Origin of the sequence: Microbacterium phyllosphaerae, from assembly GCF_017876435.1 — a bacterium.
Classification (GTDB): Bacteria; Actinomycetota; Actinomycetes; order Actinomycetales; family Microbacteriaceae; genus Microbacterium; species Microbacterium phyllosphaerae.
Genome location: NZ_JAGIOA010000001.1, coordinates 2,502,981 through 2,617,243, shown reverse-complemented (window position 1 = coordinate 2,617,243; position 114,263 = coordinate 2,502,981). Strand labels below are relative to the sequence as shown.

General features: G+C 66.5%; 103 protein-coding genes and 5 tRNA genes (1 of these 108 only partly in view). 53 read left to right on the top strand and 55 right to left on the bottom strand.

Going from position 1 to position 114,263, the window contains the following annotated elements; all coding sequences use genetic code 11:
- Window positions 1–136 precede the first annotated feature (136 nt).
- The 6 genes from JOF42_RS12240 to JOF42_RS12215 all read left to right on the top strand — a co-directional run bounded on the left by JOF42_RS12240 (window position 137) and on the right by JOF42_RS12215 (window position 5,914).
- Complete coding sequence (locus tag JOF42_RS12240) at window positions 137–364, top strand: hypothetical protein (protein WP_210098096.1); 228 nt, start codon at window positions 137–139, stop codon at window positions 362–364.
- Window positions 365–706: 342 nt separating this feature from the next.
- Complete coding sequence (locus tag JOF42_RS12235; RefSeq protein ID WP_210098095.1) at window positions 707–1,336, top strand: hypothetical protein; 630 nt, start codon at window positions 707–709, stop codon at window positions 1,334–1,336.
- 195 nt (window positions 1,337–1,531) lie between these two features.
- The gene (locus JOF42_RS12230) at window positions 1,532–1,897 is read left to right on the top strand and encodes a hypothetical protein (protein ID WP_210098094.1); all 366 of its coding nucleotides are present in this window, start codon (window positions 1,532–1,534) and stop codon (window positions 1,895–1,897) included.
- A 580-nt stretch (window positions 1,898–2,477) separates the two neighbouring features.
- Window positions 2,478–2,801, top strand: a complete 324-nt coding sequence (locus JOF42_RS12225) for a hypothetical protein (protein WP_210098093.1) — start codon at window positions 2,478–2,480, stop codon at window positions 2,799–2,801.
- Window positions 2,794–5,556 (top strand): phage tail tape measure protein, encoded by a 2,763-nt coding sequence (locus tag JOF42_RS12220; RefSeq protein ID WP_210098092.1) that lies wholly within the window; start codon window positions 2,794–2,796, stop codon window positions 5,554–5,556. The genes JOF42_RS12225 and JOF42_RS12220 overlap by 8 nt, the downstream gene beginning before the upstream one ends.
- Before the next feature lie 214 nt (window positions 5,557–5,770).
- Window positions 5,771–5,914: a hypothetical protein gene (locus JOF42_RS12215; RefSeq protein ID WP_210098091.1), complete on the top strand. Its 144-nt coding sequence runs from the start codon at window positions 5,771–5,773 to the stop codon at window positions 5,912–5,914.
- Here JOF42_RS12215 and JOF42_RS12210 read toward each other — a convergent pair.
- The 5 genes from JOF42_RS12210 to JOF42_RS12190 all read right to left on the bottom strand — a co-directional run bounded on the left by JOF42_RS12210 (window position 5,904) and on the right by JOF42_RS12190 (window position 11,247).
- A complete protein-coding gene (locus JOF42_RS12210) occupies window positions 5,904–6,953 on the bottom strand; it encodes a DUF4062 domain-containing protein (RefSeq protein WP_210098090.1) in 1,050 nt (349 codons plus the stop codon). The two genes, JOF42_RS12215 and JOF42_RS12210, sit on opposite strands and share 11 nt — an antisense overlap.
- A 9-nt stretch (window positions 6,954–6,962) precedes the next feature.
- Window positions 6,963–7,562: a hypothetical protein gene (locus tag JOF42_RS12205; RefSeq protein WP_210098089.1), complete on the bottom strand. Its 600-nt coding sequence runs from the start codon at window positions 7,560–7,562 to the stop codon at window positions 6,963–6,965.
- Window positions 7,563–8,557: 995 nt separating this feature from the next.
- Window positions 8,558–9,286, bottom strand: coding sequence for a hypothetical protein (locus JOF42_RS12200; protein WP_210098088.1), 729 nt, complete (start codon window positions 9,284–9,286; stop codon window positions 8,558–8,560).
- Window positions 9,287–9,649: 363 nt separating this feature from the next.
- The gene (locus JOF42_RS12195) at window positions 9,650–10,492 is read right to left on the bottom strand and encodes a hypothetical protein (RefSeq protein ID WP_210098087.1); all 843 of its coding nucleotides are present in this window, start codon (window positions 10,490–10,492) and stop codon (window positions 9,650–9,652) included.
- Window positions 10,493–10,557: 65 nt separating this feature from the next.
- Entirely contained in the window at window positions 10,558–11,247 is a 690-nt protein-coding gene (locus JOF42_RS12190) for a hypothetical protein (protein WP_210099272.1), read from the bottom strand.
- Between JOF42_RS12190 and JOF42_RS18295 the strand changes: the two genes are divergently transcribed.
- Entirely contained in the window at window positions 11,143–11,502 is a 360-nt protein-coding gene (locus JOF42_RS18295; protein ID WP_210098086.1) for a helix-turn-helix transcriptional regulator, read from the top strand. The genes JOF42_RS12190 and JOF42_RS18295 overlap by 105 nt on opposite strands.
- A gap of 164 nt (window positions 11,503–11,666) precedes the next feature.
- On the opposite strand, the gene ppgK is transcribed toward JOF42_RS18295, so the two are convergent.
- Complete coding sequence (ppgK, locus tag JOF42_RS12180) at window positions 11,667–12,413, bottom strand: polyphosphate--glucose phosphotransferase (RefSeq protein ID WP_210098085.1); 747 nt, start codon at window positions 12,411–12,413, stop codon at window positions 11,667–11,669.
- Between the two features lie 70 nt (window positions 12,414–12,483).
- Here ppgK and JOF42_RS12175 point away from each other — a divergent pair, with 70 nt between their 5' ends.
- The 4 genes from JOF42_RS12175 (at window position 12,484) to JOF42_RS12160 (ending at window position 18,011) form a co-directional block, all read left to right on the top strand.
- Window positions 12,484–12,699, top strand: coding sequence for an SPOR domain-containing protein (locus tag JOF42_RS12175; RefSeq protein ID WP_210098084.1), 216 nt, complete (start codon window positions 12,484–12,486; stop codon window positions 12,697–12,699).
- Window positions 12,700–12,701: 2 nt separating this feature from the next.
- Window positions 12,702–14,039 carry a type I glutamate--ammonia ligase gene (glnA, locus tag JOF42_RS12170; protein ID WP_042541155.1) on the top strand — a complete coding sequence of 446 codons (1,338 nt, stop codon included), beginning with the start codon at window positions 12,702–12,704 and terminating at the stop codon, window positions 14,037–14,039.
- Between the two features lie 9 nt (window positions 14,040–14,048).
- Window positions 14,049–17,024, top strand: a complete 2,976-nt coding sequence (locus JOF42_RS12165; RefSeq protein ID WP_210098083.1) for a bifunctional [glutamine synthetase] adenylyltransferase/[glutamine synthetase]-adenylyl-L-tyrosine phosphorylase — start codon at window positions 14,049–14,051, stop codon at window positions 17,022–17,024.
- Window positions 17,025–17,093: 69 nt separating this feature from the next.
- Window positions 17,094–18,011, top strand: a complete 918-nt coding sequence (locus JOF42_RS12160) for a diacylglycerol/lipid kinase family protein (RefSeq protein ID WP_210098082.1) — start codon at window positions 17,094–17,096, stop codon at window positions 18,009–18,011.
- On the opposite strand, the gene JOF42_RS12155 is transcribed toward JOF42_RS12160, so the two are convergent.
- The gene (locus JOF42_RS12155) at window positions 17,998–19,146 is read right to left on the bottom strand and encodes an AI-2E family transporter (RefSeq protein WP_210098081.1); all 1,149 of its coding nucleotides are present in this window, start codon (window positions 19,144–19,146) and stop codon (window positions 17,998–18,000) included. The genes JOF42_RS12160 and JOF42_RS12155 overlap by 14 nt on opposite strands.
- Window positions 19,147–19,277: 131 nt before the next feature.
- On the opposite strand from JOF42_RS12155, the gene JOF42_RS12150 reads away from it, so the two are divergent.
- Window positions 19,278–19,778, top strand: coding sequence for a GNAT family N-acetyltransferase (locus tag JOF42_RS12150; protein WP_210098080.1), 501 nt, complete (start codon window positions 19,278–19,280; stop codon window positions 19,776–19,778).
- Window positions 19,779–19,825: 47 nt separating this feature from the next.
- On the opposite strand, the gene JOF42_RS12145 is transcribed toward JOF42_RS12150, so the two are convergent.
- Together JOF42_RS12145 and glnA (JOF42_RS12140) are read right to left on the bottom strand one after the other, a co-directional pair.
- Complete coding sequence (locus JOF42_RS12145) at window positions 19,826–20,644, bottom strand: hypothetical protein (RefSeq protein WP_210098079.1); 819 nt, start codon at window positions 20,642–20,644, stop codon at window positions 19,826–19,828.
- A gap of 125 nt (window positions 20,645–20,769) precedes the next feature.
- Window positions 20,770–22,194 carry a type I glutamate--ammonia ligase gene (gene glnA / locus JOF42_RS12140; protein WP_140037208.1) on the bottom strand — a complete coding sequence of 475 codons (1,425 nt, stop codon included), beginning with the start codon at window positions 22,192–22,194 and terminating at the stop codon, window positions 20,770–20,772.
- Window positions 22,195–22,354: 160 nt separating this feature from the next.
- Between glnA (JOF42_RS12140) and JOF42_RS12135 the strand changes: the two genes are divergently transcribed.
- Entirely contained in the window at window positions 22,355–22,741 is a 387-nt protein-coding gene (locus tag JOF42_RS12135; RefSeq protein ID WP_210099192.1) for an RDD family protein, read from the top strand.
- A gap of 6 nt (window positions 22,742–22,747) precedes the next feature.
- Here JOF42_RS12135 and JOF42_RS12130 read toward each other — a convergent pair whose 3' ends face one another.
- Window positions 22,748–23,227 carry an ATP-dependent zinc protease family protein gene (locus JOF42_RS12130; protein WP_210098078.1) on the bottom strand — a complete coding sequence of 160 codons (480 nt, stop codon included), beginning with the start codon at window positions 23,225–23,227 and terminating at the stop codon, window positions 22,748–22,750.
- A gap of 26 nt (window positions 23,228–23,253) precedes the next feature.
- Here JOF42_RS12130 and JOF42_RS12125 point away from each other — a divergent pair, with 26 nt between their 5' ends.
- Window positions 23,254–24,441 (top strand): RimK family alpha-L-glutamate ligase, encoded by a 1,188-nt coding sequence (locus JOF42_RS12125; protein ID WP_056307480.1) that lies wholly within the window; start codon window positions 23,254–23,256, stop codon window positions 24,439–24,441.
- Window positions 24,442–24,511: 70 nt separating this feature from the next.
- Here the strand turns inward: JOF42_RS12125 and JOF42_RS12120 are convergent, their stop codons facing one another.
- Window positions 24,512–25,222, bottom strand: coding sequence for a DUF4191 family protein (locus tag JOF42_RS12120; protein WP_210098077.1), 711 nt, complete (start codon window positions 25,220–25,222; stop codon window positions 24,512–24,514).
- Between the two features lie 163 nt (window positions 25,223–25,385).
- Here JOF42_RS12120 and JOF42_RS12115 point away from each other — a divergent pair, with 163 nt between their 5' ends.
- Window positions 25,386–26,906, top strand: coding sequence for a hypothetical protein (locus tag JOF42_RS12115; RefSeq protein ID WP_210099271.1), 1,521 nt, complete (start codon window positions 25,386–25,388; stop codon window positions 26,904–26,906).
- 8 nt (window positions 26,907–26,914) lie between these two features.
- Here JOF42_RS12115 and sucB read toward each other — a convergent pair whose 3' ends face one another.
- The 3 genes from sucB to JOF42_RS12100 all read right to left on the bottom strand — a co-directional run bounded on the left by sucB (window position 26,915) and on the right by JOF42_RS12100 (window position 31,594).
- Window positions 26,915–28,678, bottom strand: a complete 1,764-nt coding sequence (gene sucB / locus JOF42_RS12110; protein WP_210098076.1) for a 2-oxoglutarate dehydrogenase, E2 component, dihydrolipoamide succinyltransferase — start codon at window positions 28,676–28,678, stop codon at window positions 26,915–26,917.
- A gap of 67 nt (window positions 28,679–28,745) precedes the next feature.
- A complete protein-coding gene (lpdA, locus tag JOF42_RS12105) occupies window positions 28,746–30,119 on the bottom strand; it encodes a dihydrolipoyl dehydrogenase (protein ID WP_210098075.1) in 1,374 nt (457 codons plus the stop codon).
- Between the two features lie 2 nt (window positions 30,120–30,121).
- Window positions 30,122–31,594: a leucyl aminopeptidase gene (locus JOF42_RS12100; RefSeq protein ID WP_210098074.1), complete on the bottom strand. Its 1,473-nt coding sequence runs from the start codon at window positions 31,592–31,594 to the stop codon at window positions 30,122–30,124.
- A gap of 104 nt (window positions 31,595–31,698) precedes the next feature.
- On the opposite strand from JOF42_RS12100, the gene JOF42_RS12095 reads away from it, so the two are divergent.
- From JOF42_RS12095 to JOF42_RS12085, 3 genes are all read left to right on the top strand, one after another.
- Window positions 31,699–32,640 carry a proteasome assembly chaperone family protein gene (locus JOF42_RS12095; RefSeq protein ID WP_210098073.1) on the top strand — a complete coding sequence of 314 codons (942 nt, stop codon included), beginning with the start codon at window positions 31,699–31,701 and terminating at the stop codon, window positions 32,638–32,640.
- A 166-nt stretch (window positions 32,641–32,806) separates the two neighbouring features.
- Window positions 32,807–34,042, top strand: a complete 1,236-nt coding sequence (locus JOF42_RS12090) for an RNA polymerase sigma factor (protein ID WP_056517175.1) — start codon at window positions 32,807–32,809, stop codon at window positions 34,040–34,042.
- A complete protein-coding gene (locus JOF42_RS12085) occupies window positions 34,042–34,734 on the top strand; it encodes a coenzyme F420-0:L-glutamate ligase (protein ID WP_210098072.1) in 693 nt (230 codons plus the stop codon). The genes JOF42_RS12090 and JOF42_RS12085 overlap by 1 nt, the downstream gene beginning before the upstream one ends.
- A gap of 78 nt (window positions 34,735–34,812) precedes the next feature.
- Here the strand turns inward: JOF42_RS12085 and JOF42_RS12080 are convergent, their stop codons facing one another.
- A complete protein-coding gene (locus JOF42_RS12080) occupies window positions 34,813–35,829 on the bottom strand; it encodes a sugar-transfer associated ATP-grasp domain-containing protein (protein ID WP_210098071.1) in 1,017 nt (338 codons plus the stop codon).
- A 79-nt stretch (window positions 35,830–35,908) separates the two neighbouring features.
- Between JOF42_RS12080 and JOF42_RS12075 the strand changes: the two genes are divergently transcribed.
- Together JOF42_RS12075 and JOF42_RS12070 are read left to right on the top strand one after the other, a co-directional pair.
- Window positions 35,909–36,616, top strand: a complete 708-nt coding sequence (locus tag JOF42_RS12075) for an alanine racemase C-terminal domain-containing protein (RefSeq protein ID WP_307803597.1) — start codon at window positions 35,909–35,911, stop codon at window positions 36,614–36,616.
- Complete coding sequence (locus JOF42_RS12070; protein ID WP_210098070.1) at window positions 36,613–37,653, top strand: alanine racemase; 1,041 nt, start codon at window positions 36,613–36,615, stop codon at window positions 37,651–37,653. The genes JOF42_RS12075 and JOF42_RS12070 overlap by 4 nt, the downstream gene beginning before the upstream one ends.
- Window positions 37,654–37,740: 87 nt before the next feature.
- Here the strand turns inward: JOF42_RS12070 and JOF42_RS12065 are convergent, their stop codons facing one another.
- The gene (locus JOF42_RS12065; RefSeq protein ID WP_042540282.1) at window positions 37,741–37,953 is read right to left on the bottom strand and encodes a DUF7455 domain-containing protein; all 213 of its coding nucleotides are present in this window, start codon (window positions 37,951–37,953) and stop codon (window positions 37,741–37,743) included.
- A gap of 182 nt (window positions 37,954–38,135) precedes the next feature.
- On the opposite strand from JOF42_RS12065, the gene JOF42_RS12060 reads away from it, so the two are divergent.
- Entirely contained in the window at window positions 38,136–40,238 is a 2,103-nt protein-coding gene (locus JOF42_RS12060) for a DNA gyrase/topoisomerase IV subunit B (protein WP_372443554.1), read from the top strand.
- A 3-nt stretch (window positions 40,239–40,241) separates the two neighbouring features.
- Here JOF42_RS12060 and JOF42_RS12055 read toward each other — a convergent pair whose 3' ends face one another.
- The gene (locus JOF42_RS12055) at window positions 40,242–41,459 is read right to left on the bottom strand and encodes a glycosyltransferase (RefSeq protein WP_210098069.1); all 1,218 of its coding nucleotides are present in this window, start codon (window positions 41,457–41,459) and stop codon (window positions 40,242–40,244) included.
- 32 nt (window positions 41,460–41,491) lie between these two features.
- Here JOF42_RS12055 and JOF42_RS12050 point away from each other — a divergent pair, with 32 nt between their 5' ends.
- The 4 genes from JOF42_RS12050 to JOF42_RS12035 are packed head-to-tail and all read left to right on the top strand — an operon-like array spanning window position 41,492 to window position 45,496.
- Window positions 41,492–42,481, top strand: coding sequence for an NAD-dependent epimerase/dehydratase family protein (locus tag JOF42_RS12050; RefSeq protein ID WP_210098068.1), 990 nt, complete (start codon window positions 41,492–41,494; stop codon window positions 42,479–42,481).
- Window positions 42,478–43,275, top strand: a complete 798-nt coding sequence (locus JOF42_RS12045; protein ID WP_210098067.1) for an MBL fold metallo-hydrolase — start codon at window positions 42,478–42,480, stop codon at window positions 43,273–43,275. The genes JOF42_RS12050 and JOF42_RS12045 overlap by 4 nt, the downstream gene beginning before the upstream one ends.
- Window positions 43,275–44,567: a F390 synthetase-related protein gene (locus JOF42_RS12040; protein ID WP_210098066.1), complete on the top strand. Its 1,293-nt coding sequence runs from the start codon at window positions 43,275–43,277 to the stop codon at window positions 44,565–44,567. The genes JOF42_RS12045 and JOF42_RS12040 overlap by 1 nt, the downstream gene beginning before the upstream one ends.
- A complete protein-coding gene (locus JOF42_RS12035) occupies window positions 44,561–45,496 on the top strand; it encodes a 3-oxoacyl-ACP synthase III family protein (RefSeq protein ID WP_210098065.1) in 936 nt (311 codons plus the stop codon). Before JOF42_RS12040 ends, JOF42_RS12035 begins: the two co-directional genes overlap by 7 nt.
- Window positions 45,497–45,544: 48 nt before the next feature.
- Here JOF42_RS12035 and JOF42_RS12030 read toward each other — a convergent pair whose 3' ends face one another.
- Window positions 45,545–47,989 (bottom strand): DNA gyrase/topoisomerase IV subunit A, encoded by a 2,445-nt coding sequence (locus JOF42_RS12030; protein WP_210098064.1) that lies wholly within the window; start codon window positions 47,987–47,989, stop codon window positions 45,545–45,547.
- 60 nt (window positions 47,990–48,049) lie between these two features.
- Here JOF42_RS12030 and JOF42_RS12025 point away from each other — a divergent pair, with 60 nt between their 5' ends.
- Window positions 48,050–49,171, top strand: coding sequence for an alkaline phosphatase family protein (locus JOF42_RS12025; RefSeq protein WP_245340794.1), 1,122 nt, complete (start codon window positions 48,050–48,052; stop codon window positions 49,169–49,171).
- Between the two features lie 43 nt (window positions 49,172–49,214).
- On the opposite strand, the gene sepH is transcribed toward JOF42_RS12025, so the two are convergent.
- A complete protein-coding gene (gene sepH, locus JOF42_RS12020) occupies window positions 49,215–50,249 on the bottom strand; it encodes a septation protein SepH (protein ID WP_210098063.1) in 1,035 nt (344 codons plus the stop codon).
- 196 nt (window positions 50,250–50,445) lie between these two features.
- Here sepH and JOF42_RS12015 point away from each other — a divergent pair, with 196 nt between their 5' ends.
- On the top strand, window positions 50,446–50,739 hold the full coding sequence (locus tag JOF42_RS12015; RefSeq protein WP_042540214.1) for a DUF4193 domain-containing protein: 294 nt from the start codon (window positions 50,446–50,448) through the stop codon (window positions 50,737–50,739).
- An 85-nt stretch (window positions 50,740–50,824) separates the two neighbouring features.
- On the opposite strand, the gene JOF42_RS12010 is transcribed toward JOF42_RS12015, so the two are convergent.
- Window positions 50,825–51,289, bottom strand: a complete 465-nt coding sequence (locus JOF42_RS12010) for a DUF3093 domain-containing protein (protein WP_210098062.1) — start codon at window positions 51,287–51,289, stop codon at window positions 50,825–50,827.
- A 12-nt stretch (window positions 51,290–51,301) separates the two neighbouring features.
- Here JOF42_RS12010 and dut point away from each other — a divergent pair, with 12 nt between their 5' ends.
- From dut to dxs, 5 genes are all read left to right on the top strand, one after another.
- Entirely contained in the window at window positions 51,302–51,775 is a 474-nt protein-coding gene (gene dut, locus JOF42_RS12005) for a dUTP diphosphatase (protein ID WP_210098061.1), read from the top strand.
- Window positions 51,768–52,355 (top strand): DUF3710 domain-containing protein, encoded by a 588-nt coding sequence (locus JOF42_RS12000; RefSeq protein WP_210098060.1) that lies wholly within the window; start codon window positions 51,768–51,770, stop codon window positions 52,353–52,355. The genes dut and JOF42_RS12000 overlap by 8 nt, the downstream gene beginning before the upstream one ends.
- The gene (locus JOF42_RS11995) at window positions 52,352–53,086 is read left to right on the top strand and encodes a DUF3159 domain-containing protein (protein ID WP_210098059.1); all 735 of its coding nucleotides are present in this window, start codon (window positions 52,352–52,354) and stop codon (window positions 53,084–53,086) included. The genes JOF42_RS12000 and JOF42_RS11995 overlap by 4 nt, the downstream gene beginning before the upstream one ends.
- Before the next feature lie 153 nt (window positions 53,087–53,239).
- Complete coding sequence (locus tag JOF42_RS11990) at window positions 53,240–56,077, top strand: aconitate hydratase (protein ID WP_307803596.1); 2,838 nt, start codon at window positions 53,240–53,242, stop codon at window positions 56,075–56,077.
- Between the two features lie 169 nt (window positions 56,078–56,246).
- Window positions 56,247–58,187, top strand: coding sequence for a 1-deoxy-D-xylulose-5-phosphate synthase (gene dxs / locus JOF42_RS11985; protein ID WP_210098057.1), 1,941 nt, complete (start codon window positions 56,247–56,249; stop codon window positions 58,185–58,187).
- Between the two features lie 33 nt (window positions 58,188–58,220).
- Here the strand turns inward: dxs and JOF42_RS11980 are convergent, their stop codons facing one another.
- From JOF42_RS11980 to JOF42_RS11970, 3 genes are all read right to left on the bottom strand, one after another.
- The gene (locus tag JOF42_RS11980) at window positions 58,221–58,916 is read right to left on the bottom strand and encodes an SPFH domain-containing protein (protein WP_210098056.1); all 696 of its coding nucleotides are present in this window, start codon (window positions 58,914–58,916) and stop codon (window positions 58,221–58,223) included.
- A gap of 138 nt (window positions 58,917–59,054) precedes the next feature.
- A complete protein-coding gene (locus JOF42_RS11975) occupies window positions 59,055–60,500 on the bottom strand; it encodes a glycerol-3-phosphate dehydrogenase/oxidase (RefSeq protein WP_210098055.1) in 1,446 nt (481 codons plus the stop codon).
- The gene (locus tag JOF42_RS11970) at window positions 60,497–61,105 is read right to left on the bottom strand and encodes a TetR/AcrR family transcriptional regulator (RefSeq protein ID WP_210098054.1); all 609 of its coding nucleotides are present in this window, start codon (window positions 61,103–61,105) and stop codon (window positions 60,497–60,499) included. The genes JOF42_RS11975 and JOF42_RS11970 overlap by 4 nt, the downstream gene beginning before the upstream one ends.
- Window positions 61,106–61,125: 20 nt before the next feature.
- Here JOF42_RS11970 and JOF42_RS11965 point away from each other — a divergent pair, with 20 nt between their 5' ends.
- The 3 genes from JOF42_RS11965 to JOF42_RS11955 are packed head-to-tail and all read left to right on the top strand — an operon-like array spanning window position 61,126 to window position 65,315.
- A complete protein-coding gene (locus JOF42_RS11965) occupies window positions 61,126–62,748 on the top strand; it encodes an FAD-binding oxidoreductase (protein ID WP_245340793.1) in 1,623 nt (540 codons plus the stop codon).
- A 1-nt stretch (window position 62,749) separates the two neighbouring features.
- Window positions 62,750–63,664 (top strand): diacylglycerol kinase family protein, encoded by a 915-nt coding sequence (locus JOF42_RS11960; protein WP_210098053.1) that lies wholly within the window; start codon window positions 62,750–62,752, stop codon window positions 63,662–63,664.
- The gene (locus JOF42_RS11955; RefSeq protein WP_210098052.1) at window positions 63,657–65,315 is read left to right on the top strand and encodes a GMC oxidoreductase; all 1,659 of its coding nucleotides are present in this window, start codon (window positions 63,657–63,659) and stop codon (window positions 65,313–65,315) included. Before JOF42_RS11960 ends, JOF42_RS11955 begins: the two co-directional genes overlap by 8 nt.
- 43 nt (window positions 65,316–65,358) lie before the next feature.
- On the opposite strand, the gene JOF42_RS11950 is transcribed toward JOF42_RS11955, so the two are convergent.
- From JOF42_RS11950 to JOF42_RS11935, 4 genes are all read right to left on the bottom strand, one after another.
- The gene (locus JOF42_RS11950; RefSeq protein WP_210098051.1) at window positions 65,359–67,518 is read right to left on the bottom strand and encodes a 3-hydroxyacyl-CoA dehydrogenase NAD-binding domain-containing protein; all 2,160 of its coding nucleotides are present in this window, start codon (window positions 67,516–67,518) and stop codon (window positions 65,359–65,361) included.
- A 6-nt stretch (window positions 67,519–67,524) separates the two neighbouring features.
- Window positions 67,525–68,730, bottom strand: coding sequence for a thiolase family protein (locus JOF42_RS11945; protein ID WP_210098050.1), 1,206 nt, complete (start codon window positions 68,728–68,730; stop codon window positions 67,525–67,527).
- 73 nt (window positions 68,731–68,803) lie between these two features.
- Window positions 68,804–69,997: an HRDC domain-containing protein gene (locus JOF42_RS11940; RefSeq protein ID WP_210098049.1), complete on the bottom strand. Its 1,194-nt coding sequence runs from the start codon at window positions 69,995–69,997 to the stop codon at window positions 68,804–68,806.
- Window positions 69,990–70,571 carry a DUF3000 family protein gene (locus JOF42_RS11935; RefSeq protein WP_210098048.1) on the bottom strand — a complete coding sequence of 194 codons (582 nt, stop codon included), beginning with the start codon at window positions 70,569–70,571 and terminating at the stop codon, window positions 69,990–69,992. Before JOF42_RS11935 ends, JOF42_RS11940 begins: the two co-directional genes overlap by 8 nt.
- Before the next feature lie 25 nt (window positions 70,572–70,596).
- Between JOF42_RS11935 and JOF42_RS11930 the strand changes: the two genes are divergently transcribed.
- Window positions 70,597–71,751: an alpha/beta hydrolase gene (locus JOF42_RS11930; protein ID WP_210098047.1), complete on the top strand. Its 1,155-nt coding sequence runs from the start codon at window positions 70,597–70,599 to the stop codon at window positions 71,749–71,751.
- Here the strand turns inward: JOF42_RS11930 and JOF42_RS11925 are convergent.
- Both JOF42_RS11925 and JOF42_RS11920 read right to left on the bottom strand, forming a co-directional pair.
- Window positions 71,735–72,166 (bottom strand): SufE family protein, encoded by a 432-nt coding sequence (locus JOF42_RS11925; RefSeq protein WP_210098046.1) that lies wholly within the window; start codon window positions 72,164–72,166, stop codon window positions 71,735–71,737. The two genes, JOF42_RS11930 and JOF42_RS11925, sit on opposite strands and share 17 nt — an antisense overlap.
- A gap of 19 nt (window positions 72,167–72,185) precedes the next feature.
- A complete protein-coding gene (locus JOF42_RS11920; protein ID WP_210098045.1) occupies window positions 72,186–73,079 on the bottom strand; it encodes a sulfurtransferase in 894 nt (297 codons plus the stop codon).
- 147 nt (window positions 73,080–73,226) lie between these two features.
- On the opposite strand from JOF42_RS11920, the gene zapE reads away from it, so the two are divergent.
- The 3 genes from zapE to JOF42_RS11905 all read left to right on the top strand — a co-directional run bounded on the left by zapE (window position 73,227) and on the right by JOF42_RS11905 (window position 76,229).
- Complete coding sequence (gene zapE, locus JOF42_RS11915; protein ID WP_210098044.1) at window positions 73,227–74,276, top strand: cell division protein ZapE; 1,050 nt, start codon at window positions 73,227–73,229, stop codon at window positions 74,274–74,276.
- Window positions 74,277–74,391: 115 nt separating this feature from the next.
- Window positions 74,392–75,630 carry an ammonium transporter gene (locus JOF42_RS11910; RefSeq protein WP_210098043.1) on the top strand — a complete coding sequence of 413 codons (1,239 nt, stop codon included), beginning with the start codon at window positions 74,392–74,394 and terminating at the stop codon, window positions 75,628–75,630.
- Between the two features lie 20 nt (window positions 75,631–75,650).
- Window positions 75,651–76,229: a type II toxin-antitoxin system PemK/MazF family toxin gene (locus JOF42_RS11905; RefSeq protein WP_210098042.1), complete on the top strand. Its 579-nt coding sequence runs from the start codon at window positions 75,651–75,653 to the stop codon at window positions 76,227–76,229.
- Here JOF42_RS11905 and JOF42_RS11900 read toward each other — a convergent pair.
- Entirely contained in the window at window positions 76,170–76,856 is a 687-nt protein-coding gene (locus JOF42_RS11900) for a Pr6Pr family membrane protein (RefSeq protein ID WP_210098041.1), read from the bottom strand. The genes JOF42_RS11905 and JOF42_RS11900 overlap by 60 nt on opposite strands.
- A 96-nt stretch (window positions 76,857–76,952) precedes the next feature.
- Here JOF42_RS11900 and JOF42_RS11895 point away from each other — a divergent pair, with 96 nt between their 5' ends.
- Window positions 76,953–77,333, top strand: a complete 381-nt coding sequence (locus tag JOF42_RS11895) for an SPW repeat domain-containing protein (protein WP_056307564.1) — start codon at window positions 76,953–76,955, stop codon at window positions 77,331–77,333.
- A gap of 50 nt (window positions 77,334–77,383) precedes the next feature.
- Here the strand turns inward: JOF42_RS11895 and JOF42_RS11890 are convergent, their stop codons facing one another.
- Window positions 77,384–77,830, bottom strand: coding sequence for a GIY-YIG nuclease family protein (locus tag JOF42_RS11890; protein WP_307803595.1), 447 nt, complete (start codon window positions 77,828–77,830; stop codon window positions 77,384–77,386).
- A gap of 63 nt (window positions 77,831–77,893) precedes the next feature.
- Between JOF42_RS11890 and JOF42_RS11885 the strand changes: the two genes are divergently transcribed.
- Window positions 77,894–78,394 (top strand): RNA polymerase sigma factor, encoded by a 501-nt coding sequence (locus JOF42_RS11885; protein WP_307803594.1) that lies wholly within the window; start codon window positions 77,894–77,896, stop codon window positions 78,392–78,394.
- 86 nt (window positions 78,395–78,480) lie between these two features.
- On the top strand, window positions 78,481–78,864 hold the full coding sequence (locus JOF42_RS11880; protein WP_210098040.1) for a YybH family protein: 384 nt from the start codon (window positions 78,481–78,483) through the stop codon (window positions 78,862–78,864).
- Window positions 78,865–78,914: 50 nt separating this feature from the next.
- Here the strand turns inward: JOF42_RS11880 and JOF42_RS11875 are convergent, their stop codons facing one another.
- The 9 genes from JOF42_RS11875 to JOF42_RS11840 form a co-directional block, all read right to left on the bottom strand.
- Window positions 78,915–79,706 carry an ABC transporter ATP-binding protein gene (locus tag JOF42_RS11875; protein ID WP_210098039.1) on the bottom strand — a complete coding sequence of 264 codons (792 nt, stop codon included), beginning with the start codon at window positions 79,704–79,706 and terminating at the stop codon, window positions 78,915–78,917.
- On the bottom strand, window positions 79,703–80,215 hold the full coding sequence (locus tag JOF42_RS18105) for a FecCD family ABC transporter permease (RefSeq protein ID WP_307803593.1): 513 nt from the start codon (window positions 80,213–80,215) through the stop codon (window positions 79,703–79,705). Before JOF42_RS18105 ends, JOF42_RS11875 begins: the two co-directional genes overlap by 4 nt.
- A complete protein-coding gene (locus tag JOF42_RS18100; RefSeq protein ID WP_307803592.1) occupies window positions 80,212–80,769 on the bottom strand; it encodes an iron chelate uptake ABC transporter family permease subunit in 558 nt (185 codons plus the stop codon). Before JOF42_RS18100 ends, JOF42_RS18105 begins: the two co-directional genes overlap by 4 nt.
- Window positions 80,766–81,794 carry an iron chelate uptake ABC transporter family permease subunit gene (locus tag JOF42_RS11865; RefSeq protein WP_210098038.1) on the bottom strand — a complete coding sequence of 343 codons (1,029 nt, stop codon included), beginning with the start codon at window positions 81,792–81,794 and terminating at the stop codon, window positions 80,766–80,768. Before JOF42_RS11865 ends, JOF42_RS18100 begins: the two co-directional genes overlap by 4 nt.
- A 10-nt stretch (window positions 81,795–81,804) precedes the next feature.
- Complete coding sequence (locus JOF42_RS11860; RefSeq protein WP_210098037.1) at window positions 81,805–82,692, bottom strand: siderophore-interacting protein; 888 nt, start codon at window positions 82,690–82,692, stop codon at window positions 81,805–81,807.
- The gene (locus tag JOF42_RS11855) at window positions 82,689–83,654 is read right to left on the bottom strand and encodes an ABC transporter substrate-binding protein (protein WP_210098036.1); all 966 of its coding nucleotides are present in this window, start codon (window positions 83,652–83,654) and stop codon (window positions 82,689–82,691) included. Before JOF42_RS11855 ends, JOF42_RS11860 begins: the two co-directional genes overlap by 4 nt.
- Before the next feature lie 111 nt (window positions 83,655–83,765).
- Entirely contained in the window at window positions 83,766–84,554 is a 789-nt protein-coding gene (locus tag JOF42_RS11850) for a helix-turn-helix domain-containing protein (protein WP_210098035.1), read from the bottom strand.
- A gap of 84 nt (window positions 84,555–84,638) precedes the next feature.
- Complete coding sequence (locus tag JOF42_RS11845) at window positions 84,639–85,640, bottom strand: SecDF P1 head subdomain-containing protein (RefSeq protein ID WP_210098034.1); 1,002 nt, start codon at window positions 85,638–85,640, stop codon at window positions 84,639–84,641.
- Window positions 85,641–85,755: 115 nt separating this feature from the next.
- Window positions 85,756–85,828 (bottom strand) — tRNA-Val (locus tag JOF42_RS11840).
- Window positions 85,829–85,979: 151 nt separating this feature from the next.
- Between JOF42_RS11840 and JOF42_RS11835 the strand changes: the two genes are divergently transcribed.
- The 5 genes from JOF42_RS11835 to JOF42_RS11815 all read left to right on the top strand — a co-directional run bounded on the left by JOF42_RS11835 (window position 85,980) and on the right by JOF42_RS11815 (window position 88,110).
- Window positions 85,980–86,052 (top strand) — tRNA-Gly (locus JOF42_RS11835).
- 53 nt (window positions 86,053–86,105) lie between these two features.
- A tRNA-Cys gene (locus tag JOF42_RS11830) sits at window positions 86,106–86,176 on the top strand.
- Between the two features lie 25 nt (window positions 86,177–86,201).
- Window positions 86,202–86,273, top strand: a tRNA-Val gene (locus JOF42_RS11825).
- 161 nt (window positions 86,274–86,434) lie between these two features.
- Window positions 86,435–87,307, top strand: a complete 873-nt coding sequence (locus tag JOF42_RS11820) for a hypothetical protein (RefSeq protein WP_210098033.1) — start codon at window positions 86,435–86,437, stop codon at window positions 87,305–87,307.
- A 323-nt stretch (window positions 87,308–87,630) separates the two neighbouring features.
- Entirely contained in the window at window positions 87,631–88,110 is a 480-nt protein-coding gene (locus JOF42_RS11815) for a GNAT family N-acetyltransferase (RefSeq protein ID WP_210098032.1), read from the top strand.
- Window positions 88,111–88,163: 53 nt separating this feature from the next.
- On the opposite strand, the gene JOF42_RS11810 is transcribed toward JOF42_RS11815, so the two are convergent.
- Window positions 88,164–88,739, bottom strand: a complete 576-nt coding sequence (locus JOF42_RS11810) for a hypothetical protein (protein ID WP_210098031.1) — start codon at window positions 88,737–88,739, stop codon at window positions 88,164–88,166.
- 377 nt (window positions 88,740–89,116) lie between these two features.
- Here JOF42_RS11810 and JOF42_RS11805 point away from each other — a divergent pair, with 377 nt between their 5' ends.
- The 5 genes from JOF42_RS11805 to JOF42_RS11785 all read left to right on the top strand — a co-directional run bounded on the left by JOF42_RS11805 (window position 89,117) and on the right by JOF42_RS11785 (window position 93,428).
- A complete protein-coding gene (locus JOF42_RS11805; RefSeq protein ID WP_245340792.1) occupies window positions 89,117–89,434 on the top strand; it encodes a hypothetical protein in 318 nt (105 codons plus the stop codon).
- A 46-nt stretch (window positions 89,435–89,480) separates the two neighbouring features.
- Window positions 89,481–90,731, top strand: coding sequence for a hypothetical protein (locus JOF42_RS11800; RefSeq protein ID WP_210098030.1), 1,251 nt, complete (start codon window positions 89,481–89,483; stop codon window positions 90,729–90,731).
- A 71-nt stretch (window positions 90,732–90,802) separates the two neighbouring features.
- A complete protein-coding gene (locus JOF42_RS11795) occupies window positions 90,803–91,936 on the top strand; it encodes a hypothetical protein (protein ID WP_210098029.1) in 1,134 nt (377 codons plus the stop codon).
- Window positions 91,937–91,971: 35 nt separating this feature from the next.
- A complete protein-coding gene (locus tag JOF42_RS11790) occupies window positions 91,972–92,214 on the top strand; it encodes a hypothetical protein (protein ID WP_210098028.1) in 243 nt (80 codons plus the stop codon).
- A gap of 809 nt (window positions 92,215–93,023) precedes the next feature.
- Window positions 93,024–93,428: a hypothetical protein gene (locus JOF42_RS11785; RefSeq protein ID WP_210098027.1), complete on the top strand. Its 405-nt coding sequence runs from the start codon at window positions 93,024–93,026 to the stop codon at window positions 93,426–93,428.
- 49 nt (window positions 93,429–93,477) lie between these two features.
- Here the strand turns inward: JOF42_RS11785 and JOF42_RS11780 are convergent, their stop codons facing one another.
- The 14 genes from JOF42_RS11780 to JOF42_RS11715 form a co-directional block, all read right to left on the bottom strand.
- On the bottom strand, window positions 93,478–95,763 hold the full coding sequence (locus tag JOF42_RS11780; RefSeq protein WP_210098026.1) for a phage tail protein: 2,286 nt from the start codon (window positions 95,761–95,763) through the stop codon (window positions 93,478–93,480).
- A 112-nt stretch (window positions 95,764–95,875) separates the two neighbouring features.
- Window positions 95,876–96,106, bottom strand: coding sequence for a hypothetical protein (locus tag JOF42_RS11775; protein WP_210098025.1), 231 nt, complete (start codon window positions 96,104–96,106; stop codon window positions 95,876–95,878).
- On the bottom strand, window positions 96,099–96,266 hold the full coding sequence (locus JOF42_RS11770; protein WP_210098024.1) for a hypothetical protein: 168 nt from the start codon (window positions 96,264–96,266) through the stop codon (window positions 96,099–96,101). Before JOF42_RS11770 ends, JOF42_RS11775 begins: the two co-directional genes overlap by 8 nt.
- A gap of 13 nt (window positions 96,267–96,279) precedes the next feature.
- The gene (locus JOF42_RS11765) at window positions 96,280–96,846 is read right to left on the bottom strand and encodes a hypothetical protein (RefSeq protein ID WP_210098023.1); all 567 of its coding nucleotides are present in this window, start codon (window positions 96,844–96,846) and stop codon (window positions 96,280–96,282) included.
- Window positions 96,847–97,499: 653 nt separating this feature from the next.
- The gene (locus tag JOF42_RS11760) at window positions 97,500–98,639 is read right to left on the bottom strand and encodes an AAA family ATPase (protein ID WP_210098022.1); all 1,140 of its coding nucleotides are present in this window, start codon (window positions 98,637–98,639) and stop codon (window positions 97,500–97,502) included.
- Window positions 98,636–99,058 (bottom strand): hypothetical protein, encoded by a 423-nt coding sequence (locus JOF42_RS11755; RefSeq protein WP_210098021.1) that lies wholly within the window; start codon window positions 99,056–99,058, stop codon window positions 98,636–98,638. Before JOF42_RS11755 ends, JOF42_RS11760 begins: the two co-directional genes overlap by 4 nt.
- Window positions 99,059–99,311: 253 nt before the next feature.
- Window positions 99,312–99,497 (bottom strand): helix-turn-helix domain-containing protein, encoded by a 186-nt coding sequence (locus JOF42_RS11750; protein WP_210098020.1) that lies wholly within the window; start codon window positions 99,495–99,497, stop codon window positions 99,312–99,314.
- A gap of 443 nt (window positions 99,498–99,940) precedes the next feature.
- Window positions 99,941–100,013, bottom strand: a tRNA-Arg gene (locus JOF42_RS11745).
- Between the two features lie 26 nt (window positions 100,014–100,039).
- Window positions 100,040–100,426 carry a hypothetical protein gene (locus JOF42_RS11740; protein ID WP_210098019.1) on the bottom strand — a complete coding sequence of 129 codons (387 nt, stop codon included), beginning with the start codon at window positions 100,424–100,426 and terminating at the stop codon, window positions 100,040–100,042.
- Window positions 100,419–100,772 carry a helix-turn-helix domain-containing protein gene (locus tag JOF42_RS18290; protein ID WP_210098018.1) on the bottom strand — a complete coding sequence of 118 codons (354 nt, stop codon included), beginning with the start codon at window positions 100,770–100,772 and terminating at the stop codon, window positions 100,419–100,421. Before JOF42_RS18290 ends, JOF42_RS11740 begins: the two co-directional genes overlap by 8 nt.
- A complete protein-coding gene (locus JOF42_RS11730; protein WP_210098017.1) occupies window positions 100,772–101,152 on the bottom strand; it encodes a hypothetical protein in 381 nt (126 codons plus the stop codon). Before JOF42_RS11730 ends, JOF42_RS18290 begins: the two co-directional genes overlap by 1 nt.
- Before the next feature lie 86 nt (window positions 101,153–101,238).
- On the bottom strand, window positions 101,239–102,399 hold the full coding sequence (locus JOF42_RS11725; protein ID WP_210098016.1) for a tyrosine-type recombinase/integrase: 1,161 nt from the start codon (window positions 102,397–102,399) through the stop codon (window positions 101,239–101,241).
- Window positions 102,400–102,698: 299 nt separating this feature from the next.
- Window positions 102,699–103,748 (bottom strand): 2,3-butanediol dehydrogenase, encoded by a 1,050-nt coding sequence (locus JOF42_RS11720; RefSeq protein WP_210098015.1) that lies wholly within the window; start codon window positions 103,746–103,748, stop codon window positions 102,699–102,701.
- Between the two features lie 25 nt (window positions 103,749–103,773).
- Window positions 103,774–104,325 (bottom strand): hypothetical protein, encoded by a 552-nt coding sequence (locus tag JOF42_RS11715; protein WP_210098014.1) that lies wholly within the window; start codon window positions 104,323–104,325, stop codon window positions 103,774–103,776.
- Window positions 104,326–104,527: 202 nt separating this feature from the next.
- Here JOF42_RS11715 and JOF42_RS11710 point away from each other — a divergent pair, with 202 nt between their 5' ends.
- Window positions 104,528–114,263 carry the 5' portion of a CLIPPER-2 domain-containing protein gene (locus JOF42_RS11710; protein WP_210098013.1) on the top strand. It continues 8,396 nt past the right edge of the window, so 9,736 of the gene's 18,132 nt are visible here — the first part of the coding sequence; its start codon is at window positions 104,528–104,530; its stop codon lies beyond the right edge, outside the window.

The window sequence follows — 114,263 nt, the reverse complement described above, 5'->3', positions numbered from 1 at the left end:
TGAACCTGAAAGCAATGTCGTCCGCGTGGGATGACCCCGTCGCCTTCGCTCGAGAGCTCAACCGGTACTACTCCCAGCTCGAAGCATCAGGACAACGACTACCCACGCACGACTGGACCGAACGAAAGGAGACCGCATGAGTCTCACAACCAACCCCATCGACACGCTCACACGCCTTGGCATCGACACAACCATGTGGGCCGCACGAGAAGCACACGCCACAGACGCCGTGCACTACACGTTCGGACACCTATCGCCCGCCAACGTCCTCGCACTAGCCCACCTCACAGCCGAGGGCAAGTGGGACATCAGCATCAAAGAGCACTCCCGCGGCATCCGCGTGATCTTCCGGAACCGCAGATGATCAGGCCGGCGCTGCTCTGCGATACCTGCCCCAACGTCTTCACTGCCGAACGACGACACTGCACCAACTCAGAGCTCACCCGACAAGCAACAACAGCCGGGTGGGCGTCGACCAAAGACAGCGAAGGTCACTGGTCGAACACGTGCGACGAATGCACATCCAGCAGAAAGGTCACAACATGACCGATACCGACGCCAACCCACGACCGGCGCCACTCACTCGGCACGACCTCAGAACGATTACACCCGAAGAGATCGTCGCAGCGTACGAACAAGGCAACCTTGCCCACCTCACAGTCCAAGGCAAAGCACGCCAACTTGGACCGACGAACCAGGAGAAATCATGACCACCACGAACACCGCGACCGACATCGAGACCGCAACACGAGCAGCGGGCGAAGCCGACGAGCGAGTCGACGCCATCCGAGCATCGATCCGCACCGGCAACACGAAGATCAAACCCGGCGACCTCGAATCAGCAGAAGCCGACGCCCGCCTCGCGCACCTGCGGATTGAGAGCATCGAAGCCGCGGCCCTTACCCAGACCGAGCTGGACCGCCTCGAAGCCATCAGCGCAGTGAGGGCCGAGATCGAAGCCGCAATCGACGACCCCACCCCATTTGTCGAAGCCCTCCGTGCAGTCGAGAAGGCGTCCATTGCCTGGATCGAACTCAACGAAGCACGAGCTGCAGAGATGCGGGGATGGCGTAAGCGACTCCGCGACCTCGGCGTCAATGAGGTGAGACGAGGTACCACCGCGCCCGAAGCATCCGGCATCGCACCGCTGCTCTCAAACTACGCAGGCCTCGACATCCTCATCGACACCGGACACATCGGATCGGTAGACGCAAGCGAATACCTCACCGCACTCACGACACTGCCAACCGCGGCAATCCTCCACCCCGAACGCCGGCCCGAAGACCTCTACGCGCGACTCGTGCGAGAACTCGGACACGTACCAAACAAGAACTAGCCAACGCACACGCGGGGCCAGTCGACACGAACTCGACTGGCCCCGCGGCATGCCCCGCACACAAAGCACCCACCCCAGGGGGCACCCCCACCAACCCATACCGGCTAGGAGTCGCCGGAGAGGGCAACTTTTGGTCGGTGCTTGGAGGGTCTGGTTTTTCGGGGCTTTGGAGGCGCAAAGGAGAAGAGGTTTCGGATGGATGAGAACGAGGATTTGCCCCCGGAGGGGCTGGGAGCGCGTGGGCTTGCGTTCTGGGATGCGTTGACGGGGCCAATGGTGTTCTCCGTGGCGGAGCGTGAGTATCTGATTGAGGCGTGTCGCACGTTGGATCGGATCGATGATCTGTCGGAGCAGGTCACGACGGATGGTGCGGTGATTGCGGGTTCTATGGGGCAGAAGATCTTGCACCCGGCGATCGCTGAGGTTCGCATGTTGCAGGCGTCTTTCCTGCGGCTGGTAGGTGCGTTGAATCTGCCAGAGGACAAGGCCGCGTCTGAGAAGTTCCGTACGCGGCGCGCTAAGGCGGGCGCAGCGGCCCGACACGGCCTCAAGGCGGTGTGACCCCGTGGCGTACTGGAAGGAGCCTGAGGGGCCGCAGGAGGCGTCTGACGGGCGCATACGTGCCCGCGAGCGCTTCAGGATACTTCAGGAGTGCGAGGACGGACTACGGGCGCTCCCTGTCAGTGAACACCGGGCGTTCCTCAAGGCGTTGTACGCGAAGTACCCGCCCTATCCGGGGGGCAGTACGTGTGCGTGTCTGCGTTGCGCTGGTGGCACCCGGTGAGGGTGTGCGCGGTGGCGGGTTGTCCGGCCCTGTACGACGACAAGGTTTCGAAGTGTCCTGAGCATCGTCGTGAGGCGCGGCGTGCCCGTGTCGATAACAAGGTGTATGGCACGAAGGGGCATCTGCGGTTCCGGTCGGCTGTCTTGTCGCGCGATTACATCTGTGTCATTGACGGGTGTTTTGATTTCGCGACGGTAGCCGACCACTACCCACGTACACGGCGCGAGCTGGTCGAGTTGGGTTTAGATCCAAACGCTCCACAATACGGGCGCGGTCTATGCGCCCCACATCACAATCAACATACAGCGGCCACCTCGCCAGGAGGATGGGCCGCATTTTTATAGCAAGGGGTCACGCATGGACGACAAGTTGACGGCGAATCGGGCGGTCGTGGATCGGTTGGTTGAGGCATATGCCAATCGCGCCGGCTCAGAGGACACCCGCCGAATCATGGCAGAGGTGGTTGACGCTTTCGACACAGTCGACGACGCAATTCGAGGGCTGGCGCTTTTAGTTCTCACTGCGGCGGAGCGGGCGGCGGATTACTCCACGCCGATTGATATTTGGGATCCAGAACGTCGTATAGACACGAAAAAGGCCGTGCGTTTGGGCGCACAGGCACAAGACGCTTTTCGGGCGTTGGCTCGAGACATGAAAAAGAGGGGGGTGCCGAATGGCTGAACGCGTTACCGCTGTAATCCTTGAGGCGGATATCTCACAGTTTGCCCGCGCGATGAATCAGGCTGCTGATTCGACGAAGCAGGTTTCGGACGAGGGTAAGAAGCTTGCTGAGACGCATCAGGCGATGACACTGCTGGGCACGGGGATGCTGGCTGCTGGTGCGGCGATTGCGGCTGGTGTGGGTGTCGCTGTGATGAAGTACGCGGAATTCGACGCTGCAATGTCGAATGTTGCGGCTACGGGCGATGATGCCCGCGCGAACATGGATGCGCTGCGGGAAGCGGCCCTTGATGCGGGCGCGTCAACTGTGTTCTCTGCGACTGAGTCTGCGAATGCGATCGAGGAGTTGGCGAAGGCTGGCCTGTCGGCGAAGGACATTCTGGGTGGTGGTCTGAAGGGCGCCCTGGATCTTGCGGCTGCTGGTGGGCTTGAGGTTGCGGATGCTGCGGGTATTGCTGCTACTGCACTGAAGGTGTTCAACCTGCGTGGTGAGGACATGTCGCATGTGGCGGATCTTCTGGCCGCGGGTGCCGGTAAGGCGATGGGTGACGTGTCGGATCTGTCGGCGGCTCTCGCTCAGGGCGGTCAGATTGCGGCTCAGACGGGCCTATCGATCGAAGAGACCACGGCGACTCTGGCGGCGTTCGCTTCCCAGGGTCTGCTGGGTTCGGACGCCGGTACGTCGTTCAAATCCATGCTTCAGCGCTTGACGCCGCAGTCGAAGGAAGCCGCGGACAAGATGAAGGAACTGGGGATCAGCGCCTACGACGCGTCGGGGAACTTCGTCGGAATGGAGAAGTTCGCGGGCAACTTGCAGACCGCGTTGAAGAATCTCACCCCGGAGCAGCGAAACGCGGCCCTGGCGGTGATCTTCGGGTCGGATGCTGTGCGCGCCGCGAGCGTTCTGTACAGCGAAGGCGCGGACGGCGTTCGAAAGTGGACTGAGGCTGTCAACGATCAGGGCTATGCGGCTGAAACCGCGGCGCAGCGACTCGACAATCTGATTGGTGATTGGGAGGCGTTTACGGGCGCCCTGGATACTGCGTTCATCACGATGGGTGAGGGTCTTGATGGGCCTCTTCGTGGGCTTGTGCAGGGACTCACCGGCCTGGTGGACGGCTTCAACGATCTCCCCGACGCCGGTAAGCAAGGCGTTCTGTGGATCGGCCTGGTGACTGCGGGGGTGGGGCTGCTTGGCGGAGCTACTCTCATTGCGGTTCCGAAGCTTGCCGCGTTCAAGATCGCACTACAGACGCTTGGCGTCTCGGGCGCATCAGCACTCTCTGGCATCTCAAGGTTTGCTTCGTTCCTGGGCGGACCGTGGGGTATCGCTCTCGTGCTTGCTACCGGCGTCGTGACGGAGCTTGCTACGGCTCAGGCTCGAGCTCAGGAGCGCGCGAAAGCGTACGCAGACACGCTCGCGGAGGGAACCCAGAAGGTCACCAAGGCAACGCGTGAACTCATCGCGGAGAACATCACCGCCAAGGAGGGTGCGTTCCTGTGGCTCGAGGGCAACTCTGCTGCGGACGCTGCCAAGGATCTCGGGATCTCGCTCGACACGGTGCGCAAGGCGATTGAGGGCAACGCGGACGCGCTCGATGAGGTCAACTCGAAGACTCAGGCGGCGATCGACGGCTACGACTTCTGGAATCAGGAATCCATCAAGCTGAACAGTTCGGCGGTGTACCTGCGCGACAACATCGAGAAGGAAACGGGCGCTCTCGATCAGGCAGCTCAGGCAGCTCGGGAGAAGGCTGAGGCAAACCGTGAGAGCACATCAGCGACGGACGATGCGACCGCTGCGACCGAAGATTTCGAGGCCGCTACTCAGGCTGCTGTGGGTGAGCTTGAGGACATGGTGCAAGCGCTGCTGAATGTTGCCGGTGGAGCAAAGGACATGACGCAGTCTCACGATGACGCGTTGGCATCGATCAATGCGCTGGTGGAGGCTGCTGCTGTTGAGGGCGCTTCTCTGACGGGCACGAATGATGCGTCGATCCGGTTCCGTGATTCGATTCGCGAGGTAGAGCAGGCGCACCTTGACTCTGCCGTGGCCATCTTGGAGAACGGTGGGACTCTCGCTGACGCCCAGGCTGAGTGGCAGCGCGGTCGAGACAAGATCATCGAGATGGGCGGGGCGCTAGGCGAATCGAGTGAAGCAGCTGTCGCGTGGGCCGATCAGAACCTTGGGTCGGCTGCTCAGGTGACGCAGGCAATGGGGAATGTCTCTGCATCGATCAACAACGTCCCAAAGAACCCGACAATCAACCTCACCCTGACCGGCACGTCTGCCGTCTACACCGAGCTGATGCGTGTGCAGGCTGCTCTCCGGAGTGTGACGGGTAACCAGTCGTTGCATGTCTCGACGGGTCTCGGTGGTCAGGGTGGTCTTGTCGCCGGGAATGAGAACGGTGGCCTGTACTCGTATAAGGCGTTCGCTAACGGTGGCATGAGCTCGGGTATCTACCGGGGCGGCGCGGAGATCCACAAGTTCGCTGAGAAGACGCTCCCCTGGGAGGCGTACATCTCTCCGAAGTCGGATCAGAAGCAGCAGAACTATGGGACGTGGCTCGAGGTAGGCAACCGTCTGGGGTTCAACAACAGCGGCTCTGGATCACGCGCGGCAGCCGGTCCGACGTACAACTTCAACGGTGATATCTACGGGCAAGACCCGGGAGAGATCGCCCGCGAAGTCAACACTCTGGTGAGACGCGCAAGCACCATCTCCGGTGTGCGCGACTCAGTAGGAGACTGACCCGAGGTGTACAGACACCTCAAGGCCCGTCCTGGTTTTCGGCTAGGGCGGGCCTTTCTTGTGTGAAGAGGGCGCGGTACGGTCAGGACATATCGACTCAGTGAAGGAGGCAACGGACATGACAAACGACTACGCGACAGCTTGGGACGCGCTTGGGCGAGCGATTGGGGCTGCTCAGGGGCACTCATCGGGCTCAGTCGATGAGGTTGAGCACATGACGATCGATCAGCAGCTCAAGGTAGCTGAGATCGCCGCGCTCCTTTCCATTGCGCAGGAGATCTCTTCGTTCAACCCGAACAACACCTACTCCTACCGTGACGGCAAGAAGATCAACGGGTGGGGCGCCGTCATCGAGTAGCTCCGAGGCTCTCGCTCGGAGTCGCTCGCAACGAGACCACGTAGTCGTCCCCCGCCGGTGTGAGCTTCCAATATACGTTGCGGTCGTTGATGCCTCGTGGTCGAGTTCCGATGGTAATAACGCGCAAGGCACGCAACTGCACGATTATCGAACCCCAGGAGCTGTCCGAGACGCTGACCTCGTGGTCTTCCCAGCCGAGCGTCCAGCCGCCGTCCGAGTCTTCTAACAGCTTGGTGACGAGGTACTTCTCCAATCGCCTCTGGAGCGCGGGTTCGGGAGCCTCATCGATCATGAAGGGTCCGAGAACTTCGACAATCTCGTCCCACGTGCAAGCCAAAGTACCGTCTTCTTCCTCTTCTCCTGTTCCGTAGGCATCGAAGCCGCTGTGGTGAATCGAGATCTCCATCCGTTCGCTGCCGTGGGCGAAATCTGTATCCAGCCGTCGCTCGTTCGCGTTCTGGTTCTCGATCTCTTGCATCTCGAGCGTGGCGATCTTCGCTTCGAGCTCTGCTATCCGGATTCGAGTCTCAGAGGTCATAGCTTGGTCGCCGCGCACCCATCCGGGCCTCGGGTGAGTTTTGAAGAGGTGCATGAGACCCCGAGTGACCTTGGAACCAAGGTCTTCCGCGTTCTTCCAATCCTTCGTCATCCGTTTCTGAACCTTGGCGCGGAATGCATCAAGTTTCGCGGCCGCGGCATCGTTTCGGTCGGTCTTACCTACGGGAATGCTGTCAACGTCGGCCGCAACAAATCCGAGAACGGGGAGTCCCAGTTCAACGGCGTAGTCGTACTCCTTCTCGGTGAAGCTGAGTCCCTCCTCAGTCACTGACCCGTATCTGCCGGCGAGGATCACGAGGTAGTAGTCGCTCTGCTCGATGACCCCCTTGATTAGGGTCCATTGGTCGTCGTTACCCGCAGGGAAGAGTTCCATCCCGGCAGGTACAGAGTCCATCTCCAGCAGTGCTTGCATCACCTCGCGACGCTCGTCGATGAGGTCAGTGAAGGTCGAGCTGACGAAGACTTGATACCGCTTATCCATGCATGGATGCTATCGACGGATTCGGCAATCGGCGTCTAGGTGTGCGCGCCTGGCTGCGGGCCGGTTCCTACCAAGCGAAAGCATGTGCCACCAGGGTTGCCGTTCCTTGACCGCAGCTTCGGCGAGGCGTCGTGCCTCCGCAGCTTCGCGTGCACGCGTTTCGATCATTGCCTGCTCGACCTCTTGCTCAAGCGCGATCAGCGCGGCATTGCGCTCGATTATCTGATTCCAGATCGGTATCAGACCGGCTGAGATAGCTCCTGCACCGATTACGATCACGAAGAAGAGAGTCAGAGTGTTGGACGGGGCTCTATCTCGCGCAAGTAATAGCAAAGCCGCGACCTCGACGACTACAAGGGAGCCGGCTAGAGCGGACGTGATTACGATGCCCACGCCCCAACGGCGCAACGCAGTGTGCAGCCGCCACCCCCAGTAGACGGCCCAGGGCATCGACTGTCGCAGATCTTCTCGCGCTTTGCGTAGTGAGGGCAGGGCATCGGCGTGGGTGTACTTGAAGACACGTGCTTCAACCACGAGCGCAAGCAGCAGAACAGGAACGATCTGGGCGACTGTCGCCACGAAGGTTCGGTCGCTTTCAGAGATGGGCACGCTATAAGTCTGGCCCACGCGGGTGACGACTCCTACTCTTCGTCACTGAGTGCGTAGACAGCGTTGCCCCACACCCAACATCGAAACGTATGATCTCCCGCCCTGAACTCGATTCCAGCGGCAAGTGGTGTCGAACGTACGACCTTCGCGTCAACGCAGATCGGCTCTGGTCCGAACCTCACCCACGCGCGAACACGGCGCTGTGCAGCGTGCGGGTAGACCGTCACCGGCACCTCTCTAATGCCCAGTTCACGGTCGGTGAGCGACTGAAGCGGTCCGTGTTTTGATGCTGCGATGATCGCCTGGTGTTGCGCCTGCATGTCGTAGTACGGGGCTAACCGCTTGCTTGTCCCCATGCCGGCGCCCCTCCTCCGGCCTGGATCGAGGGTACCAAAGTTCGAATCTATGTTCTATATCCAGCAGTTATAGAGTCACCCTTACGATTAGCTAGTCTGACTAGTAGTGTGATGATCAATCACCTTCTCTCGCGGGACCCGCTATCCCAATCTCGGGCCCTAATCACCACGGTCGGGCGTCACCCCCTGCGAGCTACCGCGACCATTCGCATCTTCATGCGCGACTAAGCGTGACAAGATCGCACGTCGGTCTAGCGGCAACCGACACCCCGTGCCATCCTTGACCCGTCGTGTTAAGGGTGGCCCCATTTTTCTGAACAAACTGAGGCCCGCGACATGGAACCTGACTCGCACGACGTACCCGAGGATCAAGCCACCCCTGACGACCACAAGCGTCAAGCGAAGCTGCGTGAATCGCTGGAAGAACGGGAGTCACTGCTCCGCGAGAAGAGTGTCAACGCTGATGTCCGCGAGGCGCAGAGGATCATGCGCTTCAAGTAGCTTGCGCGTCTGGACCGCGCCCCTCGAATCACACACGGGCATCTCTACGGCTGGCGGGTCCAAGGAACCGAAGAGGATGGTCTGTCGCTCGCTCTCAATGTCTACAAGGGCGAGGACTGGTCGGCACGTCCACCGCTGTCACGACTGGGTTTCCTTTGCATTCGCTTGCGCATCACCACTTAGGTTCACGCGAAGATCGGCACGTCCGATCTCCTCCGCCACGCTCATGGCATTGCGAAAGCGCTTGACTTCTACGTCCGTCAGATCAGCTCCTGTGGTCAGCGTGCGCATCAGGTCGTCTACCTCACCTTCTGCAGCCACAAGAGATGCGGCATCACTCAGCAGAGCCACGAACCCAGCCCATTCAGCATTGATTTTGTCAGCGCTCGCGCCGCTCTTCGAAAGCTCCACCACCCGCCGCGAGACCGAGATCAAGGCGGTGAGCCGCGCCGAGCGATCTCGACGCCTGGCGTCGTCGAATGCTCTTCCTACCTCGCCCTCCAACTGGCGTAATCGCCTGCGCCGCACGCCAGCTGGGGAGAAGGAGAAGTCCGCAATCATTGCTTGGATGAGCGGGCTGGTCGGCACGACCACGAGCACAACGAACGAGAACCAAAGGGCCTGCGAAGTCCAATCTCTCAGCGCAGGAGTGGCATCTGGCTCTCTCAGCCCCTGGAGAGACGAGGAGAACGCATACACCAGAGCAAACAAAGTGAGGGTGTACATCACCGCGGTGACCATCCGCCCCCATCTATTGCGAATGGACAGCGGGTTCTCGGCAATGCGGGTGTACATTCCGCGAACTTCGAGAACCAGCGCAAGGGCCAAGACGGCGGCTAATTGAGAAGTCGCGCTCCAAAATTCCACCCTTGACCATAGCGCGCGGTGAGGCGACCGCCGCAAGATCGCAGTCTCGTTACGACGAGGCCACAGCTAGCGGGTGCCGACTTCAATGGGCCGCGTGAGCTCGACACGCACGGTCCGGTCGAGTAAGCGGGCTTGTGTTTCAGCCACCTAGCTTAGAAGCGCGCGGTCCGGCGGGGTGAAATCGTGGCGCTCTTCTCGCCTGAGACCCATCGCAACAGTGCTCGGCGTCGAGCGTCTTGAACCCGTTCGGGAAGCGCTCTTTCAGCGAGGACAGCCTCAACCGCGTCCTGGTAGGCCTGCGCCATCTCAGGAGATCGGAACTCGCGTCCATCGACGATAGTGCTCATGCGTACCCCCTTCGAGTTAGATCTTACTCCGCGATCCGGACACTGCGAGGATTGCGCGTCGCTCGGCCGTCGTAAGCGTCAGCCCCTCGGCAGCAGCGAGGATTCTCGCCATCACAACGATGTTGTTGGCGTCCTCTCGAGAGAGCCCCTCCGGCTCGAGCGTGTTGGCGGTCAGCATCCCAAAAGCGATACCCCCGGCGCGTACAGGAGCTGACACGTAACAGTGATAGACGCGGTCTGGGACCGTTACGCCCGTGCGGAGGAGAGCAGTCTCAGCTTGATCGATGAGATCAAAAATCTCGCGATCAGCAGGGTCACTCTCAGCAAACAGCGAAGTGAACTCGTCAGTGCGGTTCTGCTGCGAAACAGGCTTGGGATGCATGACCCTGGACTCGACTGACAGGTCATCGACACGAAAGTATGCAAGCCGTGGCGCATCGTTCCGTATCAAGTCCGATGTCCTGTCAATCAGCTCCTGGCGAAAGCCGCTGATCTCCGCACGGCGGGCCGCGACCTCCATCGTCGAGAGCTGCTGCAGGGATTTCAGCATAGGGAGAAAGGCACCGTTCGTGGCGGTGGCGATGCGAATCCTCTCGGCTTCGAGAAGCTGTTCGACCGTTCGTACTTCGCCTTCCCTAATCCGCTTTACCCAGTCATCGACGAGCCAGATCACGAAGGAGATGACGGCGGTTGCGATACCCCACCACAAGGTCCAGCTGCGCAGTTCAGGAAACTCCGGCGAGTTGCTCGCATTCAGCCCGCTGAGTGCCGTCGCCACACCGAGTCCGAGCGCGATCAAACGCAGAGTGACCGTCAGAGCCTTACTCGTCACAAATCGATCAACCCGAGATTCCGTCACGACGCCGAGGATGCCACAGATTCCGAATCCCCGCTCGCCCCGAGCGACAGCGCATGCTCTCGCACCTACTGCTCAGTCGACTCAAGGGTGATGACCATGTCACTTCCACGGTCGGGGTGATAGGACCACGCAGCTGTGATGCCATCCCAGGACTCGGTCTGGCGTCCATCCATAGACGTCGTCTGCTCAAGGTGAGAGATAACGCTTGACGGTGTATCGAGTTCGCGCAGGATGCAGGCTTGAGCTTCGTATGTTGCACCGTTCGAATCCTCTTCGCCACGGACATCGATCGTGAGCGTGCGATCCTCGTCGGCAAGCGTGGTCCCCACGGGTGAACCGCAAGAAGAATACGCATCGGAGAGCCGGACGTCATCTTCTGGCGCAGCGGCACCGCCACCAAGCAATGCTTGAACGACAAGCGTGCCACCAATACCCAGGACGATGCCAGCGACACCAATCCCTGCAAGGAACGGCCATCCAGGTCGGCTCTGCGGCGAAGCCTGGACGCCCGAAGGTTCGACAGTCTCGGGCACCGAATTGGGCGCGGACGCAAGTTGATCGTCGCTCATGAGCCGAACGTAGCGCACGCAAGCCCGCTCGGGCGCCTGTGCGCCATACGACTCTCCGGAGCGAAGCGATATCTTCACGCCATGAGTAAGGCAATGGATGCACTGGTGAGCGAGATCGTCGACAGGGTTGCGCGGGAAGTGCTGGCGCAGATTGAGATTCCGCCCCCACAGTGCGCCTGTGATCATCGCCCACCTCCGGTCGGTGTGTACACGACCAAGCAAGCCGCTGCATACTGCGGTCTCTCTAGCGCACAGTCGCTGTACAACTTGATTAGTGAAGGCGAAGGCCCAACGTACTTCAAGCAGGGGAGACGCAACGCGTTCTACGAAGCTGATCTAGATGAGTGGAACAGATCGCGGCTTGTGCCGGCGCCAGCGAGCCCAGGGTCAGTCCGCGGAGAGTCCGCAGAACTCCCTATCCGCTCCAGCCCTTCCCGTTAGGTACCAATAAGGAAAGAGCAGATCACAAGACGTAAACCGTATCTGACAACCAGCGCCAACATCGCATGATCAGAACCCGGCGTACAGGTCGGCCCATTCGCCCAGACATGCAGAAGGCCCCGCCGATCCGGCGGGGCCTTCTTCGTCGTGGTCGAGGATGTCGTTCAGTCTCCGGCGAGCGACGCCGCGCCGATGATGCCCGAGTTGTTGCGGTGGATCGCGGGGACGATGGGCGTCTTGAGGTCGAGCAGCGGCAGGAAGTCTCCCGCGTTCTTCGACACGCCGCCGCCGACGACGAACAGGTCGGGGCTGAACAGGAACTCGATGTGCGAGTAGAACGCCTGCAGACGCTCGGCCCAGTCGGCCCAGCTCAGGCCTTCGCGCTCGCGTGCCGATGTCGCCGCGTACGTCTCCACCGACTCGTACTTTCCGAAGTTCAGATGACCGAGCTCGGTGTTGGGCAGGAGTACGCCGTCGTAGAGGAACGCCGAGCCGATGCCCGTGCCGAGGGTCGTGAGGAGCGTGAAGCCGCGCACATCGCGGGCCGCGCCGTGGCGGGCCTCGGCGACGCCGGCGGCATCCGCGTCGTTCACGAAGACGATGTTGCGGCCGAGACCGTCGCGGAAGAACCGCTCGGCGTCGAAGTCGACCCATTCCTTCGAGACGTTCGCGGCCGAGAGAGTCTTGCCGCGCTTGACGATCGCGGGGAACGCCACGCCGAGGGGAAGAGTCGAGTCGTGCACGTCGAGGGTCTTCAGGACCGTCTTCACGGCCTCCAGCACGTCCTGGGGCGATGCGCCCTCCGGCGTGGGGACACGCACCCTGTCAGAGGCCATGATGCCGTGCTCGAGGTCGACGATGCCTGCCTTGATACCCGTGCCGCCGATGTCGACGCCGATCGCTTTTGCCATGGTCGATAGCTTAGCGACCGTCGTCAGCGCCAGTAGGATCGATGACACCACGTGATGAAGGGGATCTGCCATGTCGAACGGCGATGAGAAGTACTGGTACAACCTGGAGACCGGTCAGGTGGAGTTCGGCATGATCTCGCCGTCCGCCGACCGAGTCGGACCCTTCGACACGGAAGCCGAGGCGAGCCGTGCGCCCGAGAAGCTCCAGGAGCGCTCGCGCGCCTGGGCCGACGAGGAAGCAGCCGAGAGCGGCTGGGACGCCGGCATCGGCAAGGGCGCAGAGTGACCATGGACAAGCAGAGGGATTTCGTCCTCCGGACGATCGAGGAGCGCGGCGTCAAGTTCGTGCGCCTGTGGTTCACCGACGTCATCGGCACGCTCAAGTCCGTCGCCATCGCCCCGGCAGAGGTCGAGGGCGCATTCGCCGAGGGGATCGGCTTCGACGGCTCCGCGATCGAGGGCCTGACCCGCAGCTACGAGTCCGATCTGCTCGCGCAGCCCGACCCCACGACCTTCCAGACCCTGCCGTGGCGCGGTGAGATCGACCCCACCGCGCGCATGTTCTGCGACATCACGACGCCCGACGGTCGCCCGGCGGTCTCCGACCCCCGGCACGTGCTCAAGCGCACCCTGGCCAAGGCTGCGGACGCCGGCTTCACGTTCTACACGCATCCCGAGATCGAGTTCTACCTGCTGAAGTCGTCGTCGTTCGGCCCGGAGGGCCCTGTACCCGTCGACTCCGCCGGCTACTTCGACAATGTGCCCGGCGGCACGGCGCACGACTTCCGTCGTCGCTCGGTGCGGATGCTCGAAGATCTCGGCATTTCCGTCGAGTTCAGCCACCACGAGGGCGGCCCCGGTCAGAACGAGATCGATCTCCGCTACGCGGATGCGCTCACCATGGCCGACAACGTGATGACCTTCCGCACGGTCATCAAGGAGGTCGCGATCGAGCAGGGCGTCTACGCGACGTTCATGCCGAAGCCCCTCAGCGGTCATCCCGGAAGCGGCATGCACACCCACATGTCGCTGTTCGAGGGCGAGCGCAACGCGTTCTACGAAGAGGGCGCCAAGTACCAGCTCTCGAAGACGGGTCGTCACTTCATCGCCGGCCTGCTGCGGCACGCCAACGAGATGGCTGCCGTCACGAACCAGTTCGTGAACTCGTACAAGCGACTCTGGGGCGGCGACGAGGCGCCGAGCTTCGTCACCTGGGGTCACAACAACCGTTCGGCGCTCGTGCGCGTCCCGATGTACAAGCCGAACAAGGGCGGCTCGTCTCGTGTCGAGTACCGCGCGCTCGACTCGGCGGCCAACCCGTATCTCGCCTACGCGCTCATGCTCGCTGCAGGACTCAAGGGCATCGAGGAGGAGTACGAGCTTCCTCCCGAGGCCGAAGACAACGTGTGGTCGCTGAGCGATGCCGAGCGTCGCGCGCTCGGCTACTCGGCGCTGCCGGCGAGCCTCGACCATGCGCTCGAGTACATGGAGAGCTCCGAGCTCGTCGCCGAGACGCTCGGCGAGTCGGTCTTCAACTACGTGCTGCTCAACAAGCGCAAGGAGTGGGAGGCCTACCGTGGCCAGGTCACCCCGCTGGAGCTGAAGAACAACCTCGAGCTCCTCTGAGAGTCGCGCATGGCCCGTTCGGACGACTCCGTCTCTCTTTCCGCGCTGGCCAGGCTCGGTTTCGCCGAGCTCAGCGAGGCTGCGGCCAACCTCGCTGAGCTGGCGGCCCTCCTCGGCATCGATCGGTCGATCCTGCTGGGCGAGGCCGACGGTGCCGACCCCGATGCCGCGGTCGAGGGCATGCTCCGTGTCGCACGTCGCGACGCGGCTCCGATCGCCGCCCTGTTCGCCGACCCGGGTTCGCGTCAGCGCGTCTGGCGGGTGTTCGGCGCGTCACAGGGATTCGCGGACTTCTTCCTGCGACACCCCGACGAGATCTCGGTGCTCGGCGAATCGACGGTCGCCCTGCCGTCTGCAGAGACTCTGCGCGAGCGGATGCTGGATGCGGTGGGTGCGCGCGACGGCTTCGCCGAATCCGGAGACGATGCGGCGATCGTGACGCTGCGGGTCGCGTATCGGCGCAATCTCGCGGTGATCGCCGCCTTCGATCTCACCGCGCACAGCCCGGTGCGCATCGTGGGCGACGTGGCGGCGGCTCTCGCCGACATCGCCGGTGCTGCGCTCGAGGCCGCGCTCGCTGTCGCACGCCGTCGTCTCGCCGACACCCTGAGTCGTGAGCACGTCGCGGCGACGCAGCTCGCGATCATCGGCATGGGCAAGGCCGGTGCGCGCGAGCTGAACTACGTCAGCGACGTCGACGTGATCTTCGTCGGCGGCACGAAGGACGAGGAGACCGTGTCGGAGGCGCGGGCGATCGACATCGCCACGCGTCTCGCACGGGAGACGATGCGGGCACTCAGCGGGATCGAGGTCGAGCCGCCCCTGTGGGAGGTCGATGCGGCCCTGCGCCCGGAGGGCAAGCAGGGCGCTCTGGTGCGGTCCCTCACGTCCCATCTGGCGTACTACGACCGGTGGGCCAAGAGCTGGGAGTTCCAGGCGCTGCTGAAAGCACGACCCCTCGCGGGCGACCCCGACCTCGGGGCGGAGTACATCGCCGCAGTGCAACCCAAAGTCTTCTCCAGCGCAGCTCGGGAGAACTTCGTCGACAGTGTGCAGCGCATGCGCGAGCGGGTCATGGAGCACATCGACCCGGAGGATGCTCCGTACCAGCTCAAACTCGGCTCCGGCGGGCTTCGGGACATCGAGTTCACCGTGCAGCTCCTGCAGCTCGTGCACGGCCTCACAGACCCGCGTCTGCGCACGCGGGGGACCCTGGAGAGCCTCGACGCCCTCGTCGAGGGCGGGTACATCGGTCGGGCCGAGGCGGCGTCCTTCGCCGACGACTACTGCGTCCTGCGACTGATGGAGCACCGACTGCAGCTCACCGAGCTCAGCCGCACCCACCTGATGCCGCGCACTCCGGCCGGGCTGCGCGTGCTCGCCCGCAGCACCGGTCTCGGAGAGTCCGGCGAGGCGATCTGGGCCCGGTGGGAGAGCGTGCGGCGAGAGGTCCGCGACATCCACACGCGGCTGTTCTATCGCCCGCTGCTCAGCGCCGTGGCTTCGCTTCCCGAAGAGGAGCGCACGCTGTCGACCGCTCAGGCGCACGACCGCCTCATGGCGATCGGCTTCCGAGACCCCGCCGGCGCGCTGCGGCACATCGGCGCGCTGACCACGGGCCTCAGTCGCAAGGCGACGATCCAGCGGCACCTCATGCCGGTGATGGTGCGATGGTTCGCCGACGGCAGCGACCCTGACTACGCCCTCGTCGCGTTCCGCAGGATCAGTGAGCGACTCGGCGACACCCCGTGGTTCCTTCGGATGCTGCGAGACTCGTCGGGCGCGGCCGAGAGCCTCACCCGACTCCTGTCGTCATCGCGGTACGTCGGCGAGTTGATGGAATGGATTCCCGAATCCGTCGCCTGGCTCGACAGCAGCGAGCTGCTCCGCCCGCGCAGCGGCGCCGCCATCGACGAGGAGGCGCGAGCGATCCAGACCCGGCACACGAGCGTCGGTGATGCGCTGCAGGCCGTTCGCGCGCTGCGGCGCCGCGAGCTGCTGCGCACTGCGATGGGCGGGGTGCTCGATGTGCTGACGATCGAGCAGGTCGCCACCTCCCTCACCGAAATCACCGACGCGACGATCCAGGCCGCGCTGCGAGCCGTCCGCCGCGAGCTGGTCCCCTCTGAAGACGAAGCGCTCGACTTCGCCGTGATCGGGATGGGCCGTTTCGGCGGAGCGGAGCTCGGATTCGGGTCGGATGCCGACATCCTGTACGTGTACGACGCGAACGGCGTCGATCCGCAGCGGGCGCAGACCCTCGCGACGCGCATCGTCTCCGGGCTGCGTGAGCACCTCACCGACCATCGGGTGCCGCTCGATCTCGATGCCGACCTGCGACCGGAGGGGCGGAACGGCCCCGTCGTACGCTCCATCGAGGCGTACGCGGAGTACTACCGGCGCTGGTCGCTCTCGTGGGAGGCGCAGGCGCTTCTCCGCGCGCGCGGCGTGGCCGGCAGCACCACACTCATCGAGAAGTTCACGGCCCTCGCCGACAGCATCCGCTATCCGGCCGAGATCGATCTGCAGGGGACCCGGGAGATCAAGCGCATCAAGGCGCGCGTCGAGGGGGAGCGGCTGCCCCAGGGCGTGGATCCGAGACGCCATCTGAAACTCGGCCCCGGCACCCTCAGCGACGTCGAATGGCTGGTGCAGCTGCTCCAGCTGCAGCACGCGCATGAGGTGCCCGAGTTGCGGACGACCTCGACGCTCGCGGCCCTCGATGCCACCGTCGACGCCGGGTTCGTTCCGGCGGAATCGGCCGATCTGCTTCGCGAAGCATGGCTCCTCTCCAGCCGCCTGCGTTCTGCGATCACGCTGTTCACCGGCAAGACGAGCGACGTGCTGCCCACCGACCCACGTGAACTCGATGCGATCGGCCGACTGCTCGGCTACCCCGACCGCTCGGCGAGCGTGCTCGACGACGACTACCTCGGCGTCACCCGACGTGCCCGCCGTGCCTTCGAGCAGCTCTTCTACGGGTAGCGGTTTCGTCTCCCGTCAAGGGATGGCGCGTCGTTTGCCTTTTGGGGGCGGTTCCCACAGGCTGAGCCCATGACGATCTCGAAGCTCGGTGTGATCTGGAACCCCTCCAAAATCGATGAGGACAAGCTGCGCGCCGCCGTGTCCGACACCTTCGCCGATTCCGAGGTGGAGTGGTGGGAGACCAGCGTCGACGATCCCGGTCGCGGAATGGCGACGCTCGCGGTCGAGGCGGGTTGTGACGTCGTGGTCGCGGTCGGCGGCGACGGCACCGTGCGAGCGGTCGCAGAGGCGCTCGCGGGCACCGAGACGGCGCTGGGCATCGTTCCGCAGGGAACAGGCAACCTCTTGGCCCGTAACCTCGAGATCCCCCTCAACAACATCCCTGCGGCGCTGAAGCGCGTCCGTGACGGCGAGCCGAAGAAGATCGACATCGGTTGGGTCGAGCTCGACGGCACCGAGCACGGGTTCGTCGTGATGGTGGGCTTCGGCATCGACGCGCAGATGCTCGTCGAGACGGATGACGACCTCAAGGACAAGGCCGGCTGGCTCGCGTACGTCGAGGCCATGGGCCGCGCCCTCGCCGGCACGGAGATGACCGACATCACGGTGACCCTCGACGATGGCGATGCGCAGGAGCTGCGCGGGCACACCATGCTGATCGGCAACTGCGGCATGGTGCAGGGCGGCATCCGCCTGCTTCCCGACGCCGTCCTCGACGACGGCCTCCTCGACATCCTGCTGGTGAGTGCCGACGGGCCGCTCCAGTGGCTCGACACCGTGCGCTCGTTCGTGTGGGAGAACGGCATCCGGCGCATCCTCGGTGGCGTCGACGAGGCGGTCAGCACCGACTCCACGCGCCACATCTCGGCCGAGAAGGCGACGATCGAACTATCGTCGCCCCTGGCGTTCGAGATCGACGGCGAAGAGGTCGGCGAGGTCTCGAAGTTCTCCGTGCGGGTCCAGCCCGCGGCTCTCACCGTTCGCTGAGGGTCCCCGGCGGCACGACCTTGCTGTCCTGAGTGGGGAAGACGACCTTCTGCACGATGATGATGATGCTGGCGGCGACGGGGATCGCGACCAGCGCGCCGAGGATTCCGCCGAGCGCGCCGCCGGCGACCGCTGCGATCACCACGAGGGCGCCCGGTACAGCGACCGCCTTGTTCATGATCCGCGGCGACAGGATGTATGCCTCGATCTGCATGTACACGAGGTAGTAGATGAACGCGATCAGCGCGGTGACGGGGCTGACGATCAGGCAGATCAGCGAGTTGATGATCGAGGCGCTCAGGGTGCCGACGAGCGGGATCATCGATCCGATGAAGGCGATGAGGGCGAGCAGCGCCGGAACCGGTGCGCCGATGATGCTCAGCACGATGAGGCTGAGGATGCCGTTGACCAGCGCGAGGCTGGCCTGACCGATCACGTAGCGTCCGACGGCACCCGAGACGTCGTCGAGCAGACCGCTGAACGTGTCGCGCTGGTACGCGGGGACGAAGCGTGCGGCCACGCCCTTCATGCTCCGCAGGGATGCCATGAAGTACAGGGTGAGGATCAGCACGATCGTGACGCCGGTGAATCCTCCGGCGATCCCGGCGCCGACAGCGAAGACTCCGCCGCCGATGTCGGCGAGGTTGCCGGGGTCCTGGAGGAACGACAGGACGCCGTTCGCGGCATCCTCGAACGTCGAGCCGAACTGCGCGTTGAGGTCTTTGAACCACCCGGACGCCATGATGTCCTTGACCATCTGCGGGCCGTTCTCGATCAGGTTCGCGACCTGCTCCACGAGGATCGGGACGATCGCGAGGATGATGCCCGCGAACGCGAGCACGACCCCGGCCACGACGATGGCGACGGCCGCAGGCCGCGGCAGCCTGCGATCGAGGAACGAGACGATCGGATCCAGGCCGAGGGCGAGGAAGATCGCCACCCCGATGTAGACCAGCACGGTCGCGAGCTGATTGACGATGCCGCCGAGCATCAGGGCGACGAGCACGCCGAGCGCGCCCAGCAGACCGTACATGAACGGGTTGATGCGGGCGATGGCTGCGGCAGCGGTCTTGGGCTGTGCCGGGGGAGTCTCGGTCGTATGCCTCAGCTGCTGCTTCTCGGTCTTCCGGCGCATGGCGTCGTCCCCTCTGTTGATCCCGACCTCTCAGTGCACCACCCGGAGCCCTTCGAAGCAAGCGCGACACGGGCACGGTCGGGCGTAAGAGCCGGGTGTGGGATGTCCGAGGTCTGTGAGATCGTGCGGAGATGGAGACTCTCACGCTCAGACCGTGGTCCGACGGCGACCGCGATCTGCTCCGCATCGCGAACACACCGGAGATGACAGAGCACCTGAACGGGGTCGAGACCGAGCAGCAGCTCATCGAGCGCAACGAGCGGTACCTCCGCCTGTGGCGCACGGGTGAGGCCAGGATGTTCGTCATCCAGGACTCCGCGCAGCGAGCGCTCGGGTCGATCGGCTACTGGCGTGCGGACTGGCGTGGCGAGCCCGCTTTCGAGACCGGCTGGTTCGTCGTGCCGGAGGCCCAGGGGAGGGGCGTCGCCTCACGCGCCCTCGGGCTCCTGATCGACGACGCTCGGGAGCACCGCAACGATCGACGATTCCTCGTCGCGTTCCCCTCGATCACGAACCCGGGGTCCAACGGCGTCTGCAGACGAAGCGGTTTCGAGCTGGCAGGCACTTTCACCGAGGAGTTCCGCGGCGCCGATCTGACGATGAACGAGTGGGTGTTGGATCTGTCTCGGTGAAGACGCCGGACGAGGGCACCGTCAGATCGCCCTCGGCCGGAACACCGTCAGCCGCTCTCATTTCGACCACGACGCCGACGCCTGAGCGGTGCGCCGAGAGAGGCGGAACGCAGACGGCTCCTCGGAATCCGTGTACGAGCTCGCGGCGGCTCCTGCGTGCGGGCATCCGATGGTGCGTCGAGGCGGATCTCGGACTCGAGCCGCGCTGCTTTCTCTGCGACGAAACGGGTGTGGCGCCGGCGTCCGACGAAGACCCCCAGCAGCACGGCGCCGAGGGTGAACACGTGCAGCACCAGCCCTTCGAGGTAGAAGGGGATCGCGTCCGGTGCGCCGATCGAGCTCAGGGTCACGACCAGGATGACGACTCTCGCGGCGACCATGCCGAGAACCGCGACGCTGGCCATCGCATAGGGTCGCGGGCCGAGATAGTGGCTCGCGTAGGTCGCCATCAGGAACGATGCGACGAAGATGGCCAGGACGACGAGCCACCCCACCCCCGCAGGTGCATCCGGCGGAACGATCGCGACGATGAGCACGCCGAGGGCCGAGTCCACGGCGAGTATCGAGACGGCGAGGAGCAACACCACCGAGGAAACGGGACGACGAAGTTCGCCGTGCTGCAAGCGCCGAAGATCAGCGCTCCTGTCCCGACGTGCACGAGTGCCGACCAAGCCGATGACCGCGGGGATCCCTGCGGTGGCGCTGACGATCACCCCGGTGATGTCACTGCCAATCCCGAGGAGCGAGCACAGGAGCGTGGCGGCGATGCCGGCGCCGACCGCGACGAGCGCCAGCACATGGCCCTGTCTGCTCTGCGCCAGGGCGGCGGCGTCGTCCATCGAGATCACCCCCAGTGTGATGAGCAATGGTCGACCCGCGGGTCCATGGATGTCAAGGCCTGGAGATCCGCGCGCGCGATTCGAAACAGACGAAGGCCCCTCCGCGCGCTCGATGATCGAAGCGCGGAGGGGCCGAAGCCTGGTCGGTGTGCTTAGACGCCGAAGTACAGCTCGTACTCGAACGGGTGCGGGCGCTGAGCCATCGGCAGGATCTCGTTCTCGTACTTGTACGAGATCCAGGTCTCGATGAGCTCCTCGGTGAACACGCCGCCCTCGAGGAGGAACTGGTGGTCGGCCTTCAGGGCCTCGAGCGAGTCCAGCAGGGAGTTCGGAACCTGCGGGATGTTCTTCGCCTCCTCAGGGGGAAGCTCGTAGAGGTCCTTGTCGACGGGCTCGTGCGGCTCGATGCGGTTCTTGATGCCGTCGAGGCCGGCCATGAGCTGCGCGGCGAACGCGAGGTACGGGTTGCCCGAGGCATCCGGTGCGCGGAACTCGATGCGCTTGGCCTTCGGGTTGGAGCCCGTGATCGGGATGCGGATCGCAGCCGAGCGGTTGCCGGCCGAGTAGACCAGGTTGACCGGAGCCTCGAAGCCCTTGACCAGACGGTGGTAGCTGTTCAGGGTCGGGTTCGTGAACGCGAGCACCGCGGGAGCGTGCGCGAGCAGGCCGCCGATGTACCAGCGAGCGATGTCGCTGAGCTGGCCGTAGCCGGCCTCGTCGTAGAACAGCGGCTTTCCGTCGTTCCACAGCGACTGGTGCGTGTGCATGCCCGAACCGTTGTCGCCGTAGAGCGGCTTCGGCATGAAGGTGGCGACCTTGCCCCACTCTTCGGCGGTGTTCTTGACGATGTACTTGAACTTCAGGATGTCGTCCGCCGAGTGCACCATGGTGTCGAAGCGGTAGTTGATCTCCTGCTGGCCGGCGGTGCCGACCTCGTGGTGCGAGCGCTCGAGGATGAATCCGGCGTCGATCAGCTTCAGGGTGATGTCGTCGCGCAGGTCAGCGGTCTTGTCGACCGGGCTGACGGGGAAGTATCCGCCCTTGTACGGGGTCTTGTTGGCGAGGTTTCCGCCTTCTTCCTCACGACCGGTGTTCCACGCGGCCTCTTCGGAGTCGACCTTGTAGAAGCTCTCGCCGGCGGTCACCGAGTAGCGCACGTCGTCGAAGATGTAGAACTCGGCCTCGGGGGCGAAGACCGCGGTGTCGGCGATGCCGGTGGAGGCGAGGTACTTCTCGGCCTTCTTGGCGACCTGACGCGGGTCCTTCGAGTAGATCTCACCCGTGCGCGGGTTGTAGATGTCGAACACCATGACGAGGGTGCTCGCCTCACGGAAGGGGTCGACGTAGGCCGTGGTCACGTCCGGGATGAGCTGCATGTCGGACTCGTGGATGCTGGCGAATCCGCGGATCGAGGAGCCGTCGAACAGCTGGCCGTTGACGAAGAAGTCCTCATCGACGGTGGAAGCAGGAATGTTGAAGTGCTGCTGGACACCAGGGAGATCAGTGAATCGGATGTCAAGGAACTTGACGTCGTTCTCCTTGATGTAGGTGAGCACCTCGGACGAATCTTTGAACATGTACGACTCCTGGATTGCGGATCGATGGCTTCACGGCCATTGTGCACAGTACGTGCGGGGCGTTACCCCACGGTATCGACTTTGTTTCCGGCATGTTACGCGCCGGTAGGCTTGAGACGTGACGGACGCAGTGAACACGTACCCGGGTGAGCGACTCGGAATGCCGCAGACAGGAACCGGCAGCATCGCCCGCCCCGGCCGGCGGATCGGTGCGCTGCTGATCGATTACCTCGCGGCGACGATCATCGCGACCGGCTTTCTCGGTTACGACCAGTTCGCGCTCCCCAGCGAGGCGGGACTCACGCAGTTCGCCCCCATGGCGGTGTTCGCCGTCCTGCAGATCCTGTTCATCCCCACTGCCGGGGGAAGCCCGGGGCACCGCATCCTCGGCATGCGGATCGTCCGCCTCGGCGGCGGCTGGGTCGGGCTGTGGCGTCCGATCGTGCGCACACTTCTTCTGGTGGTGGTGATCCCCGCCGTGATCTGGGACGCCGACCAGCGGGGTCTGCACGACAAGGCGACCGACCTCGTGCTCATCCGCGCCTGAGCGGACTCACTCCTTGCCGCGGTTGCGGCGTCTGGCCTCTCGCGGTGCGCGTCCGCCGAGGAACGATCGTGCCGGATCCACCATGTAGCCCTGGCGCAGGGCTTCGCGGCCGATGAGCATCCGGAAACCCATCTCGTCGCGATTGCTCAAGGTCACCTCCGCGAGCACCTCGCGGTCGTGCAGCCGGATGAGCATCTCGACCACGAGTCGTTCCTGCGCGTGTCCGGACGAGCTGCGGATCGCACGGCGATCGTGCACGGGAGATTCGACGACCACGGCGTCCTCCTGGCTGTCCTGCCAGGGCTTCACCCGGAAGCGCACCCACGACACGCCGTCTCGCTCGAACTCCTGGATCTCGAATGCGTGGAGCGAAGAGGTACGTGCGCCGGTGTCGATCTTGGCTTTGAGCCAATCGACGCCGAGATCGGGCAGGCTCACCCATTCTCGCCACCCGATAAGAGTGTTTGAATGGGATGACTTATTCACCCGACCATCCTGGCAGGAAATCCCCCGTGAAGATCGCAGTGCTCTCCCGTGCGCCGCAGGCGTACTCCACCCAACGACTGCGTGCGGCCGCGCTCCAGCGTGGTCACACCGTCAAGGTGCTGAACACGCTGCGCTTCGCGATCGATCTCACCGCGGATGAACCCGACCTGCACTATCGGGGCCGGCAGCTGAGCGACTACGACGCGATCCTGCCGCGCATCGGCAACTCGATCACGTATTTCGGCACCGCGGTGGTGCGGCAATTCGAGCAGATGGACGTCTACACACCGAACACCGCCAACGGCATCTCGAGCGCGCGTGACAAACTCCGCGCGAATCAGATCCTGTCCAGGCACAACATCGCGATGCCTCCCACGGCCTTCGTGCGCAACCGTGCGGACGTCCGACCGGCGATCGAGCGCGTCGGCGGTGCTCCCGTGGTGATCAAACTGCTCGAGGGCACCCAGGGCATCGGTGTGATCCTCGCGCCGCAGGTCAAGGTGGCCGAGGCGATCATCGAGACCCTCCACTCGACCAAGCAGAACGTGCTGATCCAGAAGTTCATCTCGGAGAGCCGCGGCCGCGACATCCGCGCGCTCGTCGTGGGGGACCGAGTGGTCGCGGCGATGCGCCGGTCGGCCGCGGGAGACGAGTTCCGCTCGAACGTGCACCGCGGTGGATCCGTCGAGGCCGTCGAGCTCGATCCGATCTACGAGCGCGCAGCGGTGCGCTCCGCCCAGATCATGGGACTCCGCGTCGCGGGTGTCGACATGCTCGAGGGAGACGACGGGCCGCTCGTCATGGAGGTCAACTCCTCACCCGGGCTGCAGGGGATCGAGACCGCGACGAAGCTCGATGTGGCAGGAGCCATCATCGACTACATCGCCGGTCAGGTCGCCTTCCCCGAGATCGACGTGCGCCAGCGCCTCACCGTCTCGACGGGCTACGGCGTCGCGGAGCTGATGGTGCACGGGGCCGTCGACCTCGTCGGCAAGACTCTCGGCGAGGCGGGGCTGTGGGAGCGTGACATCACGGTGCTGACACTGCATCGCGGCGTCTCGGTCATCCCGAACCCCCGCAAGCATGTCGTGCTCGAGGCGGATGACCGCCTGTTCTGCTTCGGCAAGCTCGACGAGATGCGCTCCATGGTTCCCGAGCGTCGCCGTCGCCGCGCCAAGGTGCGCAGACTTCCGCGCCAGCCGCTCTCGGAGTGAACGAGAAAGCGCGGCCGCTCCTCATTCGAGGTGCGGCCGCGCTTCTTGCGTCTGCGGGTGCGTGTGCGGGTCAGCGCGGACGCTGCGCGCGGACCTTGGTCGGGTCGATCCCCTTGGGGATCGGCAGCGACGAGATCGACTGCGACACGGACTCGATGCGTCGGATGACGGCACCCATCGTGGCCTTGTCGATCACCTTGGGAAGCTTCTTGATGGTCTTGGCGAGGTCGGCGATCGCCACGTCGTCGTCGCCGTGCCCGACGTAGATCACGGTCACGGGGACGCCGTGCGCGACGCGGGCGGCCTTGCTGCGCTCGTCGTTGACCAGGCGAGTCAGGCGTCCGCGCGAGCCCTCTCCGACGACCACGACGCCACCGCGGCCGACGGTGCGGTAGACGGCATCCTGCGTCTTCGGGTTGATGCCCACCGGTGTCTCAGAACCCTGCCAGTTGCGACCGAGGCTCGTGCTGATCACGTGGCCGGTGGCGCCGGGCATCCCGTCGATCTTCTGGTACATCGCCGATGTCGACAGGCGCGTCATCAGGAACATCGCTCCCAGCACGCCGAGCATCAGACCGGAGATGCCCCAGAGGATGAGGGTCCACACCTGGAACGGAGGGATCAGGTAGCCGACGATGAGTCCGAGGAGGACGCCGACGACCAGCAGCGCGATCTGCGCCCAGGGCAGCCAGGGGTAGATCTCCCTCGTGAACTTGAAGAGGGACTTGATCTGGGAGAAGAACCCCGGACGCTTCTCGGGCGCGGACGAACGGTTTGCCATGTCCATAAGAATACCGATTCCCGGATGCGCTCACGTCGTCGTTCGCGTCAGGCGGATTCATCACGCCGAGCAGCCGTCCTGCACGGTCACGGAATCGGCCGAGATCCGTCCACAGGGGCCACGATGTCGGCTGCAGCGCGCGGCGATCCGGTGACATGGGCGAATGGCAGTTGCAGACGCGCGAGGGCGCACGACGGGGCTCGTGCCGGGCGCCCACCGGGTGATCAGACATCTCGATGCCGGCGAGGGACCCTACGCCGGTGCGTTGGTGAGCCGCGGCGAATCGGTCGCGGTGCTGATCGACGCGGCCCAGATCGCCGGCTGGGCGGGATGGGAGCACGCGGGGGCCGAGCACGTCGCGGGCCCGCTCGACATCGCTCGGCGAGCGGACGGCCACGACGTCCTCCTTCCGTGGTGCAGTGAGCGCGTCGCGGCCTTCCTCGGGAGACGTGCGGTGGCCGCGACGCCGCTGACGCCGGGCGAGGCCACCACGATGGTCGCCAGCATCCTGAGAGGACTGGGCGAACTCACCCGCACGGGCGACCAGGCGGGCTCCGGCGAATGGTGGCTGACCGATGACGGGCGCCCGATGTTCGTCATCGGTGCGGGTGAGGACGCGCGCACCGCAGCCGCTCGCCTCATCGGCCGGATGCAGCGGGAATGCGTGGACCGGTCGCTGAGCCGTCTGCTGACCGAGGTGAGAGAGGGGTTGAGCACGAACGTGGACCGCCCGGGGATGCCGCAGCGGCTGCTCGATCGCTGGGAGAGCGAGCTGTTCGCGATCGCTGCTCCGCGACCGATCGGTCGCGATGCACACGTGCCGGAGCGTGCGCGGGACGTCGACGTGGCTCGACGCGTGACGATGTCGGCGGAGACGAGACGCGCGGCGCGAATCGGGGGTGCCGAGGGCTTCGGCGGGCGACGGGCTTCCTCGGGAGTCGGGCGCGCTGTGCGGGTGCTGGGGCGTCGGCTGGGCGAGGTGAGGGGCTCTCTGCACGATCGGCTCCGCGACGCGGCAGCGCGCGGCTGGGCGAACCGGCGGCCGGAACGCCCTGAGCAGCGAACGACACCGGGCCACGTCTCCGAGTCGGCTTCGCCGCGTGACGAGAGCGGTAAGCGCGGACGCCGAGGACGTATGGGCGTCATCGCGGTCGCAGTGGCCGTCGTCGTGCTCGGAGTGGGGCTCAGCTGGCCGGGCGGCGCAGGGGAGGAGCCGGGTGGGGCGACCGATCGGCCGTCCGCGACGACGAGCCCGGCCGGCGCCGCACCGTCGGCCGGGCCCACGGTCGCAGTCGGCGAGGTCGAGGTGTCATCCTCCCCGTCGCCGCAACCGTCGTCCGAGTCGCCGGACGAGCACATGAGTACCGACGACCCGCTGGCGGCGGCTCGTGGTGCGCTGTCGTCGGTGATGCGTTGCGCAGAGGCTGGCGACATGATCTGTGCTGAGGCCGTCGCGGGGGGATCGACGGGAGTCGTCGAGGCGTTGATGACGCACGCGGAGGCCGAGCCGACGCTCTCACCGGTCGATCAGTACGGCGATGTCGCGGTCGTCCGGGTCACGTGGACCGCTGCGGAGGGAGACACGGAGTCATCGCGCGGGGAGGAGCAGATGATGGTGCTCGCGCGGGTGAATGAGAAATGGCTGGTCCGCGACGCCTACGACGTCGCGGACCAGCCAGAGTGATGCTGAGGTCAGGCTCCGAGCTGAGCGGCGAACTGCGCCGACTCGAGGCGGGCCTTGACGGCGCCCAGGAAGCGGGCAGCGTCGGCACCGTCGATGATGCGGTGGTCGTACGACAGCGCGAGGTACACGTACGAGCGCACGGCGATCGCATCGGCTCCGCCGACCTTCACCAGGCCCGGGCGCTTGACGACGGTGCCGGTGCCGAGGATCGCGGACTGCGGCAGGAACACGACGGGGGTGTCGAACAGTGCGCCACGCGAACCGGTGTTGGTCAGCGTGAACGTGCCGCCGGCGAGCTCGTCGGGCTTCAGCTTGTTGTCGCGGGTACGCGCAGCGAGATCGGCGATCTCGTGAGCGATCTCGGCGATGTTCTTCGACGCGGCGTCGCGCAGGACGGGCGTGAGCAGACCGCGCTCGGTGTCGACGGCGATCGACACGTTCTCGGACTCCGGGTAGACGATATTCTCACCGTCGACCGTGGCGTTCACGATCGGGAAGGCGCGCAGCGCCTCGGCGGCAGCGAGTGCGAAGAACGGCAGGAACGACAGCTTGTCGCCGGTCTTCTCGAGGAACGAACCCTTGACGCTGTCGCGGTACTCCGCGAGCGCGGTGACATCGACCTCGACAACCGTCGTCAGCTGAGCGGTCTGCTGCATCGACTCGACGGCGCGCTTGGCGAGGACCTTGCGCAGACGCGACATCGGCTGCGTGGTTCCGCGCAGCGGCGAGACCTCGAGCGGGGCCGGTGCGGCGGGAGCTGCGGTCGCAACGGGTGCGGATGCGGCGCTCTCGGCAGCCTTGAGGACGTCTTCCTTGCGGATGCGTCCACCGACGCCGGTGCCGGTGACGCCGGCCAGGTCGACGCCCTGCTGCGAGGCCAGACGGCGCACGAGCGGGGTGACGTACAGGTTGTCGCTCTCGGTCGGGAGGGACAGCTTCGACTCGGCAGGTGCCGGGGCGGCAACGGGTGCCGGAGCGGCAGCCGGTGCAGGTGCGGCAGCGGGTGCCGGAGCAGCGGCCGGTGCCGGTGCGGCAGCGGGGGCCGGAGCGGCGGCGGGCGCCGGTGCGGCAGCGGGGGCCGGAGCAGCAGCGGGTGCCGGGGCCTCGGCTGCCGGAGCGGGAGCCTCTGCCGGAGCCGCGGGTGCAGCACCGGAGCCGACGCGTGCGAGTACGGCGCCGACGGCGACGGTCTCGTCTTCGGCGGCCACGATCTCCTGCAGCACGCCGGCGACGGGCGAGGGGATCTCGGTGTCGACCTTGTCGGTGGAGATCTCGAGCAGTGCCTCGTCGACCTCGACGGTGTCGCCGATCTGCTTCAGCCAGCGGGTGACGGTGCCCTCGGTGACGCTCTCGCCGAGCTCGGGGAGCACGATGTCGGTGGCGTCGCCTGCCGGTGCGGCGGCCGGTGCTGCCTCTGCAGGCGCGGACTCTGCCGGTGCGGCGGGCGCCTCGGCCTGCGGCGCGGCGGGCTCGGGTGCCTGCTCGGCGGCCGGAGCGGCTGCGGCAGGAGCATCCTCGGCGGGAGCGGAGTTGCTGCCGTCGCCGATGCGCGCGAGCAGCGCGCCGACCTCGACGGTCTCGTCTTCGGAGACGAGGATCTCCTCGATCACACCGGTGACGGGCGACGGGATCTCGGTGTCGACCTTGTCGGTCGAGATCTCGAGCAGGCCCTCATCCGCCTGAACGGTGTCTCCCACCTGCTTGAGCCAGCGGGTGACCGTACCCTCTGTGACGCTCTCGCCGAGAGGGGGGAGGACGACGGATGTGCTCATGACTGAGTCTCCTTCAAGAAGTTAAATGACGCGTGTCTAGCTTAGTGAACTGTGCACCGGTTGGTGTTCAGAGGGCGTGCAGTGGCTTTCCGGCGAGCGCGAGGAAGGCTTCGCCGAGTGCCTCGCTCTGCGTGGGATGCGCGTGGATCAGCGGCGCGATGTCCTCGGGGTGAGCCTCCCACGCGACGGCCAGCTGGCCTTCGGTGATGAGTTCGCCCACGCGATCGCCGAGCAGATGGACACCGATGACGGGCCCGTCCTTCAGTCGGACGACCTTGACGAGGCCGCTCGTTCCGATGATCTCGCTCTTGCCGTTGCCCGCGAGGTTGTATTCGTAGGCGACGACGGCGTCCGCGCCGTGCTCGGCGATGGCCGCCTCTTCGGTCACTCCGACCGACGCGACCTCGGGGCTCGAGTACGTGACCTTCGGGATCTGGATGTCGGGGATGTTCGCGGGAGAGAGCCCGGCGATCCGCTCGGCGACGGCGATTCCCTGCTGGAAGCCGCGATGCGCGAGCTGCAGACCCGGGGTGATGTCGCCGACGGCCCACACTCCGGGGACGCCCGTGCGCAGGTCCTGATCGACCGTGACGAATCCTCGGTCGAGGGCGATGCCGGCCTCTTCGAAGCCGAGATCGGCTGTCACCGGCCCGCGGCCGACTGCGACGAGCAGGTAGTCGGCCGAGAACTCCTTGCCGTCCTCGAGCGTGACGGTCACCGATCCGTCGTCCTGCGTCGCACTCTGGAATCGGATCCCGAGCGAGTACTGGATGCCGCGGCGCCGGAAGGCGCGCTCGAGGCCCTTGCTCATCGCGATGTCCTCGTTCGGGACGAGATGCGGAAGAGCTTCGATGATCGTGACCTCGGCCCCGAACGACCGCCACACGCTCGCGAACTCGACGCCGATGACGCCGCCGCCGAGGATCAGCACGCGCTCGGGGATGACGTCGAGCGCCAGCGCCTGCTCGCTCGTGAGGATCCGGCCGCCGATCTCGAGACCCGGCAGCGTGCGGCTGTACGAGCCTGTGGCGAGGACGACGTCGGTGCCGACGTAGACGTCGTCGCCGACGCTCACAGAGCGGTCCGCGTTGAGGCGGCCGGCGCCGGCGACCGTCGTGATGCCGCGGGCCTTCACCAGCCCCTCGAGACCCTTGTACTTCTTCGCCACGATGCCCTCGCGGTAGGCGCGGACCCCGGCGGGATCGATGCTCGCGAGCGTGGCGGAGATGCCCACGTGAGCCGCATCCCGCACATGCTCGGCCACCTCGGCCGCGTGCAGCAGTGCCTTGGTGGGGATGCATCCCCGGTGCAGGCAGGTGCCGCCGACCTTGTCCTTCTCGATCAGCGCGACGGACTTGCCGAGCTCGCTCGCGCGCAGTGCTGCGGCGTATCCGCCGCTTCCGCCGCCCAGGACGACGATGTCGAAGGTGTGCGTGGTCATGGTCATGCCTCCGTGTGGGATGCTTCGGCGAACGCGATGATCGATCGGACCATCGCGCCCGTGGGGCCCTTGTCGGTGAAGCCGTACGGCGCACCGTTGTGCTCGCCGGATCCGGCGATGTCGAGGTGCACCCAGGGGATGCGAGGGGCGTCCTTCTCGTCGGAGACGCGTCCGACGAAGCGTCGCAGGAAGAGACCCGCGTACGACGCACCGCCCATGCGATCGCTCATGTTCGCGTTCTGCATGTCGGCGATGGGGGAGTCGAGCGAGTCCTCCATGTGCTCGGGCAGAGGCATGTGCCAGGCGAGCTCGTCTGCGGCCCGCGCAGCGCTCAGGAACTCGGCGACCGCGTCATCGGCGCCGAAGACGCCCGTGTGACGGTGGCCCAGCGCCATGACGATCGCGCCGGTGAGCGTCGCGACGTCGATGATGACGTCCGGGTTCTCACGGCTGGCGGCGACGAGCCCGTCGGCCATGACCAGTCGTCCCTCGGCATCCGTGTTCGGGACCTCGACGGTCGTGCCGTCGAGGATCCGGATGACGTCACCCGGGCGCAGTGCGCGACCCGAGGGCATGTTGTCGGTGATGCAGAGCCAGGCGGTGACGTGCACGGGAAGGGCGAGTGCGGCGATCGCCCGCAGCGCGGCGACGCTGGTGGCCGCCCCCGCCATGTCGAACTTCATGCCGACCATCGACGCCGCGGGCTTGAGCGACAACCCGCCGGTGTCGAAGGTGATGCCCTTGCCGACCAGCGCGATGTGCCGGGTGGCGTTCTCGGGTGCGTAGTCCAGGCGCACGAGACGAGGAGGGCGGTCAGAGCCCTGGGCGACGCCGAGGATCCCGCCGAAGCCCTGCTCGGCCAGCGCGTCCTCATCGAGGATCTCGACGGTGACGTCGAGGCCTTCGACGCTGTCCGCGGCGCTCTGCGCCAGCTGGGCGGGGCTCTGCCACTCGGCGGGGACGAAGACGAGGTCCTTGACGAGGGCGACGGCCTCGCCGACGGCGACGGCGCGAGAGAGATCCTGCTCGTCGAGATCCGCATGCAGCGCGACCGACGTGGCGCGGCTCTTGCCGGGCTCGCGGCGGTAGCTGTCGAATCGGTAGCCGCCGAGAACCGAACCTTCGGCGGCAGCGGAGGCGAACTCCTCGAGCCCGGGAGCGAGTCCGAGCGAGACGTTCTCGAACCCGGTGAGGGAGCGAAGCGCAGCGCCGACCGCGTTGCGCACGGCTGCGGCATCGGGCGTGCGTCCGACACCGACGACGGCGAAGGGCAGCTCGGTGACCTCGGGGGCGTACACGCGGGTGAACGCCGACGGCGAGCCCGTGAAGCCGATGCCCTTCAGTGAGTCGGCGAGTCCCGGGTGGCCGGACAACGACTCTGTGGAGTCGGAGATGTCGGCGATGACGAGCACTGCGGCGTCTGCAGCGCTTCCGGGGAACTGATCTGAGGTGCGCGAGAGCGCGGGAAGCGTCATGACTCCATCCTAGGGAAGCCTGCCGGAGGAGACGCGGAGCGGCTGTTCGCTCTCAGCATGACGGTCGCCGCCCGCCCGTCGGAACCTGCTCGTAGCATGGACTCATGCCCTTCTCCGGAGAGATCCATGAACGTGTAGCGAACGCGCCGGCGGTGCCGCGCGGGCTGCCCCTTGTCCTGCTCCTGACGGGTTTCACCGACGCGGGCAACGCTGTCTCAGGGCTCATCGAGCACCTCCGCGAGACGACCTCTCCCGAGCCGATCGCGGTCTTCGACAACGACGTGCTCCTTGACTACCGCGCGCGTCGCCCCGTGATCTCGTTCGATCAGGACCACCTCACGGAGTTCCGTCCCGCTCGACTGGAGCTCTCGCTCGCGACCGACGCCCTCGGTCAGAAGTTCCTGCTCCTCGCGGGCTACGAGCCCGACTTCGCCTGGAACGAGTTCGCCCGCACCGTGCTCGAGCTCGCCGACGAGTTCGAGGTCTCGGGTCTGAACTGGGTTCACTCGATCGCGATGCCCGTGCCGCACACCCGTCCCATCGGTACGACGGTCAGCGGCAACCGGCGCGAGCTCACGGTCGCGCACTCCGTGTGGCGTCCGCGCACGCAGGTGCCGGCGACCGCAGGGCATCTGCTCGAGTTCCGGTTCGCCGAGCACGGCGACCGGGTCGTCGGTTTCGTCCTGCTCGTGCCGCACTACCTCGCAGAGACCGAGAATCCGGAGGCCGTGATCGCGGCCGCCGAGAAACTGATGGCCGCCACGGGCCTGGTGATCCTGCTCGATGAGGTGCAGGAGCGCCGCCAGGACTACCTGACCCGCGTCGACGAGCAGGTGCTCGGAAACGACGAGCTGCAGCAGATGGTGCAGGGTCTCGAGCGCCGCTACGACGCCTACATGGCCGGCCGCGACCCCGAGGACGGCTCGTACGACGAGGGCGGTTTCAACGAACGAGACCTCCCGAGCGCCGATGAACTGGCCGCCGAGCTCGAGCGCTATCTCGCCTCGCGCCCCAGCAGCGACGAGGACAAGCCCGGCCGGGGTTGACATCCGGGCGCGAACTTCGGCGGAATGCATCTGCATGCCCACACGTGTGCGATACTAGGACTCTGACCCGTTGTCAATCGATCTTTCCGGAGATCTGACTTGACAAGGGTCTTACTAGTGTCCGAAATGCTCCGGGGCCTGCGAGCGGCCCCGTGAAAGGCGAAACGTGACTCCTGCCACGACGAAGAAGACCCGGACGACGAAGAAGACCGCCGACGCTCCCGAGGTCGACGCTCCGGTCGAGGAGGCCGCTGAGAAGCCGGTTCCCAAGACCGCAGCGCAGCGGGCCGCTGCCAAGCGCGCGCCCGCGAAGAAGAAGAAGGCCGATGACATCGTCGAAGACGACGAGACTCCTCCCGCCGCAGAGCCCGACGAGGACGACGAGGACTCCAAGCCCAAGTTCACCGAGCCCCTGCCCACCGGCGCGATCGTCATCTCGTCGAACGACGACGAGGATGTGCCGGTCTACTCCACGCAGATCACCGGCGCGACCGCCGACCCGGTCAAGGACTACCTGAAGCAGATCGGAAAGGTCGCGCTGCTGAACGCGGCCGAAGAGGTCGAGCTCGCGATGCGCATCGAGGCCGGTCTGTTCGCCGAGGAGAAGCTCTCGACGATGACCGCCGCAGAGAAGGCGGGTCAGCTCGGGCTCGACCTTCAGTGGGTCGCTCGTGACGGACAGCGTGCGAAGAGCCACCTGCTCGGCGCCAACCTGCGTCTCGTCGTCTCGCTGGCCAAGCGCTACACCGGTCGCGGCATGCAGTTCCTGGACCTGATCCAGGAGGGCAACCTCGGCCTGATCCGCGCCGTCGAGAAGTTCGACTACACCAAGGGCTTCAAGTTCTCGACCTACGCCACCTGGTGGATCCGTCAGGCGATCACCCGCGCGATGGCCGACCAGGCCCGTACCATCCGCATCCCGGTGCACATGGTCGAGGTCATCAACAAGCTGGCCCGCGTGCAGCGCCAGATGCTGCAGGACCTGGGCCGAGAGCCCACCCCGGAAGAGCTCAGCCGCGAGCTGGACATGACGCCCGAGAAGGTCGTCGAGGTCCAGAAGTACGGCCGCGAGCCGATCTCGCTCCACACGCCGCTCGGCGAGGACGGCGACAGCGAGTTCGGTGACCTCATCGAGGACACCGAGGCCGTGGTCCCCGCGGACGCGGTCGGCTTCACGATGCTGCAGCGTCAGCTCGAGCAGCTGCTCGACTCGCTCTCCGAGCGTGAAGCCGGTGTGATCCGGATGCGCTTCGGACTCGGCGACGGCCAGCCCAAAACGCTCGACCAGATCGGTGACACGTTCGGCGTGACGCGTGAGCGCATCCGTCAGATCGAGTCGAAGACGATGGCGAAGCTGCGCCACCCGAGCCGCTCGCAGTCGCTGCGGGACTACCTCGAGTGATGCAGGCGAACGAGGGCAAGGCGCTCGAGGCGAGCGTCGACGGCAAGAGCTATGCGCGCATCCCGCTGCGCACCCGCGTCATCATGCCGAACGACGATCTCGACTCGGTGATCACGGAGTACGCGAAGGACGCCGTGCAGCCGGGTGACCTGCTGTTCGTCACCGAGAAGATCGTCGCGATCACGCAGGGGCGGTCTTACCGTCTCGACGAGATCACGCCGCGTCCGCTCGCGCGCTTCCTCTCGCGCTATGTGGTGCGCACGTCGTACGGCATCGGCCTCGGCATGCCCGAGACGATGGAGATGGCGCTGCGCGAGTGCGGCACCCTGCGGATCCTGTTCGCGGCGGGCGTCTCGGTGATCACGAAGGCCTTCGGGCGACGTGGCGACTTCTACCGCATCGCGGGAGACAAGGCGCGTGCCATCGACGGACCCACGAAGAACACGATCCCGCCCTACAACGAGGCGGTCGTGCTCGGACCGAAGAATCCGCGTGAGGTCGCTCTCCGTCTGCAGAAGCTGGTCGGAGGACACGCCGACGTCGCGGTGGTCGACATCAACGACATCGGCGGCAACATCCTCGGCTCGACTCTCGACAAGGCCGGCGAGCGTCGTCTCGTGCAGATCCTCGGAGACAACCCGCTCGGCCAGGCGACGCAGTCGACACCGATGGGCATCGTCCGCGCGGTCTGAGGCGCTCACTGAGCTCAGAACTCCGAAGAAGGCCCGGATGCTCAGCATCCGGGCCTTCTCTGCGTCTGCGCTTCGGGGTCAGAACCCGATCGCGGCCTGGTAGCGGGGCTTGTGACCGGTGCGGATGCCGGTGACGCTGGGCTTGTTCTCGTACACGCCGGCACCCCAGTTGCCCTCGACGAGCACGGGGCCGTCGGGCGTCACGACGATGTCCCAGCCGACGTACTGGATCTGCGGCACGACGCGGGCGACCTGGTCGACGAATTGGCGGACCTCGTCCATCATCGGCAGCTGGAAGTCGGCGATCGGGAAGCCGGAGTCGGGGTGCGTGACGTGCACGTGGCCGTGGGAGTCGTAGCCCGAGCCCACAGAGTGACCGTTCTCGTCGAGCATCGTGTAGAAACCGCCGAAGCTCATCTGGTCGCTCACCGCGCCGCGGCCGAACTTCTGGGCCATGGCGAGGATATGCGTCTTCTCCCCGTCGAAGAAGGCGGTGATGCGGGTGGTGTTCACGGTGCCGGGGCAGACGGCGGCGAGGTCGGCGTGCTGGCGGATGACCTCTTCGACCAGCACCTGCTTCTTCGCCAGCAGTTCGGCGTGGAACGCATCCCAGTCGGTGACATCGGCCGCGTGGTAGCGGTGGACTCCGGTGCCGGCCTGGCCGTGGGTCTCCTTGACGACGATCGTGCCCTGGCGCTCGGTGAACGCGCGCAGCTCGTCGGCGTTGCCCTCGGTGATCAGCATCCACTCGCGCTTGAGGAAGGCGTCGAAGCGTGCGTCGAACTCGGCCTTGTCATGGAAGAGGTGCCGGTAGTCGGGGTGGTCGTACTTCTGCGAGATCTCGTTGGACACGGGGTGCGTCATGAAGGTGTCGCGCTCGGCTTTGGTCAGGATCGCGAAGTCGTAGTCGATGTAGTCCTGGAATCCGACGTTGTGGCGTCCAGCCGACCAGAGCATGTCGACCACGACGAGAGGTACGGCCTTGCCGTGCTGGGCGGATGACTCCTTGGCCCTCTCGATCACCGAGGCGACGTCGATGCGGCGGGCGCGCGCCAGCAGGTAGCGGACGCGGGGCACGAGGGAAAAGCGTGACATGGATCTCCAAATTCGGGGTCATGACCAGTCTACGGGGGGCGCACAGGGCATCCTGGGAAGCCGGAGCTAGGCTGGACGGGTGTGTGAGAAGACATCCAGCTCCCGTCCACGCGCGGTGATCTCCCGGTCGGCTCTGGCAGCGGCATCGACCGCCGCCGTCGACGCAGGGGGCCGTGTCGCCGATCTGCGCAGGGATGCTTGGGGGCATGGGGTGCTCGCGATCGCCCACGCCGTGACCGCCGCCGGCGCAGCCGCGGTGTTGGTGGACCATTCCGAAGAGGTCGAGGCGCTGCGCCTCGAGGGCATCGAGGCGCTCACCGAGGGCGTGGCCGACATCGACGCATCCCTTCTCTACGGACTCCCGGATGCAGACGGCACGCTTCGCACGACTCCGGTGATGCGGCTCGCCGGGAGGGTCCTCTCGACGAAGCCGCTCAAGGCCGGGGATGCCGTCTCTTACGGCTACACGCACAGGGCGACGCAGGACACCACCGCGGCGCTGATCACAGGGGGGTACGCGCAGGGCATCGTCCGTGCGCTCGGCAACGCGGCGACCGTCGAGATCGCCGGTGCGTCGCGGCCGATCGTCGGGCGTGTCGCGATGGACGTGTGCGTGATCGACCTCCAGGGCTCGGACGACGTCGAGCTGGGGGAGGATGCCACGTACTTCGGCGGCAGAGGGTCTGCAGGCCCTGGTCTCGCGCGCTGGAGCGCCGTGACCGGGCTCACGATCGCCGAGCTCATCGCGGTGGCCGGTTCGCACGCCGACCGGGGGTGGGAGGCGTGACTCGCCCGGAGCTGCGCATCCGCACCGACAGATTCGTGTCGAACATCGCCGCCGTCCGCGAGCGCATCGCCCCGTCGACGTTGATGGTCGTGCTGAAGGACGATGCCTACGGCCACGGGCTGCGGTGGGCCGTCGACGCGGCCACGGAGGCAGGCGTCGAGTGGTACGGCTCGTATGACGTGGGCAGCGGAGTCGAGGCGCGACGCGTGCTGGGCGACACCGGGAGGATCCTAGCCTGGGTGACATCGACCGACGCGGAGATCGACGACGCGCTGCACGACCGGATCGATCTGGGAGTGGGATCGGCTGAGTACCTCACCCGGATCGTCACCCGGGCACGGGCCCAGGGCGTGCGCGCCCGCGTCCATCTCAAGATCGACACCGGACTGCACCGCAACGGACTCCTCCCCGAGGAGTGGGAGCAGACGATCGCGGACGTCCGCGCGGCGGAGGCTGCGGGTCATCTCGAACTCGCGGGCATCTGGAGCCACCTCGCCGAGGCGAGCGACGCCGAGGATGACGACGCTCAGGCGGTGTTCCTCGAGGCCGTCCGTGTGGCCGAGTCGTCGGGGCCGACCCCGGAGGCGCTGCACCTGACGGCATCCGCAGCATCGTGGTGGCGACCGGAGCTGCGCGGATCCGTGTCGCGGATCGGCGCGTTCTGCTACGGCGTCCGTTCGGCTGACGGTCCGGAGCTCGACGGTGTGCTCCCCGTCGCGGAGCTCATCGCGACGGTCGTCACCGTCCGCGATGATGAGGCCGTGATCGCGATCGGCTCGTTCGACGGCATCCCCTCGACTCTCGCAGGCTCCCACGTCGGAACGACCGCGGGCGCGCGTGAGCTCCGTCGCATCGACGCGACGACGGCGGTCGTCGCAGGGTGGCCGGGCATGCGAGCCGGCGATCCGGTGTGGCTCTTCGGTGCCGGCGAGCACGGAGAGTCGAGCGCGACGACGCTCGCCGAGCGCATCGACACGGTCGGGGAGGAGATCCTCACCCGGTTGACGTCGCGTGTTCGACGCGTCGTCGTCGCCTGACGAGCGCGGCCGCGCGACGAAAGCCGCTGCTTAACAGAAGCGGAGCCCGTCTCATGACGGGCTCCGAGGCGGATCAGACCGAGTGGTTCAGTCGATCAGACGAGCGGTCTCATCGTGCCAGCTCGTTGCGATGCTGCGAAGCTTCTCTTCGTACTTGCGTCCGTGGTGGGCGCAGAAGAGCAGTTCGGAGCCGTTGACCTCGGCCGCGATGTAGGCCTGAGCGCCACACGAATCACAGCGATCCATGGCGGTCAGGCGGAACTCGACGGCGGAGGTCTCACGTTCGGTCGTTGCGTTCATCACGGTGCCTCCTTGAGTGTCGGGTTCGCTGGTTGGGCGTGTTCAATGTAACCACGCTGTGGCTGTACTAATGCCCGGTTTGCGGCGTGTTTCGCTCAGCGCGTACGCGCCGGTGCCCCAGTGGCCCTCCGCGGGGAGTGTCTGCGGGCCCGGACGGGGCATCGCGAATAGACTCGGAGATTGTGACCGCCGAGTATTCCGCCCATCATCTCCAGGTGCTCGAAGGGCTCGAGGCCGTCCGCAAGCGTCCCGGTATGTACATCGGTTCGAACGGATCCCCGGGCCTGATGCACTGCCTCTGGGAGATCATCGACAACGCCGTCGACGAGGCCGTCGCGGGCAACGGCTCGAAGATCGACATCATCCTGCACGAGGACGGAAGCGTCGAGGTCCATGACCGCGGCCGCGGCATCCCCGTCGACGTCGAGCCCCGTACCGGTCTCACCGGCGTCGAAGTGGTGTTCACGAAGCTGCACGCCGGCGGCAAGTTCGGTGGCGGCTCGTACGCGGCATCCGGTGGTCTGCACGGTGTCGGCGCGTCGGTCGTCAACGCACTCTCCGAGCGCCTCGACGTCGAGGTCGACCGCGGCGGCAAGACGTACGCGATGTCGTTCCATCGCGGCGAGCCGGGTCTCTTCGCGGACTCGGGCGAGAAGAGACCGGACGCGAAGTTCACGCCGTTCCGCGACAAGAGCGAGCTCCGGGTCGTCGGCAAGGCGCCCCGCGGTACCAGTGGAACCCGCATCCGCTACTGGGCGGATCACCAGATCTTCACGAAGGACGCTGCTTTCCAGCTCAACGAGCTCGAGACCCGCGCGCGCCAGACCGCTTTCCTCGTCCCGGGCCTCGAGCTGGTCATCCGCGACGAGCGTGCGGCGAACGGCTCGGAGGTCGAAGGCCAGCCCACGGAGAAGTCGTACCACTATGAGGGCGGCATCTCGGAGTTCGTCGAGTACCTCGCGAACGATGCACCCGTCACCGACACGTGGCGCATCCAGGGCGAGGGGACCTTCAAGGAGACCGTGCCGGTGCTCCAGGCAGACGGTCACATGGTCGCCACCGAGGTCGAGCGCGTCTGCGCCGTCGACATCGCGATGCGCTGGGGCACGGGCTACGACACGATCACCCGGTCGTTCGTCAACATCATCGCCACGCCGAAGGGCGGCACGCATCAGCAGGGTTTCGAGCAGGAGCTGCTCAAGGTGCTGCGATCGCAGGTCGAGCAGAACGCCCGCCGACTCAAGGTGGGCAGCAACGACAAGCTCGAGAAGGACGACGTTCTCGCCGGGCTCAGCGCGGTGCTCACGGTGAACGTGCCTGAGCCGCAGTTCGAGGGACAGACGAAGGAGGTGCTCGGCACGCCCGCCGTGCGCCAGATCGTCGCCCAGGTGATCCGCAAGGATCTCGCCGCCCGATTCAGCTCGACCAAGCGTGACGACAAGAGCCAGGCGACGCAGCTGCTCGACAAGATCGTCGCCGAGATGAAGGCCCGCGTGTCGGCCCGTGCGCACAAGGAGACCCAGCGCCGGAAGAACGCGCTGGAGTCCTCGACCCTGCCGACCAAGCTCGTCGACTGCCGCACGAACGAGGTCGAGCGCAGCGAGCTCTTCATCGTCGAGGGCGACTCTGCCCTCGGCACGGCCAAGAACGCGCGCAACAGCGAGTTCCAGGCCCTGCTGCCGATCCGCGGCAAGATCCTCAACGTGCAGAAGGCCTCGGTCGGTGACATGCTCTCGAACACCGAGTGCGCGTCGATCATCCAGGTGATCGGCGCGGGCTCCGGGCGGAGCTTCGACATCGACGCCGCGCGCTACGGCAAGGTCATCCTGATGAGCGACGCCGACGTCGACGGTGCCCACATCCGCACGCTGCTCCTCACGCTCTTCTACCGGTACATGCGTCCGCTCATCGAGCACGGGCGTGTGTTCGCCGCGGTGCCGCCGCTGCACCGCGTGATCGTGATGAACCCGGGCTCGAAGCCGAACGAGACGATCTACACGTACAGCGAGCAGGAGATGCACGCGCTGCTGACCAAGCTGCGCAAGGCCGGCAAGCGCTGGCACGAGCCGATCCAGCGATACAAGGGACTCGGTGAGATGGATGCCGAGCAGCTGGCGTCCACGACGATGGACCGCGGCGGGCGGCTTCTGCGTCGAGTGCGCATGGAGGATGCCGAGGCGGCAGGTCGTGTCTTCGAGCTGCTGATGGGCAACGAGGTCGCTCCTCGCCGCGAGTTCATCATCGACTCGTCCGATCGCCTGTCCCGGGAATCGATCGACGCCTGATCGTCAGCGAGCGCTCGAGAGCGCGGCGCGGTAGACGTCGAGCAGTGCGTCGCGGTGGGTGTCCTGCGCGACCTGCGACCGGTGCGAGATCGCGGCGGCACTCATCGAGGTGATCAGTGTCGGATCGTCTCGCAGCGTTCGGAGAGTCGCGGCCAATCCCGCGGCATCCGGAGTCTCGGTCACGACGCCTCCGCCTTCGGGCAGCATCTCGGCGAGGTCCGGATCGGTGACGATCACCGGCAGCCCCGACGCGATCGCCTCGAGGATGACCATCGGCTGGTTGTCGAAGTCGAGCGACGTCGACACCAGCACGTGCGCCTGACGCATCCCGTCGAGCACCTGGGATTGGGGGACCCCGCCGCGGACCGTGAGGCGCCCCGATGCCAGATCCGAAGCGGCGGCGGCGACAGCGCGACGGGCGACACCGTCACCGAACATCTCGGCACGGACTCCGGGCGACTGCCGTAGGGCGTCGACGAAGACCTGGGGTCGCTTCTCCGGCGACAGCCGGCCACACCAGACGACTCGGAGCTCGTCGCCCGGGGCGACGACACGCGGCGTCGGCGAGCCCACGCGAGCGAGCACGCTCGACTCGAGCCCGTTCGACAGCACGGTGAGCGGAGTCTGCACGCCCTGGGCGACGAGCTTCGCCGCGAAGTGCGCCGAGGGCACGATGACGTGGTCGGCGTGATTCGCCTGACTGACCATGAGCCGCCACATCCGCTGTGCCATCCGCGTGCTCGCGTACGCGGCTGTCGAGTCGATTTGGGCGCGATCGTGGCTCAGACGTCGTCGGTGCATGGCGGCCAATATCATCGTCGTGACGGAAGGGATCGGCAGCACCGAGCGTGTGTACACATCGATCCGCCCGTGCATGGTCTGCACGATCGGGATGCCGAGCGTCCGCGCCGCCTCGAAGCCGGCCAGCGCTGCGAACATCTCGGTGTGCACATGGACGATCTGGATCCCGCGCGCGCTCAGCCCGTCGCGCAACGCCGCCGCGGCGGCCGAGGGCGTCCACGTGAACGGGTAGCCGTCCGGCGCGAAGCCACGTGCCGTCGGCAGGCGCACGACGTGCGGATCCGCACTGCGCTCCGCGAGAGGCGCGAACACGAACACCTCATGACCGGCATGCTCCAGTGCTTCCCTGTGTGCCTTGATCACGGTCTGCACGCCGCCCAGAGTCGGCAGGTAGTAGTCGGTGACCATGGCGATGCGCACTCGACCACAATAGGGCGGCTAGGGTGATGTGCATGTCCGGAGCCCGTGTGCTGGTGACGGGGGCGAGCGGGTTCCTCGGCGGCCACGTGGTGCCCGAGCTGCAGCGCCACGGGTACGAGGTCTTCGCCGCCGGACGCAACACCGAGGCCCTCGCCCTGGTCGCCGATCCGGACCATCGTGTTCCCGGTGACCTCGCGTCACTGCGCGCCCGTGACCTCCCGGTGGATGCCGTCATCCACTGCGCGGCGCTGTCGACGCCCTGGGGGCACTGGAAGGACTTCCATCGGGCAAACGTCGAGGGCACCGGTCATGTGGTCGAGTTCGCCCGTCGGAACGGAGCGCGCCGTGTCGTGCACGTGTCGTCGCCGAGCGTGTACGCCGCGGCTCGCGACCGCCTCGGCATACGTGAGCACGACGTCGACCGCAGCAACCGCCTCAACGGCTACATCCGCTCGAAGATCGCCGCCGAGGACCTGCTGCTCGAGGCGCTCGACGCGCGAACGGTCCCCGAGGTCGTGATCCTGCGTCCTCGCGGACTGATCGGCGTGGGTGACCCGAGCCTGGTGCCGAGGCTGCTCGATGTGCACAGCCGCATCGGCGTGCCGCTGTTCGACGGCGGCCACAACCTGATCGACGTGACGGCGGTCGAGAACGTCGCCTCGGCCCTGCGGCTGGCTCTCGATCGCGGCGATCCCGCCGGAGGGGTGTACAACATCACGAACGATGATCCTCGTGCGTTCCGCGAACTGCTCACGACGCTGCTCGAGCTGATGGGGGAGACTCCGCGATTCCGGCCCATGAGTCGGCGGGTCGCGTGGACACTGGCATCCCTTCTTGAGGGCGTGTGCGGGGTCGTACCGGGTCGACCCGAGCCTCCGCTCACGCGGTACACGCTCAGCACCATCGCCTACTCGCAGACGCTCGACATCTCACGTGCGCGGAACGAACTCGGCTATCGGCCCGTCGTCTCGGTGGATTCCGCCCTCGCCGGGGTGGCCGCACACCTGAGGCGGGCCGCGTGACGGGCCGCCTCCGTCACTACGTGTGCGGGAGCACCTCGCACGACGTCGGTGCGATGTTCCACGGACGTGCGAGGAAAGTGCGTGAGTTCCCCTCCGGGGTGTTCCTCTACGACGGCGCGGACGGGCGTCGCGTGCTGTTCGACACCGGATACGCGACAGGGGAGTGGCGCACGGGCTGGCGTGGTGCCGTCTATCGTCGTCTGCTGCCGCCGACGGTGGATGACGCGGACGACGTGGCCGCGCAGCTCAGCCGCGACGGCATCGATCCGGCATCCGTCACGCATGTCGTGCTCTCGCACCTGCATCCGGATCATGTCGGGGGAGTCCGCCGTTTTCCGCAGGCCACGTTCGTGCTCAGCGCGGGGCACGCGCGGACGCTTGCGGCACCGCGTCTGCGCGCGGGAGTGCTCCCGGGCCTGTTTCCCGAGTGGTTCTCCCGGGCTGACCGCATCGTCGTCGACGACGCGGCGTTCTCGACGGTCACGATCCACGGTGTCTCGATGCGGGCCCACGACCTGTTCGGTGACGGCTCGTACCTCGTCGTCGACCTTCCGGGTCACGCCGACGGGCACCTCGGCGCGGTGGTCGAGCATCGTGTGCTGCTCGCGGGGGACGCGGCGTGGGGGAACGATCTGATCGGCGCCTGCTCGGACCTGAAGCCCGTGCCCCGGCTCGTCCAGCATGATGCGGACCGCTACGTTGCGACAGCACGCGTTCTCGGCGACCTCGCGGCCGCCGGCATCCGCGTGGTCTGCAGCCACGACCCGCTCGGCGCGAGGGAGCTGCTGGGCTGATGTCGAAGTTCGCGATCCTGCGTGAGTTCGCCGCGGTGCGATGGCTCCGGCCGCTGCGCACGAGGACAGCGGTCGAGCGACGCCAGCGACGCCTGCTGCGATCGCACGTGGCTTTCCTTCGCCGTCGATCGCCGTACTTCGGCGAGATGCTCGCGACGCGGTCGTTCGGCGACCTCCCGCTCATGGACAAGAGCGTCATGATGAGCCGCTTCGACGAGATCAACACTGTGGGGGTGGGCAGGGACGAGGCGCTCGCGCTCGCGATCCGGAACGAGCGCTCGCGTGACTTCGAGGCGGATCTGGGCTCGCATTCGGTCGGACTCTCGAGCGGGACCAGCGGCCACCGGGGCCTCTTCGTGGTGAGCAGCGCCGAGCGCGACGCCTGGGTGGGGACTGTGCTCGCCCGCACTCTTCCGCGGGGCAGGATCCTCGGGCACCGGATCGCGCTGTTCCTCCGCGCGGACAACAGCCTCTATGAGTCGGTCGGGTCGAGGGCGGTGTCGTTCCGCTACTTCGACGTGTACTCCGACATGGACGACAACATCGCCCGGCTGCAGGAGTATCGACCCACCATCCTCGTCGCTCCGCCGTCGGTCCTGAGGCTGATCGCACGTGCGGCCGATGCCGGTGCGTTCGACGTCGTCCCGCAGCGGGTCTACTCGGTGGCCGAGGTGCTCGAGATCGCCGACGAGCAGCGCATCAGGGTCTCGCTCGGGCAGCCGCTCCTGCACCAGCTCTACCAGTGCACCGAGGGGTTCCTCGCGCACACGTGCGAGCACGGGGTGATCCATCTGAACGAAGACAACATCCTCGTCGAACGCGAAGCCCTGGACGACGAGCGGTTCACGCCGATCGTCACCGATCTGCGCCGACGCGCGCAGCCGATCGTGCGGTACCGGCTCGGCGACGTCCTGAGAGAGCGCGTCAGCCCGTGCCCCTGTGGCAGTGCGCTCACGGCGATCGAGCGGATCGAGGGTCGAGAGGGTGACACCCTGGTCTTCCGGGGACTCGACGGCCGAGCCGTTCCGGTGTTCGCCGACGTGATCACCCGGGCGCTGCTCTATGCCGACGGATTCGACGAGTACCGCATCACGCAGATCGGCGAGTCGCGACTGCAGATCGCCCTGGACACGGTCGATGATCGGTCTCGGCGCCGCGTCGAAGACGAGGTGGGGGCGCTGGCCGATCGACTCGGATGCGAACGGCCGGATCTCACGTTCGTCGACTTCGTGAGGGACGGCTCGGTGAAGCTGCGCCGGGTGGTGCAGGAATGGGGGGACCGGAGATGGTGAGGAACTGCGAGATCGTGGGGTGGGGGACATCCCTGCCCGAACGCACGGTGCGATTCGAGGACGAGACGCGGTATCGGATCGAGGACGACGTGTCGCACCTCGACATGCTGACTGAGGCGTGCGAGCGGGCACTCGCGCACGCGGGCGTCGACGCGGATCAGATCGACCTCGTCCTCGGCGCCTCGGCAGCCGGTATCCAGCCGATCCCGTGCACGGCGGCGCTCGTGCTTGAGCGACTGACGCTCACCGGTCATGCGGCAGCCTTCGACGTGAACTCCACCTGCACGAGCTTCATCACCGCACTGGATGTCGCATCGCGGTACCTGGATGCCGGTGACCACGAGACGATCCTCGTGTTCGCGGGCGACGTGGGAACGCGATTCCTGAACCCGGAGCAGCGCGAGAGCTTCGAGCTGTTCAGCGACGCCGGCGCGGCGGTCGTGCTGCGCCGCTCCGCCGACTCGGATCGCGGCGTGATCGCGAGCGCCCAGCGCACCTGGCCGGCGTACGCGCACGACACGGAGATCAGGGGAGGACTGTCCAGGTCTCCCGCACAGACCTACGGCACGGGCGATCCGGCCGACTATCTCTTCGACATGAACGGACGACGGGCGCTGTTGGGGATGATGCGCGTGCTCCCCGAGTTCTTCGAGTCGTTCCATCGCGCATCGGGTGTCTCGTACGACGATGTCGCGCTCTGGGTGCCTCATCAGGCGTCGGCCGCGCTCGGGCCCATGCTCGATCGCCTCGGGATCCCCGTCGAGCGCCGGATCGACGAGGTGCGCGAGTTCGGCAACATGGTGTCGTCATCCGTGCCGTTCATGCTCGCCCGCGCGCTCGAGAGCGGTCGGGTCGGAGCCGGAGACACCGTGATCCTCTGCGGCACCGCCGCCGGGCTCACCGCGAACGTGCTCGCGCTGCGGCTCTGAGCAGCGGGCCCGCGCAGGATCCCGGGCGGGCCAGGCCCAGGCCCTGGCTCAGACCAGGGTGCGGCCGATGCTGCCGATCACACCGTCGATGGGCTGCCCCGAGGCGTCCCGTCGTGCACCCGCGTCGGGAAGCTTGCGCACGGCGCCGGTCGGGTCGACGGCCTGCGCCGGGGTCGGTCCGACCCACGCGACCGTCAGACGATCTTCGCCCTTCAGGAAGGCATGGGCGCGCACGCCGCCGGTCGCCCGACCCTTAGAGGGGTACTCGGTGAACGACGACACCTTCGCGCGACCGGGCTCGGTGCCGGGCAGGCTGCTGTCGCCACCCGACACCGTGGCGACCACGGCGTCTGTGTCGGGTGCCACCGCGCCGAAGAACAGCACGGACGCCCCCGCTCCCAGCTTGACGCCGGCCATTCCGCCCGCGGGCGCACCCTGGGGGCGGACGGCGGATGCGGAGAAGCGGAGCAGCTGCGCGTCGGTCGTCACGAAGACGAGGTCAGCATCGTCGTTCGCTTCGACGGCGCCGACGACGGTGTCGCCGGGCTTCATGCCGATGACCTCGAGATCGGGACGCACGGGCAGGGTCGAGGGGACGATCCGCTTGACCGTGCCCTGAGCCGTGCCGAGTGCGATCGGCGTGTCACTGTCGAAGCGCACGAATCCGAGGATCCGTTCTCCTCGGGTGGTGATCCCGAGATAGTCGCGCAGCGGTGCGCCGGCGGCGAGCTGGACGGACGACGACGGCACCGACGGAAGGTCGACGGGAGTGAATCGCAGCACGCGGCCCTCCGTGGTCAGCGCGCCGAGCTCAGCGCGGACCGTCGTCTCGAGCGTCGTCAGGATCGCGTCGTGCTTGCTGCGACGGGGCGGCAGCGAAAGCTCCTGACCCTCACCGAGGTCGACGCGCACGGCGCGACCCGTCGTCGAGAGCACGAGCACCGTCGGCGCGTCCGCGATCTGGAGGTCGACTGCGGCCCCCTTGGTTGCTCGGGGCTTCGGGGGAGCGGCGTTCATCAGGAGCGTGCGGCGAGGAGTGCCGTACGCGTCGGCCGCGGCATCCAGCTCCTTCGCGACCACGGCGCGCAGCAGCACATCGCTGGCCAGGAGCTCGCGCAGCGCGGCGATCTCGGCGAGGAGCGCATCACGCTCGGTCTCGAGCTCGATGCGGGAGAACTTCGTCAGTCGGCGCAGACGCAGTTCGAGGATGTACTCGGCCTGCAGCTCGCTGAGGTCGAACACCGACCGCAGGCGAGCGCGCGCCTGCTCGGAGTCGTCGGACGAGCGGATGACCTGGATGACCTCGTCGATGTCGAGGATCGCGATGAGCAGGCCCTCGACCAGGTGCAGGCGCTCTTCCCGTCGAGCGAGCCGGTACCTGCTCCGCCGGGTGATGACCTCGAGGCGGTGCGCCACGTAGACGCGGAGCATCTCCTTGAGCCCCAGTGTGCGGGGCTGTCCGTCGACCAGGGCGACGTTGTTGATGCTGAACGAGTCCTCGAGGGGCGTCAGCCGGTACAGCTGCTCGAGCACGGCGTGGGGATCGAATCCCGTCTTGATGCCGATCGCGACGCGGAGACCGTGATTGCGGTCCGTGAGATCCGTGACGTCGCTGATGCCCTGCAGCTTCTTCGCCTGCACCGCATCGCGGATCTTCTCGATCAGACGTTCGGGGCCGACCATGTACGGCAGCTCCGACACGATGATGCCGGTGCGCCGTGGGCCGAGCGGCTCGATCGAGACCTTGCCTCGTACCTTCAGAGCCCCGCGACCGTTGGTGTACGCATCCTTGACGCCGTCGAGCCCCATCAGGATGCCGCCGGAGGGGAAGTCGGGCCCCGGCACGAACTCCATGAGCTCTTCGGTCGTGGCGTCGGGATTCTCGAGCAGATGCGTGGCAGCGGCGACGACCTCGATCAGGTTGTGCGGCGCCATGTTCGTCGCCATGCCGACGGCGATGCCGCTCGCGCCGTTCACCAGGAGGTTCGGGAACGCGGCGGGCAGCACGGAGGGCTGCTGGAACTGGCCGTCGTAGTTCGGGATGAAGTCGACGACGTCCTCGTCGAGGTTCTCCGTGAGCGCCATCGCCGGGGAGGCCAGACGCGCCTCGGTGTAACGGGCCGCCGCGGGCCCGTCGTCGAGCGAGCCGAAGTTGCCGTGTCCGTCGACGAGCGGAACACGCAGCGCCCACTCCTGGGCGAGGCGCACGAGTGCGTCGTAGATCGCGGAGTCACCGTGCGGGTGCAGCTTTCCCATGACCTCGCCGACGACGCGGGCGCTCTTGACGTGGCCGCGGTCGGGACGCAGGCCCATCTCGGCCATCTGGTAGAGGATGCGGCGCTGGACCGGCTTCAGTCCGTCCCTGGCATCCGGCAGCGCACGAGAGTAGATCACCGAGTACGCGTACTCGAGGAAGGAACCCTGCATCTCGGTTTCGAGATCGATGTCCTGGATTCTCTCCGGGGCGAGCTCGGGAGGCGGGGTCTTCGGCATGGCCATCCTGAATGGGTGCGAGGCTGAGGGCGTACGGGAGCCTGTGTCAGACTGGCTCGGATGCCCATCATTCTACCGTCCGAGTCGCCCGCAGCCCGGAGCGTCGTCGGGGTGGCGGACGACGTGTTCGCCGCACTCCGCGGCGAATCCGCGGCCCTGCCGCGGGCCGAATCCGTCGTGCTCGTGCTCATCGACGGACTCGGCGCCATCAGCCTGCGCGCCCACGCCGGACACGCCAGGGGGCTGACGGCGGGCATGGCGAAGAAGGACGTGGTGCAGTCGGTGTTCCCGTCGACCACCGCGGCGGCGCTCACGAGCATCCTCACCGGGGCATGGCCCGGGCAGCACGGACTGGTCGGGTATCGCGTGCTCGACCCCGCACAGGGCGTCCTGGTGAACCAGCTGACCGGCTGGGAGTCCGAGGGACTGGATCCCGCCACCTGGCAGGCCGCGCCGACCATCTTCGAGCGGGCTCGCGCCGAGGGCAGGCCGGCTTTCGCCGTCGGCGTCGCCGCGTACGCGGCCAGCGGCTTCACACGCGCTACGTTGCGCGGCGCCGACTTCGTCGCAGCACAGACGCCCGCGGAGCGCGTCGAGGTCGCCTACGAGCTGGCCGAACGACACCCCGGCTCCGTGGTCTACTGCTACCTCCCTGAGGCAGACAAGGCCGGTCACCGGTACGGACTCGACTCCGTGCAGTGGGTGTCGGCACTCGAAGAGATCGACGCTGCGCTGTCGCGGCGTGTGCCGCCCGGCGTCGGCGTGCTCGTCACGTCGGATCACGGCATGGTGGATGTGCCGGCGCACCGACAGATCGTGCTCGAGGCCGAGCACCTCGAGGGAGTGCGGCACTTCGGCGGAGAACCCCGGATGCTGCACGTCTACCTCGATCCCGATGTCGACACCTCTGCGGCGGCGGATCGGTGGACGAGGGATCTCGACGGGCGGGCCGATGTGGGCACCCGAGATGAGGTGATCGCCTCGGGGCTGTTCGGGCCGGAGGTGAGCGATGCCGCCGCGTCGAGGATCGGCGATCTCCTCGTCGTGGCGAGGGGAAACGGCGCGGTGTATGACGGCACGGCGCACGATCAGCGCAGTCGCGGCATGATCGGGCAGCACGGCGGTCTCACTCCGGAGGAGCGTCAGGTGCCGCTGCTGCGGTTCGGGGCCTTCGCCCGCTGACGGACGTCGTATCAGCCCTTCTCGTCGGCGTTACTCGTCGGCGTTACTCGTCGGTGCGAGCCCCGAAGACGATCTCGTCCCACGACGGCATCGCGTTGCGGCGCTTGCGGCGGCCGCTGTTCTCGGTCGAGGGTTCGGGGGTGACTTCGGGCTCGTCGTCTTCCGGCTCGGAGCTGTCGAACGCGTCGAACAGTGCGATGGGGTTGCGATCGGTCTCGTCCTCATCGGACGATTCGAGCACCGGGGCCGTCTCCCGCTGACCGCGCCGACGGCGCAGAGCCTCGAGCAGATCGGCGGTCTCGGGGCTCGTGGTCGCGGAGTCGGGTGCGCGTTTGATCGCTGCGTCCTGGACCGCCGCCGTCGACCGCTCGGGCGGAGTGACCTCGTCGCTCTCGAACTCGGCAGCAGCGACGAGGCGCGGGCCGAAGGCTCCGGAGTCGAAGCGGCTCTCATCCTTGTACGGCGAGGCCTGTCGCTCGGCCTCGACAGCACGAAGGCGAGGGATGAGGCCCTCGGGGAGCGAACCCTGCCGCGACAGCTGGGTCGCGTCGGCGTTGAGCGGCGACAGCGCGCTGCGTCGGGGATCGAAGCTCCAGCGCGCGTCGTGGTCGACGTCGCTCGCGGTGAACTCGAGCTTGATGATCCAGCCGCTCTCGCCCTTCCAGCTCGCCCAGCGCTCGGCTGAGGCCTCGACCTCGGAGAGCTTGGCGCGGATGGCGGTGCCGAAGGTCGGCTGAGCGTCGGGCTCGACATCGCTGCCGATGAGGACGGGCACCGCGAGGGCCTGGCCGATCACGTGTTCGCGCTCAGCGAGAACCGGCGCTTCGAAGCGGATGACGTCGTCGACGCTGATGCCGAGGAGCTCGGCCACCTCGGGCGCGGTGAGACCCGCACGGATCTGTGCCTGGATGTCACGCGGACTCGCTGCGAGCCGCTGAGCGGTGGGTTCGCTCTGGCGTGTCGCCCGCCGGATCTCCCGGTGCAGGACGTCGTCGATGGGCAGCGCGAAGCGCTCGCCCGACTCTGTCGCGAGTACGAGCAGACCTGCTTCTGTGCCGACGATGGTGACGTTTTCCATGCGAATGCCCCTCTGATGGGTGTGCGTTCATGGTGTCACGCGGGGTGCCTCCGAGCCGGGAATACTCTGGGCGTGCCGTGAGTTTGGTCTGTCGCACGCACGGGCATTTGCTTATTGCTCCGCAGTCGTGCAAACTATGGCCGCCGATTACCCCGACGGCGCACCACCCACTCGCATGAAAGTGGAGATTCACCACATGGCAACCGACTACGACGCCCCCCGCAAGAGTGAAGACGACTCCGAGTCGATCGAAGCCCTCAAGGAGCGTGTGCCGGACAAGCTCTCCGGCTCTTCGGGAGACGAGGATGCGGACAATCCGTCCAGCTTCGATCTTCCCGGAGCCGACCTTTCCGATCTCGAGCTCGATGTCGTCGTGCTGCCCGCGCAGCAGGACGAATTCACCTGCATGAACTGCTTCCTGGTGAAGCACCGTTCTCAGCTCGACCACGAGGGAGCCTCCGGCCCCATCTGCAAGGAGTGCGCCGCCTGAGCGCACCGTAGCGAGAATTCACGCGCCCCCGACCTTCCGGTCAGGGGCGCGTCGTTCTTTCGGCGGTCGTCGGCCGCGCGCTGGGTCAGGCCTGCGATGCGGTGATCGCCGCCGCGAGGCGGTCGGGAGTCCTGCTCGAGATGGTCCAGGTGTCGACCGGGTCGTCCGGGTCGATGTTGGGCACGACGACCACGCCGTCGACGCCGCCGCGGATGAGGTGCCATCCGCGAGCGGGCAGCCCCGGTCCGCGCGCTTGGCGCGCATCCTCGTCGGTCAGAGCCGTCGGCCGGCCGAGGTGTCGCGTCTCGATGTGGGCTCTGCCCGCACGAAGGACCTGGCCGTCGACCGAGACCACCGGAGTGAAGAAGATGAAGGCGATCACGAGCAGCGCCGAGACGGCGGCTCCGACGATCAACGCGATCGTGGAGCCGACGGGGACGAAGATGAGCGCGACCATCGGGCCGGCGAGAGCGACCGTCACCAGCAGCCACAGGCTGGGGGACAGTCTCTCGCGGTAGCGGGTCCGCGCGTCAGGAGCGATGTTCTGCATTAGCCTCGTGGGGTGACTGATTCGGTTGATGTCCCCATTATCGCCTCTGTGGTGCCCGGCTACGCCCACCCCGGCGATGCCGGAGCGGATCTGGTGTCGGCCGAGGCCGTCCACCTGGGCCCCGGGGAGCGCGCGCTCGTCGCGACGGGCGTGCGCATCGCACTGCCCGAGGGATACGCGGCATTCGTGGTGCCGCGCAGCGGCCTCGCCGCCAAGCACGGGATCTCGATCGTCAACTCGCCGGGCACGGTCGATGCCGGGTACCGGGGCGAGATCAAGGTGAGCCTGATCAACACCGACATCCGCAGCGCGTACGATGTGGCCGTCGGCGATCGCATCGCGCAGCTGATCGTGATGCCCGTGACGCGTGCGACGTTCATCCCGGTCGAGGAGCTTCCCGAGAGCGTCCGCGGCGAGGGTGGCTTCGGCTCGACCGGCTACCAGGCAGGATCCCATTCCCCTTCGGCAGGACACACCAATGACTGACAACAACGCGACGCCATCGAAGTCGGCTCCGGACGACCGTGCGACCCAGGGTCCCTTCGACGACTCCGAGGCGAACCCGGTCCGCCCGTACATCGACCTCGGCGGGATCAAGATCCTGCCGCGCGAGGGCCTCAACCTCCGATTGGAGGTCGAGGAGCAGTCCAAGCGGATCGTCGCCGTCGGCCTCGACTACGCCGACTCCTCGCTGCAGGTGCAGCCGTTCGCCGCACCGCGCTCCGGTGGCCTGTGGGACGAGACCCGCGTGCAGCTGCGCGATCAGGTCCGCGCGCAGGGTGGTCGCGTGGAGGAACGTGAGGGCTCCCTCGGCAAGGAACTGCTCGCCGAGGTGCCGGCCGCCGCGAACGAGGGCTCCGAGCTTCGGCTCGCCCGATTCATCGGCATCGACGGCCCCCGCTGGTTCCTCCGCGGAGTGATCGGCGGCGCCGCCGCCTCCGATCTCGAGGCCGCTGCAAAGGTCGAGGACCTCTTCCGGTCGATCGTGGTCGTCCGCGGTGGCGCTCCGATGCCGCCGCGCGACCTGATCCCGCTGAAGATGCCCGCCACCCCCGGCTCGGCGTGAGCGCCCCGGCCTCCGAGCCCGAGCGCGAACAGAGCGCGTCGGACATCGTCGGAGCGGCCCTCGGCGGCGCAGCTCGCCGCGCAGGGCTCGACCCGACCGAGAGCGGTGCGACCCACAAGGTGGTGTGGTCTGCGATCGGCGGATGGCGAGGCATCCTCGAGTCCGTCCTGCCGAGCCTCGCGTTCGTCATCCTCTTCACGATCCGTCCCGAGCCACTGATCCTCCCGCTGGGCGTCTCGGTCGGTCTCGCGGCCGTCTTCACCGTGGTGCGACTGGTGCAGAAGTCGCCGCCGTCCGCCGCGATCGGCGGTCTGGTCGCCGCGGCGGCGGCCGCAGCGCTCGCGCTGTGGACAGGGCGGGGCGAGGACAACTTCGTTCCCGGACTGATCACGAACGCCGTGTACGGATCGGCGATGCTCGTCTCCGCTCTGATCGGATGGTCGCTCATCGGCCTCGCGGTCGGATTCCTGATGGGGGAGGGCACAGCCTGGCGCGGTGACCGGCGCAAGCGCCGCGCCTTCCTCTGGCTCGGAGTCGCCTGGGCCGCCCTGTTCTTCGCTCGGCTCGCCGTGCAGCTGCCGTTGTACCTCGCCGGTGACGTCACGGCACTCGGAACACTGAAGCTCATCATGGGGCTGCCCCTGTTCGCGCCCCTGATCGCGGTCACCTGGCTCGTCGTGCGCGCGCTGTATCCGCGCGCGTCGGATGCCGAGGCGCCTGCGCAGTCGTGATAGATTTATCTTGACATCAAGATAAATTGCAGGCTTTCGCCCGGAGGCTGAGCGGAGCAGACTGGTTAGGTCTGCCTTGCTAGCCGCAGGGGCTCGCTGGCGAGCAAGATGGAGGCGCCTGTCGCTCCCATCCGAATAGAAGGAGACGGATTCGTGTCCACGGTGAACAGCTTCGGTGCCAAGAGCACCCTGACGGTCGGCAGCACCGACTACGAGATCTTCCGCATCGACACGGTGCCCGGTTTCGACAAGCTCCCGTTCAGCCTCAAGGTGCTCCTTGAGAACCTGCTTCGCACCGAGGACGGCGCGAATGTGACGAAGGCGCAGATCGAAGCACTGGGTTCGTGGGATGCTGCGGCAGAACCGAGCACCGAGATCCAGTTCACGCCGGCCCGCGTGGTCATGCAGGACTTCACCGGTGTTCCGTGCATCGTCGACCTCGCCACCATGCGCGAGGCTGTCACGGCGCTCGGCGGCGATGCGAACAAGATCAACCCGCTCTCGCCGGCAGAGATGGTCATCGACCACTCGGTCATCGCCGATCTCTTCGGCTCAGAGAACGCGCTCGAGCGCAACGTCGAGATCGAGTACGAGCGCAACGGCGAGCGCTACCAGTTCCTCCGCTGGGGCCAGACGGCCTTCAGCGACTTCAAGGTCGTCCCGCCCGGAACGGGCATCGTGCACCAGGTGAACATCGAGCACCTGGCCAAGGTCATCTACGACCGCGACGTCGACGGCGTGCTGCGTGCGTACCCCGACACCTGCGTCGGCACCGACTCGCACACCACGATGGTCAACGGCCTGGGTGTGCTGGGCTGGGGCGTCGGCGGCATCGAGGCCGAGGCTGCGATGCTCGGGCAGCCCGTGTCGATGCTCATCCCGCGCGTCGTCGGATTCAAGCTCTCGGGCGAGATCCCGGCCGGCGTGACGGCGACCGACGTCGTGCTCACCATCACCGACCTGCTGCGCAAGCACGGCGTCGTCGGCAAGTTCGTCGAGTTCTACGGCGAGGGCGTGGCATCCGTGCCGCTGGCCAACCGTGCCACGATCGGCAACATGTCGCCGGAGTTCGGCTCCACCGCCGCGATCTTCCCGATCGACGACGTCACGCTCGACTACCTGCGCCTGACCGGTCGCAGTGACGAGGCCGTCGCACTCGTCGAGGCGTACGCCAAGGAGCAGAAGCTCTGGCATGACGCCTCTCACGAGCCCACCTTCAGCGAGTACCTCGAGCTCGACCTCGGCACCGTCGTGCCGTCGATCGCAGGCCCGAAGCGCCCGCAGGACCGCATCCTCCTCTCCGAGGCCAAGTCGCAGTTCGAGCACGACATCCTCTCGTACGCCTCGGCATCGACCTCGGACTCCGTCGTCGACCTCGAGTCGAAGCACTCCTTCCCGGCATCCGACCCCGGTTCGGTGCCCGGCGAGGAGGAGCCGACCACGACGCGTCCGGTGCACATCAACAGCGGCGCCCCCGCCAACGCGTCCAAGCCCGTGCCGGTCACCACGCCGTCGGGTGAGAAGTACATCCTCGACAACGGTGCCGTCACGCTCGCGGCGATCACGTCGTGCACGAACACCTCGAACCCGTCGGTCATGATCGCCGCAGGGCTCGTCGCCCGCAAGGCGCTCGAGAAGGGCCTCAAGCAGAAGCCGTGGGTCAAGACGACACTCGGCCCCGGCTCGAAGGTCGTCACGGACTACTACGAGAAGTCCGGACTCGACAAGGACCTCGAGGGTCTCGGCTTCTACACCGTCGGCTACGGCTGCACGATCTGCATCGGCAACTCGGGCCCCCTGATCGAAGAGGTCTCCGCGGCCATCAACGACCACGACCTCGCGGTGACCGCCGTGCTCTCGGGCAACCGCAACTTCGAGGGGCGCATCAGCCCCGACGTGAAGATGAACTACCTGGCCAGCCCGCCGCTGGTCATCGCCTACGCGCTGGCAGGGTCGATGCACTTCGACTTCGAGAACGACGCGCTCGGCAAGGGCACCGACGGCGAAGACGTCTTCCTCAAGGACATCTGGCCCACCCCGGCCGAGGTCCAGGAGCTGGTCGACTCGTCGATCTCCCGTGAGCAGTTCATCAAGCAGTACGCGACCGTCTTCGACGGTGACGAGCGCTGGCGCAGCCTGCCCACCCCGGACGACGACATCTTCCAGTGGGACGAGAACTCGACGTACGTGCGCAAGGCGCCCTACTTCGACGGCATGACGATGGAGCTCACCCCGGTGCGCGACATCGAGGGCGCGCGCGTCATGGCGACCCTGGGCGACTCGGTCACCACCGACCACATCTCGCCCGCCGGAAACATCAAGGCCGGCACGCCCGCCGCTCAGTACCTCACCGAGCACGGCGTCGACCGCAAGGACTTCAACTCCTTCGGTTCGCGTCGAGGCAACCATGAGGTCATGATCCGCGGAACGTTCGCGAACATCCGTCTGAAGAACATGATGGTCTCGGCTGTCAACGACGGCCAGGTCGTCGAGGGTGGATACACCCGCGACTTCACCCAGGAGGGCGGCCCGCAGTCGTACATCTACGACGCGAGCATGAACTACCAGGAGCAGGGCACCCCTCTCGTCATCTTCGGCGGCAAGGAGTACGGCTCCGGCTCGTCGCGCGACTGGGCGGCCAAGGGCACGAGCCTGCTGGGCGTCAAGGCGGTCATCACCGAGAGCTTCGAGCGCATCCACCGCTCGAACCTGATCGGCATGGGCGTCGTCCCGCTGCAGTTCCCGGCCGGCGAGAGCTGGGAGTCGCTGGGTCTCGACGGCACCGAGGTCGTCTCGATCTCGGGTCTCGAGGAGCTCAACAACGGCACGACGCCGAAGACGGTCCGCGTGACCGCCACCCCGACCGTCGACTCGCCCGAGGGCAAGCAGGTCGTGGAGTTCGACGCGGTCGTCCGCATCGACACCCCCGGTGAGGCGGACTACTACCGCAACGGCGGCATCCTGCAGTACGTGCTGCGTTCGCTGGTCTGATCGCACGCTCGGACAGGGCTCGGTTCTTCGGAACCGGGCCCTTTCCGCGTCTCAGGGCCGGTGTCAAGGGGGAGTCGCTCTCCGAGCTTTCCCGGATGCCCGGGGTAGGATCGAGCAGGCGTCCGTACCGGAATCGGATGCCGCGAACGGTGCCTATGAGGAGGTGCAGATGCCGATTCTTCCGAGCATCTCAGGACCCCGTGACCTCGACTCTCTGTCCGAGGACCAGCTCATCGAGCTCGCAGGGGAGATCCGCGAGTTCCTCGTCGAGAACGTCTCTCGTACGGGTGGCCACCTGGGGCCGAACCTCGGCGTCGTCGAACTGACGATCGCGCTGCATCGTGTCTTCTCGTCTCCCGACGACCCCTTCATCTTCGACACCGGTCACCAGTCGTATGTGCACAAGCTGCTGACCGGCCGTCAGGACTTCTCGTCGCTGCGCGTCCGCGGAGGGCTCGCAGGCTACCCGCAGCGCTCCGAGAGCCCGCACGACGTCGTCGAGTCGTCCCACGCATCGAGCTCGTTGAGCTGGGCGGACGGCGTCTCACGTGCCCTCACCGCGACCGGTCGTGCAGATCGCCATGTGGTCGCGGTGGTCGGCGACGGCGCCCTGACCGGCGGTATGACGTGGGAGGCGCTCAACAACATCTCCGACGACAACGACCGCAATCTCGTCATCGTGGTCAACGACAACGGACGCTCGTACGCGCCGACCATCGGCGGTATGTCGCGCTACCTCAATCGGGTGCGCACCGCCGCGGCGTACAAGGAGCTGCACCACAAGTCGGATCGCCTCTTCCGCGCCTTCGGACCCGTCGGCCGCGCCGTCTTCCGCGGTGTGCGGGGCGGGACCCACGGATTCCTCTCGCGCTTCACGAACAACGAAGCCCTGTATTCCAATCTCGACATCAAGTACCTCGGCCCGGTCGACGGACACGACCTTCCCGCGCTGCTCGAGACCCTCGAGCTCGCGAAGTCGTTCGGTGCTCCCGTCATCGTGCACGCCATCACCGAGAAGGGGCGCGGCTATCAGCCGGCTCGCGACGATGAGGCCGATCAGTTCCATGCCGTCGGGCGCATAGATCCGACCACGGGCGAGACCCTCTCGTCCGGTGGAACCGGCTGGACCGACGTGTTCTCCGACGCGCTCGTCTCGGTCGGAGAACGACGTTCCGACGTCATCGCGATGACGGCCGCGATGCTGCGCCCGACAGGACTCGCTCCGTTCGCCGAGCGGTTCCCCGACCGTGTGTACGACGTGGGGATCGCCGAGCAGCACGCCGTGGCGTCCGCGGCAGGGCTCGCGTTCGGCGGCCTGCACCCGGTCGTCGCCCTGTATGCGACCTTCATGGGCCGCGCCTTCGACCAGGTGCTCATGGATGTCGCCCTGCATCGCGCAGGCGTCACCTTCGTCCTCGACCGCGCGGGAGTGACGGGTCCCGACGGGCCCAGCCACCACGGCATGTGGGACCTCGCGATGCTGCAGATCGTCCCGCACATCCGCATCGCCGCCCCGCGAGACGGCGCGCGCCTGCAGGAGGCGCTCGATGAGGCAGTGCTCGTCGAGGATGCACCGACCGTGATCCGATTCCCGAAGGGCGACGTGGCGCCCGAGCTGCCCGCCGTCGAACGCCTGCACGACGGTGTCGACGTGCTCGCCCGCGGCGAGTCCGAAGACGTGCTCCTCGTGGCGATCGGCCCGTTCGCGGCGCTCGCGATGGACGTCGCCGAGCGTCTCCGTGCCCAGGGCATCGGAGCGACGGTCATCGATCCCCGCTGGGCGATCCCGGTGCAGCCTTCGATCGTCAGCATGGCGGCGCGTCATCGCCTCGTCATCACGCTCGAAGACGGAATCCGCGTGGGAGGCATCGGCACGCGCGTGCGTCAGGTGCTCCGCGAGGCGGGCATCGACACGGCGGTCGACGAACTGGGTCTGCCCGACGAGTTCATCGATCACGCCTCGCGCGATCAGATCCTCGCGGATGCCGGGCTCACGGCGTCGAAGATCGCACAGGACGTCGTCGCCCAGGTTCTCGGCACTCGCATCCCGGTCGCCCGCCAGTCGGGCGAGACCGGCACGGTCGACCTTCCGCTGCACGAGCGGAGCTGATCCCCGGCAGCCCGCACGTGGGCGCCCGCGCCGTCAGTTGAGGGCGTGGAGCGCCGCGACGGCCTCGGCGCCACGGTCCGCATCGCGGAGCGCGGTGGAGAGCAGGTAGCCGTCGGTCAGCGCATCCCCCGTGACCATGACGCGGACGAGCTCGACCCCGCACGAGCGTCGCACCTCGTCGGCGCTGGCGGCGATGACCCGCGTGTTGATCTCGTCGTTGTGCGGCAGCTCGGCGCCGTCGAGGCCCCGGATGACGTCTCGCAGTGCCGCTCCGACGATGTTCGACGCGCGCTCGTTCACGTTCACGACGTCGAGCTCGAACACCCGGAGATCTCGGCCGGTCGGCAGCGGTCTCCACTCGAACGACGCATGCACCCGATGCTGATGCCCACTCGCTCCGGTCATCTCGCGGGCGGGCAGGTCCGTCGCGCGGCAGCGGACGTCGATGAGCTTGTACCAGTAGAACAGCGGGAAGGCCCCGTGCGAACCGGGATCGAGCACGACGACCTCGCCGACCGCGCCCCCGCGTGAGGTGGGCCGACGCTGCGGCCTGTTGCGGATGATCGGCTTACCGTTGCGGGTGCGGATCGCAGCCCACCCTTCATCCACCGTGACGACGAAGATCTTCAGCAGGGCGGGGACGACCAGCAGGATGGTGAGGATCGCCGTGCCGGTCTTGAACAGACCCGACATTCCCTTACCGCCCAGCATCGTGAGGAGCATGTCCATGACACCACTGTGCCCCCTCGAGTGCGTCATCACGGCCTCGTGCGAGCCTCTGGCTCCGGTGTTCACGCGCTGTTCCCGCGGCGTTCCCCGCGGCGCCCCGAGGTGGATACGCCATCGACTCGGCCGGCATCGGGCCTGTCAGGCGAGCGCGGCCAGTACTTCCGAGATCAGCGCTTCCACTGTGGGCCTGGCGTGTTCACGGTCTGCGTCGACGAGGCCGACGCGGGTGCGTCGATCGAGGACATCGTCGACGGTCATCGCGCCCTCCGCGCGTACGGCGAAGTCGATCTGCGAGCGTGACGGGCCCTCATAGTCCGGGACCTCCTGCATCACACGAGCGGTGTCGGTGAGCCGGAGGGATGCCGTCGTGCTCCGCGCGGCGTTCAGACCGCTCGCGCGTGACGCGAGATCGACAGCATCCTCGGCCATCCGGCGATACGTGGTCAGCTTGCCGCCGAGGACGCTGATGAACCCGGCCTCGGAGACGGCGACCATATGTCGGCGGGAGATGTCAGCGGTGGCATCGGCGCCGGTGTCGACGAGTGGGCGGAGCCCTGCGAAGGCACCGAGCACCCGGTCGCGCGTGATCGGCTCCTCGAGCACCCGGTTGAGCGTCGAGAGCAGGAAGGAGATCTCACCCTCCGTCGGGATGGCGATCGGCGGCACGGGTCCTGGGGCGTCCTCGTCGGTGAGACCGACGATCACGCGTCCACTCTGCTGCGGCAGGGCGAACACGTACCGGCTGATCGACCCCTCATGCGGGATGGTGAGCGCCGCCGAGGCGCGTCCGAGGTCGGCGGCATCGAGCACGATGTGCGTTCCACGGCTGGGTCGCATCGTGATCGACTCGTCGAGGGTTCCGGCCCAGACACCCGTGGCGTTGATCACGCTGCGGGCGCGGATGTCGAGGGTCTCGCCGGTCAGGACATCTTCGGCGATCGCTCCGTCGCTTCGCAGCTCCCGTGCCCGGACCCGGGTGAGGATGCGTGCGCCCAGACTCGCGGCCGTGCGGGCGACGCTCACGACCAGTCGCGCATCATCGACGAGCTGTCCGTCGTACGACAGCATGCCCCCGCGAAGCCCTCGGCGTTCGAGAGCCGGCACCAGATCATGCGCGGCGCGGGCGGAGATGATCCGTGGGGCGGGCAGGATCGCGCGGGGTGTTCGTGCGCGCAGCCGCAGCAGGTCGCCCATGGTCATGCCTGCGGCGCCGGCGGCGCGCTGTCGAGCGGTCACCCCGGAGGCGAAGGGAAGGAGCTGACCGAGCGGTCGGATGAGGTGCGGAGCGATGACCGTCATCAGCAGGTGGCGCTCGAAAGCACTCTCCTTCGCGGTCGCCAGATCGCCCGTGGCGAGATACCGGAGCCCCCCGTGGACGAGCTTCGAGCTGAATCGGCTCGTGCCGAATGCGAGGTCATCCGCTTCGAGCAGCGTGACGGTCAGCCCCCGGGCCGCGGCGTCGAGCGCGACTCCCGTGCCGGTGATCCCACCGCCGATCACGAGCACGTCGACGACCTCCTCGGCGGCCCGAGCGAGTTCGACGGCCCGACGCGCGACGTTGAGGTCGGGGGAGTGGGCGTTCACGGCCGGAGCAGCCCGTCGAGAGCGGCGCGCAGCTCGCGCTCCCACGATTCCTCGGAGATGAGCTCGGAGACCGTGCCGTGCGAGAGCACCGCCGACTGCGCGATGAGCAGCAGCATCACCGCGATCGCGTCCGCGTCTCCTGTCCTCACCGTGCCGCCTTGCTGTGCTGCACGGATCGCCGCGGCGAGCCAGCTCAGGATCAGGCGCTGACTCGATCCGACACGCTGCAGCGTGTAGCGGGTGAAGACCTCCGGCTCGTCCGCGAGCAACCGCCCGTAGACCTCGTCAGTTCGGAAGAGGACCGAGAAACGAAGCACATCGTCGACGAGATCGGTTCGGGTGAACGGCTCGGTCGGGAACTGCGAGACGATGCCGGCGACCCGGCGGAGCAGAGCTGCCCGCACGACGTCGTCGGCGTCGCTCCAGCTGCGGTAGATCGTGGGTCGGCTGTGGCCTGCACGACGTGCGAGCTCGGCGATCGTCACTCCGTGCACGCCTCGGCGGCTGATCAGTTCGTCGGCCGCATCGAGGATGCGCGACTGGGTGGCATCCCAGTGCGGCTGCTCCGCGAGCGGCGCTTCGGCAATCGCTTGACGTTCTTCCATGATCTGTCACACTGTAACGCATGGGTCAGAAGAACGGCAGAGTCGCCGAGCGATCGGAGATGCGGTGGAACGGCTGGGGTGACCCCACGAAGGCCGGTGATCTGCCGCGTGCCGTGCGCGCGCTTCTCCCGTTGCTGCTCGGACGGATCCGCAAGCCGGAGGTGCCGGTCGAGCTCGAGGACGTGCAGCTCGACGCATCCGCGCTGCTGCCTGCCGACATTCATGCGTTCGCCGATGTCGTCGGCACCGGCCACGTCGACGTGTCGTCTGAGGCTCGGATCCGCCACGCGGGCGGGCGCTCGACACCCGATCTGCTTCGGCGACGACGACTCCATCAGACAGCACCCGATGCTGTCGTCCGACCCGGCGATCACGACCAGGTCGCTGCGGTGCTCGGAGTCGCGGCCGCTCGCGGTGTCGCGGTGATTCCCTTCGGCGGCGGGACGAGCGTGGTCGGCGCCCTCGATCCCGAGCGCGGGAGCCACCACGCCGTGGTCAGCCTCGACCTGCGTCGACTCACCGGTCTTCTCCGGCTCGACGAGGTGAGCGGCGAAGCCGTCCTCGCCGCAGGAACCGCCGGGCCGGACGCGGAGGCACTGCTCACCGCGCACGGGTACGAACTCGGGCACTACCCGCAGAGCTTCCGCTACGCGACGATCGGCGGGTTCGCTGCGGCGCGGTCGTCGGGGCAGAACTCCGCGGGTCACGGTCGATTCGACACGATGGTCACCGGCATCCGGGTGGCCACGCCGACCGGTGACATCGATCTCGGGAGATCACCGGGGTCTGCCGCGGGTCCCGACCTCATCCGTGTGTTCCTCGGCTCCGAGGGCATCTTCGGGGTGATCACCGAGGTCCGCGTGCGGATCCATCCGATCCCTCGTGAGCGAGTGCTCGAGTCCTGGAGCTTCCCGGATTTCACCGCGGGCGTCGACGCCTTGCGGCAGGTGGCACAGCAGGGCGGCGGGCCGACCGTGATCCGACTGTCCGACGAGGCTGAGACCGCGGTCAGCCTGGCGCAGGTGGGCCGGATCGGCAAGGCCCTCTCGAAGGGTGCCCAGGTGGTCACCGTCTACGAAGGCGATGACATTGGTGCGCGCCGGGCGCGGACGTCGGCATCGCTCGTCGCGGCCGGCGGGACCTCGTCGGGCGCATCGGGCGCTGAGGACTGGTTGGACGGACGCTTCGACGGCCCCTATCTGCGTGATGCGCTGCTGGACGCCGGGGTGTTCTGTGAGACGCTCGAGACGGCGACCACCTGGTCGAACCTCCATGCGCTCAAGTCGGCGGTCGCCGCGGCGCTTCGGAACGGGTTCTCGGATGCCGGCGCCAAGTCGTACGTGATGTGCCACGTCTCTCACATCTACCCGACGGGGGCATCGCTGTACTTCACGGTGCTGGCCGGCATCCGGTCCGACCCTCTGGCGGTGTGGGCTCGGGTGAAGACGCGTGCGAACGACGCGATCATCGCGACCGGCGGCACGATCAGCCACCATCACGCCGTCGGCCGCGATCACGCCCCGTGGCTGGAGCAGGAGATCGGCGAGACCGGCGTGAGGATCCTGGCCGCGATCAAGCGCGAGCTCGACCCCACGGGGATCCTGAACCCCGGTGCCGTGATCTCGGCTGATCGGACGCGATGACATGGCAGACCACATCGCTGTGCTGTCGAACCCCTTCGCGGGCAAAGGACGCGGTGGGCGCGAGGCCGACGCGGCACTGGCCCACCTGCGGGGTCGTGGCGCGGACATCCGCGTCTTCACCGGCGACTCTGCGGCGTCGAGCCGGGTGCTGGCGGCGCAGGCACTCGGCGAGGAGCCACGAGTGCTGGTCGTCGTCGGCGGAGACGGCACGCTCTCAGGCATCCTCGACATGGTCTGCGCGGCTGCGGTACCCGTCGCGCTCGTGCCCGCCGGAACGGGGAACGATCTCGCACGGGCGCTCGGCCTTCCCCGGCACGACCCGGTCGCCGCGGCAGAGGTCGCCCTCTCGGGAGTCGCGCGGGCGATCGATGTCGGAGAGATCCGCACGGCGGATCGGGTCGCACCTTTTCTCACGATCGCGGCTCTCGGTTTCGACGCGAAGGTCAGCGATCGCACGAACCGTCTCCGATGGCCGCACGGGGTGCTCCGCTACTACCTCGCCGTCGTGATCGAGCTCCTGCGTCTTCGTCCGATGGAGTTCACCGTGTCGGTCGACGGTTCGGATCCTGTCGCGGCTCCGGGCACGCTCGTCGCGGTCGGCAACACGGCGAGCTACGGGGGCGGGATGCCGGTGTGCGCCGGTGCGGCCGCCGACGACAGTCTGCTCGATCTCGTGCAGGTCGCCCCGCTGAGCAGGCGTCGTCTGCTGCGGCTGTTCCCGTTGCTGCTGCGAGGAACGCACCTGACGCGTCGAGAGGTCGTTCACCGGCGCGTTCGCTCGGTGAGGGTGAGCGCGCCGGGACTCGTCGTCTACGCCGACGGTGAGCGCCTCGGCGAGGACGACTGCACGATCGGGATCCGACCGGCCGCGCTGACCGTCCTGGTGCCCGCGGCGACGGAGGCGGATCATGCGTGATGCGGGCACGACCGCGCGCGGTGATTCCGTGTTCGATGAGGACGTGGTCGTGATCGGCTCCGGGTTCGGCGGTTCGGTCTCCGCGCTGCGGCTCGTCGACAAGGGGTACCGGGTGCTGGTCTACGAGGCGGGACGTCGCTTCGAAGACGAGGACTTCGCGAAGACCAGCTGGGACGTGCGCCGATACCTGTGGGCACCGGCGCTCGGCTGCTACGGCATCCAGCGCATCCATCGCCTGCCGCACGTGATGATTCTCGCCGGAGCGGGCGTGGGCGGAGGATCCTTGAACTACGCGAACACGCTGTACCAGCCGGGCGGAGCGTTCTTCACGGACCCTCAGTGGAGTGCGCTCGCGGACTGGGATGCCGAGCTGTCCCCGCACTACGCGACGGCGAAGCGGATGCTGGGCGTGGTCGACCGCTATCCGCATTCGGGTCCCGTCGAGCGCATCATGGCGGGGGCCGCCGAGGACCTCGGCGTCGGAGACACGTTCCGACACGCGCCTGTCGGCGTCTGGTTCGGAAAGCCGGGCGAGCGCACAGCCGATCCCTTCTTCGACGGAGAGGGCCCGGATCGCACCGGCTGCACGCTCTGCGGCAACTGCATGGTCGGGTGCCGGGTCGGCGCGAAGAACACGCTGATGAAGAACTACCTCGCACTCGCGGAGCGCCGCGGGGCGGTGATCGAGCCGCTCCGCACGGTCACCGAGGTGCGCGAGCTCCCCGGCGGCGGCTTCGCAGTGACGACCGAGCGCAGCGGAGCCTGGCTCAGGCGGGAGCGCCGCACCGTGCGGGCGCGTCAGGTCGTGCTGGCCGCGGGCACCTGGGGCACGCAGCAGCTGCTGCATCGCATGAAGCAGAGCGGTGCGCTCCCTCGCATCTCGGATGCCGTGGGGCGCCTCACCAGGACGAACTCCGAAGCGCTCGACGGCGCGATCGCGACCGAGGTTCCGACTTCTCTCGAGCTCGCCAAGGGCGTCGCCATCACGACCTCCTTCCACGTCGACGAGCGCACCCATGTCGAGAACGTGCGCTACGGACCCGGGTCCAACCTGATGGGCGCGCTGGCATCGATCATGGTGCCGGGAGATGCGTCGCTCGGTCGTCGGCTGGGCACTCTCGTGGGGCGATTCCTGCGGGCGCCGATCCGACAGGTGCGCCTGGGGTCGCTTCGGCGCTGGAGCGAACGCGGCATCATCGCGCTCGTCATGCAGACCGTCGACAACTCGCTCACGCTGTCACTGCGTCGACGATTCGGCCGCCTGGTCATGACGAGCAGGCAGGGGCACGGCGAGCCGAACCCGAGCCATCTGCCGCAGGCGCACCGAGCGGCCGCGGCGATCGCCGCCCGAGTGCAGAAGGAGGGCGGAGTGCCCGCAGGGGCGCGGGGCTCGTGGCCCGAGGTCTTCGGCATCCCGCTCACCGCGCACTTCCTCGGCGGTGCCGTCATCTCGGCGTCGCCGGAGACCGGTGTCGTCGATCGATACCACCGCGTGTGGGGGCACCCGGGGCTGCACGTCGTCGACGGGGCGGCGGTCCCCGCGAATCCGGGCGTGAACCCCTCGTTGACGATCACGGCGCTCGCAGAGCGCGCCATGTCGTTCTGGCCACGCTCCGGCGACGTCGACGGGCGCCCCGTTCAGCAGACATGACGACGGGGGCCGCGCCGAGCGCGACCCCCGTCGATGCATCCGATCAGCGGCTCTCGATACCGCGGATCTGCGGCGTGTGGAACTCTCCGCCGAAGGCGCGCTCCGAGGCGCCCTCACGATCGAGGTAGGGCGAGGCCCCACCGTCGATGAACGGCCAGCCGGCGCCGAGGATGAGGCACAGATCGATGTCCTCGACCTCGGGTACGACCCCCTCGTCGAGCATGAGCTTGATCTCGCTCGCGAGGCCGTCCTGCACCCGGTGCAGGATCGTCTCGGCCGACGCGGGAGTCTTGCCGACGGCGGGCTTCAGCAGCTTCTCGGCCTGCTTCGTCCAGCCGGTGACCCGACCGCCCTTGTCCTTCTCGATCACCGCGTCGAGCTCCGCGAGGGCGTGGAAGTTCTCGTTCGCGTAGAAGCGCTCCGGGAACGCGTGCGCCATCGTGTCCTGCACGTGAGCGGCGACCTTCCATCCGACCAGGTCGATCAGCTGGAACGGTCCCATCGGCAGTCCGAGCGGCGCGAACGCCTTCTCGACGTCCGTGATCGGAGTGCCTTCGTAGACCGCGCGCGCTGCCTCACCCATGACCTTCGCCAGCAGGCGGTTCACCACGAATCCGGGGGCGTCAGCGGTGAGCACCGCGTTCTTGCCCAGGTTCTTCGCGACGACGAACGCGGTCGACAGCGCCGCCTCCGACGTGGTCGGCGTCTTCACGATCTCGATCAGGGGCATCACGGCGACCGGGTTGAAGAAGTGGAAGCCGACGAGGCGCTCGGGGTGAGCGAGCTTCGCACCGATCTCCTCGACCGACAGCGACGAGGTGTTGGTCGCGAGGATCGCGTCCTCGGCGATGATCTTCTCGATCTCACCGAACACCTGCTGCTTGACTCCGACCTCCTCGAACACGGCCTCGATGACGAAGTCGCAGTCCGCGTACAGGCTCTTGTCGGTCGTGCCGGTGACCAGCGCACGCAGCTTGTTCGCGGAGTCCGCGTCCAGGCGGCCCTTGCCCTCGAGCTTGCCGATCTCCTCGTGGATGTAGGCGACGCCCTTGTCGACACGCGCCTGGTCGAGGTCGGTGATCAGCACGGGCACCTGCAGCTTGCGCACGAACAGCAGCGCGAACTGGCTCGCCATGAGCCCCGCCCCGATGATGCCGACCTTGGTGACCTTCTTCGCGAGAGCCTTGTCGGGCGCGCCGACCGGACGCTTGGCGCGCTTCTGCACGAGATCGAACGCGTACATGGATGCCGCGAACTGGTCGCCCGTCACGAGTTCGGCGAGTGCCTCGTCCTCTCGGGCGAAGCCCTCGGCCTTGGTGCCGCTCTTCGCCTTGTCGAGCAGCTCGAGTGCGGCGTACGGCGACTTCGGCACGGTGCCGATCTTCGACTCGAGCATCCCGCGCGCCATCTTGACGGCGATCGGCCACTTGGTGAGTCGCTCGATCTTTCCTGGTTCGTTCTTGCGCTCGACCTTCTTGCCGCCGAGCACCGCGTCCGCCCAGGCGAGCGAGTTCTCGAGGTAGTTCGCCGCGGGGAAGATCGCATCGACGATGCCCAGGTCGAACGCCTGCTGCGGCTTCAGCATCCGGTTCTGCTTCAGTGGATTCGAGATGACGACCTCGAGGGCATTCTCGATGCCGATCAGGTTCGGCAGCAGGTAGGCGCCACCCCAGCCGGGGATGATCCCGAGGAAGACCTCGGGCAGCGCGATCGCCGCGGCAGACGCGTCGACCGTGCGATAACTGGAGTTCAGCGCGATCTCGAGGCCGCCGCCGAGCGCGAGCCCGTTCACGAACGCGAACGAGGGAACACCGAGCTCGCCGAACTTGCCCAGCACCTTGTGGCCGAGCTGCGCGATCAGGCGGGCGTTGTCACGCGAGCCGACCTTGCTGATGTCGGAGAGGTCGGCACCTGCGGCCAGGATGTACTGCTTGCCGGTGATGCCGACCGCCTGGATCTCGCCGGTGGCGGCGCGGGCGGCGAGGCCGTCGAGCGTCTCGCCGAGAGCGGTGAGCGTCGCCGGACCCAGCGTGTTCGGCCGCGTGTGGTCGCGTCCGTTGTCGAGGGTGATCAGAGCGAGGACCTTGCCCGAGGCGAGGCGGATGTCGCGCACTGGAGAGTGCGTGATCACCTCACCCTCGGTGAGGGCCTGGATCGGGGAGAAGTCGACGTTCGCGTACTGTTCGGAAATCGAGTGTGCCATCGGCGCTTACTTCCTCTTCTTGCCGTCGAAGTGCGGGTTCTCCCAGATGACGGAGCCGCCCTGTCCGAGACCGACGCACATGGCCGTCAGACCGTAGCGCACGTCAGGGCGCTCGGCGAACTGCGCCGCGAGCTGGATCATCAGACGCACACCGGATGCCGCGAGCGGGTGTCCGAGTGCGATCGCGCCGCCCCACTGGTTGACACGGGGGTCGTCGTCGGCGATCCCGAAGTGGTCGAGCAGCGAGATGACCTGGATCGCGAAAGCCTCGTTGAGCTCGAACAGGCCGATGTCGGCGATCGTGAGCCCGGCCTTCTTCAGCGCCTTCTCGCTCGAGGGGATCGGGCCGATGCCCATGATCTCGGGCTGGACGCCTGCGAACGCGAACGACACCATGCGCATCTTCGGCGCGAGGCCGAACTCCTTCACCGCACCGCCTCCGGCGAGCAGCGACATCGTCGCGCCGTCGGTGAGGGGCGACGATGTGCCGGCTGTGACGCGGCCGTGCGGACGGAACGGCGTCTTGAGAGCCGCGAGGTCCTCCAACGTCGTCTGGGGGCGACGGCCCTCGTCCTCCGTGGCGAGGCCCCAGGCGCCGTCGGCGCTCTTGGTCGCGACGGACACGAGATCGGGCTGGATCTTGCCGGCCTCGTAGGCGGCCTGCACCTTGTGCTGGCTGAGCATGCCGAACCGGTCGGAGCGCTCCTTGGTGAGGTGCGGGAAGCGATCGAAGATGCGCTCCGCCGTGACGCCCATGTTCAGGGCGCCCGGGTCGACCATCCTCTCCGCGACGAAACGCGGGTTGGGGTCTGCATTGCCGCCGATCGGGTGGTGACCCATGTGCTCGACGCCGCCGGCGAGGGCGAAGTCGTACATGCCGACACCGATGGACGCGCCCATGGTCGTGACGCTGGTCATCGCTCCGGCGCACATGCGCTCGACGGCGAGGCCGGGAACCGTCTGCGGGAGTCCGGCGAGGATGGCCACCGAGCGTCCCAGGGTCAGGCCCTGGTCGCCCGTCTGACTCGTCGCCGCGATGGCGACATCGTCGATGCGGTCGGCAGGCACGGCCGCGTTCCGCTCCATCAGGCCGATGGTCGCCTTGACGGCGAGGTCATCAGCGCGGGTGTTCCAGTACATGCCCTTTTCGCCGGCGCGCCCGAAGGGGGTGCGCACTCCATCGACGAAGAAGACGTCCGAGATCTCGGCCACTCTGCCTCCAAGTTTGTGCGGTGGCCTCAGTCTAGGGAGGGCCGGAAACCGGGAGGAATCGCTTGGATCGAACCTACGAAGCGGTCGGGGACGTCTCGTCGGGCGTTTGCGCGGCTTCTACAAAGGCGTCGGCGATCTTCTGTGCAGTCTGTGCAATCTGCCACGGACGTGCACCGAGGGCGGCGAGGGCGTCGCCGATGGCCTCCGGGGTCGTTCCGGGGACGTCCCAGGCCACGCGGCGAAGGTAGTCGGGCGTCAGCAGATTCTCGGTCGGCATCCCGAGTTCCTCTGCCGTCGCCTCGATCACGGGGCGTGCGGCCTTGAGACGAGCGTCGGCCTCGGGATTGCGGTCGGACCAGGCACGAGGGGGCGGGAGGGCATCGCTGGGAACGCGCTCGCGAGGAAGCTCCTCGGTTGCGCGCCCGTCGACGAACGCCTGCCACCAGCGGTCGAGCTGCGTGCGGCTCGCGCGACCCTGGAAGTCCTTGACACCGGCGAGCGCCTGCTTGCTCTGCGGGTTCGCCAGCAGGGCCGCGATCAGCGACCGGTCGGGAACGAGTCGACCGGGGGAGACGTCCTGATCCTGCGCGAAGGCCTCTCGGGCCTGCCAGAGCGATCGCGCGACCGCGAGATTGCGGGCTCCGCGTACCTGGTGGAGTCCGCTCAGCCGGCGCCACGGGTCTTCGCGCGGCGGTTTGGGGAGTCGCGTGAGGGTCGCGGCGAACTCCTCTGCGGCGAACTCCGTCTTGCCCTGCTCCTCGAGCTCTGCCTCGAGCGCCTCGTAGACGTCGATCAGGTGCAGTACGTCGAGAGCCGCGTACTCCAGCCAGGCCGCGGGGAGCGGCCGTGTCGACCAGTCCGCGGCCGAGTGCTCCTTCTTCAGCGTGATGCCCAGGGTGTTCTCGACGACGGCGGCGAGACCGACGCGCTCGTGCCCGAGCAGCCGCGAGGCGAGCTCGGTGTCGAAGATCGACGGGGGGAGCAGATCGAGTTCGCGCAGCGAGGGGAGGTCCTGGCTGGCGGCGTGGAAGATCCACTGCACATCGCCGATCGCCTCCTGGAGAGGGCTGAAATCACCGAGGGCCGGCGGATCGAAGAGGAATACCCCCGCGTCGCGGCGGAACACCTGCACGAGGTAGGCGCGCTGGGAGTAGCGGAATCCGGATGCCCGCTCGACGTCGACGGCGACAGGGCCTGTGCCTGCGGCGAGTGCGGCACACGCCGCACGGAACTCCGAGACGTCGGAGATCACGGAGTATTCAGTCACGTGCTGCCTTTCGCGCGCCGATCACGGCGATGCCCTCGGAACCGGGCGGAAGACCCGCCAGCATCCCGACCAGTTCGACCCATGCTTCGACGTGCGGTCGGAACGGGCCATCGGGTGTCCAGGACGCCCTCAACTCTATCTGGGCGCCGTCCCCTTCGACCGCGAGAGAACCGAAGCCCTTCGAGAGGGTCTTGGTCGATGTGCCGGACGCGGAGTGATATCCGGCCCCACGGGAGTCGAGGGCGTCGACCAGCCAGGACCACGTCACGTCGGCGAGGAGGGGGTCGGTGCCGATCTCCGTCTCCAGCGGCGCCTGGGCGAAGATGATGATCCTCCATGCGCCGTCCCACGCGGACGGCGAGTCGGGATCGTGCAGCAGTACGAACCGGCCCGTCCCGTAGGCGGACTCGCCCTCGTCGTCCGGGCGGACGTCGGCGGCGAGCGCGAGGGCGTGCGGGGCGAGGCCTTGCGGCGTGGGGATCTCACGGATCGTGATGTCCGCGCGGAACGCGATATCACGCAGCTCAGCCACTGCGGCGTCGAAGATCGTCCCGGCATCGGGGTGTGCGGTCACGGCAACAGGCTAGAGTCAGGAAGCGATGAAGAGTCTCAGGCACGCCGTTGCGCTCCTTGTCCCTGCAGTCTTCGCTCTCGGGGCGGCGATGGCTCTGCTCGTGCTCAGCATCGCCCGACGGGTCGTGATCCCTGCGAAGCGTCCTGCCGATGCAGAGATCCTCGCGGTCGACACGGGCGCCCAGACGATCGAGCTGACCCGCACGCGTGACACCGAGCTGCCGGGTCGATACGGCCTGTTCACGTCGGGCACCTACGGCTACGTGAAGCTCGGTGCGGTGCTCAGCGCCGATGCCACCACGGTGCGTCGCAAGCTGCTCACGCAGATCGAGCCCGGCGCACGGGTCGATCGGACTGCGGCGTTCAGCGGCTGGTACTACGCCACGCCGAGTGAACTCCACCTCCGCTGGGAGAACGTGCTCATCGGATCGCCTGCGGGCCCGTGCCCCGCGTGGTTCTTCCCGGCGGAGTCGTCGACCTGGGTCGTGCAGGTGCACGGGCGGGGCGTCACTCGCGCCGAGTGCCTTCGTGCGGTGCCGTTGCTGCATGCGGCCGGCTTCCCGAATCTCGTCGTGTCCTACCGGAACGACGGTGAGGCCCCTCGCAGCCGCAGCGGCGCCTACGCCCTGGGTGCCTCGGAGTGGCGCGACGTCGACGCCGCGATCGCGTATGCGCTGCGCCACGGCGCCGACCGGGTGATCCTGATGGGCTGGTCCATGGGCGGGGCCGTCGCGCTGCAGACGGCCGTCAACTCGGGCAATCGCGATCGCATCGCCGGGCTGATCCTCGAGTCGCCCGTCGTCGACTGGCGCACGGTGCTGCGATTCCAGGCACGGGAGGCCGGGATGCGCGCTCCGCTGCCCGACCTCGCGATGAGCGCTCTCTCGCTGCCGCTCACGGCACGGCTCAGCGGCGCCGACGACGCGATCCCGTTCGACCGGCTCGACATGGTCGCCCGCGCCGAGGAACTGTCGGTCCCGATCCTCATCCTGCACAGCGACGATGACGGGTTCGTCCCCGCCGACGCCTCGCACGCACTGCAGGAGGCCAGGCCGGACCTGGTGACGATGCCGCCGTTCTCGGGGGCGCGTCACACCAAGCTGTGGAACTACGACCAGGCGGGCTGGAGCGACGCCATCACCGAATGGCTCCGCATGCAGGGCTTCAGCGCTTCTGCGTGACCTGCTTCTTGGCACGCATCAGCATCCCGGTCATTCCGCCGATGCGCAGCGGTGAGACGGCTTTCGTGAGTCCGATCGACTGCGGGTAGTCGTCGGGGATCGCCAGCACCTCGTCGGCCGTGAGGCCGGTGATGCCCTGCACGAGGATGCTCGCGAAACCGCGGGTCGTCGGTGCCTCGGGCGGAGCGGTCGCGTGCATGGTCACGATCCCGTCGTTCACCTCGACGTAGATGTAGACGGGCGACTGGCACTCGGCCACGCGCTCGCACATCTCGGGGTGGTTCGCGACCTCCTCGGAGACCTCGGGCAGCTCGTCCGAGTACTCCAACAGGAGCAGCAGGCGATCTGCCTCAGGGGTCTCGAGGAATCCGTCGCGGATCTCGGCGAGGGTGTCAGGAACTTCGCTGGTGCTCATCCCTGTCATTGTCACACGATCAGAGGGAACCGGGCTCCGCGCCGGTGACGATCGGGACGCGGACGGCGCTGCCCCACTCGGTCCACGATCCGTCGTAGTTGCGCACGTTCTCGAAGCCCAGCAGGTGCTTGAGAACGAACCACGTGTGGCTGGAACGCTCGCCGATGCGGCAGTACGCGACGACGTCGTCACCGTCGGCGAGGCCCGCACCGTCGCGGTAGATGGCGTCGAGTTCGGCGCGGGACTTGAAACCGCCGTCCTCGGCCACGGCCTTCGCCCACGGCACGCTCTGCGCGGTCGGGATGTGGCCGGCGCGCAGCGTGCCCTCTTCGGGGTACGCGGGCGCCGTGGTGCGCTCTCCGCTGTACTCCTCGGGGGAGCGGACGTCGATCAGAGGGCTGCCGATGTGGGCGAGCACGTCCTCCTTGTAGGCGCGGATGACGGAGTCATCGCGCTCCACGACGGGATACTCGGTCGGCGAGGGCGTCGACGCGTCACGCGTGATCTCGCGGCCCTCAGAGATCCAGCGGTCGCGGCCCCCGTCGAGCAGGCGCACGTCCTCGTGGCCGAAGAGCGAGAAGACCCACAGCGCGTAGGCGGCCCACCAGTTGTTCTTGTCGCCGTAGATCACCACGGTGTCGTCGCGGGAGATGCCCTTGCTGCTCAGCAGCTTCGCGAAGCCCTCGCCGTCGACGTAGTCGCGCACCACCGGGTCGTTGAGCTCGGTGTGCCAGTCGACCTTCACGGCGCCGGGAATGTGCCCCGTCTCGTACAGGAGCACATCCTCATCGGATTCGACCACGACCAGACCCGGGCTTCCGAGGCGTTCCGCGAGCCACTCGGTGGTGACGAGGCGGCCGGGCTCGGCGTACTCGGCGAACTTGGACGAAGTGGTGTCGAACTCGATGGCCACAGGGATCTCCTCAGACGGTGAGCGGCGATGATGCAGGGCGTTGACGGCGTAATGTGGAGCCGATACTTCGACGATAGATCCACGCCGTGCGCCCTGCACCCGATTCGTAAGACTTCGACACAGGTGCGCCCCCGATACAGGACCCTGATGACCGACACGCCCAGCCGCACGGGCATCGTGCACCTGACCGATCGCCAGCCGACCGTCACCGGTCCCGAGATGCTCGCGAGTCTCGTTCCGCCGCCCCAGTTCGACGGAGCCACTTTCGACAGCTATCGGGCGGACGAGGCGTATCCCTCCCAGGAGGAGGCGAAGGAGACGCTGATCCGCTTCGCCGGACGCGGAGCGCCGGTCAAGCGGGGCGGATTCTTCAGCCGTGCGAAGAAGGAACCCGAAGTGAAGCCGGGCGTCTACCTCGACGGCGGCTTCGGCGTCGGCAAGACGCATCTGCTCGCGTCGATCTATCACGCGATGCCGGCCCGGAGGAAGTACTTCGGATCGTTCATCGAGTACACGGCGCTCGTGGGTGCGCTGGGGTACAAGAACACGGTCGACCTTCTGAAGGGCGCGGATCTGCTCTGCATCGACGAGTTCGAACTCGACGATCCGGGCGACACGATGGTGATGACCCGTCTCATCGGCGAGCTCGTGCCCACCGGCACCAAGCTGGCGGCGACTTCGAACACCCCTCCCAATGCGCTCGGCGAGGGTCGCTTCGCGGCGCAGGACTTCCTGCGTGAGATCCACGCGATGTCCGACAGCTTCCAGACGATCCGGATCGACGGAGTCGACTTCCGCCAGCGCGCGCTCGACGGGCACGCCGTGGTCAGCGAGGCCGGTGAATACGAGACGGCCGTCGAGACCGGCGCTGCCGCGGGAACGGCATCCGACGACTCCTTCGCCGACGTCATCCGTCACCTCGCGCGCGTCCACCCTTCTCGGTACCTGCGTGTGATCGCGGGCCTCGATCTCGTGGGCCTCCGTGACGTGCACGTGCTGACCGATCAGTCGGAGGCGCTGCGGTTCGTCGCATTCGTCGACCGCGTCTACGACGCGCAGATCCCCGTCGTCGCCACCGGCGTGAGCCTCGACCAGGTCTTCGCCGACGAGATGCTCGGTGGGGGATACCGCAAGAAGTACCTGCGCGCGATCTCCAGACTCAATGCACTTACACACGCGGATCGCAGTGTCGCGTAACGCGATGTTCACACACAGAGCCGCTCTGTAACGTCAGCGCAACAAACCTCACGCATTCCGGAAATCGGGCCTCGTCACACTGAAGCTCTCAGTTTCCCGAATGTGAGGTTTGACTATGGATGCTCCAGGCAACATCTCCTGGGCGATCACCGCGACCGCCCTCGTACTGCTCATGACGCCCGGCGTCGCCTTCTTCTACGGCGGCCTCGTGAAGGCCAAGAGCGTCGTCAGCATGATGATGATGAGCTTCGGCTCGATCGGTCTCGTGGCAGTGCTCTGGATCCTCTTCGGATTCTCGATGAGCGCCGTCGACAGCCCTACCGCCTTCGCAGGCAACCCCTTCGCCGACTTCGGCCTCTCGAGCCTCGCGGCCGGTGAGGGCTCGAACGTCGCGCTCCTAGGTGTCGCCTACGGCGCCACCTTCGCGATCATCACGGTCGCCCTGATCTCGGGCGCGATCGCCGACCGTGCGAAGTTCGGCAGCTGGCTGATCTTCGCCGGCGTCTTCGCGACCGTCGGATACTTCCCCGTCGCCGCATGGGTCTGGGGTGGCGGTTGGATCATGAACCTCGGCACCGCCCTCTTCGGTGAGGACAGCGGAATCGGTGTGATCGACTACGCCGGTGGTACCGCGGTGCACATCAACGCAGGTGCTGCCGCACTCGCACTCGCCATCGTCCTGGGCAAGCGCATCGGCTTCCAGAAGGGCATCCTCAAGCCGCACAACGTGCCGCTGACGCTCCTCGGCGCAGCGCTGCTGTGGTTCGGCTGGTTCGGCTTCAACGCCGGCGCGGAGTGGCTCGCCGAGGACATGGGCGGCGTCGGACTCATCGGCCTGAACACCCTCGGTGCCACGGCTGCCGCGATCCTCGGCTGGATCCTCATCGAGCGCATCAAGGACGGCAAGGCCACGTCGGTCGGCGCCGCCTCCGGTGCCGTCGCGGGTCTCGTCGCCATCACCCCGGCGTGCGCCAACCTCACGCCTGGCTGGTCGCTGCTGCTCGGTGCCGTCGCCGGTATCGTCTGCGCCCTGGCCGTCGAGATGAAGTTCCGTCTCGGCTTCGACGACTCGCTCGACGTCGTCGGCATCCACCTCGTCGGTGGTCTGCTCGGCACCCTCTACCTCGGCTTCTTCGCCACCGGCACCGGCCTGTTCGTCGGCGGCGACCTGCGTCAGCTGGCCGTCCAGGCGATCGCCGCACTGGGTGTGCTGATCTACTCCTTCGTGGTCGCGTTCATCATCGGATTCGCGATCGAGAAGACGATCGGCTTCCGCATCACGAGCGAAGACGAGATCGCCGGTGTCGACCAGGTCGTCCACGGCGAAGAGGGCTACGCACTCGCCGACGCCTGAGCTGCCGTTAGGGTGACCGTGTGAGCAAAACCGACGGCATCCTGGCACGACTCGCGGAGATCCTTCTCAAGGCACTGGGATCTGACCGGGCGCCTCGGACCACTGGTCCGAGGCGCCCGGTCTCGCGTCTGCGCACCTCCGATGAGGTGCATCCTTCTGCTCCGGGTGGCGCGGAGGCCCGGGCGCACGGGGTCGAGACTGTCCGTGTCGACCCGGATCGCATCGACGATCTCCGCATCGGGTACGCCCCCGACCGTGACGGCGCCCCCGATGCGGGCGAGATCATCTGGACCTGGGTTCCCTACGAGGAGAACGACGGTCGGGGCAAAGACCGACCGGTGCTGGTGATCGGCCGGGAATCCGCAGAGCGCGTCTACGCGGTACGGATGACGAGCAAGGCTCATGACGGTGACCGCGACTACCTGTCGATCGGCTCGGGAGCCTGGGACTCGCAGGGGCGTGAGTCGTGGGTCGACATCGAGCAGCTCTACAGCGTGCACGAGACCGGGCTACGCCGTGAAGCCGCGGTGCTCGACCGGTCACGCTACGGTCGGATCGCCTCCGCGCTCGCTCGGCGATACGGCTGGGCGAGCGCCTGACCACCGGGTCGGTCGGGGAAATCGAACCCGGCTGAGCGTCCACACGAGCGCACCCGACATGAGCAGTGCGACGAGCAGGCCCGCGACGTGGGCCGCGAGCGATGCCGCGCCGCGCTCGGGAAGCAGGAAGCCGTAGGGGACCCAGCCGTCGGTGGCCCCGCGCACGAGCACGACCCCCAGCCAGAGCACCGGGTAGGGGAGCACCACCCAGAGTCGTCGCCAGGGCATCGGCGGGCGGTCGGCGACGAAGACCCAGTCGAGCACGAGAAGGATCGGGAAGATCGCGTGCAGGGTCGCACTCACCCAGGCCGGCGCGCTCCCCGTGCCGGGGACGAGGACGTTGTAGACCACTCCCACGATGATCATGCAGGCCACGGCCACCGCACGCGCCGAGGTGAGCACCGGCGGCACCTGCTGTCCGCGCAGCGAGATCAGGCTCGATGAGATGAGGATGCCGGCCGTGAGCAGACTCGTCAGGTTCGTGAAGTACCCGAAGTGGTCGACGAGGCTCGCTCCCTGACGGGGGATGCCGATCACGTACGTGTAGAGCAGGATGCCCGTCACCGACGCTCCGGCAGCGAGCCTCAGAGCGGAGATCGCGCGAGGCGGCGGCGGCGTCGACGTCATCCGTCCAGCCTACGAGCGGGTGGGCGGCAATCCGTTTCGGCGCGGGCTGCGAACCATCTGTGAGTCGCAGCACGCGACGACACCACAGGAGGAATCATGCGTTTCATCCCCACCAAGGTCCACGGAATTCTCGACTACATCGTCGGAGTGGCGCTGATCGCTGCTCCGTGGCTGTTCGGCTTCGCGAGCATGGGCGGCCCCGCCGTGATCATCCCGATCGTGCTCGGCGTCGGACTCATCGTCTACAGCCTCTTCACGAAGTACGAGTGGGGCCCCTTCGGCTTCATCCCGATGCCCGTGCACCTCGTCTTCGACATCGTCGCGAGCCTGTTCCTGGCGCTGTCGCCGTGGATCTTCGGCTTCTCGACCGAGGCGCCGAACGTCTGGGTGCCGCACGTGGTCGTCGGCGTCGCGGTGATCATCGTGGTGCTGTTCTCGCAGCCGCAGCCCGCGAAGGTCAAGGCCGCACGCGCCTGACCCCGCTGAACTCTGAAGCCCCGCACGGAACGTCGGCCCCGTGCGGGGCTTCAGTTCTGCAGCGACGCGCTCACCCAGCGCGCGTAGAGCTGCCAGGGGTCGGCGACGGTGCGGAGGCCGCCGATGTGGCGCTCGAGCTGTGGGGTGAGCGTGAACCACTCGCCGCCCTCGCGGATGTCGGCGAACTGCCGATGTCTCGCCTGCTCCACCGCACGCCCTCCCTGCTCGAAGGCGAGGAGCTCTTCGTGACGGATGCTGGCGAGTCGCTGACGAGGCCGTCTGCTCGTGCCGATCTTCACCCGGCGGTCGTACCGGATGTAATAGACGACCTCGATCACCGGGCGCGGGAGGTCGGGGTCGGGGGAGTCGCCGTAGCGCCACCCACACCAGGCACACATCAGAGCCGCCGCCACGCGCACCGCGTCGCAGTGCCCGCAGAGTGCACAGGGGCTCGGCAGCGGGGTCGTCGTCACCATCGGCACGCTACCGGCGGCCACGGACGCCGCGTTCGAGGCTCGGCTAGCATGAGGCCGAATGCCCGAATCCACGAGGGGATCCGTGTGAACGCCGAAGTCATCGCCGTCGCCTCCGCGCGTCTCGACACCATGCTGCGCAGGGAGCCCCAGCGGCTGCGCAGGCGCAGCATCTCGCTCGGTGTGCCGCCGGCGGATGCCGACGACGCGGCGCAGAACGCGGCGCTTCGAGCCTGGCGTTCACTCTCCGCGCTCCGCTCGGCGGATGCCGGCCCGATGTGCGCGTGGCTCGACACGATCGTGCGGACGACCGCCATCGACATGAACCGCGCACGCAAGGACGATCTCGGTGAGGTCCTGTGCGAGCGGCTCGCGTCGCCGCAGGACGTCGAAGCGGAGGCGGAGCTGCGGGAACGGCTCGAGGCGGCATTCCGCGCGATCGACGAACTCCCCGATGATCTTCGCCAGCCTCTTCTGATGAGCGTCGTCGACGGCCTGACGGCGCAGGAGATCGCGCAGAGGCTCTCCATCACGTCGGCCGCGGCGCGTCAGCGTGTGTCCCGCGCACGGCGCGCGCTGCGCACCTGATCGGCGGTCCTGTCACATCCGTCGCTCCTGAACGTCCTTCTCGATGGGCCGCTTCCGCGGTCTCTCACCTGACGAAGGAGCACATCATGCCCACGACCCCGGTCACCTCGCTCGATCAGCTCAACCTCGCGTTCGCCGAGCGCTTCAACGCCCGCGACATCGAGGGCCTGCTCGCCCTGAACCTGCCGGATGCGGTGTTCGCCCCGGCGCCTGGCCACCCCGTCGAGGGTGAGGACTCGATCCGCGGCGCGCTCGAGCAGTTCCTCGCGCTCGGTCTGCCCATCACCATGAACGTCCGGCACGTGTTCGAGGCGGGTTTTGTCGGACTCGCCGTCGCCGATTGGACGCTCGAAGGCACGGGTCCCGACGGCTCGGAGGTGAAGCTCGGCGGAAGCACCGCCGACGTCGCCGTGCACGACGACGAGCACGGCTGGCGCTACGCGATCGACAACCCCTTCGGCACCGCCTGAGGCCCGCTCGTGGGCGGCGTCTGCAGAGGAGGGGCCGCCGCCCGCGGACTTCAGCGCGGAACCACGAGAGGGGTTCCCGTGTGCGGGTCGGCGATGATCGAGCACTCCAGTCCGAAGACCTCCGCGACGCGGTCGGAGGTCACGATCGACGCGGGGTCGCCGGAGGCGACGATCCGACCGTCGCGCATCATGATCATGTGATCCGCGAACCGCGCCGCCTGGTTGAGATCGTGCAGCACGGCGACGATCGTGCGTCCCTGCTGGTGCAGACCGTGGAAGAGCCGCAGCAGGTCGTATTGGTGCGCGATGTCGAGGAAGGTCGTGGGCTCGTCGAGCAGCATGGTCGGCGACTCCTGCGCGAGCAGCATCGCGACCCACACACGCTGGCGCTGTCCTCCGGAGAGCTCGTCCACCAGCCGGCCGGCGAGTTCCGTCGTCCCCGTCGCGGCGAGTGCCGCGGCGACGGCCGTCTGATCGTCATGGGACCACTGCCGAAGGATCGTCTGGTGCGGATGGCGCCCCCGCGCCACGAGATCGGAGACGCGGATGCCGTCGGGGGCGATCGAGGTCTGCGGAAGCAGGCCGAGGCGTCGAGCGATCTCCTTGGTGGGGAGCTCGGTGATCGCACGGCCGTCCAGCAGCACCTGACCTTTCCGGGGCTTCAGGAGTCGGGCGAAGGCGCGCAGCAGCGTCGACTTGCCGCAGGCGTTAGGCCCGACGATGACCGTGAAGGCGCCCGCGGGAATGTCGACTCCGAGGTGCTCCGACACGACACGGCCGTCGTAACCGATCGTGAGGTCGTCGGCGCGAAGCCGCGCGGTGGAGGTGTCGATGACGGTCATCGCTTTCTCGCTTCCTGGATGAGCAGCCACACCAGATACAGGCCGCCGAGGCAGACCGTGACGATCCCGACGGGGATCTGAGTGGGCGCGAACAGCCTCTGCGCCAGCACGTCGCTGCATACCAGCAGCAGGGCGCCGACCGAGGCAGACGCCGTGAGAGTCACGCTCGCGGATCCGGTCAGACGTCGGGCGATCTGCGGGGCGGCGAGGGAGATGAACGCGATCGGTCCGGCCATCGCCGTCACCGCGGCGGTCAGACAGACGCCGAGAACGATGAGGGTCAGCCGCGTGCCACCGGTGCGGACGCCGAGCGCCGAGGCCGTGTCGTCTCCGAGTTCGAGCAGATGCATCCGATCGGCGAGCGTGGCCACGGCGATGCCGATCGGGACGATGACGCACGCGGCGATGGCGACCTGTTCGGCGGTGATGACGTTGAGCGATCCCGCGCCCCATGCGCTGGCGAGCATCGCGATCCGCAGGTCGGCATTGAGGATGATCCACGTGTTCACCGACGCCAGCATCGAGGCGACCCCATGCCGACGATGATGAGACGGAAGCCCGTGAAGCCCCGACGGAACGCGAGCAGGTAGACGAGCAGCGCCGTCGCCGCGCCGCCCGCCAGTGCGGCGGCGGCGGTCGAGGCGACGCTGATGCCCATGGTGGTGATCACGATGAGCGCACCGGTGTAGGCGCCGGCATCGAAGCCGATGACATCGGGGCTGCCCAGCGGGTTGCGGGTCAGCGATTGGAAGATCGCACCGCCGATGCCGAGTGCGATGCCGAACACCAGCGCGGCGAGGACACGGGGGAGTCGCCACTCGATGATCACGAGCTCGGCGCGCGGATCGCCGAAACCGAGGAGCGTCGTGAGCACCTCGCCGGGAGAGAACGGGGCGTCGCCGAGCGTCAAGGCGAAGACGCCCACGGCGATGGCGGCGAGCAGAGAGGCCACCGTCACGATGGTGGCGCGGACCCCGATGCGACGAGAGAAGGCATCGGTCCGGGGCGCGAAGACCCGTCGACCGGCATCGACCTCGGTCGACGCAGAGAGCAGAGCGGTCACAGTCCGCTGACCTTCTTCCTGCGGACGAGGGCGATGAGCACGGGAGCGCCGATCAACGCGGTGACCACAGATACCGGCAGCTCTCCGGTGCGAAGGACCAGCCGACCCACGACGTCTGCGGTCAGCAGCAGCAGGGGAGCGGCGAAGACGGTGCCCAGGAGGATCCATCCCTGATGCGGTCCGACGAACCAGCGGACGGCGTGCGGCACCATCAGGCCGACGAAGGCGATGGGCCCCGCCGCGGCGGTGGCGGCTCCGCAGAGCAGGGTGACGGCGACGATCGACAGCACCCGGGTGAGCACGACGCGCGATCCGAGAGCGGTCGCCAGGTCGTCGCCCAGCGCCAGGGCGTTCAGCGAGGGTGCGAGACAGAAGGCCAGCACGAGCCCGAGCAGGAGGAAGGGGAGCACCGAGTAGACATCCGGGGTGAGCGCCGACAGCGATCCCGCGTTCCACCAGCGGATCGAGTCGAAGGCCTTCGGATTCAGAAGCCCGATCGCAGCGACGACGCCTCCCATGACGGCACCGAGCGCGACGCCGGAGAGCGTCATGCGCATCGGGTCGGGCGCTGTGCGGCCCGCGGAGCCGATGAGGTAGACGAGCACCGTCGCGACGGTGGCTCCTGCGAAGGCGAACCAGATGTATCCGCTGGCGGCGGTGAGTCCGAAGAACGCCACGCCGGTCGTGACCCCGAGGCTGGCACCCGCGTTGACTCCGAGAATCCCGGGGTCCGCGAGCGGATTGCGGGTGAAGCCCTGGATGAGCGCCCCGGCGATGCCGAGAGCGGCGCCGACCGCCAGACCGATGAAAGTGCGGGGGACGCGCATGCCCTGGACGATCGCGCCGGGGTCGCCTGCCCCGGTCGTCAGTCCGCTCCACACCTCGTCGACGCTGATGCGCTGGGAGCCGAGGAAGATGCTGGCGACGCACACGAGCGCCAGTGCGATGACGAGGACGAGCACGACCAGGCCCCGGCGCGTGGCCGAGACCTGGGTCGTCTGCTCCTCGGAGAGAACGGCGGTCATGAGCCGGTGATCACAGACCCAGCTTCTCGAGCTCGGCCTCGTAGGCTTCCTCGATGTCCTCTGCGGCGCGGGTGTCGTCGTCCCACATCGCCATCAGACGCGCGTGGATGGATTCGTCGAGGGACTCGTACCTCTCACGCCAGGCTTCGGCATTCTCGGTCCAGTAACCGATCACCTTGTATGCGGACGCGGGGAGCTTGAGCTCGTGACGCAGGTGCTTGCGCACGCCACGAGTCGCCTTGGTCTCCGCGACCCACACGTACCCCGGGCCGCGGGGAAGATCGGAGGCTCGGAGGATCTCCTCGATGCGGGTGGGGGCATGGCCGTTGCCTCCGTGCACCCAGTGCAGCTCGACGCCCTCCGCCGGTGTGAGATCCAGCTCGTCCTCAGGTGTCGGGACCTCGAGCACCACGCGGGTGCGGATCCCGGACGGAGCGTTCTCGGCGAGGCGCGCGGCGGCGGGGAGCCCGGTCGCGTCGGCGATCAGCAGTTGCCATTCGATGCCGGCGGGCGGGTCGTACAGCCCCTTCGGGGTGTTGACGCCGACCACGTCGCCCGGCTTCGCATGCAGAGCCCAGGCCGCGGCCACGCCGCCCTCGTGCACGACGAAGTCGATCGTGAGTTCGCCGACCGCGGCATCCCATCCGCGCACCGTGTAGGTGCGCATCGGTGCCGGCTCGACGCCCTCGGGGAAGTCCCAGTAGCCGTCATCCGTGGGGAAGGGGAGGTTCGGCTCGTGCTGACCCTCGGTGGGGAAGAACACGCGGAAGTACTCGTCGCCGACCCCGGTGGAGACGAATCCGTCGAGTCCGTCTCCGCCGAACACGATGCGGACCATGCCGGGGCTCAGACGCTCGACGCGCTGGACGATGATGCGGTGGATCAGGTTGACGCTCATCCGAGAAGCGCCTTCTCGACCACGGTGAGGAACGCGTCCATGCCGCTGGGTGAGCCGTAGATCATCTCGTAGTTGTACGGGAAGTAGGCGCCGTCCTGCACGAACGACAGGTTCTGCCAGAGCTGGTTCTGCTGCAGTGCTGCGTCGTCCTCGATCCACACCGTGCCGTCCTCATCTGCTCCGGTGAAGACCACGTCGACGCCCTCGAGCTGACCGACCTGCTCGGCGCTGAGCTCGGTGTAGTCCTCGCTCGCGGGGAGGCCCTCGTCGGTGGCGTTCATGAGTACGTGCATCTCGAGCCCGAGATCGGCGAACACCAGGCACGGCACGCCGTAGCACGAGGTCGTGACCTGACCGTCGAAGTAGCCGACGTCGGCGACGACGGGGTGGATGTCTGCCGCGTCGAGGCGCGCCTTGATGTCGGCGACGCGCTCCTCGTACTGGTCCACCCAGGCCTGCCACTGGTCTTCGCGTCCGAGATCGGATGCCGCCTGCGCGACCACATCGCGCCAGTCGCCGCCGTCGAAGGCGTTGTAGGTGTAGGTCGGGGCGATCTTCTGCAGCTTGCCGTCGAGGTTCTCCTCATAGCCCAGCCCGTTGAGGATGAAGTCCGGGTCGGCCTCGAGCACGGCCTCGAGGTTGAACTCGGGGAAGTTGCCGAAGGTCTCGAGTCCCTCGAGCTCCTCCTGGGGGAAGAACGCGGGGAATGAGGTGAAGTCGTCGCGGATCGGCTGGGTGTCGGCGAGCTCGAAGCCGAGGGTGATGAGGATGTCGAGATCCGTCGTGTAGAAGCCGAGGGCGGACTGCGGCTCGGCGGGGATCTCGATGTCGACCCCGGCGGGCGTGGTGAGCTCGACGGTCTCGGCGTCACCGGAAGAGCCTGCGGCGGTGGAGCCGGCGCAGGAGGTGAGCAGGAGGCCGGTCGCGGCGAGCGCGACGAGTGGGAGGGGCGTGGAGCGCATGGATCGTCTTCCGGATGTGGGTGTCGGGAGGGCGCCAAGGAAGTTAGCTAAGGCTTGGCTTACCTAGTATGAACCGGCCCTGTGTTGCGCAGGTGCCAGCCGGTGTCGCGCTCAGGCCGACTTCTTGGTCGCTTCGCTGCGCACCGAGGCGAATTCGCCGGGGGTGCGACCCAGCTCTCGTCGGAAGGCCTGCACGAACGCACTCGGCGTCGCGTATCCGGAGCGCCGACTGACGTGCGCGACGGTGTGGTCGGCGGCCAGCCACTCGATGGCGCGGCGCATGCGTGCGCGTGTGCGCCAAGTCGAGAAGCTCAGGCCCGTCTCAGCGACGAAGAGGCGAGACAGGTTGCGGGCGCTCGCGCCCACGTGGCGGCCCCAGTCCTCGATCGATCGGGCGTCGGCAGGGTCGGAGAGGAGTGCTTCGGCGACGAGTCGCGTCCTCATGTCAAGGGGGAGGGGAAGGTCGATCGTCGACACCTCGACAGGCTCGAGCAGGCTCAGTGCCAGCTCTTCAGCATGCAGACGCGGGGAGGCGGAGAGGTATGGGAATGCTTCGAGCCGGTCGAGCAGCGCCCGGACCACTTCGGGAATCGCGACGGCTGTCGTCCGGGCGGCGACCGCGTCGATGTCGGCGTCGATGAACGTGCAGCGGAAGACGGTGCCTGCCGCCGCCACCACGCGGTGCGTCACGCCGGCCGGGATCCAGAGGCCGAGGGATCCGGGGATGGCGAAGTAGCCGTCATCGGTCTCTGCGGTCAGTGCGCCCCGTGTGCCCCAGAGCAGTTCGTGCCGATCGTCGTGGGAGTGCGCATCCCACTCGACGTGATCTGCGAGTTCGAACGAGTTGGTGTCGATGCGCCAGGCGACGGACTCGTCGGGATGCTGGCCGATCGGCGACATCTTCTCCCCGCCTGCTGTCTCGCGTCATGGTTAGGTCACCCTAAGTTACCATGGCGGACGGGTCCGCTCAGCGGGCGGGTTCGCTCAGCGGGCGGTGAACGACACTCCGCTGCTGAGCAGCTGCAGTCGGGCGGCGAGGAGTTCCGCGTCGAGCGTCGCGCCGGAGATCTGGAACTCGCCGGCGAGCTCTTCGGCGACGGTGGGCGCACTGATGACGCCGATGAAGTCGACGAGGGCGATCTGATTGCCCGGCGCGGTCGCGTCGGAGGCCTCGCGGGTCCACGCGGCGAACTCCTCGGCGGCAGCGTCGGACAGGGTCACGGCCACGACGTCGCCGCTCACCTCGACCTCGGCGATGGCGTTTCCGACCAGGCGCGCGGAAGAGGGGAGGAGCAGCTGGGTCACCATGGCTTCGTCGCAGGCGAGGACGTGCTCCTCCACAGTCATCGGACCGAACCGCAGCGCATCGCACGGGGGAGTCGTCGAACCGTCGCCGAGGTCTGCGCCTCCGGTCGCCGGGTGGACCGCGTCCACCGCGTAGAACCCTTCGGCGGCGGGAGTGGAGACGGCACGAGCGAACGCGTCGACATCGGTGCTCGTGGCATCCGCGCCGAAGGTCACGGCGAGAGTATCGGCGTTCGTCTCGGTGATGTCGACCATCTCGACACCGGCGTTCTCTGCATAGAAGGAGAGTGCGGTACGTGCGGCTGCGAGAGTCGCCGAGTCGAGCTCGCGCTCCGACGTGACCTCGATGACGAGTTCATCGCCGGATTCCGATCCCGACGGCGGTGTCGACTCGGAGGGTGCCGCGGTATCGGGCGTCCTCGGGGCGGGCCCTCCGGAAAGCACGCCTCCGAAGCCGACCAGGAGGACGATCGCGATCGTCCACACGGCGCTGAGCAGTGCCCCGATCACGACGGCCGTGTTCGCGACCACCGTCGGTGATCCGGAAGCCTTCGACTTCGCGCGGGCGAGGAGTCCCAGCACGAAGCCCACGAGAGGAAGGATGATGGCGAGCGCCAGCGCCACGATCGACAGCGTGCTGGAGCGCGTGTCCCGTGAGGGCGAGTACGGGGAGTCGGTCATGGTGGGCTCTCTTTCTTCGCAGGGAAGGCGGGCGGCGGTCACGTACGGACCTGACGGCTGGTATCGCAACACGAGAAAGCCCCGCACAACTCTCGTTGTGCGGGGCCTGTGCCTGTGGGCGATACCGGACTCGAACCGATGACCTCTTCCGTGTGAAGGAAGCGCGCTACCAACTGCGCCAATCGCCCATACCCTGGGGTACGTCAACCGATACTACCGGACGGTCGGAGCCGTCGCTGACCACCCTGGGAGACACGCGCGAGATTCGCTTCCGGTTTGGACAGTCGTGAATCTTCGGCTAATGTTTCATAAGTGCCCGGGACAACAACCGGGAACAACGCGGATGTAGCGCAGTTGGTAGCGCACAACCTTGCCAAGGTTGGGGTCGCGAGTTCGAGTCTCGTCATCCGCTCAAGTGCAGGGGCCTTCTTCGGAAGGCCTTCCGCACGTGGGGTCAATCCACACGGTGGCGTGGCCGAGCGGCTAGGCACCGGCCTGCAAAGCCGTTTACACGGGTTCGAATCCCGTCGCCACCTCTCACAAACTGAATAGCCCACTTGGGCGCGATTGGCGCAGCGGTAGCGCGCTTCCCTGACACGGAAGAGGTCACTGGTTCGATCCCAGTATCGCGCACAACGAAACCCCCGGATTTCCGGGGGTTTTTTGTCGTCTGGGGAAGCTCGGGCAACATCTGGGCAATATGATCCGGCAATAGTGCGCCCCGAAAACTTCTTGGTTACAACTTGATCTCAGCAGCGGGATCAAGTGAATGCCCGCTCCGACAAGGGGTGACCATGAAAGCTCAGGCAGCGACCGTCGCGCACGGTCCAGCGGGGGAGACGGCGGAGTACGTCTACGTGACGCCAGAGATGGCAGTCGAGTGGCTGGCGGTCAACATCGACCGCAACCGGAACATGCGCAAGAGTCGCATCAACGGGTACGTCCGTGACATCCAGAGTGATCGCTGGGTGATCACGGGGGAGGCGATCAAGTTCGACACGGCGGGTCATCTGATCGATGGTCAGAACCGTTGTCAGGCGATCGTTGCAGCGGCGAAGGGAGCTTGGGTGCTCGTCGTTCGCGGTATCAGTGAGGACGCACTGGTGGTCCTCGACTCGGGCTCAGCGCGCAACACGGGGGACATGCTCGTGATCACCGGTTTGGCAGACCGAGCGGACGCCAAGGACGTCGGTGCCATCGCGCGTCTCTATTCCGCGTTCCAGGCCGGCGACGTGAAGCACGCCGCTTCTCATATCGGGGGGAGCTCGGGACTTACGAAGTCGGAGATGGCAGACGCGGTCCTTTCGATCCCAAGCATCGAGTTTGCAGCGCGTCACGCCCGCGGCATGTACCGCTACCTGCGACTGCCGGTCAGTGCGCTCGGTGTCGCCTACCTCGAGTTCTCAAAGCTCGATGTAGATGACACTGCTGAGTTCTTCAATCGAATCCGAGACGGAGTTCAGAACGGTCCCGGCGACCCCTTCCTGACGCTCACTCGGCGAGTCTCCAATGACCTTCAATCGGGCGCATCACGGCGCATCCTTCCCGGCCAGGCGCTCTTCTATCTGTTCCGCACCTGGAATGCCTTCCGGGAGCGGGAAGCCCTAGTGAAGCTGCAGGTTGGCTCTCCGCAGGCTGGCTTCACGCCAATCCCGGTGCCAAAGTGACTCGAGAAGCTTCCTGGCGCCTTGCTTGCTCGCTCAGCATCAACTACAGAAGAGCGATCCTGAAGATTGAACCTGTAGATGAGCTTCACTGCGACCGAGGCAGCGCTCAAATCTGGATCTGAGATTCAGGATTGTGCTATACGGTATATCCATGACCAAGATCCTCGCCAACAAGATTTCGCTACAGGCTGGCCCTGCTGCGCCCGTTGGCACTGACGATCTTACGGACGCGGAGCGAACCGCTCTGGCTATGGTTAGCGCCCGAAACCAGGCTCGCACTCCACGCAGCCGCGAGCTTGTGGCCGCTTGGCGCGATCGCAAGCGTGCCGCTTGAATGGTCTGAGAGCGTACTCGCCGATCGCGGAGAGCTCCAGATTTTTGCGTGTGCTCACCCTGAGCGTGTAAGGCGCGTAACGCCTGGTCCAAACTCTCACCCGCGGCCGTATCAGCACGCTGTTCAGTCGTATATCAGGTCGTTCAGAGCCCCCTCACGTACCTCTATGGTTGCTTTGGTGGCTCGAGATGAGCACGGAATAGCTGCCTTTGCGGAGTACGAGCCGCCCGATCAAACCGGGGATGCATGGATCGGTCACATCGGTCGGGCGAACAGGCTCGCCGGCACGAATGTGGGTGCGGAGATCCTCGAGGAGGTTCTGCGGCGGGTGAGGGAGACCGGAGCGGAGACTGTCTCCACGAAGATTCACTTCGCCAACAACGCGTCGCAGCGGCTTGCGAAGTCCTTCGGCTTCGAATGCGTAGGGTTTGACGGTCAGTATGGCGTTTGGGCGCTGTATCTGCGTTGAGAGCGGGGCTGTCCGCAGACGTGGTGCAGGCGAAACGCCATCGCACGTGTCGGTCAGTCCTTAATGCCGAAATGCTTGCGGACCGACTTCTCGAGTGCGGCCGAGACCCGGTGCAGGCGATCCACGCTCTCGGACCTCACCAGCTCATTTTCCGCGAAGAACAGGTCGCCCGCGGCTGTCTGCAGATCGTTGATTGCATCCCGAACGCCCTTGGGGGCGATTAGTTGGAGCGACGAGCTTTCGCCCATCAGGGCATCGAACGTCTCGTAGAAATTGGTTCCCGATCGTTCGCGAATGGGAGGTGGATCGTTGCTTTCGCCCCTGTGCATCTGGTCGACGGCTAGCTCAGAGAAGACGCTCAAGGCCGTCTCATGATCGAACGAGTCCTGGATAAGCTGCCGGGTCGTGGTCATGACCATCGATGTATGGTCCAGGATCTTCTGATCCCATCGCTCGACATTCGCGCGCTTCGTTCGACGATTCTCCTGGGTGAGATTGAACACGAACGCGAGCACCGCGCCTAGCACGAGAAAGGACCCCGCGATAACTGGGGCACCCCACCAGGGTGCGCTGCTTGAGGGGCCGGTCGCGTGTACGAGTGCGAGGTGGGAGTACGTCAGAGAGAGCATGGCGACAATCTAGCGGTGGAGTCGCATGCCGCCCGGCCCACAGGCTCTAAGCGTAGGAGCGGTGTACGTGCCAGCCGTCCTCGCCCTTATAGAGGTCGAAAACTAGTGACACGCCATCGTCGTTGGTTCCTTGGAATCGCCACCCGTAGAGGCCCGTGTGGGACTCGAGGGACGCGGTCCAGACTGAGTGGCGCAACCGTGTCGGGGTGTCTGTGACGCGCCATCGTCGGCCCGCGTAGACCATGCGCGTGGGGATGTCGTTGACCATCCATAGGGTTGTGGGGTGTTCGACAGTTAGGGCGTCCATGGGTTAAGACTGTAGAACAGATGTTCGAATCTTGCTACCCTGGTTTGAGGCCGGAAGAAGGGATGCCGGCATGGGGACGAGCAAGCGGTTAGCCCCGTACTACGACATGCAGGCACAACATCAGGCGATTCTCACTGCGGCGAAACAAGGCCCCTTGCAGTCTCTGTCGGATCGCGAGCTCGGCGTGCGCGAAACTCCCGTCACGATCTACCCTCCTGCTGCTCAACGTCGAGTACGCGCGTGGGTGAGATTCGGACTTGAGCCCGTCTGTGTAGACGCGAAGGTCGTGCGGTCGACACCGCTCGCTGCAGGCATTGAGTTCAAGGCCGGCGACCGGGTGTTTCGCTGCTGGGTATGGGGCAACGCAGTCTCGTCCCAAGACGATTGATGCGGAACTCTTTGTGCCGGGCCTGAGGCCGCTAGGGTCTGAGGTTATGACCTCGCCCGAAGACATCGATGCCTTCAAGCGCCACCCTCTTTGGGATGCCGTCGACGATGTGAAGATCGAACTACGCCGAACTCGTCCGCTAAGCGACATCGATCGAGCGACTACCGCTCGAGCGAAGAACGTCATGCAGTACCTGAGCGCGTTCGGTAACGTCTCGCCTGACTTGTTTCCGAGCCAACGACTTAATCAGGCCGCCATGTTCCACAACCTCGTTCAGGCGCTGGAAAGCCAGGTGCAGGGGTGGGATCAATCGGGGGCTATGGCTCCGAACACGGTTACTCAAATCGACGCACTCTGCGATCAGATTCTGGGGGAGCTCAGCAGAGGATTCTGGCCGGCTCTCCCTAACCCGTCTCGCTCGGTTCAGGTCATCGACGCGGCGCGCAACTATGTCGAGACAGCAGAGTCATCGCTGCAAGCTCTTCAGGCAGACGCCGAGTTGGCGCACAGTGAGGCGCAAGCTGCTCTTCAAGCATCCTCCGCGGCGACCCAGATGGCGCAGAGCGTCGCAGCCGAGGCGCAGTCGACGATCGACAGGTTTGTTTCCGAACAGACAGTGATCACCGATGAGTGGAACGCGACGCACAGTGACACTCTCCGCAAGATTGAAATTGACGCCGGCAAGCAACGAGAACAGGTATCTTCGCTTGCTCAGAGTCAACGAGACCAACTGGAGGCTCGGGCTGAGAGGTCCATCACCTCTCTGGCGAAGGACGCTGAACTTGGCCAGCAGCTAGTTCAGCGCGTTGGCGACCAGGCGCGAGCTGGTGGGTACGACAAGTTTGCCCGGCGAGAACGTTTCGCTTACCGGCTTTGGATTGCAGCCGGGAGCCTTGCAGTCATCGCCACTCTCGCCTATCTCGGACTCGAGCTCCGAGAGATCGCCCAGCTTAACGAGGCGCCGGACCTGACGGTCACGCTTCTGAAAACTGGTCTCTCGGTCACGGCTATCGCATTCTCCGGGTTCTGTTTCCGGGAAGCAGGGAAGCGGCAGCGCAACGCAATCGAAGCGAACTACCGCGCTCTCGATCTTCTCGCGCTCGAACCGTTCACGGAAGGTATGTCTGAGACCGAAGCCACCGCGTTCCGGAGGATGCTCGGCGAACGAATCTTTGCGTCTTCTCCTGAACCGCAGGGCAGACGATCAGATGAGAAGGTAACGACGTTCCGCATTGACTTGGCTGACATCAAGACTGTCGCCGACACGGCTAAAGCGGTCAAGGATCTTGGATCTTAGTTCGTAGCCCCTCGCGGTCCGTTCGCCGCACGGTCGCCGACTGCGAGCGATCACTCGCTATGCTCCGAGACGTGATGGAACAACTGTGGAACGGCTTCTCTGGATGGTGGGCCACGATCAACTGGGGCGACGCTCCAACCTGGGTTGGTGCAGTCGGAACCACAGCAGCAGTGTTGTTCGGTGTATACACCTGGAGGGCCAAGCTACGTCGAGAGGATCTGGCCGAGTTCAACCTCGTGAAGATTCAGTACAGCGTTCACGGGAACAACATCCAGATTCCGGTACACGTCCGCGCCGAAGCCTTCAACTCCAATTCTCATCCGATACCGCTCATCTGTCTGTATGGGTGGGATGCGGGTTGGCGGCCTCGAGTCATGACGGTGTCGGGAGACGTCACGGTTCCGCCGAAAACCACCGCTGTGGCCACGTTCAATCTCCAACGCGCCTTTCGAAACCGTGACTTCTACGTAATGGTTCAAGGATCACGAGGGCAGGAGAGGCTCTTCTCGCTTCAGGGTAAGCCCCTCGGTTTCGCAGCACGCCGCGTCATTGCTCGACAACGTCTCCGCCGCGGTTGGGCGCAGCTGGGAGCGTGGGTCCGCGGACTGTTCCCGCACTATCTTCCAGAGAGCAGGCCAACGAACTCTCGCAGAGCACGACTGGGGATGTTCTGGAAGACCTTCACCGCGTCCGGGCACGCCGCAGCTCTGTTGATCTGGCGATTTCGTCCATATCGATACCTGATGCTCACAGCCGCGGGACTGCTTGCGATGGAGCTGATCGCCTTCGTTCTCCTCGGCGCGCCCGCAGCCGCCGGCATGCTTTTTCTTCTACTGCTCGCGATCACACTCTTTGGCGCTGCGCTCTGCGCGTTGCATACGCTTTGGAGACTGCTCGATCCGAACCGCCTGGTCCTGTTCGCACCTGATCTGGGTTCTAGTCTTGATGTGATCTTCAAGAGCAACCGGCGGGTCTCTTTCGCGAACCACGCAAGAACCTTCCGCGGTGAGAGTGCACCCGCACTCCGCGAAGCGGTGGCCACGTGGATCGACGGTCTTGAAGGATACTGGCTCGACATTCGTGCGCAGAACAAACGCGTGGCTCGTCACTACATGGTCCAATTCCCCCAGCTCAAGATCGTGGGTCGCGACTGGATGGGGCACTATCGTCTCGCCGCCTTGCCGAGCGAGACGTCTGGGACCTGAGCGCCACGATGGTGCAACTACGCTATCTTTTCGGTATGGAAGGCGTCGTCAGAGTCGATTTCAAAGAAGAGGACCAGCAGTGGCTGGTGACTCTCTACAACGCCAATGGAGACACCCGTCCTGGCGAACCATTTCCTGCGTCCGGGCATGAGAACTACACCAAGCTTGAGCAGGTTCTTGGCCGTCTCACATCCCTCGGGTACCGACCTCACCGGATCCCGTACAACCACATAAACCGCGGCTGGTACATCTTCGACGTGAGTCCACTCGACGAATGAGAAAACGGCCCCGTCTCAGCCGAAGCTAAGACGGAGCCAATGATGAAGCATCGAGGTCGAGGGGCATGCCCCCTCCCTCCCCACCCTGTCGGCCCTCCCATAGGTACAGTGCCGATCTATCTATCGTGTTTTTTCCACAGGACCCGGGCAGCGTCCGTAACGCTTCCTCGCACACGGTCACCTCAGCAGCCACCGACAGCACGTGACCACCGAGGTTCGACCGTGATAAATCTCCGTGTGTGAAAAGGCCCTGTACCTATAGGGAGGGCCGAAGGATGGGGCGGAAGGGGGTCTAGGCCCGTCTCGCCGTTGGCTGGGTCGGGAGATGTGTGTGCTGGTTTGGGTGCCTGGCTTGGCTCTGCCTTTTCGGCGGTTGTGTGTTCCCGTGGAGTGGCAACCAGTAGCCGTTGACGGTTTGGTTGGTTGTTCGTGTGGGTTTGGGTGCGCTTCTGTTTGGCTCGTGCTTGCCGGTTACAGATCGCGTGCGATGGGGCCGAATTTTCGAGGGTGTCGGCCCCGCCTTGTGCGTGGGGGGGTGATGTGGTCGACGTCTAGTGCGAGCGGTCTAGCCTGCCCTATATCCCAGTACTTGCCGGCGGCACGTGCATCCCGGTCTGCTTCGGATTGGGTCCGGTAGTCGATTGGTACCCGGGCGCCGTGGCAGAGGTGGCAGGGGGTGTTGTGCGCCCGGCCTTCTTTGCGCACATGCCGGGTGATTGTTCGCCATGCGGTTGTCGCGGTTCGGCTGGCATTCATGAGACTCCTCCCTGGATTCAGTGGTGCGGCTATGCGTTGGCTATGGTCGGATTATGAGCACTGTTACTACGCCCACCCCTCCGACGCTGAGCGAGAAGGCCGAGAGCCACATCCGCAACACGACTTGGACGGTCGCCGGGATTGCTTTTGGGTTTGTTCTCGGGACGGCTGCACTCGTCTACTTCCCGCCTTCTGACGGGCCTCTCGCAATCGGCTTCGCGATTCTTCTGGGACTGTTCGTGATCGCGGCAGGCGGCGCGAAGGAGATCTTCACGATCCGGGAGCGAGAGATTCGCTTGGAGATCGCGGAATTGCCTGAGGACACGTCAGCCGATGATCTGCTTGCGTTCCGGAAGATGGAACGCAAGGCAGGCGACTGGGCCTCGGCGTGCGGACTGTATGCGTGGATCTTCGGCCTTGGTGTCGTGTTCTCTGCCTGGTTGAAGCTCTCGTCTTAATAGCCCGCCCCGCCTCAGCCGTGGCCGAGGCGGGGCACAGAGTGGCGTGTCAGTTGCCCCTAAGCCCGCGACGTCGAGCAAAACCCGACTCCGTTTCGTCAAATGATCCGATTCGCCCGTCCGCGCGGGTGTCGACGTATGCGTTGAACTCGTGTCCTTCGACGACGAGACGCATGTTGTCGGGGATGCGGGGGACGGCTGGCGACGATGCACCGATCAGGCTGGTCATGTTCGAGAACGAGATCTCGGGCTTGAACTTCTCCGCTCCAAACGTGAACTGCTCCATGAGTGAAGCGCCCCCATCGGCTACGGCTGTCCATCCCGATCCTGAGAACGTTCCTCGCTTTGCGGGCGAGTGAGGGAAGAATCCGCCGGCCCATTCGAGGACACCATTCACGGCGTCTCCGACTGCACCGACCATCGAGCTGATGCCGTCGATGAATCCCTGGATGAGTGCCTGTCCGGAATCAAGCAGCCACGTTCCTACGCCGCTGAAGAAGTTCTGCACGCGCTTCGGGATCGACCCGAGGAATGTCATCGCGTTGTTCCACGCTGAGGTGATTCCGTTGGTGATCTGTTTCCAGATCCCGCCGAAGAATGCGACGAGACCCATCCACGCGCCCATGAAGACCCCGGTCAGCCAGTTGATGACACCGCTCATCTGTTCGACCAGCCCGTTCCAGACCGCGGCGAGGATCTGTCCGACGCCCTGAACCGCCGCGACGATCGCATCCCACACACCAGAGAACACAGTCTGAAGACCGGTCCACGCGGCGTCCCAATCCCCGGTGAAGACACCGATGATAAAGGAGATGAGCCCTCCGAGCGCTGTCACGAGTCCCTCGACGACGGGCAGCAGTGCGTTCAGAAACGTCCCGGCAAGGTCCGCGACGGAACCCGCGATTAGCGTGAACAGTTCGGCAACGGGTGGGAGGATCGCCCCCACGAGCTCTCCCAGCGGCCCAAGCAGAGTGAGCACGGCGGTGACAATCTGCATCAGCGGTTCGAACAGCGGCGAGACCGCTTCAAACACCTGACCCAACGTTTCGATCAGCATCCCGATTGTGGGGGTGACCGCGACGATCGCATCAGCCAGACCGGATCCCAGAACCTGCAGCAGTTCGGAGAGCATGGGACCGAACCCGGACAGTGATCCCTCAGCGCTTCCGAACGCGCTTGTGAGAGCCCCGCCGACTTCTTCTGCCAGACCAGCGAGCGATTCCCGGAGTGGCTCCGACTCGATGAGTAGGCCCGCAAGCAGGCCGATGATCGCTCCTACAGGCCCACTGATCACGGGCAGGAACCGTCCGATGACCGGCAGCATGCTGAGCAGGGGCGCCATCGCGCCAGCCAGCGCGGTGAAGACCGGAGTCAGCCCCGAAAGACCACCGAACACGTCTCCGAATCCGGAGAACTTCTCTGAGACGCCGTCGATGAGTCCCAGCAGTTGATCTGCGAAGTCGAAGTCGACGCCATCGGCAGCGAACTGCAAGCCTTCGACGGCGGGGGTCAGTCGGGACGCGATTCCGTCCGACAGGACAATGACCTCGTTGAAGAAGTCGCGTGCGAGTCCTAGTGCCGGCCCAGCGAAGAGTGCGCCCAGTCGGCTCAGCGAGGCCCCGACGTTCGCGAGGGCACCACGCGTCGTCTCACCCGATGCGAGTGCCGCACCACCGATGTTGTCCTCGATGACTTTGCGGAAAGTGGCCGCGTCAACTTGGCCTTGTTCGACCATCTTGCGGAGCTCTTCGGCGGTGACGCCGTACTCGTCCTGCAGCCACTGGAAGATCGGCAGCCCACGATCGGCGAGCTGGTTCAGCTCCTGCGTATAGACCTTCCCCGACGTTGTGGCCTTGTTGAGGATTGACCCCATCTCCTCGAGCGAGACGCCAGCGATCGTGGCCGCATCGGCGGTGAGGCGCAGGTAACGCTCGAGTTCCTGACCGGGTTTGATGCCTGCAGCGACTGCAGTGGCGGCGGTTGTGGCCGCTGCATCCAAACCGAAGGCCGTGCCCTTCACCGAAGCGAGAGCATCCTTCATGATCGCCTCGACGGCCTTGGTATCGTGCCCAAGACCCTTCAGCTTCGCTGTCGCATCCTCAATATTCAAAGCACGAGAGATACCCCCACCGAGGGCAATAGCTCCCACCGTCCCCGCGAGCAGTCCCACCCCGCCGACGATCTTCCCCACGCCGCTCGCGAGAGAGGTGAAGAAGCCTCTCGAACGCTTCTCGGCGCCACCGAATGCTTGACCGGCTTCCTTATCGACGGCTTTCGAGAACCCAGTCCCAGATGGGAGCAGGCTCACGTAAGCCACACCAATTTCCTGTGCCATGTGGCACCTCCGAACGACCCGAAGGTCTGCAGAGGGTGAGGCGACATCCCCTGTTGAATTAGGAAGGGTGCCCAGGCTGTGAACCCCGGGCACCCCATGTACTGCAACTGCTCTACTGCTTTGCCTGCCGCACGAAGGTGCGGAGGATTCCTTCCATCCCCAGCCGCAGCCGCCGGTCAGTTGTGAAGCCGTCGAAGACCCGGGCCATCGCGATCGGGATCAACGGCAGCACCCGTGCGAAGCGATCCAACGGGATCTCGGTCTGCATCACATGCTCCCGATCAGCGGGCTTCGCGAGGAGCACTTTCGCGGCAACGTACTGAGCGAGCTCGTCATCATTCATTCGAATCACCACCACCCAGCCGGCGTGCGAGCCGATCTACCGGATGCTCCGGTTTCGTCAACGGCTTGATCACGCCCTTCACGAACACGAACAGCATCGTCAGGATCACGATGGCCACTGCAATCGCGCCGATCCAGGACACGATTTCCCAGGGGTTCACGATGCCCTCCTTCTCAACCGCGGAATCGGGGCGCGTCGCCCACTGAGTACGTGGCTGCTCGAACGAAGCCCTCGCGGATGTCGGTCGTGTAGCGGTGCAGTGCCGCAGCATCACGGATCGCTTCACCCGCGGACGGGTACGCCTCGGCAGCCTTGTTGACCACATCTGCCCAGCCCGACTCGTTTGCTTTGCGGATGACGGCATGCGCAAGGGGGCGGTCATCGGAGCGGATCGCGCGTTCGATGGTGCGCATTGCGTCCTTGTCGTCCTCGAGGCGGTCGGCTCGCTCCTCTGCGTCTCGCATTGCAACGAGGTCGCCGCCGCTGGTTCCGATCCTCGCGACGAGTGACCGTTGCAGAGACTCGGCCTTCGTGGCGATCGCGGTCTCTTCCTGCTTCTGAATCTTCGCCACCGACTCGGTGACGAGTCGGTGCGCGTCGGCGAGGACTTCCTGCTTGCCGAGTGGGGTGAGAGATGGATCTGTCTTCAGCTTGTCGTGCAGCTCCCTGTACTGGCTGATCTCTGCGATCGCCTTGGCGCGGTAGCCGTCGATCTCGGTCTTGAGTGCGTCGAGTGCCATGGTTCTGGATGCCTTTCGTTAGTTGGAGTCGCGGCCGAAGAGGGCTGCGATTTCAGGGGGAAGTTTGTGGTGTGGTCGACGGGCGACCTTGGTCATGTCGCGCACAACTCGCTCGAGCAGTGCGTCGTATCGTTCGCCGTTCCAGTGGGAGTGGTCCGGGCAGTTGCGGATGCCGGCGTGTGCTCGGCTGATCAAGTCCTCTGTCATGTCATTCCGATCTCTGTACTTTCGGGAACACGCTGCAGTGCTCCTCGTGTCTCTCCTGTCGGGTCCAAGATCCCGAGCCCGTGCGGAACCATCGGACCCACGGCCAACACGTCGTGCATGTTGCTGGGGAGATGTTGATTGGTCGATTCATCTGCGTCCCCTCCGCCTCCGTGAGCGAGCGCGTTTCACGCCGTGGATGCGGTTGATCTCGGCTCGTACGTGCTCCTCTCGCGCGCGTGTCGTCCAAAGCTGCGTGAGTGTGGGGGAGTTGATGAACCCGAGTGTTGGTCTCGGGCCATTCTTCGGGTGAGCAAACTCGATCCATTCCGCGATCGTGAGGTCGTGGAGTGCCGCGAGTTGCGCGTTCGTGGCTGGTTCGTCGAATGACCTGTCGATCAGGACCTTCGTGAAGTTGCGCCGTTCGCGTATGAACTGGATTTGAGCGGTCATGCCGTCACCGCCTTGCCGCCGCATCCTGACCGTGAACACTTAGCTCCGACTGTCACTCCGTGCACGCACGTTCCGGGGTCGGTTTCCGACAGGTAGGCCGTGTGTAGGGGTGTAGGAAGTGTCGTTTGTGTAGGAAGCTCAGGTGCCGTTCCTACACTTCCTACGCTTCCTACAGGGGTATTTCCTACGGGGATATAGAGTCCGCGGTCCGCTCTGCCGATTCGAGCCGCTCGGTATGCGCGCAGCAGATAAGTACCTGCGTCCTTTTCTGTGATGATGAGCTCTGAGGCGACGTCGGCGGCACGGACTCCTTCTGGATGCTGTGTGACGTACGCGACAACAGCGGTCGATGTTCCACCTAGTCCCTCGGTCACTCGCTGATTCGCCAGGGCGACCGCAGCCTCGGTAAGAGCGCCACCAACGAGCACCCATCTCACGCCGTCTCGGTGAACGGCGTACTCGCCTTCAACGGCGTCACGTGACGTGACAGACAAGCTGCCATTGTTCTCGTTGCGATCGCGGCGAAGGACCAGGATCGAATCTGCGGATCCTGCGAGGCCCTGCGTTCCTGACACGGAATCGAGGAAGTCGTCACCCGCTGCTTTGCGAGTGTGATGAACCACGATCACCGAACCGCCCGAGACGCTGTCAGCGACAGCCTTGAGACCGCCACCGATCCGATAGTCCTTCTGGTAGTCCGACTCGCCAGTGTTTGCTGGCGGTGCCACTTTTCCAAGCGTGTCGATGATGATGACCGGAGCCTCGTCGTGGTGTTCGCCCATGAACTCTCTGGCCTGCTCGAGAACGGACCCGGGGTCAGCCTCGGTCTGGAAGTAGAGCTGCTCAGGTGCGACAACCACATCAAGGTGTTTGAGGCGATCCTGAAGTCGCCGTTGCGTGTCTTCTAGAGCGAGGTACAACACGGGTCTTGCTCGGTCCACTGGCACTGCTCCGAGAGCTTCACCGCCAGTAGCGAGCTGGTACGCCAGGTCGAGCACGAGCCAGGACTTACCGATCTTCGGTGGTGCGGCAAGGATTGTCAGACCTTCGGGGATGATGCCGGGGATCACGTACTGAATTGGGGCGAACTTCCGAGACATGAGGTCCAGCATTGAGATGCGGTTTGAGCTGTTCACGCGACCTCCTTTCGGGTGTCTTGAGTTGAGGTGAGCCGTATTGGCTCACGGATGTTGTCGAGGCTGGCGAGATAGATCTGCCACGCCTCATCAAGGACGTCATCAACGTCTGGTCGGTTCGCGAGATCCGCGGCTTGGTCGAGCCGGTCCAGAAGGTACTGCTGCCGGTCGTTGTCAACGAACGCGCGAAGCCACAGACGGTCGGCGTCGAGCTTCAGGAGTTGCACTTCCGTGTCTCGCGAGCGCCGTCCTTGCTCGTAGGCGACTCCCCATAGGGTGTTGATTGCGTCGGGGAGTTGCCAGAGCCGCAGCGAGCCGTCCGCGAGCCCCCACGCCCATGCGTCGATAGCGATCGATGCTTGTGCGCTGATTGTTGTGCGTGGATGATCGGCTCCGCTCGGTGAGGGTGCCGCGTTCAACTCACTGCCCGCGCGAAGTCGACGCGTTGCGCGGCCAGTTCTCCCGTAGGGTCAGCCACTCCCGTCGAAGTCATCACGCGGAGGCGCTGTTCACTGATGGCGCCTGTCCGAACTGAATTAATGAGCTGAATCGTTCGGGCGTACCCCAGCAAACGAACTGACTTGCGGATGATGCGTGTCATCCGGGCTGGTGGGATGTCGACGCCGTCTCCCGCGTACGCGTATCGAATTAGACGCTCGATAGGCCCGCTGGTCATGCTGCATATCCGGCCAGGGGGCGCACCGACTTCTCCAAACTCGTCATGTCAATGCGAATGAGCCGTGGCCCGAATTTGACAGCGCGAATAGACCCGTCTGTGATGCGTCTGCGCACTGTGTCTGTGCTCACGCCCATCACAACGGCTACCTCTGCAATGCTTCCCCAAGTTGTTTCCGACATTTCTTGTACCCCGATTCCTCATTCGAAGCCGGAGTGGGTAGCCTGAAGGGACCCACCCTGACACCTCAACCGTCTCCGTGGTAGCGGCCGCTTAACAGGTCAGAGCGTTAAGCGGGCGCGTTCGATAGCCCACGAAGTTCCATGTACTGCGCAGCACTTGGCCGCATAACTATGTAAATGGATCTCTGCGAACTTTGCCACGTGCTCTGTGTATAAATCTGTGGATAAGAGAGGTTTGTCGGAGCGTCGGACAGATCTGATGGACGACGATTTGGCGAAATTCCGCTGATTCTTGGGCTGTTTTAGTGTTGAGCCACTTTATAGAATGTGTGCAAAACTACGCCTGCTATCGGCTTGAATTGACCCGGATGTGACGGCGCGTCGAGGCCTGTTGTGCCAGCGCTCGTCTTGCGTTTTGGGCGACATATCAGTCTGGGGACGCGTCCTGCTGGCTGGATTCGAACCAGCGACTATCGAGGTAGAAGCTCGATGCTCTGTCCACTGAACTACAGCAGGGGCGGGTACGCACATCCCGTGTGCCCTCAGGTAGACGCGCCCGTGCTCTGGTCTGCCATCATCTCAAGCTCGAGCTGGATCAACGGGTCGTCCAGGAACGACCCGCACGGTGCTGTCCAGTAGTAGTGGCCTTCTGCGTGTCGGCGCCGCCTGGCTCTCCCGTCCGCTTCCCAGGTCGGGTAGATCCGGGGCAAGAGGAGAAGCATGCGTTCCGCCTCTGCGCGCTCTGAGTCCGTAGCCCAGGCGTAGTGCCGGATGACGAACTTCCTGGTGCTCGGGACTCGGAAAGCGCGGTAGTGAATCTTGAGGACAGAGCCCCCTTCTCGATGCTCGTACCAGCCGTCTCGAGCGATATCGTTTCCGACCTCGAAAGAGTAGTCGGCGTACTTTCCCCGATGGCTTGCGTTACTCATGCCCATGTCCTTCCTCTATCCAACCCCGCTTGGCGCGGGCGACCATGGCGGCGAAACGGCCTGCCTGGGACTGGCTCCATGCGTATTGCGGCCAGCGCTTCGAGATGGTCTTGTTCGAGCAGCCAATGCTTCGGGCTGCCTCACTGATCGATGCCCCGTCTTCGAGGAGCAGCAGCGCCCGCTCAAGCTGAGTGCGCGGAACAGGGGTCGTAGCTGGACGGTGGCTATGACCGGTCGCCTGTCGCCAGCGAACTACCGTCCGGCTTGATACCCCGCAGATCTGCGCGATCTGGCGAGCCGAGAGGCCTGATCGCTCAAGGCTGGCGAACTGTTCGTGCACGGTCATCAGACGTCTCGGTTTGCGAGTTCGTGAGTGACGGCGTGCGCCCGCTTGAGAGTCGGAGTCATCTCGAGCACGAACTCTTCGTACAGGGTCGAGGCCGTGGTGAAGATGTCGCTGAGGTTCCTGAAGGAGTCGGTGCTCTCGTCGGGCTCACGCCAGATCTCGTCGACATCGAGGCAGCACTCGATGCGAGGGACTCCGTTCACCACTTCGAGCAGGAAGCTCTGGCGGACATCGCCGGCTTCCAGAGTGATTCGCTTCTCATGTGAGTGAGGCGCGAACTGCACGATCTCCGAGTCGGTGTGGTCGAGCTCGCACCACGTGAACTTCTCGCACTGCGGGTGCGTGTCTGTAATTGCGGATGGGATACTCGTATTGGTCATGTCAGCTCCTAGTTGTTTGACCTAGCCCTCGTCGAGTTGCCGCTCGGCGGGGGCTCTTCTTGGATGCGACGGTTGCCGCATCACGTTCATGCGAGTTCGCTCATGCGCCTCGCGAGCTCCTCGTCACGTCCAGCGGTGTGCTGGTATCTCATGGCTGCCGCGACCGTAGAGTGGCCGAGGCGCGACTGCAGTTCCTTGAGCGTGGCACCAGCCAACGCTGCACGGGTCGCTCCGTAGTGACGAAGTGCGTGCCACGGCATGTCTTGACGACCCGCCGCGATTCGAGCCGGGTTCCAGTGCTTCCAGAACGCTGACTGAGCCAGATGCCCGCCTCCGTCCGCAGATGGAAACAGCAGCGAGTCGGCGGATCTACCTACAAACTCACTCAGATGCTCGGTCACGATGTCGTTGACATGAGGAGGGAGAACGATGGCACGGACTCCGGCCTCCGATTTCGTGCGACCGACGATGAAGCCCTGTCCGGTGACGTGCGTTACCCCGCGGGAAACGTTGACCACGATCGACTGAGACTCATCGTCGCTGACGATCTCAATGTCTCTGCGGCGAAGCTCCGTCAACTCGCCGTAGCGCACGCCGGTCCATGCGGCCAAGACCACTGCAGCTCGGAAGCGGGGCGTGATCGCATTGAGGATCGCTTGCAGCTCTGACGGAGTTGGGGGCTCGGTCTTCTTCCCTGTCGACGCGGAGGCGGCGCCCCGAATCTGGCAGGGGTTAACCTTGATGCGTCCGTCCGCGACCGCGGTTGAAAGTATCGACTTCAAGAGTTCATATGCTCGAGCGGCCTGGGTCTTCGTCCCGGCTGCGATCAGCGTTGAGTACCACGAACGAACTTGATCCGGCGTAATGGCTGTCAGTCGCGAGTCCGCGAACGGGCGAAGCGAACCCGCAAGGAGGCGCCGATACTCAGAGGCCGTCCGCGGGCGGAGGTGCTCTCCGTGGCGGTTGGTTCGGGTGCTGATCCAGTCCTCGGCGTACGACCCGAAGGTGAGCGCTTTACCTTTGCCGGATGACTCCGCGCGAGCAGTGTCGAACTCTGACCAGGTGCCGTCGAGGATGCGCGCCTGCTGCACCGCGAGCCAACCGCGGGCATCAGTGATGCCATCGAACGTCTGCGGCGCGTTGTGGCGTTCTCCATCCGGCCCCACGTACGACGCTTGATAGCGGCCCGACGAGCGCTGCCGAATCGCACCGAACGACTCGCGCCTCTTGCGCTTCTTGGGAACCATGGCCTGTCTCTCCTGGGCAATAACGGGCAATATCTTGTGCGGTGTACTGCGACCTCATGCGTCCCAGTGACCTTAACACAATCAGGATAAAACCGCACCAGGAAGGCTCAGTTCGCTGCAACCACGCGGTTTTGCCCAGTAACGCAGATACTGTTTCGATCCCAGTATCGCGCACAGATGAAAACCCCCGGTCCTCCGGGGGTTTTTTCGTTGTCCTGTCACCGCCGGGGCTCATTCGGACGGATGCGACGGAGGGCCGAGCGGATGCATCCGCTCGGCCCTCCGTCTGCATGTGGCGGTCAGTCGGCCTGCACGAGGATCTTCGCGCCGGCGCCGCCTCGGAGCGCGTGGATGGCGTCGACGACCTGCTCGAGCGCGACCTCCTGCACCCAGCCCGTGGTGTCGTAGACGCCGCGGGACATCGCCTCGATCACCGCATCGAAGTCTTCGGGGAGGTAGGCCAGCGCGCCGGCGATCTCGGTCTCGGCCATGACGAGCTGCGTGGGCAGGAACTCCATGGTCCGCTCGTGGATCGCGACGACGACGACGCGTCCGCCGGGCACGAGGCTGGCGAGCGACGAGGTGACGGCCGGGCCCGCGCCTGCGGCGTCGAACGCGACGTCCACGCCGTCGCCGTCGGTCAGCGCCGCGACCGCGGCGGCGAGATCTTCGTTGACCGGGTCGACGACCGTCGCGCCGAGCGCAGCGATGATGGCACGCCGGTCTGCGCTGGGTTCCGAGACGAGCACCTTCTCGATGCCGCGCGCCTTGAGTGCGAACCAGACGCCGATGCCGATGGGCCCGGCGCCCGCGATCAGCGCGGTGCCCCCGGCCTCGACACCGCCGCGTGTGACGGCGTGCCAGGCGACCGACATCGGCTCGACGAGTGCGCCCATGCGCAGGTCGACGTTCTCGGGAAGCACGTGCAGCTTCGTGGCATCCACCGTGGTGAACTCCGCCATTCCTCCGCCGTGCGAGCTGAGCCCGTGGAAGCCGATCTTCTGGCAGGCGTTGAACATGCCGCGGCGGCACGCCGGGCACTCTCCGCAGTAGTAGATGGGCCAGACGGCGACGCGGTCGCCCACGACGACGTCATCGACACCCTCGCCGAGCTCGACGACCGTGCCGGAGAACTCGTGCCCGAGGATCTGGGGGAGCGTCGACCCGGTGATCGGGTGCGGGTGATCGAAGTCCAGGCCGGCTGCCTCGGGGCTGTAGTACACGTGCAGGTCGGAGCCGCAGATGCCGGCGAAGGCGTTCCGCAGCTTCACCTGTCCGGGGCCGGGCGAGGGCTCGGGAACCTCCTCGATCCGGAGGTCCTCCTTGGCGTGGAACTGTGCGGCCTTCATCTTCTTCTCCTCTTCCGGGCGGCTGTCAACGCAGCCACCACTCCGGTGACGCCGCGAGGATCAGCCTCACGGCACGTTCGATGTCGTCGTCCCCGCTGCGCAACCACTCCTCGATGGCTCCGACGGTGCCGGCCGCGGCGTAGGCCACGGCGATCCGCATGGCTGCGGCGTCGTCGGCGAACACTGCCGGGATGATCCGGGGGTGCAGCTCGGCCCACAGCACAAGGCCCGCGCTGATCGACCGCTCGAGATTGTCGCGTACGGGAGCAGCGAGCAGCGGATGCATCGCGCCGCGGTACACATCGGCTCGCCGATGCACGTGTTCGAGCAGTGCGCGCTCCCCGTCGCCGATCACGTCGGCCTGGGGGAGGACCTCCATCGCCTCATCGATCTCGGCGGACAGCGCGTCGGCGAGCAGGCTCGTCGGGCTGTCGGCGTGGCGGTAGAAGGTGTCGCGCGTGACACCCGCCTGCAAGCTGATCGCGGATGCCGTCACCTCCGAGATCGGGGTGGTCCCCGCCAGTGTGAGGACCGCCCCGCGAAGGCTCTCGCGCGAACGTCGCGACCGTGCGTCCATACCTCGACTTTATCTGACGGTCGTCAGGTAAGTGCCGGTCACAGACTTCGCTCCAGTCACAACTGCACCATTGTCAACAAAGGATGGCGTCGCCTAGGGTGAGAGGACGTCGTATATCCACAAAGGTTTTCGACGGACTCTGAGGGGGGTCGTGATGGCGGGGGGAGGTGTTCGTCGCGGGTGGCGTAGATCCACCATCGCCATGACCACCGCCATCGCCGTGATCGCCGCGGGCTTCACCCTCGGTGCACCGCAGGCTGCCGAAGCCGCTGTCGTGCAGTGGGGCACCAATTCCGGCACCGCCCCGAACTACCAGGCGAACGTCAACGGCGACTTCATCATGGCCGGCAACGGTGTGCTCGCGTGCTCCGCGACGACGGCCACGACGAACGGCCCCTGCGCCGATCTGCACGCGGCCTCGAGCACCAACGCGAACAACGTCAACGACAACTTCGTGATGAGCCAGAACAATTCGGTCGCCGGCTTCACCTCGAACTCGAGCAGCGCGACCATGACCATCCCCGCGGGCGCAACCGTCGTCAAGGCCTTCCTCACCTGGAGCGCGAACACCGGCGTCTACACCGGTGACACGCGCCGTCTGTGCGCCCAGTACTCTGCCGCACGAGGCGTGGCCACGATGCCGTCGGGCAGCGCCACCGGATACACCTCGCGTGCCGTTCAGCTCAAGGTCGCAGGGAGTTCGGTCATCAACGTCTCGCCGCAAAGCATGCTCGCCGACCCCGCTTCGCAGGCGACGGCACTCTATTACTCGGCGAGCGCCGATGTGACGTCGGCCTTCGCGGCCGTGCCGACGGGATCCGAGGTCACGATCTCGGCCGGGAACATCTGGACCCCGACCGGCGCCGGCTGCTACGCGGGCTGGTCGATCAACGTCGTCTACGACTACGGCACGTTCATCGCCGACAACCCGGCCTCGGTGCCGCACAACATCATCTACTACGAGGGCCACGTGCGGCAGGGGGCCAACGACGCCGACCTCACCGTGGCGTTCAACGGCTTCACCGCGGTCGCCGCCGGAACGCGCGCCGGATTCACCCTCTTCGAGGGCGATCGGAACATCACCGGTGACACCGCGTCGTACTCGCGCGGAGGCTCCACGCCGTACACCGAGATCGCGAACGCGGCCGGCGCGACCGGCAACGTCGGCATCTCGCGGGCGGTGGGGTCGGTCAGATACACGGGCACCGCAGGCACGGCGTTCACCAACCAGAACGTCGACGTCGCGACGGTTCCGCTCACCAACGTGGTCGCCGGCGACTCGACCGTGAACCTTCGCCTCGGCACGTCGGGCGACTCCTACCTTCTCCGCAACGCCATGCTCTCGGTGCCGACCGCCGGACTGCAGCTCGTGAAGACCTTCGACGGCACGGCAGACACCCAGTCCCGAACATCAGGGGAACTCGCGACGTTCACGATCCGCATCACGAACACCGGTGCGGGAACCCTGCGCAACATCGTCGTGACCGACGACCAGGCCAACTGCGCGCGCAACCTCGGCACCCTGACTCTCGCGCCCCTGCAGACGACGACCTACACCTGTACGGCGACCGCGCCGTCTGCGACGGGCTACGTGTCGACGGCCGAGGCCACAGCCAGGACGGTCGTGGGCGACTTCCTCGCGCAGGACAACGACAGCACCACGGTCCTGCTCAGCGCGATCACTCTCGCGAAGACCAGCGCGCTCGCTCCCGGTGGCACGGGCCGCGCCGGAGACGTCGTGATCTACACCTTCACCGTGACGAACACGGGTCAGTCGACGCTCACCGACATCATCCTCAGTGATCCGCTGCCGGGGCTGTCGGCGATCACCTTCGGCACCTGGCCCGGAACGGTCGGAACGCTGACTCCGGGTCAGTCCGTCACCGCCACAGCGAACTACACGCTGAAGCAGAGCGATGTGGATGCAGGTTCCGTCGCGAACACGGCGACGGTCAGCGCGGCGGATGACGACGGCGGCATCCGTCCTTCCGGATCGGCGAATCGCGTCACGCCCATCGCCGCCGCCGGCGCCGTCACGGTCACCAAGACCGGGGCTCTCGCGAGCGGGACGACCGGCCGGGTGGGCGATCGCATCAATTACAGCTTCACCATCCGGAACACCGGAAACGTGACGCTCGACAACGCCTCGCTCGTCGACCCGCTGCCGGGTCTCTCTCCACCGGCGATCACCTGGCCCACTGCGACGGCGGGCGTCATCCCCGTCGGTCAGACAGCCACCGCGACCGCCTTCTACACGATCACCCAGGCAGATGTCGACGCAGGCAGCGTCCGCAACATCGCCACCGCCACAGCCCGCACGCCGGGCGGCACCACAGTCTCCGGGTCCTCTCCGCAGGTCACCGTCCCCACCATCGCCTCCGCTCCAGGACTCACGACGACGAAGTCGGGATCCCTCACTCAGGGCAGCGGGGGAGTGGGCAGCACGATCACCTACACGTTCACGGCCCGCAACTCCGGCAACACGACTCTCACGAACGTCGCGATCAGCGATCCGCTCGCCGGGCTCTCGACTCTCGCCTACTCATGGCCCGGATCCGCCGGCACTCTCGCACCGGGGCAGTCCGTGACCGCGACCGCCACGTACACCGTGACCCAGGCAGACGTCGATGCCGGAGCGGTGCGCAACACCGCGACCGGCACCGCTCGGACGCCGGCCGGTGCGACTCTCACGGTTCCGAGCAGCCAGTCGGTCGTCTCCACCGCCGCATCCGCCCCCGCGGTGAATCTGACGAAGACCGGGGCGCTCGCGCCAGGCAGCACGGGCAAGGCGGGCGACGTCGTCACCTACTCGTTCCGCCTGGCGAACAGCGGAAACGTCACGCTCACCGAGGTCTCGATCACCGATCCGCTGGCAGGCCTCTCGGCCTTGAGCTACACGTGGCCCGGGACCGCGGGCACCCTGGCGCCAGGACAAGCGGTGACCGCGACCGCCACATACACGCTGAAGCAGTCGGATGTCGACGCAGGATCCGTGGCGAACACCGCGACGGCATCGGCCCTCCCTCCGAGCGGTGCCCGTCTCTCGCAGACGAGGGCATTCACGCTTCCGGTCACCCCGGCGGGTGCTCTGACCGTGCTGAAGTCGGGATCGGTCACCACGGGGAACGGCGGGGTCGGCAGCACCGTCACCTACAACTTCTCGGCGACCAACAACGGCAACGTGACGCTCACGCAGGTCGCGATCGCGGATCCTCTTCCCGGACTCTCGGCCATCACCTACACCTGGCCCGGCACCGCGGGATCTCTCGCACCGGGGCAGACGGTGCAGGGCCGCGCGACGTACACGGTGCGGCAGGCGGACGTGGATGCGGGCACCGTGACGAACACGGCTACCGCTTCGGCCCGTACGCCGGGTGGGGCATCGGTCACGGGCACCTCGCCCACCACGCGGGTGAACACGGTGGCGGCCGCGCCCGCGAGCACGACCACGAAGACCGCCACCGTCTCGGGCACCGCCGCAGTCGGCGACGTGATCACCTACACGGTGCGCACCACCAACACAGGCAACGTGACGCTCACGGATGTCGCCGTGACGGACACACTCGCGGGGTTGTCGGCCTTCACCTACACCTGGCCGGGGACGTCTGGGAGGCTCGCACCGGGGCAGACGGTGACGGCTGTCGCGACATACACGATCAAGCAGGCGGACGTGAATGCGGGGTCCGTGCGCAACGTCGCATCGTCGTCGGCCGTCTACGGCACGACCCCCGTCACAAGCACGTCGGGAACGGTCACGACGAACACGGTGACCGCGTCGGCGGGGATCGTGACGACCAAGACAGGTGCGCTCCAGAGCGGTTCCTCCGGTCGCGCAGGTGACACGATCGTCTGGTCGATCACGCTGCGAAACCCCGGCAACGTGACGCTGACCGGGGTCGCGGTCGCCGATTCGCTCCCGGGCATCTCCGTGCCGACCTACGGCACGTGGCCGAGCGGCACGACCGGCGTCCTGCAACCGGGGCAGACCGTCACCGCCACCGCGACATCGGTCATCTCGCAGACCGACGTGAACTCCGGCGCGGTGAGCAACACCGCGACCGGTTCCGGAACCCCGCCCACCGGGGCCGCGGTCACGAGCACGGCTCCTGCGACGGTCTCGCTCGCCTCGGCTCCCGGTCTCGTACTCACCAAGACCGGTGCGGTCACGTCGGGCAACGGCTCGGTCGGCAGCACGATCACCTATTCGTTCTCGGCGCGCAACACCGGAAACGTCACGCTCACAGGGGTCGCGATCACCGACCCGCACGCAGGTCTCTCGACGATCGCCTACACCTGGCCGGGCACTGCGGGCACGCTCCAGCCCAACCAGACGGTGACCGCGACGGCCACGTACTCCGTGCGCCAGTCGGATGTGGATGCGGGCTCCGCCAAGAACACCGCGAGTGCGAGCGGCACCCCGCCGACGGGCGCCGCGATCACCGCATCCTCCGGCGAGGTGACGGTCGCGACGGTCGCTGCGGCACCGGGAATCGCGATCACCAAGACAGCCTCGGGCGGCGGCGGTGGCGTGGGCAGCGTCATCACCTACACGTTCCGCGCCAGCAACACCGGAAACGTCACGCTCACGGGTGTCGGGATCACCGATCCGCTCCCGCGACTCGGAGCGCTGCAGTACCAGTGGCCCGGTGCCGCAGGAACACTCGCTCCCGGCCAGACCGTCGTCGCCACCGCGCCGTACACCGTGACGCAGGCCGACGTGAACGCCGGATCGGTCACGAACACGGCGACCGCCACCGGCACCGGCGGAGGAACGACCGCGACCGCGGCATCCGGAGCGGTGACGACCCCGACGGCCACGAGCGCCCCCGCCGTCTCGGTCACCAAGACCGGAACGCTCTCAGGAACCGGTGCCGCGGGCGACACCATCACGTATGCCTTCACCGTGCGCAACTCCGGCAACGTCACCCTCACCGGCGTGTCTCTCGTCGACCCGCTGATCGGTCAGGCACCGGTGCCGCTGTCGGGTTGGCCCGGAGCCGCGGGCACCCTGCAGCCGGGCCAGAGCGTCTCCGGCACCGCCACCTACACGGTCAAGCAGACCGACGTCGACGCGGGCGCGGTGGCGAACACCGCGACGGCCACGGGCACACCGCCGCGGGGTGCAGCGGTGACCGGAACCGCTCCCTCCACCGTGCGGATCGCCGCGGTCCCATCGATCGCCGTGCAGAAGACCGGTTCGGTCACTACCGGGTCCGGCGAGGTCGGCAGCACCGTGACGTTCGCGTTCACGATCCGCAACTCCGGCAACGTCACGCTCAGCGGCGTCACGCTCACCGACACTCTCGCAGGGCTCAGTGCTCCGTCGATCACCTGGCCCGGTTCGCCGAACACCCTGACCCCGGGACAGACGGCTACCGGAACGGCGACGTACACCGTGAGGCAGGCCGACGTCGATGCCGGATCCGTGCGCAACACGGCGAGCGTCAGCGGTCGACCGCCGACGGGTGCCGTGGTGAGCGCGACATCCACAGAGGCCGTGGTGCCCACGAGCGTCGCCGCACCGGGGCTGACCGTGACCAAGAGCGCCGACACCGCGGCCGGAACGCGCGTGGGCGATGTCATCACCTACACGATCCGGGCGACCAACAGCGGCAACCAGACGCTCACCGGCGTGACGCTGAGCGATCCGCTCTCGGGGCTCTCCGCGCTCTCGGTGACCTGGCCGGGCGCGAACGGCGTGCTGGCACCGGGGCAGACGGCGACCGCTCGCGCCACCTACGTCATCACCCAGACCGACGTGAACTCCGGATCGATCCGCAACCGTGCGTCCGCAACGGCCACGGCGCCTGGCGGCGCATCGGTCAATGCGTCGTCCGCAGACGTCGTGACGCCGACGGTGACCGCTGCGCCCAGGCTGACCCTCGACAAGACCGCGAGCCTGGCGCCCGGCGCGACGGGCCGCGCGGGAGACGTCGTCACGTACAGCTTCACCGTGCGCAACGCCGGCAATGTCACCCTCACGAGTGTCGGCATCGCGGATGCGCTGCCAGGACTCTCGACCATCGCGTACACGGGCTGGCCCGGCGCGACAGGCACACTGCAGCCAGGGCAGAGCGTGACGGCGACCGCGACGCGGGCGCTCACGCAATCGGACGTCGATGCCGGCTCCGTCGCCAACACCGCCACCGCCACAGGCACGCCGCCGACCGGTGACGCCGTGCAGGCGACGGCCGCTGCGACTCTCCCGCTGATCGCCGGCCCCCTCCTCACCCTCGGCAAGACCGGGGTCTACACGCAGGGGAACGGCGCGGTCGGCAGCGTCATCACGTACACGTTCACGGCTCGCAACGCCGGAAACGTCACACTCACCGGCGTCGCGGTCACTGACCCGCACGCGGGCCTCAGCACGATCGCCCTCACCTGGCCCGGTACTGCCGGAACCCTCGCGCCGGGCGCCCAGGTCGTCGGCACCGCGACGTACACGGTCACGCAGGCCGACGTCGACTCCGGCACCGTGCGCAACACCGCGCGGGTGACCGGCACGCCACCCAGCGGTCCTGCGGTCGGTGCCGACTCGCAGACCGTCTCGCTCGCGACCGTCGCCGCCGGCCCCGCGTTGACGACCGCGAAGTCGGCATCCGTCGGCGGCACCGGGGCCGTGGGCGACGTCGTCGACTACACGGTGCGCGTGACCAACACCGGCAATGTGACGCTCCGCAGCGTCGTGGTGAGCGACCCGATGGCGGGACTCACACCCTTCACATACACCTGGCCCAGTGATGCGGGCGTGCTCGCGCCCGGTGCACAGGTCGTCGCGCGGGCGAGCCACACGATCACGCAGGCCGACGTGGATGCCGGCTCGATCGTCAACGTCGCCACCGGAAGCGGGCTGTCGCCGAACGGCACGCCCGTGAGCGCGGCATCCGGCACTGTCACCACGCCGACAGCCGCGGGAGATCCGCGGCTCCAGGTCGTCAAGTCCGGCACGCTCCCCGGGGGCGCCACGGGCGTGGCGGGGGAGACCATCACCTGGACGGTGTCGATCCGGAACACCGGCAACGTCACGCTCTCCGGCGTCACTGCCACCGACTCCCTCCCTGGTATCAGCGACCTCGCCTACGGAGTGTGGCCGTCGGGCACCGCAGGTGTGCTGGCACCGGGTGACGTGGTGACGGCGACCGCGACCTCGACCGTTCGTCAGACCGACGTCGATGCAGGTGCGGTGTCGAATGCAGCGACGGCGATCGGCACTCCCTCGCGGGGCCAGGCCACGTCGGCGGTGGGTTCGGCGACGGTTCCGCTGACCTCGGCACCGGCGCTCACGATCCAGAAATCGGGCGCCTACACCGCGGGTACGGGGTCGGTCGGCGACACGATCACCTACTCGTACACCGTGCGCAACGCAGGCAACGTGACGCTCACCGGAGTCGCCGTGAGCGATCCGCACAGCGGACTCTCCACGATCAGCTATGGCGCCTGGGCGTCCGGCACGACGGGCACACTCGCGCCCAACCAGACGATCACCGCGACGGCGACCTACCAGGTGCGTCAGAGCGATGTGAACGCGGGCTCGATCACCGATGTGGCGACCGCGTCGGGGCGCCCGCCCACGGGCGCAGCCGTGTCGGCGACCTCGCAGACCGTGGTGCTCGGCACCGCCACTCCCGCCCCGGCGATCCTGACGACGAAGACCGCGTCGGTCGGGGGGCCCGGACAGCTCGGCGACCTCATCACCTACACGCTCCGTGCGACCAACTCGGGTAACGTCACCCTCACCGGCGTCGCGCTGTCCGATCCCGCTCCGGGACTGAGCCCGCTCGCCTACGGGCCGTGGCCGGGCGCCAGCGGCACCCTTCAGCCGGGTGAATCCGTGACGGCGACGGCAACGCACCGCATCACCCAGGCAGACCTCGATGCCGGTTCCGTGTCGAACACGGCGGCGTCGACGGGTGCGCCCCCGACGGGGCCCGCCGTGACCGATCCGTCCGACACGGTCGTGACAGCGACGGCGGCCCAGACCCCCGACATCGAGGTGACGAAGACGGGCACGCTCGCCGGCGGAGCGACGGCTCGCGCGGGCGATGCTGTCGCCTACTCGTTCTCGCTGCGCAACACCGGCAACGTCACGCTCACCGGCGTCGCACTCGCCGACCTCGAGCCCGGCGTCTCTCCGCTGGTCTACTCGTGGCCGGGCGCGGAGGGCGTCCTCGCTCCCAACCAGGTCGTCACGGCTACCGCGACCTATGCGCTCACGCAGGCCGACATCGACGCGGGGGCCGTCGACAACGTCGTGAGCGGTTCGGGTACCGCTCCGGGTGGCGCGTCGATCACCGAGAACGACGACGTCACCGTCCCGATCGCGCCGTCGGCATCCATCGACGTGTCGAAGACCGGAACGGTGGTCGGTGACGGAGTGGGAGACGGCGAGGCGGGCGACCAGATCCGGTTCGACTTCGTGGTCGTCAACACCGGCAACGTCACTCTCACGGATGTCGAGCTCGCCGACAGCATCCCCGGTCTCGTTCCGACAGTCACCTGGCCCGATGCGGGATCGGCGGGCGTCCTCGCTCCCGGCGCCACGGCCACGGCCACGGCCGTCTACGAGATCACCCAGGCCGACGTGAACAGCGGATCCGTGCCGAACTCCGTGACAGCGTCGGGTGCGCCGCCGACCGGGGCCGACGTGACGGCGACAGACTCCGTCCAGGTCGCGACGGGTGCGCAGCGGTCCGAGCTCAGGCTCAGCAAGTCGGGCACGACGCCGCCGGGCGAGGCGGGACTCGGCGACGACATCACCTACACCTTCGTGCTCAGCAACACCGGAAACGTCACCGTCACCGGGATCGTCATCTCGGATCCGCTCGTCGGGTTGTCCGACATCGTGGCGGACTGGCCGGGCGCTGACGGCGTACTCGATCCGGGGCAGAGCGTGACCGCCACGGCCACGCTCGAGATCACCCAGACACACGTCGACGCCGGGCGCGTGCTGAACACCGCGACCGCATCGGGGACCGCGCCTGTGGGCGCCGTGTCGACGACCTCGCCGCAGAGCATCGTGCCGGTGGAGGCAGCAGCGCCGTCCGTCGCGGTCACGAACAGCGGCTCGCTCCCGCCAGGGTCCGCGGCCGGGTCGACCGTGACCTGGACCTACACGCTCAAGAACACGGGCAACGTGACCCTGAGCGGTTCTGCGCTGTCTGACGCTCTCGCGGGCACGACGGCGCCCGTCTACCAGTGGAACGGCCAGGCAGGCATCCTCGCCCCGGGGGAGACGGTCACTGCGACGGCCACGACAGTGCTGACCCAGGCCGACGTCGATGCGGGCTCGATCATCAGCCTCGTGACCGGGCGCGGCACGGCACCCACCGGTGCCGTCGTCACCGCGACCGCCCCGGCGACGGTGACCATCGCCTCGACCGCCGGTCTGACGCTGGACAAGTCCGCATCGCAGACCGAGGACCTGGCCGTCGGCGACATCGTGACCTTCACGTTCGACATCACGAATGCGGGCACGGCGACGATCGACGCCATCGCGCTGAGCGACCCGCTGCCCGGACTGTCGGCGATCACGTTCGGTCCCTGGCCGTCGGCGACGGGAACGCTCGCCCCGGGCGGTGCCGTGCGCGCGTCGGCGCAGTACACCGTGACGCAGGCGGACGTGGATGCCGCGGGCGTCCGCAACATCGCGACGGTCACGGGCCTCACGCCGTCCGACGCCGCGGTGTCCGCATCCGACATCGTGACGCTCGCCACCGAGACGAGGGCGCCCGCGCTCGAACTGGTGAAGGCGGATGAGCTCTCCGGCGACGGCGTGCTCGGAGACTCGATCGGATACACGTTCACCGTGCGCAACGCCGGGAACACGACGGTCACCGACATCGCGATCGCCGATGAGCTCGAGGGAATCTCGGGCATCGTGTTCGGAGCATGGCCGAGCGGGGAGACGGGACGCCTCGCTCCCGGGCAAGAGGTGACGG

What these genes read in the sequence shown, in the direction of transcription:
- JOF42_RS12095 (WP_210098073.1), top strand. Translation starts at nt 31,699, where the DNA reads ATGCCCTTCTCCGGAGAGATCCATGAACGTGTAGCGAACGCGCCGGCG.
- JOF42_RS12235 (WP_210098095.1), top strand. Translation starts at nt 707, where the DNA reads ATGACCACCACGAACACCGCGACCGACATCGAGACCGCAACACGAGCA.
- JOF42_RS12085 (WP_210098072.1), top strand. Translation starts at nt 34,042, where the DNA reads ATGCAGGCGAACGAGGGCAAGGCGCTCGAGGCGAGCGTCGACGGCAAG.
- lpdA (WP_210098075.1), bottom strand. Translation starts at nt 30,119, where the DNA reads ATGACCACGCACACCTTCGACATCGTCGTCCTGGGCGGCGGAAGCGGC.
- JOF42_RS12210 (WP_210098090.1), bottom strand. Translation starts at nt 6,953, where the DNA reads ATGGATAAGCGGTATCAAGTCTTCGTCAGCTCGACCTTCACTGACCTC.
- JOF42_RS11775 (WP_210098025.1), bottom strand. Translation starts at nt 96,106, where the DNA reads ATGAATGATGACGAGCTCGCTCAGTACGTTGCCGCGAAAGTGCTCCTC.
- JOF42_RS11800 (WP_210098030.1), top strand. Translation starts at nt 89,481, where the DNA reads ATGACCTCGCCCGAAGACATCGATGCCTTCAAGCGCCACCCTCTTTGG.
- JOF42_RS11855 (WP_210098036.1), bottom strand. Translation starts at nt 83,654, where the DNA reads ATGCGCTCCACGCCCCTCCCACTCGTCGCGCTCGCCGCGACCGGCCTC.
- JOF42_RS12165 (WP_210098083.1), top strand. Translation starts at nt 14,049, where the DNA reads ATGGCCCGTTCGGACGACTCCGTCTCTCTTTCCGCGCTGGCCAGGCTC.
- JOF42_RS11850 (WP_210098035.1), bottom strand. Translation starts at nt 84,554, where the DNA reads ATGTCGCCGATCGGCCAGCATCCCGACGAGTCCGTCGCCTGGCGCATC.
- JOF42_RS11765 (WP_210098023.1), bottom strand. Translation starts at nt 96,846, where the DNA reads ATGGCACTCGACGCACTCAAGACCGAGATCGACGGCTACCGCGCCAAG.
- JOF42_RS11725 (WP_210098016.1), bottom strand. Translation starts at nt 102,399, where the DNA reads ATGGTTCCCAAGAAGCGCAAGAGGCGCGAGTCGTTCGGTGCGATTCGG.
- JOF42_RS12150 (WP_210098080.1), top strand. Translation starts at nt 19,278, where the DNA reads ATGGAGACTCTCACGCTCAGACCGTGGTCCGACGGCGACCGCGATCTG.
- JOF42_RS11970 (WP_210098054.1), bottom strand. Translation starts at nt 61,105, where the DNA reads ATGGAAGAACGTCAAGCGATTGCCGAAGCGCCGCTCGCGGAGCAGCCG.
- JOF42_RS12080 (WP_210098071.1), bottom strand. Translation starts at nt 35,829, where the DNA reads ATGTCACGCTTTTCCCTCGTGCCCCGCGTCCGCTACCTGCTGGCGCGC.
- JOF42_RS12120 (WP_210098077.1), bottom strand. Translation starts at nt 25,222, where the DNA reads ATGGCAAACCGTTCGTCCGCGCCCGAGAAGCGTCCGGGGTTCTTCTCC.
- JOF42_RS12000 (WP_210098060.1), top strand. Translation starts at nt 51,768, where the DNA reads ATGACTGACAACAACGCGACGCCATCGAAGTCGGCTCCGGACGACCGT.
- JOF42_RS11715 (WP_210098014.1), bottom strand. Translation starts at nt 104,325, where the DNA reads ATGGACGCACGGTCGCGACGTTCGCGCGAGAGCCTTCGCGGGGCGGTC.
- JOF42_RS12050 (WP_210098068.1), top strand. Translation starts at nt 41,492, where the DNA reads ATGTCCGGAGCCCGTGTGCTGGTGACGGGGGCGAGCGGGTTCCTCGGC.
- JOF42_RS11820 (WP_210098033.1), top strand. Translation starts at nt 86,435, where the DNA reads ATGAAAGCTCAGGCAGCGACCGTCGCGCACGGTCCAGCGGGGGAGACG.
- JOF42_RS12065 (WP_042540282.1), bottom strand. Translation starts at nt 37,953, where the DNA reads ATGAACGCAACGACCGAACGTGAGACCTCCGCCGTCGAGTTCCGCCTG.
- JOF42_RS11790 (WP_210098028.1), top strand. Translation starts at nt 91,972, where the DNA reads ATGGAAGGCGTCGTCAGAGTCGATTTCAAAGAAGAGGACCAGCAGTGG.
- JOF42_RS11965 (WP_245340793.1), top strand. Translation starts at nt 61,126, where the DNA reads ATGGGTCAGAAGAACGGCAGAGTCGCCGAGCGATCGGAGATGCGGTGG.
- JOF42_RS11740 (WP_210098019.1), bottom strand. Translation starts at nt 100,426, where the DNA reads ATGAGTAACGCAAGCCATCGGGGAAAGTACGCCGACTACTCTTTCGAG.
- JOF42_RS11785 (WP_210098027.1), top strand. Translation starts at nt 93,024, where the DNA reads ATGAGCACTGTTACTACGCCCACCCCTCCGACGCTGAGCGAGAAGGCC.
- JOF42_RS11980 (WP_210098056.1), bottom strand. Translation starts at nt 58,916, where the DNA reads ATGGACATGCTCCTCACGATGCTGGGCGGTAAGGGAATGTCGGGTCTG.
- glnA (WP_042541155.1), top strand. Translation starts at nt 12,702, where the DNA reads ATGGACAAGCAGAGGGATTTCGTCCTCCGGACGATCGAGGAGCGCGGC.
- sepH (WP_210098063.1), bottom strand. Translation starts at nt 50,249, where the DNA reads ATGGAAAACGTCACCATCGTCGGCACAGAAGCAGGTCTGCTCGTACTC.
- JOF42_RS11900 (WP_210098041.1), bottom strand. Translation starts at nt 76,856, where the DNA reads ATGACGTCGACGCCGCCGCCGCCTCGCGCGATCTCCGCTCTGAGGCTC.
- JOF42_RS12040 (WP_210098066.1), top strand. Translation starts at nt 43,275, where the DNA reads ATGTCGAAGTTCGCGATCCTGCGTGAGTTCGCCGCGGTGCGATGGCTC.
- JOF42_RS11780 (WP_210098026.1), bottom strand. Translation starts at nt 95,763, where the DNA reads ATGGCACAGGAAATTGGTGTGGCTTACGTGAGCCTGCTCCCATCTGGG.
- JOF42_RS12015 (WP_042540214.1), top strand. Translation starts at nt 50,446, where the DNA reads ATGGCAACCGACTACGACGCCCCCCGCAAGAGTGAAGACGACTCCGAG.
- JOF42_RS12240 (WP_210098096.1), top strand. Translation starts at nt 137, where the DNA reads ATGAGTCTCACAACCAACCCCATCGACACGCTCACACGCCTTGGCATC.
- JOF42_RS11930 (WP_210098047.1), top strand. Translation starts at nt 70,597, where the DNA reads ATGAAGAGTCTCAGGCACGCCGTTGCGCTCCTTGTCCCTGCAGTCTTC.
- ppgK (WP_210098085.1), bottom strand. Translation starts at nt 12,413, where the DNA reads ATGGCAAAAGCGATCGGCGTCGACATCGGCGGCACGGGTATCAAGGCA.
- JOF42_RS12220 (WP_210098092.1), top strand. Translation starts at nt 2,794, where the DNA reads ATGGCTGAACGCGTTACCGCTGTAATCCTTGAGGCGGATATCTCACAG.
- JOF42_RS11895 (WP_056307564.1), top strand. Translation starts at nt 76,953, where the DNA reads ATGCGTTTCATCCCCACCAAGGTCCACGGAATTCTCGACTACATCGTC.
- JOF42_RS12215 (WP_210098091.1), top strand. Translation starts at nt 5,771, where the DNA reads ATGACGATCGATCAGCAGCTCAAGGTAGCTGAGATCGCCGCGCTCCTT.
- JOF42_RS12135 (WP_210099192.1), top strand. Translation starts at nt 22,355, where the DNA reads ATGCCGCAGACAGGAACCGGCAGCATCGCCCGCCCCGGCCGGCGGATC.
- JOF42_RS12160 (WP_210098082.1), top strand. Translation starts at nt 17,094, where the DNA reads ATGACGATCTCGAAGCTCGGTGTGATCTGGAACCCCTCCAAAATCGAT.
- JOF42_RS12175 (WP_210098084.1), top strand. Translation starts at nt 12,484, where the DNA reads ATGTCGAACGGCGATGAGAAGTACTGGTACAACCTGGAGACCGGTCAG.
- JOF42_RS12115 (WP_210099271.1), top strand. Translation starts at nt 25,386, where the DNA reads ATGGCAGTTGCAGACGCGCGAGGGCGCACGACGGGGCTCGTGCCGGGC.
- JOF42_RS12025 (WP_245340794.1), top strand. Translation starts at nt 48,050, where the DNA reads ATGCCCATCATTCTACCGTCCGAGTCGCCCGCAGCCCGGAGCGTCGTC.
- glnA (WP_140037208.1), bottom strand. Translation starts at nt 22,194, where the DNA reads ATGTTCAAAGATTCGTCCGAGGTGCTCACCTACATCAAGGAGAACGAC.
- sucB (WP_210098076.1), bottom strand. Translation starts at nt 28,678, where the DNA reads ATGAGCACATCCGTCGTCCTCCCCCCTCTCGGCGAGAGCGTCACAGAG.
- JOF42_RS12030 (WP_210098064.1), bottom strand. Translation starts at nt 47,989, where the DNA reads ATGCCGAAGACCCCGCCTCCCGAGCTCGCCCCGGAGAGAATCCAGGAC.
- JOF42_RS11960 (WP_210098053.1), top strand. Translation starts at nt 62,750, where the DNA reads ATGGCAGACCACATCGCTGTGCTGTCGAACCCCTTCGCGGGCAAAGGA.
- JOF42_RS12010 (WP_210098062.1), bottom strand. Translation starts at nt 51,289, where the DNA reads ATGCAGAACATCGCTCCTGACGCGCGGACCCGCTACCGCGAGAGACTG.
- JOF42_RS18290 (WP_210098018.1), bottom strand. Translation starts at nt 100,772, where the DNA reads ATGACCGTGCACGAACAGTTCGCCAGCCTTGAGCGATCAGGCCTCTCG.
- JOF42_RS11750 (WP_210098020.1), bottom strand. Translation starts at nt 99,497, where the DNA reads ATGTCGGAAACAACTTGGGGAAGCATTGCAGAGGTAGCCGTTGTGATG.
- JOF42_RS11845 (WP_210098034.1), bottom strand. Translation starts at nt 85,640, where the DNA reads ATGACCGACTCCCCGTACTCGCCCTCACGGGACACGCGCTCCAGCACG.
- JOF42_RS11950 (WP_210098051.1), bottom strand. Translation starts at nt 67,518, where the DNA reads ATGGCACACTCGATTTCCGAACAGTACGCGAACGTCGACTTCTCCCCG.
- JOF42_RS18295 (WP_210098086.1), top strand. Translation starts at nt 11,143, where the DNA reads ATGAGTAAGGCAATGGATGCACTGGTGAGCGAGATCGTCGACAGGGTT.
- JOF42_RS12100 (WP_210098074.1), bottom strand. Translation starts at nt 31,594, where the DNA reads ATGACGCTTCCCGCGCTCTCGCGCACCTCAGATCAGTTCCCCGGAAGC.
- JOF42_RS11955 (WP_210098052.1), top strand. Translation starts at nt 63,657, where the DNA reads ATGCGTGATGCGGGCACGACCGCGCGCGGTGATTCCGTGTTCGATGAG.
- JOF42_RS11730 (WP_210098017.1), bottom strand. Translation starts at nt 101,152, where the DNA reads ATGACCAATACGAGTATCCCATCCGCAATTACAGACACGCACCCGCAG.
- JOF42_RS12035 (WP_210098065.1), top strand. Translation starts at nt 44,561, where the DNA reads ATGGTGAGGAACTGCGAGATCGTGGGGTGGGGGACATCCCTGCCCGAA.
- JOF42_RS11880 (WP_210098040.1), top strand. Translation starts at nt 78,481, where the DNA reads ATGCCCACGACCCCGGTCACCTCGCTCGATCAGCTCAACCTCGCGTTC.
- JOF42_RS11875 (WP_210098039.1), bottom strand. Translation starts at nt 79,706, where the DNA reads ATGACCGTCATCGACACCTCCACCGCGCGGCTTCGCGCCGACGACCTC.
- JOF42_RS11860 (WP_210098037.1), bottom strand. Translation starts at nt 82,692, where the DNA reads ATGAGCGTCAACCTGATCCACCGCATCATCGTCCAGCGCGTCGAGCGT.
- JOF42_RS11910 (WP_210098043.1), top strand. Translation starts at nt 74,392, where the DNA reads ATGGATGCTCCAGGCAACATCTCCTGGGCGATCACCGCGACCGCCCTC.
- zapE (WP_210098044.1), top strand. Translation starts at nt 73,227, where the DNA reads ATGACCGACACGCCCAGCCGCACGGGCATCGTGCACCTGACCGATCGC.
- JOF42_RS11925 (WP_210098046.1), bottom strand. Translation starts at nt 72,166, where the DNA reads ATGAGCACCAGCGAAGTTCCTGACACCCTCGCCGAGATCCGCGACGGA.
- JOF42_RS12190 (WP_210099272.1), bottom strand. Translation starts at nt 11,247, where the DNA reads ATGATCACAGGCGCACTGTGGGGGCGGAATCTCAATCTGCGCCAGCAC.
- JOF42_RS12225 (WP_210098093.1), top strand. Translation starts at nt 2,478, where the DNA reads ATGGACGACAAGTTGACGGCGAATCGGGCGGTCGTGGATCGGTTGGTT.
- JOF42_RS11720 (WP_210098015.1), bottom strand. Translation starts at nt 103,748, where the DNA reads ATGAAGGCCGCACAGTTCCACGCCAAGGAGGACCTCCGGATCGAGGAG.
- JOF42_RS11805 (WP_245340792.1), top strand. Translation starts at nt 89,117, where the DNA reads ATGGGGACGAGCAAGCGGTTAGCCCCGTACTACGACATGCAGGCACAA.
- dxs (WP_210098057.1), top strand. Translation starts at nt 56,247, where the DNA reads ATGCCGATTCTTCCGAGCATCTCAGGACCCCGTGACCTCGACTCTCTG.
- JOF42_RS12155 (WP_210098081.1), bottom strand. Translation starts at nt 19,146, where the DNA reads ATGCGCCGGAAGACCGAGAAGCAGCAGCTGAGGCATACGACCGAGACT.
- JOF42_RS11865 (WP_210098038.1), bottom strand. Translation starts at nt 81,794, where the DNA reads ATGACCGCCGTTCTCTCCGAGGAGCAGACGACCCAGGTCTCGGCCACG.
- JOF42_RS12230 (WP_210098094.1), top strand. Translation starts at nt 1,532, where the DNA reads ATGGATGAGAACGAGGATTTGCCCCCGGAGGGGCTGGGAGCGCGTGGG.
- JOF42_RS11810 (WP_210098031.1), bottom strand. Translation starts at nt 88,739, where the DNA reads ATGCTCTCTCTGACGTACTCCCACCTCGCACTCGTACACGCGACCGGC.